This is a genomic window from Microbacterium memoriense (assembly GCF_025398275.1).
GTDB classification, from domain to species: domain Bacteria; phylum Actinomycetota; class Actinomycetes; order Actinomycetales; family Microbacteriaceae; genus Microbacterium; species Microbacterium memoriense.
Window position 1 is genome coordinate 57,422 of the sequence record NZ_JAODOR010000008.1, and the last position, 115,343, is coordinate 172,764.

The 115,343-nt window shown below is 68.0% G+C and carries 104 protein-coding genes, 5 tRNA genes, 1 other RNA gene and 2 pseudogenes (2 of these 112 running past the window's edge); 44 read left to right on the plus strand and 68 right to left on the minus strand.

The features are described from left to right. On the minus strand, positions 1–1,638 hold the 5' portion of the coding sequence (locus tag N4R40_RS06700; protein WP_261606590.1) for an arginine--tRNA ligase. It extends 30 nt beyond the left edge of the window; only the first 1,638 of its 1,668 coding nucleotides appear in the window; it begins with the start codon at positions 1,636–1,638; its stop codon lies off the left edge, out of view. Between the two features lie 408 nt (positions 1,639–2,046). Continuing rightward, the gene (locus N4R40_RS06705; RefSeq protein ID WP_261606591.1) at positions 2,047–2,892 is read right to left on the minus strand and encodes a transglutaminase-like domain-containing protein; all 846 of its coding nucleotides are present in this window, start codon (positions 2,890–2,892) and stop codon (positions 2,047–2,049) included. A 115-nt stretch (positions 2,893–3,007) separates the two neighbouring features. Between N4R40_RS06705 and N4R40_RS06710 the strand changes: the two genes are divergently transcribed. Together N4R40_RS06710 and N4R40_RS06715 are read left to right on the plus strand one after the other, a co-directional pair. Then, positions 3,008–3,766 carry an SGNH/GDSL hydrolase family protein gene (locus N4R40_RS06710; RefSeq protein ID WP_261606592.1) on the plus strand — a complete coding sequence of 253 codons (759 nt, stop codon included), beginning with the start codon at positions 3,008–3,010 and terminating at the stop codon, positions 3,764–3,766. A 16-nt stretch (positions 3,767–3,782) separates the two neighbouring features. Further along, positions 3,783–3,855, plus strand: a tRNA-Arg gene (locus tag N4R40_RS06715). 114 nt (positions 3,856–3,969) lie between these two features. Here N4R40_RS06715 and N4R40_RS06720 read toward each other — a convergent pair. Together N4R40_RS06720 and N4R40_RS06725 are read right to left on the minus strand one after the other, a co-directional pair. Continuing rightward, a complete protein-coding gene (locus N4R40_RS06720) occupies positions 3,970–4,425 on the minus strand; it encodes a helix-turn-helix transcriptional regulator (RefSeq protein ID WP_261606593.1) in 456 nt (151 codons plus the stop codon). Positions 4,426–4,805: 380 nt separating this feature from the next. Continuing rightward, positions 4,806–5,891, minus strand: coding sequence for an MFS transporter (locus N4R40_RS06725; protein WP_261606732.1), 1,086 nt, complete (start codon positions 5,889–5,891; stop codon positions 4,806–4,808). Positions 5,892–6,052: 161 nt separating this feature from the next. Here N4R40_RS06725 and N4R40_RS06730 point away from each other — a divergent pair, with 161 nt between their 5' ends. Further along, positions 6,053–6,640 (plus strand): TetR family transcriptional regulator, encoded by a 588-nt coding sequence (locus N4R40_RS06730; RefSeq protein WP_261606594.1) that lies wholly within the window; start codon positions 6,053–6,055, stop codon positions 6,638–6,640. A 71-nt stretch (positions 6,641–6,711) separates the two neighbouring features. Here N4R40_RS06730 and N4R40_RS06735 read toward each other — a convergent pair whose 3' ends face one another. Then, positions 6,712–7,536, minus strand: coding sequence for an alpha/beta fold hydrolase (locus tag N4R40_RS06735; RefSeq protein ID WP_261606595.1), 825 nt, complete (start codon positions 7,534–7,536; stop codon positions 6,712–6,714). Between the two features lie 118 nt (positions 7,537–7,654). Here N4R40_RS06735 and N4R40_RS13195 point away from each other — a divergent pair. Both N4R40_RS13195 and N4R40_RS06740 read left to right on the plus strand, forming a co-directional pair. Then, positions 7,655–7,828: pseudogene (locus tag N4R40_RS13195) on the plus strand (winged helix-turn-helix domain-containing protein); the annotation flags it as partial. 81 nt (positions 7,829–7,909) lie between these two features. Continuing rightward, a complete protein-coding gene (locus N4R40_RS06740; RefSeq protein WP_261606596.1) occupies positions 7,910–10,201 on the plus strand; it encodes an ATP-binding protein in 2,292 nt (763 codons plus the stop codon). 47 nt (positions 10,202–10,248) lie between these two features. On the opposite strand, the gene N4R40_RS06745 is transcribed toward N4R40_RS06740, so the two are convergent. After that, positions 10,249–10,938, minus strand: coding sequence for an MBL fold metallo-hydrolase (locus N4R40_RS06745; protein ID WP_315902490.1), 690 nt, complete (start codon positions 10,936–10,938; stop codon positions 10,249–10,251). A gap of 72 nt (positions 10,939–11,010) precedes the next feature. Between N4R40_RS06745 and N4R40_RS06750 the strand changes: the two genes are divergently transcribed. After that, positions 11,011–11,565, plus strand: a complete 555-nt coding sequence (locus N4R40_RS06750; RefSeq protein WP_261606597.1) for a TetR/AcrR family transcriptional regulator — start codon at positions 11,011–11,013, stop codon at positions 11,563–11,565. A gap of 56 nt (positions 11,566–11,621) precedes the next feature. Here the strand turns inward: N4R40_RS06750 and N4R40_RS06755 are convergent, their stop codons facing one another. Genes N4R40_RS06755 through N4R40_RS06765 form a run of 3 tightly spaced genes read right to left on the minus strand, consistent with a single transcriptional unit; the run spans position 11,622 to position 17,481 of the window. Beyond that, positions 11,622–12,932: a M1 family metallopeptidase gene (locus N4R40_RS06755; RefSeq protein ID WP_261606598.1), complete on the minus strand. Its 1,311-nt coding sequence runs from the start codon at positions 12,930–12,932 to the stop codon at positions 11,622–11,624. After that, positions 12,929–16,864: a Pls/PosA family non-ribosomal peptide synthetase gene (locus tag N4R40_RS06760; RefSeq protein ID WP_261606599.1), complete on the minus strand. Its 3,936-nt coding sequence runs from the start codon at positions 16,862–16,864 to the stop codon at positions 12,929–12,931. The genes N4R40_RS06755 and N4R40_RS06760 overlap by 4 nt, the downstream gene beginning before the upstream one ends. A gap of 2 nt (positions 16,865–16,866) precedes the next feature. Continuing rightward, positions 16,867–17,481: a hypothetical protein gene (locus N4R40_RS06765; protein ID WP_261606600.1), complete on the minus strand. Its 615-nt coding sequence runs from the start codon at positions 17,479–17,481 to the stop codon at positions 16,867–16,869. A gap of 184 nt (positions 17,482–17,665) precedes the next feature. Here N4R40_RS06765 and N4R40_RS06770 point away from each other — a divergent pair, with 184 nt between their 5' ends. From N4R40_RS06770 to pstB, 4 genes are all read left to right on the plus strand, one after another. After that, positions 17,666–18,778 (plus strand): phosphate ABC transporter substrate-binding protein PstS, encoded by a 1,113-nt coding sequence (locus tag N4R40_RS06770; RefSeq protein ID WP_261606601.1) that lies wholly within the window; start codon positions 17,666–17,668, stop codon positions 18,776–18,778. Between the two features lie 73 nt (positions 18,779–18,851). Next, positions 18,852–19,805 (plus strand): phosphate ABC transporter permease subunit PstC, encoded by a 954-nt coding sequence (gene pstC, locus N4R40_RS06775; protein WP_261606602.1) that lies wholly within the window; start codon positions 18,852–18,854, stop codon positions 19,803–19,805. Position 19,806: 1 nt separating this feature from the next. Next, positions 19,807–20,913, plus strand: coding sequence for a phosphate ABC transporter permease PstA (gene pstA, locus N4R40_RS06780; RefSeq protein WP_261606603.1), 1,107 nt, complete (start codon positions 19,807–19,809; stop codon positions 20,911–20,913). Between the two features lie 49 nt (positions 20,914–20,962). Further along, on the plus strand, positions 20,963–21,742 hold the full coding sequence (gene pstB, locus N4R40_RS06785; protein ID WP_261606604.1) for a phosphate ABC transporter ATP-binding protein PstB: 780 nt from the start codon (positions 20,963–20,965) through the stop codon (positions 21,740–21,742). Positions 21,743–21,893: 151 nt separating this feature from the next. On the opposite strand, the gene N4R40_RS06790 is transcribed toward pstB, so the two are convergent. The 5 genes from N4R40_RS06790 to N4R40_RS06810 form a co-directional block, all read right to left on the minus strand. After that, a complete protein-coding gene (locus N4R40_RS06790) occupies positions 21,894–22,778 on the minus strand; it encodes an aminodeoxychorismate lyase (protein WP_261606605.1) in 885 nt (294 codons plus the stop codon). A gap of 159 nt (positions 22,779–22,937) precedes the next feature. Continuing rightward, positions 22,938–23,576: a DNA-directed RNA polymerase subunit beta gene (locus N4R40_RS06795; RefSeq protein ID WP_261606606.1), complete on the minus strand. Its 639-nt coding sequence runs from the start codon at positions 23,574–23,576 to the stop codon at positions 22,938–22,940. A 57-nt stretch (positions 23,577–23,633) separates the two neighbouring features. Then, positions 23,634–24,407, minus strand: a complete 774-nt coding sequence (locus tag N4R40_RS06800) for an anti-sigma factor (RefSeq protein ID WP_261606607.1) — start codon at positions 24,405–24,407, stop codon at positions 23,634–23,636. Next, positions 24,404–25,003 (minus strand): ECF RNA polymerase sigma factor SigK, encoded by a 600-nt coding sequence (gene sigK / locus N4R40_RS06805; protein WP_261606608.1) that lies wholly within the window; start codon positions 25,001–25,003, stop codon positions 24,404–24,406. The genes N4R40_RS06800 and sigK overlap by 4 nt, the downstream gene beginning before the upstream one ends. A gap of 44 nt (positions 25,004–25,047) precedes the next feature. Further along, positions 25,048–26,763 carry a cytochrome c biogenesis protein CcdA gene (locus tag N4R40_RS06810; RefSeq protein WP_261606609.1) on the minus strand — a complete coding sequence of 572 codons (1,716 nt, stop codon included), beginning with the start codon at positions 26,761–26,763 and terminating at the stop codon, positions 25,048–25,050. 161 nt (positions 26,764–26,924) lie between these two features. Between N4R40_RS06810 and N4R40_RS06815 the strand changes: the two genes are divergently transcribed. From N4R40_RS06815 to N4R40_RS06835, 5 genes are all read left to right on the plus strand, one after another. Beyond that, complete coding sequence (locus N4R40_RS06815; RefSeq protein WP_261606610.1) at positions 26,925–27,581, plus strand: fasciclin domain-containing protein; 657 nt, start codon at positions 26,925–26,927, stop codon at positions 27,579–27,581. Positions 27,582–27,696: 115 nt separating this feature from the next. Beyond that, a tRNA-Lys gene (locus N4R40_RS06820) sits at positions 27,697–27,769 on the plus strand. A 146-nt stretch (positions 27,770–27,915) separates the two neighbouring features. Further along, positions 27,916–28,167: a type II toxin-antitoxin system Phd/YefM family antitoxin gene (locus N4R40_RS06825; RefSeq protein WP_261606611.1), complete on the plus strand. Its 252-nt coding sequence runs from the start codon at positions 27,916–27,918 to the stop codon at positions 28,165–28,167. Continuing rightward, positions 28,164–28,424, plus strand: coding sequence for a Txe/YoeB family addiction module toxin (locus tag N4R40_RS06830; protein WP_261606612.1), 261 nt, complete (start codon positions 28,164–28,166; stop codon positions 28,422–28,424). Before N4R40_RS06825 ends, N4R40_RS06830 begins: the two co-directional genes overlap by 4 nt. Positions 28,425–28,777: 353 nt before the next feature. Next, a complete protein-coding gene (locus tag N4R40_RS06835; RefSeq protein ID WP_261606613.1) occupies positions 28,778–29,185 on the plus strand; it encodes a GNAT family N-acetyltransferase in 408 nt (135 codons plus the stop codon). Positions 29,186–29,206: 21 nt separating this feature from the next. On the opposite strand, the gene N4R40_RS06840 is transcribed toward N4R40_RS06835, so the two are convergent. After that, positions 29,207–29,650, minus strand: coding sequence for a hypothetical protein (locus N4R40_RS06840; RefSeq protein WP_261606614.1), 444 nt, complete (start codon positions 29,648–29,650; stop codon positions 29,207–29,209). 180 nt (positions 29,651–29,830) lie between these two features. Between N4R40_RS06840 and N4R40_RS06845 the strand changes: the two genes are divergently transcribed. Continuing rightward, positions 29,831–30,058: an RNA-binding S4 domain-containing protein gene (locus N4R40_RS06845; RefSeq protein WP_261606615.1), complete on the plus strand. Its 228-nt coding sequence runs from the start codon at positions 29,831–29,833 to the stop codon at positions 30,056–30,058. A 6-nt stretch (positions 30,059–30,064) separates the two neighbouring features. Here N4R40_RS06845 and N4R40_RS06850 read toward each other — a convergent pair whose 3' ends face one another. The 5 genes from N4R40_RS06850 to N4R40_RS06870 all read right to left on the minus strand — a co-directional run bounded on the left by N4R40_RS06850 (position 30,065) and on the right by N4R40_RS06870 (position 34,057). Next, a complete protein-coding gene (locus tag N4R40_RS06850; RefSeq protein ID WP_261606616.1) occupies positions 30,065–30,700 on the minus strand; it encodes a DUF2510 domain-containing protein in 636 nt (211 codons plus the stop codon). Then, entirely contained in the window at positions 30,697–31,275 is a 579-nt protein-coding gene (locus N4R40_RS06855) for an isochorismatase family protein (RefSeq protein ID WP_261606617.1), read from the minus strand. The genes N4R40_RS06850 and N4R40_RS06855 overlap by 4 nt, the downstream gene beginning before the upstream one ends. Continuing rightward, on the minus strand, positions 31,272–33,497 hold the full coding sequence (locus tag N4R40_RS06860) for an MMPL family transporter (protein ID WP_261606618.1): 2,226 nt from the start codon (positions 33,495–33,497) through the stop codon (positions 31,272–31,274). The genes N4R40_RS06855 and N4R40_RS06860 overlap by 4 nt, the downstream gene beginning before the upstream one ends. Positions 33,498–33,561: 64 nt before the next feature. Beyond that, positions 33,562–33,957 carry a hypothetical protein gene (locus tag N4R40_RS06865; protein WP_261606619.1) on the minus strand — a complete coding sequence of 132 codons (396 nt, stop codon included), beginning with the start codon at positions 33,955–33,957 and terminating at the stop codon, positions 33,562–33,564. Between the two features lie 25 nt (positions 33,958–33,982). Further along, positions 33,983–34,057: transfer RNA gene (locus N4R40_RS06870), tRNA-Thr, on the minus strand. A gap of 215 nt (positions 34,058–34,272) precedes the next feature. On the opposite strand from N4R40_RS06870, the gene N4R40_RS06875 reads away from it, so the two are divergent. The 3 genes from N4R40_RS06875 (at position 34,273) to N4R40_RS06885 (ending at position 36,942) form a co-directional block, all read left to right on the plus strand. After that, on the plus strand, positions 34,273–35,187 hold the full coding sequence (locus N4R40_RS06875) for a MetQ/NlpA family ABC transporter substrate-binding protein (RefSeq protein ID WP_261606620.1): 915 nt from the start codon (positions 34,273–34,275) through the stop codon (positions 35,185–35,187). Positions 35,188–35,252: 65 nt separating this feature from the next. Next, complete coding sequence (locus N4R40_RS06880; protein WP_261606621.1) at positions 35,253–36,290, plus strand: methionine ABC transporter ATP-binding protein; 1,038 nt, start codon at positions 35,253–35,255, stop codon at positions 36,288–36,290. Next, positions 36,283–36,942 (plus strand): methionine ABC transporter permease, encoded by a 660-nt coding sequence (locus tag N4R40_RS06885; RefSeq protein ID WP_261606622.1) that lies wholly within the window; start codon positions 36,283–36,285, stop codon positions 36,940–36,942. The genes N4R40_RS06880 and N4R40_RS06885 overlap by 8 nt, the downstream gene beginning before the upstream one ends. Positions 36,943–36,954: 12 nt before the next feature. Here N4R40_RS06885 and N4R40_RS06890 read toward each other — a convergent pair whose 3' ends face one another. From N4R40_RS06890 to N4R40_RS06930, 9 genes are all read right to left on the minus strand, one after another. Then, positions 36,955–38,517 (minus strand): alpha/beta hydrolase, encoded by a 1,563-nt coding sequence (locus N4R40_RS06890; RefSeq protein ID WP_261606623.1) that lies wholly within the window; start codon positions 38,515–38,517, stop codon positions 36,955–36,957. Next, positions 38,514–39,668 carry a DNA polymerase III subunit delta' gene (locus N4R40_RS06895; RefSeq protein ID WP_261606624.1) on the minus strand — a complete coding sequence of 385 codons (1,155 nt, stop codon included), beginning with the start codon at positions 39,666–39,668 and terminating at the stop codon, positions 38,514–38,516. The genes N4R40_RS06890 and N4R40_RS06895 overlap by 4 nt, the downstream gene beginning before the upstream one ends. 30 nt (positions 39,669–39,698) lie before the next feature. Continuing rightward, positions 39,699–40,322 carry a dTMP kinase gene (tmk, locus tag N4R40_RS06900; RefSeq protein ID WP_261606625.1) on the minus strand — a complete coding sequence of 208 codons (624 nt, stop codon included), beginning with the start codon at positions 40,320–40,322 and terminating at the stop codon, positions 39,699–39,701. Continuing rightward, positions 40,322–43,003, minus strand: coding sequence for a type I DNA topoisomerase (gene topA / locus N4R40_RS06905; RefSeq protein ID WP_261606626.1), 2,682 nt, complete (start codon positions 43,001–43,003; stop codon positions 40,322–40,324). The genes tmk and topA overlap by 1 nt, the downstream gene beginning before the upstream one ends. 72 nt (positions 43,004–43,075) lie before the next feature. Continuing rightward, complete coding sequence (locus tag N4R40_RS06910) at positions 43,076–43,393, minus strand: helicase (protein WP_261606627.1); 318 nt, start codon at positions 43,391–43,393, stop codon at positions 43,076–43,078. A 15-nt stretch (positions 43,394–43,408) separates the two neighbouring features. Continuing rightward, the gene (locus N4R40_RS06915) at positions 43,409–43,747 is read right to left on the minus strand and encodes a TadE/TadG family type IV pilus assembly protein (RefSeq protein ID WP_261606628.1); all 339 of its coding nucleotides are present in this window, start codon (positions 43,745–43,747) and stop codon (positions 43,409–43,411) included. Beyond that, the gene (locus N4R40_RS06920; protein WP_261606629.1) at positions 43,744–43,956 is read right to left on the minus strand and encodes a DUF4244 domain-containing protein; all 213 of its coding nucleotides are present in this window, start codon (positions 43,954–43,956) and stop codon (positions 43,744–43,746) included. Before N4R40_RS06920 ends, N4R40_RS06915 begins: the two co-directional genes overlap by 4 nt. A gap of 33 nt (positions 43,957–43,989) precedes the next feature. Then, entirely contained in the window at positions 43,990–44,865 is an 876-nt protein-coding gene (locus N4R40_RS06925; RefSeq protein ID WP_261606630.1) for a type II secretion system F family protein, read from the minus strand. Beyond that, positions 44,862–45,905 carry a TadA family conjugal transfer-associated ATPase gene (locus N4R40_RS06930; protein ID WP_261606631.1) on the minus strand — a complete coding sequence of 348 codons (1,044 nt, stop codon included), beginning with the start codon at positions 45,903–45,905 and terminating at the stop codon, positions 44,862–44,864. Before N4R40_RS06930 ends, N4R40_RS06925 begins: the two co-directional genes overlap by 4 nt. A 406-nt stretch (positions 45,906–46,311) precedes the next feature. On the opposite strand from N4R40_RS06930, the gene acs reads away from it, so the two are divergent. Next, a complete protein-coding gene (gene acs, locus N4R40_RS06935; protein WP_261606632.1) occupies positions 46,312–48,276 on the plus strand; it encodes an acetate--CoA ligase in 1,965 nt (654 codons plus the stop codon). A gap of 15 nt (positions 48,277–48,291) precedes the next feature. Here the strand turns inward: acs and N4R40_RS06940 are convergent, their stop codons facing one another. Further along, complete coding sequence (locus N4R40_RS06940; RefSeq protein WP_261606633.1) at positions 48,292–48,906, minus strand: TetR/AcrR family transcriptional regulator; 615 nt, start codon at positions 48,904–48,906, stop codon at positions 48,292–48,294. 105 nt (positions 48,907–49,011) lie between these two features. Here N4R40_RS06940 and N4R40_RS06945 point away from each other — a divergent pair, with 105 nt between their 5' ends. Continuing rightward, complete coding sequence (locus N4R40_RS06945) at positions 49,012–50,940, plus strand: hypothetical protein (protein WP_261606634.1); 1,929 nt, start codon at positions 49,012–49,014, stop codon at positions 50,938–50,940. Between the two features lie 72 nt (positions 50,941–51,012). Here N4R40_RS06945 and N4R40_RS06950 read toward each other — a convergent pair whose 3' ends face one another. Then, on the minus strand, positions 51,013–51,492 hold the full coding sequence (locus N4R40_RS06950; protein ID WP_261606635.1) for a RidA family protein: 480 nt from the start codon (positions 51,490–51,492) through the stop codon (positions 51,013–51,015). Next, positions 51,489–51,707, minus strand: a complete 219-nt coding sequence (locus N4R40_RS06955; RefSeq protein WP_261606636.1) for a DUF4177 domain-containing protein — start codon at positions 51,705–51,707, stop codon at positions 51,489–51,491. Before N4R40_RS06955 ends, N4R40_RS06950 begins: the two co-directional genes overlap by 4 nt. A gap of 86 nt (positions 51,708–51,793) precedes the next feature. Between N4R40_RS06955 and N4R40_RS06960 the strand changes: the two genes are divergently transcribed. The 4 genes from N4R40_RS06960 (at position 51,794) to N4R40_RS06975 (ending at position 56,281) form a co-directional block, all read left to right on the plus strand. Further along, positions 51,794–54,391, plus strand: a complete 2,598-nt coding sequence (locus tag N4R40_RS06960; RefSeq protein ID WP_261606637.1) for a transglycosylase domain-containing protein — start codon at positions 51,794–51,796, stop codon at positions 54,389–54,391. Further along, positions 54,388–55,347: a metallophosphoesterase gene (locus N4R40_RS06965; RefSeq protein WP_261606638.1), complete on the plus strand. Its 960-nt coding sequence runs from the start codon at positions 54,388–54,390 to the stop codon at positions 55,345–55,347. Before N4R40_RS06960 ends, N4R40_RS06965 begins: the two co-directional genes overlap by 4 nt. A 33-nt stretch (positions 55,348–55,380) precedes the next feature. Then, positions 55,381–55,454 (plus strand) — tRNA-Pro (locus N4R40_RS06970). A gap of 62 nt (positions 55,455–55,516) precedes the next feature. Continuing rightward, positions 55,517–56,281, plus strand: a complete 765-nt coding sequence (locus N4R40_RS06975) for an HAD-IIB family hydrolase (protein WP_261606639.1) — start codon at positions 55,517–55,519, stop codon at positions 56,279–56,281. A gap of 20 nt (positions 56,282–56,301) precedes the next feature. Here the strand turns inward: N4R40_RS06975 and N4R40_RS06980 are convergent, their stop codons facing one another. The 10 genes from N4R40_RS06980 to N4R40_RS07025 form a co-directional block, all read right to left on the minus strand. Continuing rightward, entirely contained in the window at positions 56,302–57,573 is a 1,272-nt protein-coding gene (locus N4R40_RS06980) for an alpha-hydroxy acid oxidase (RefSeq protein WP_261606640.1), read from the minus strand. A 25-nt stretch (positions 57,574–57,598) separates the two neighbouring features. Then, on the minus strand, positions 57,599–58,321 hold the full coding sequence (locus N4R40_RS06985) for a FadR/GntR family transcriptional regulator (protein WP_261606641.1): 723 nt from the start codon (positions 58,319–58,321) through the stop codon (positions 57,599–57,601). Positions 58,322–58,428: 107 nt separating this feature from the next. Further along, complete coding sequence (locus N4R40_RS06990) at positions 58,429–59,022, minus strand: thymidine kinase (protein ID WP_261606642.1); 594 nt, start codon at positions 59,020–59,022, stop codon at positions 58,429–58,431. A 9-nt stretch (positions 59,023–59,031) separates the two neighbouring features. Continuing rightward, positions 59,032–60,561, minus strand: coding sequence for a malate:quinone oxidoreductase (locus tag N4R40_RS06995; protein WP_261606643.1), 1,530 nt, complete (start codon positions 60,559–60,561; stop codon positions 59,032–59,034). Between the two features lie 105 nt (positions 60,562–60,666). After that, positions 60,667–60,876, minus strand: a complete 210-nt coding sequence (locus N4R40_RS07000) for a PLDc N-terminal domain-containing protein (RefSeq protein ID WP_261606644.1) — start codon at positions 60,874–60,876, stop codon at positions 60,667–60,669. Beyond that, positions 60,876–61,949, minus strand: coding sequence for an aspartate-semialdehyde dehydrogenase (locus N4R40_RS07005; RefSeq protein ID WP_261606645.1), 1,074 nt, complete (start codon positions 61,947–61,949; stop codon positions 60,876–60,878). The genes N4R40_RS07000 and N4R40_RS07005 overlap by 1 nt, the downstream gene beginning before the upstream one ends. A 72-nt stretch (positions 61,950–62,021) precedes the next feature. Continuing rightward, on the minus strand, positions 62,022–63,329 hold the full coding sequence (locus tag N4R40_RS07010) for an aspartate kinase (protein ID WP_261606734.1): 1,308 nt from the start codon (positions 63,327–63,329) through the stop codon (positions 62,022–62,024). Positions 63,330–63,429: 100 nt separating this feature from the next. Beyond that, positions 63,430–64,014, minus strand: coding sequence for a DUF1349 domain-containing protein (locus N4R40_RS07015; RefSeq protein WP_261606646.1), 585 nt, complete (start codon positions 64,012–64,014; stop codon positions 63,430–63,432). After that, positions 64,014–64,607 (minus strand): recombination mediator RecR, encoded by a 594-nt coding sequence (gene recR / locus N4R40_RS07020; RefSeq protein ID WP_261606647.1) that lies wholly within the window; start codon positions 64,605–64,607, stop codon positions 64,014–64,016. Before recR ends, N4R40_RS07015 begins: the two co-directional genes overlap by 1 nt. A 3-nt stretch (positions 64,608–64,610) precedes the next feature. After that, a complete protein-coding gene (locus N4R40_RS07025; RefSeq protein ID WP_261606648.1) occupies positions 64,611–66,758 on the minus strand; it encodes a DNA polymerase III subunit gamma and tau in 2,148 nt (715 codons plus the stop codon). 71 nt (positions 66,759–66,829) lie between these two features. Here N4R40_RS07025 and N4R40_RS07030 point away from each other — a divergent pair, with 71 nt between their 5' ends. After that, the gene (locus N4R40_RS07030; RefSeq protein WP_261606649.1) at positions 66,830–67,897 is read left to right on the plus strand and encodes an NAD(P)/FAD-dependent oxidoreductase; all 1,068 of its coding nucleotides are present in this window, start codon (positions 66,830–66,832) and stop codon (positions 67,895–67,897) included. Between the two features lie 82 nt (positions 67,898–67,979). On the opposite strand, the gene N4R40_RS07035 is transcribed toward N4R40_RS07030, so the two are convergent. The 4 genes and pseudogenes from N4R40_RS07035 to pta form a co-directional block, all read right to left on the minus strand. Further along, positions 67,980–70,514, minus strand: coding sequence for a glycoside hydrolase family 65 protein (locus N4R40_RS07035; RefSeq protein WP_261606650.1), 2,535 nt, complete (start codon positions 70,512–70,514; stop codon positions 67,980–67,982). After that, on the minus strand, positions 70,514–71,251 hold the full coding sequence (locus tag N4R40_RS07040) for an HAD family hydrolase (protein WP_261606651.1): 738 nt from the start codon (positions 71,249–71,251) through the stop codon (positions 70,514–70,516). Before N4R40_RS07040 ends, N4R40_RS07035 begins: the two co-directional genes overlap by 1 nt. Positions 71,252–71,319: 68 nt before the next feature. Then, positions 71,320–72,517 (minus strand): annotated as a pseudogene (locus N4R40_RS07045) (acetate/propionate family kinase). After that, the gene (pta, locus tag N4R40_RS07050) at positions 72,514–74,661 is read right to left on the minus strand and encodes a phosphate acetyltransferase (protein ID WP_261606652.1); all 2,148 of its coding nucleotides are present in this window, start codon (positions 74,659–74,661) and stop codon (positions 72,514–72,516) included. The pseudogene N4R40_RS07045 and the gene pta overlap by 4 nt, the downstream one beginning before the upstream one ends. Before the next feature lie 92 nt (positions 74,662–74,753). On the opposite strand from pta, the gene N4R40_RS07055 reads away from it, so the two are divergent. Then, complete coding sequence (locus N4R40_RS07055) at positions 74,754–75,461, plus strand: NUDIX domain-containing protein (RefSeq protein ID WP_261606653.1); 708 nt, start codon at positions 74,754–74,756, stop codon at positions 75,459–75,461. Here N4R40_RS07055 and ffs read toward each other — a convergent pair. Continuing rightward, positions 75,456–75,552, minus strand: an RNA gene (gene ffs / locus N4R40_RS07060) — signal recognition particle sRNA small type. The two genes, N4R40_RS07055 and ffs, sit on opposite strands and share 6 nt — an antisense overlap. Positions 75,553–75,655: 103 nt before the next feature. Between ffs and N4R40_RS07065 the strand changes: the two genes are divergently transcribed. Genes N4R40_RS07065 through N4R40_RS07075 form a run of 3 tightly spaced genes read left to right on the plus strand, consistent with a single transcriptional unit; the run spans position 75,656 to position 80,148 of the window. Beyond that, the gene (locus N4R40_RS07065) at positions 75,656–76,651 is read left to right on the plus strand and encodes an AAA family ATPase (protein ID WP_261606654.1); all 996 of its coding nucleotides are present in this window, start codon (positions 75,656–75,658) and stop codon (positions 76,649–76,651) included. Between the two features lie 7 nt (positions 76,652–76,658). Then, positions 76,659–77,903 (plus strand): DUF58 domain-containing protein, encoded by a 1,245-nt coding sequence (locus N4R40_RS07070; RefSeq protein ID WP_261606655.1) that lies wholly within the window; start codon positions 76,659–76,661, stop codon positions 77,901–77,903. Beyond that, complete coding sequence (locus tag N4R40_RS07075) at positions 77,890–80,148, plus strand: transglutaminase TgpA family protein (RefSeq protein ID WP_261606656.1); 2,259 nt, start codon at positions 77,890–77,892, stop codon at positions 80,146–80,148. The genes N4R40_RS07070 and N4R40_RS07075 overlap by 14 nt, the downstream gene beginning before the upstream one ends. Before the next feature lie 54 nt (positions 80,149–80,202). Here the strand turns inward: N4R40_RS07075 and N4R40_RS07080 are convergent, their stop codons facing one another. The 3 genes from N4R40_RS07080 to N4R40_RS07090 all read right to left on the minus strand — a co-directional run bounded on the left by N4R40_RS07080 (position 80,203) and on the right by N4R40_RS07090 (position 82,585). Then, positions 80,203–81,612, minus strand: a complete 1,410-nt coding sequence (locus tag N4R40_RS07080; RefSeq protein ID WP_261606657.1) for a dicarboxylate/amino acid:cation symporter — start codon at positions 81,610–81,612, stop codon at positions 80,203–80,205. Positions 81,613–81,756: 144 nt separating this feature from the next. Continuing rightward, positions 81,757–81,848, minus strand: a tRNA-Ser gene (locus tag N4R40_RS07085). 44 nt (positions 81,849–81,892) lie between these two features. Then, positions 81,893–82,585 (minus strand): NUDIX hydrolase, encoded by a 693-nt coding sequence (locus N4R40_RS07090; protein ID WP_407665843.1) that lies wholly within the window; start codon positions 82,583–82,585, stop codon positions 81,893–81,895. Positions 82,586–82,644: 59 nt separating this feature from the next. Between N4R40_RS07090 and N4R40_RS07095 the strand changes: the two genes are divergently transcribed. Beyond that, on the plus strand, positions 82,645–83,415 hold the full coding sequence (locus N4R40_RS07095) for a siderophore-interacting protein (protein ID WP_261606658.1): 771 nt from the start codon (positions 82,645–82,647) through the stop codon (positions 83,413–83,415). Positions 83,416–83,424: 9 nt separating this feature from the next. On the opposite strand, the gene N4R40_RS07100 is transcribed toward N4R40_RS07095, so the two are convergent. Together N4R40_RS07100 and N4R40_RS07105 are read right to left on the minus strand one after the other, a co-directional pair. Beyond that, positions 83,425–84,252 carry an SDR family NAD(P)-dependent oxidoreductase gene (locus tag N4R40_RS07100; RefSeq protein WP_261606659.1) on the minus strand — a complete coding sequence of 276 codons (828 nt, stop codon included), beginning with the start codon at positions 84,250–84,252 and terminating at the stop codon, positions 83,425–83,427. Beyond that, positions 84,249–84,893 (minus strand): NAD(P)H-binding protein, encoded by a 645-nt coding sequence (locus N4R40_RS07105; RefSeq protein WP_261606660.1) that lies wholly within the window; start codon positions 84,891–84,893, stop codon positions 84,249–84,251. The genes N4R40_RS07100 and N4R40_RS07105 overlap by 4 nt, the downstream gene beginning before the upstream one ends. Positions 84,894–84,980: 87 nt before the next feature. Between N4R40_RS07105 and N4R40_RS07110 the strand changes: the two genes are divergently transcribed. Beyond that, entirely contained in the window at positions 84,981–86,018 is a 1,038-nt protein-coding gene (locus N4R40_RS07110) for a lactonase family protein (RefSeq protein ID WP_261606661.1), read from the plus strand. 3 nt (positions 86,019–86,021) lie between these two features. Here N4R40_RS07110 and N4R40_RS07115 read toward each other — a convergent pair whose 3' ends face one another. From N4R40_RS07115 to N4R40_RS07145, 7 genes are all read right to left on the minus strand, one after another. Then, entirely contained in the window at positions 86,022–86,201 is a 180-nt protein-coding gene (locus N4R40_RS07115) for a hypothetical protein (protein ID WP_261606662.1), read from the minus strand. A gap of 9 nt (positions 86,202–86,210) precedes the next feature. Further along, on the minus strand, positions 86,211–87,419 hold the full coding sequence (locus N4R40_RS07120) for an MFS transporter (protein ID WP_261606663.1): 1,209 nt from the start codon (positions 87,417–87,419) through the stop codon (positions 86,211–86,213). Between the two features lie 83 nt (positions 87,420–87,502). Then, on the minus strand, positions 87,503–89,200 hold the full coding sequence (locus tag N4R40_RS07125) for an ABC1 kinase family protein (RefSeq protein WP_261606664.1): 1,698 nt from the start codon (positions 89,198–89,200) through the stop codon (positions 87,503–87,505). A 4-nt stretch (positions 89,201–89,204) separates the two neighbouring features. Next, entirely contained in the window at positions 89,205–89,822 is a 618-nt protein-coding gene (locus N4R40_RS07130) for a PadR family transcriptional regulator (RefSeq protein ID WP_261606665.1), read from the minus strand. A gap of 99 nt (positions 89,823–89,921) precedes the next feature. Beyond that, entirely contained in the window at positions 89,922–91,199 is a 1,278-nt protein-coding gene (locus N4R40_RS07135) for a M18 family aminopeptidase (protein ID WP_261606666.1), read from the minus strand. A gap of 16 nt (positions 91,200–91,215) precedes the next feature. Further along, positions 91,216–91,761 (minus strand): NYN domain-containing protein, encoded by a 546-nt coding sequence (locus tag N4R40_RS07140; RefSeq protein ID WP_261606667.1) that lies wholly within the window; start codon positions 91,759–91,761, stop codon positions 91,216–91,218. Positions 91,762–91,790: 29 nt separating this feature from the next. Next, positions 91,791–92,870, minus strand: a complete 1,080-nt coding sequence (locus N4R40_RS07145; RefSeq protein WP_261606668.1) for a DNA glycosylase AlkZ-like family protein — start codon at positions 92,868–92,870, stop codon at positions 91,791–91,793. Between N4R40_RS07145 and N4R40_RS07150 the strand changes: the two genes are divergently transcribed. Beyond that, positions 92,865–93,092 (plus strand): putative zinc-binding metallopeptidase, encoded by a 228-nt coding sequence (locus N4R40_RS07150; protein WP_261606669.1) that lies wholly within the window; start codon positions 92,865–92,867, stop codon positions 93,090–93,092. The genes N4R40_RS07145 and N4R40_RS07150 overlap by 6 nt on opposite strands. A gap of 3 nt (positions 93,093–93,095) precedes the next feature. Here N4R40_RS07150 and N4R40_RS07155 read toward each other — a convergent pair whose 3' ends face one another. Further along, positions 93,096–94,493 (minus strand): dihydrolipoyl dehydrogenase family protein, encoded by a 1,398-nt coding sequence (locus N4R40_RS07155; RefSeq protein WP_261606670.1) that lies wholly within the window; start codon positions 94,491–94,493, stop codon positions 93,096–93,098. Between the two features lie 95 nt (positions 94,494–94,588). Between N4R40_RS07155 and N4R40_RS07160 the strand changes: the two genes are divergently transcribed. Genes N4R40_RS07160 through N4R40_RS07175 form a run of 4 tightly spaced genes read left to right on the plus strand, consistent with a single transcriptional unit; the run spans position 94,589 to position 97,778 of the window. Then, positions 94,589–95,425, plus strand: a complete 837-nt coding sequence (locus N4R40_RS07160) for an ABC transporter ATP-binding protein (protein ID WP_261606671.1) — start codon at positions 94,589–94,591, stop codon at positions 95,423–95,425. Continuing rightward, positions 95,422–96,105 (plus strand): ABC transporter permease, encoded by a 684-nt coding sequence (locus N4R40_RS07165; RefSeq protein WP_261606672.1) that lies wholly within the window; start codon positions 95,422–95,424, stop codon positions 96,103–96,105. The genes N4R40_RS07160 and N4R40_RS07165 overlap by 4 nt, the downstream gene beginning before the upstream one ends. Further along, a complete protein-coding gene (locus N4R40_RS07170; RefSeq protein WP_261606673.1) occupies positions 96,102–96,833 on the plus strand; it encodes an ABC transporter permease in 732 nt (243 codons plus the stop codon). Before N4R40_RS07165 ends, N4R40_RS07170 begins: the two co-directional genes overlap by 4 nt. 36 nt (positions 96,834–96,869) lie before the next feature. After that, positions 96,870–97,778 (plus strand): ABC transporter substrate-binding protein, encoded by a 909-nt coding sequence (locus tag N4R40_RS07175; RefSeq protein WP_261606674.1) that lies wholly within the window; start codon positions 96,870–96,872, stop codon positions 97,776–97,778. A 321-nt stretch (positions 97,779–98,099) separates the two neighbouring features. On the opposite strand, the gene N4R40_RS07180 is transcribed toward N4R40_RS07175, so the two are convergent. The 3 genes from N4R40_RS07180 to N4R40_RS07190 all read right to left on the minus strand — a co-directional run bounded on the left by N4R40_RS07180 (position 98,100) and on the right by N4R40_RS07190 (position 101,510). Next, positions 98,100–99,416, minus strand: coding sequence for an LLM class flavin-dependent oxidoreductase (locus tag N4R40_RS07180; protein WP_261606675.1), 1,317 nt, complete (start codon positions 99,414–99,416; stop codon positions 98,100–98,102). After that, a complete protein-coding gene (locus N4R40_RS07185; RefSeq protein ID WP_261606676.1) occupies positions 99,413–100,702 on the minus strand; it encodes an O-acetylhomoserine aminocarboxypropyltransferase/cysteine synthase family protein in 1,290 nt (429 codons plus the stop codon). Before N4R40_RS07185 ends, N4R40_RS07180 begins: the two co-directional genes overlap by 4 nt. A 73-nt stretch (positions 100,703–100,775) precedes the next feature. Continuing rightward, entirely contained in the window at positions 100,776–101,510 is a 735-nt protein-coding gene (locus tag N4R40_RS07190; RefSeq protein ID WP_261606677.1) for a sulfurtransferase, read from the minus strand. A gap of 84 nt (positions 101,511–101,594) precedes the next feature. Between N4R40_RS07190 and N4R40_RS07195 the strand changes: the two genes are divergently transcribed. After that, positions 101,595–102,149, plus strand: a complete 555-nt coding sequence (locus tag N4R40_RS07195; RefSeq protein ID WP_261606678.1) for a Dps family protein — start codon at positions 101,595–101,597, stop codon at positions 102,147–102,149. Between the two features lie 5 nt (positions 102,150–102,154). Here N4R40_RS07195 and N4R40_RS07200 read toward each other — a convergent pair whose 3' ends face one another. Continuing rightward, the gene (locus N4R40_RS07200) at positions 102,155–103,105 is read right to left on the minus strand and encodes an aldo/keto reductase (protein WP_261606679.1); all 951 of its coding nucleotides are present in this window, start codon (positions 103,103–103,105) and stop codon (positions 102,155–102,157) included. 94 nt (positions 103,106–103,199) lie between these two features. Here N4R40_RS07200 and N4R40_RS07205 point away from each other — a divergent pair, with 94 nt between their 5' ends. Then, the gene (locus tag N4R40_RS07205) at positions 103,200–104,225 is read left to right on the plus strand and encodes an LLM class flavin-dependent oxidoreductase (protein WP_261606680.1); all 1,026 of its coding nucleotides are present in this window, start codon (positions 103,200–103,202) and stop codon (positions 104,223–104,225) included. 15 nt (positions 104,226–104,240) lie between these two features. Here the strand turns inward: N4R40_RS07205 and N4R40_RS07210 are convergent, their stop codons facing one another. Next, positions 104,241–104,717, minus strand: coding sequence for an ASCH domain-containing protein (locus N4R40_RS07210; RefSeq protein ID WP_261606681.1), 477 nt, complete (start codon positions 104,715–104,717; stop codon positions 104,241–104,243). Between the two features lie 165 nt (positions 104,718–104,882). Between N4R40_RS07210 and N4R40_RS07215 the strand changes: the two genes are divergently transcribed. The 5 genes from N4R40_RS07215 to cydC all read left to right on the plus strand — a co-directional run bounded on the left by N4R40_RS07215 (position 104,883) and on the right by cydC (position 111,444). Then, positions 104,883–105,506 carry a helix-turn-helix transcriptional regulator gene (locus N4R40_RS07215; RefSeq protein ID WP_261606682.1) on the plus strand — a complete coding sequence of 208 codons (624 nt, stop codon included), beginning with the start codon at positions 104,883–104,885 and terminating at the stop codon, positions 105,504–105,506. A gap of 93 nt (positions 105,507–105,599) precedes the next feature. Further along, positions 105,600–107,045, plus strand: coding sequence for a cytochrome ubiquinol oxidase subunit I (locus tag N4R40_RS07220; RefSeq protein WP_261606683.1), 1,446 nt, complete (start codon positions 105,600–105,602; stop codon positions 107,043–107,045). Between the two features lie 9 nt (positions 107,046–107,054). Continuing rightward, the gene (gene cydB / locus N4R40_RS07225) at positions 107,055–108,086 is read left to right on the plus strand and encodes a cytochrome d ubiquinol oxidase subunit II (protein ID WP_261606684.1); all 1,032 of its coding nucleotides are present in this window, start codon (positions 107,055–107,057) and stop codon (positions 108,084–108,086) included. A 35-nt stretch (positions 108,087–108,121) separates the two neighbouring features. After that, positions 108,122–109,786 (plus strand): thiol reductant ABC exporter subunit CydD, encoded by a 1,665-nt coding sequence (gene cydD, locus N4R40_RS07230; protein WP_261606685.1) that lies wholly within the window; start codon positions 108,122–108,124, stop codon positions 109,784–109,786. Then, positions 109,783–111,444, plus strand: coding sequence for a thiol reductant ABC exporter subunit CydC (gene cydC, locus N4R40_RS07235; RefSeq protein WP_261606686.1), 1,662 nt, complete (start codon positions 109,783–109,785; stop codon positions 111,442–111,444). Before cydD ends, cydC begins: the two co-directional genes overlap by 4 nt. Position 111,445: 1 nt before the next feature. Here the strand turns inward: cydC and N4R40_RS07240 are convergent, their stop codons facing one another. The 3 genes from N4R40_RS07240 to N4R40_RS07250 all read right to left on the minus strand — a co-directional run. Continuing rightward, complete coding sequence (locus tag N4R40_RS07240; protein WP_261606687.1) at positions 111,446–112,045, minus strand: GNAT family N-acetyltransferase; 600 nt, start codon at positions 112,043–112,045, stop codon at positions 111,446–111,448. 9 nt (positions 112,046–112,054) lie between these two features. Continuing rightward, a complete protein-coding gene (locus tag N4R40_RS07245; protein WP_261606688.1) occupies positions 112,055–113,605 on the minus strand; it encodes an SDR family oxidoreductase in 1,551 nt (516 codons plus the stop codon). Positions 113,606–113,679: 74 nt separating this feature from the next. Next, positions 113,680–115,343, minus strand: partial view of a DUF853 domain-containing protein gene (locus tag N4R40_RS07250; RefSeq protein ID WP_261606689.1) — the 3' portion only. 253 nt of this gene lie beyond the right edge of the window; 1,664 of the gene's 1,917 nt are visible here — the last part of the coding sequence; the start codon falls outside the window, past its right edge; its stop codon occupies positions 113,680–113,682.

Sequence of the window (115,343 nt, forward strand, 5' to 3'; positions counted from 1 at the left end):
GAGGTCCAGGCCGTTGCGGAGCACCTGACCGGTCGCATCGTTCAGCCACAGACGCGTGCGGTGGAGGTCGGTGACCTCCTCGTCACCCAACGGAGTGACGCGGCAATTGTCGTACCAGCGGTGGTACAGGCCCGCGAGCTCCTCGAGATAGCGCGCGACGCGGTGGGGTTCGCGCACGTCGGCGGCGAACGCGACCACCCGCGGGAACTCCTGGAGCGCGCCGAGGAGCGCCGATTCGGTCTCGTGGTCGAGGAGCTCCGGCACGAACGCCTCGCGGGTCACGCCCGAATCCGCGGCGTTGCGACCGACGTTGTGCGTGCGGGCGTGGGCGTACTGCACGTAGAAGACGGGGTTGTCGTTCGTCCGCTTCGTGAGCACTTCGGGATCGAGGGTCAGCGGCGAGTCGGCCGGGTACCGCGCGAGCGAGTACCGCAGTGCGTCGGTGCCCAGCCATTCACGCAGGTCGTCGAGCTCGATGATGTTGCCCGCGCGCTTGGAGAGCTTCGCGCCGTTGATCGACACCAGCTGGCCGATCAGCACCTCGATGTCGCGGTCCGGGTCGTCCCCGGCGGCACCCGCGAGGGCCTTCAGACGGTGGACGTAGCCGTGGTGATCGGCGCCGAGCAGGTAGATCTTGTGCGCGTAGCCGCGATCGCTCTTGTTCAGGTAGTAGGCGGCATCCGCCGCGAAGTACGTGTACTCCCCGTTCGAGCGGCGGATGACGCGGTCCTTGTCGTCGCCGAAATCGGTCGTGCGCACCCACACCGCGTCGTCCTGATCGAAGACGTGACCCTGCGCGCGGAGACGGTCGACCGCGTCGTCCACGAGGCTCGGCTCACCGTTGGCACCCTTCGCGTGGAGCGTCCGCTCGCTGAAGAAGACGTCGAAGTGCACGTTGAAGTTCTCCAGCGACGCCTGCAGGTCACCCAGCTGGAGCGCGTACGCGAGGTCGCGGGCCGTGTCGAGTTGGGCGTCGCCCGGCAGATCGAGCAGATCGGTGCGCTGGGCGAGCACGCGCCGGGCGAGTTCGTCGATGTACGACCCCGGGTAGCCGTCCTCGGGGATCGGCTCCCCCTTCGCGCGGGCGAGCACCGAACGACCGAACCGTTCCATCTGTGCACCGGCATCGTTGATGTAGAACTCGCGGACGAGAGTCGCGCCACTCGCGAGCAGCACGCGGGCGATCGCGTCGCCGAGGGCCGCCCAGCGGGTGTGGCCGATGTGCATGGGACCGGTCGGGTTGGCGCTGACGAACTCGAGGTTGATGGTCTGACCGCGCTGAGTGTCGTTCGAACCGAAGGCAGCTCCGGCATCCACGATCGTCTTGGCGAGCGCACCGGCCGCACCGGCTTCGAGGCGGATGTTGATGAAGCCGGGCCCGGCGACCTCGACGCTCGCGACGCCGTCGGTCGCGGTGAGGGCGGCGGCGATCTCGGCGGCGAACTCGCGCGGATTCGCGCCGAGGCCCTTCGCGAGCTTCATCGCGGCGTTGGAGGCCCAATCGCCGTGATCGCGGTTCTTCGGGCGCTCGATCACGAAGTCCTCAGCCACCCATCCTTCGCTCGATCCCGGGAGTCGAGCCTCGGCGAGCGGGCTGACGACGGCGAGCAGGGCGGCGGAGAGCGCTTCAGGATTCATAACGCGCCAATTCTACCGGCGCTCTCGCACCCGTCCCGTGTGCCCAGCGGTCCGGTCGCAGGGCCCCTACGCCGCAAGTCGCCCCTGGAGCCCCAAAAGTGCGCACCAACCCCAGGCGCCATACGACGGAGCCACCCCCGCGCCGCGGCCCGGTGCCACCCCGACATGTGCCGTATTCAGTCTCCCCGCGAACTGCCCGGCGCTACTCCCCCGTCATGACGCGGAGCACGGGCTGGCCGGCCCGCGTGCAGACTGAATATGGGCCGCGGACACACGCGATCGCGCGTGCCCCGGGTGGGTGAGGGTCCCGGGGGGCCGGTCGCACGGTCCGGTCGCCGCAAGCCGACCCGTGAGCCTCAGGAGTTCACACCAGCAACGGGTGCCATACGACTGAGCAGAGTGCGGGTGTCACGCGAGCTGGATCAGCTCGGCGATGTCGTCGGCGGCGGGATCGGATGCCGTGATCGCGGCGTCGAGTGCCGCAACATCGGCCGCGTCGTCGGCGAGAATGCACGCGTCGACCTGCATGCGCTGGAGGCCCACGTGCCCGCCGTGATAGCTGAGGAACGCACAATCGGCGGCGTCGCGGCCGGTCGCAATGCGCACGAGCGAGCGCCGGTTGGCGAGCCGCGTCGCGTCGATCACGTACCAGCTCCCGTCGAGATAGGCCTCGGCGACCGCGTGGAAATCCATCGGCTGCAGACCGGGCGCGAAGCACGCGGCATACCGAGCGGGCATGTCCATCGCGCGCAGCAGCGCGATCACGACGTGCGCATAGTCACGGCAGACGCCTTGACCGGTCATGAGCGTCGTCACGGCCGAGTCGGTCCCCTGGCTGAGCCCGGGCGTGTACGTCGTGCTGGAGGCGACGAATTCACTCACGGCCGTGATGAGATCGATGCCCTGGAGCCCGCGGAACTGCCGCCGCGCCTGCGAGAAAACCTCATCGGACTGGCAGTACCGACTCGGACGCAGGTAGGTGATGGCCTCGAGGTCGCTCGTGGACCGCTGCGCGACCTGGCCGTCGATGACCGCTTCGTAGCGCACGTGGAGGGGCCCGGCCTCGCCGAGCACGCGGTGCAGGCGGCTACCCGACTGGTCGACGACTTCGGTCGGCGTGTACACGCGATCGCCCTGGGTGAACGTCAGTTCCTCACGCACGACGGGCGCCGGTTGAGCGGCCGAGATCTGAAAAATCAGGTCGACGGATGACCCCAGTTCCAGGTCGAGTTCAGCGGTCAGGATGCGTTGCACCGAAGTATCCTCGCATGCCCGGAGGGGTGCTTCTGCACCGGCGGTTTCCGACCCACAATCACTCCGGTCACACGAACGTTTGGGTGCGGGGAAGCGGCTGACATACCCTCTACCCATGACGGCGTCCGGCATCCCTCTGCGACGAGTTCCCGCGTGGGTTCTCGCCGGCCTCGCCGGGATGCTGACATTGGCCGCGGTCGTCGCGATCTGGCGCCCGTGGGCGACCCCCGAAGCGACCGTTGCCGCCGGTGCCGGACAGTCCGCCGTGCAGGTCACTCCCGAGGATCTCGACCTTCCCGAGAACCCGACCGTGCTGATCTTCGGCGACTCGTGGACCTACGGCTCCGCCGCCACCCTTCCCGAGCTCGGGTACGCCTACGTGGTTGCCGACATCGCAGAGTGGACGACGGTCGTCGATGGTGTGCGCGGGAGCGGGTATTTGAAGGCCGGCATCGATGGTCCTGCCTTCGGCGCGCGGATCGCTGAACTTGACCCCGCGATCGCGCCGGATCTCATCATCGTCCAGGGGTCGATCAACGACCGGTTGTTGTATCCGACCGGCTACGCGGATGCGGTCGATGCGGCATGGGACGCGCTCGCGGCGACGTATCCGTCCGCTCGGATCGTGATCCTGGGCCCCGCTCCGCACGTCCTGCCGGTGGAGTCGTCTACCGCGGCGATCGACCGCGAACTCGCCGGTCTCGCCGCTGCACGTGGCTGGTGGTACGTCTCGCCGGTGCACGGTGCGTGGATCACGCCCGAGAACTATGCCAACGTGATCGACACGGGAGTGGGTCGCCAGCACCCGTCGACGGCCGGTCATCGCTACCTCGCCGAGCGACTCGACGCGGCGGTCGATGCGATCTCGCGGTGATAGTCTCGATCGGTACGCCTCCGTAGCTCAGGGGATAGAGCGTTGGTTTCCGGTACCAAAGGTCGCTGGTTCGATTCCAGTCGGGGGCACTTAGAAAACACGGGGATGGCGGGGCCTTCGGGCCCCGCCTTTTCACTGCCGTGACGCCGTAGTGACAACATCTGCGGGACCCGCGCCAATGATTCAGGTCGTGGAGGTTCGGCTCACCGGGCCGGTGAGAGCAGTGCGGCTGCGGCGGCACGATTGGGTACGTCGAGTCGGCGCAGGATGCTGCTGACATGGTTTTCCACGGTGCGCTCCGAGAGGAAGAGCAATCCTGCGATCTCGCGGTTGGTGAGGCCCTCTGTGACGAGCTCGGCAACCTGAGCCTCGCGCGGGGTCAGGCGCGGGTCATCGCCCCCGAGCGCGATGATGGCGTCGCGTGCGGCGAGCGAATACCACGGCGCATGCATTCCTTCGCTCTGAACCCGGGCGTCCGAGAAGTGGCCTCGTGCCGCAGTCCGACGTCCCAGGAAGTTGGCGAGTCGTCCGAGCGTCAGCGAAACCGGGCCGCGGTATGGTGCCATCGCCACGGTCATGTTGTGCTGGTGCCGATACGGAAGAAGCATCTCGTAGAGCCGTGCAGCGACGACGGTGTCCTCGGCAAGGACACTGATCACGCTCAGCGGTTTTCGCCGCCAACTCGAGGTGAACGGAACGGTCCGCGATGTTGAGCTCGAAGCGGGTCGCAGTGTCTGGCTTCCCGCTCAGAGGCACACCGGAAAAAACACCGGGACCACCCCGACTCACACCATGCTCGTTGAGCTCAAGGGCCCAGCGGCCGGCATCCCGATCGAAGGGATGCTCGGGCCCGACGTCCCGTAGACGCACTGGTTCTCGTGTCTCCGCTTTTGCGACCCGTTCGGTCGCGTGCGCGGGGCTTGGAGATCGGTGAAGCCGAACGACGCAACCGGCTGCGGCGCTGACTCGGCGTTGCCACAGATGAGCTCCACCGCGACGCCATGCTGTTGCGAGAGGCGGGGCCGATGCCTTGCCGGTGTTAGGTGGCGAGGGTGCGCTGGCGTTCCGCCGTCCAGATGAGGAGGGCGAGGGCGAGGATGCCGGTGGCAGTGATCATGATGGTGGTCCAGCCACCGAGGTCCCAGAGGAGGCTGGCGAGGGCTGAGCCGATGGAGCCGCCGATGAAGTTGCCGACGACGAAGACGGTGTTGAGGCGGCTGCGGGAGGCGGGGTCCACGGACAGCATCCGGGTTTGGGTGAGGACCATGACTGATTGGATGCCGATGGAGTAGATCGCGATGGCGACGATGATCGCGGCGAGCGAGGATGCCCCGAGCCCGGCGACGACGAAGCCGACGATTGCGAGGGCGAGTCCTGCACCGATGGCGGGGACGGCGAGTCCGCGGTCGTAGAGGCGGCCGACGCGCAGGGCGGCGGCGGCTCCAAAGATTCCGATGAGGTTGATCAGGCCGATCTGGGTGGCCGAGAGCGCGAAAGGCTCCTCGATCAACAGCAGCGTCAGTCCGGTCCAGAACAGGGTGAACGTCGCCATCGCGGCGGCGCCGATGAGTCCGACCCAGCGGGCGGTGGCGCTGAGCGCGTAGGTGCGGAGCACGGATCTCAGCAGTGACCCGTACGCGACCCGTGGGCGTGGGGGCAGGGCGGGCAGGGATCGGTGCGTGACGATCGCGAGGGCGAGCATGACGATGGCGACGCCCAGGTAGAGAGCCCGCCACCCGATCAGGTCGGTGACGATCCCGCTGATGGCGCGGGCGATCATGACACCGAGCAGGATGCCGGATGCCACGGTGCCGAGCACGCGACCCCGTTGGTCGTCGGCGGCGATGTCTCCGGCGAGGGGTGCGAGCAGCTGGCCCGACACGGTGCTGGCGCCGACGATGGTGAGGGCGATCAGCAGCACCGGGAACGTGGGTGCGAAGGCGCTCACGGCGAGCATCACCGCCGCGAGCAGCATGAACGCCGGGATCATCCGTTTCCGGTTGATGATGTCACCGAGCGGGACGAGGAAGAACATACCGACCGCGTAACCGATCTGGGTCGCTGTGACCAGCAGTCCTGCGGTGCTCGTGGACACACCGAATCCGTCCGCGATCGTGCCGAGGATCGGCTGTGCTCAGTAGAGGTTGCCGACGGCAGCTCCGCCCGCGACCGCGAACAGGATGGTCGCGCCCGGCGTCATGCCTCGGGGCCGGGTGCCGAGCGGGCCGTTCGTCATTACGCGATATCCCGAAATTAGCAACGCATGCGTTGGATATGGAGGGTGCGATGGCCTGGGATGTGGAGGGCACCAAACGAAAGATCATCGATGCGGCGACCGTCGAGTTCGTCGCACACGGTCAACACGGAGCCACGATCGAGCGCATCGCGCGGCGGGCCGGTGTCAACAAGGAGCGTGTGTACAACTACTACGGCGGCAAGGCGGAACTGTTCGCGCTCGTCCTTCGCGACAAGGTGGCCCGAGGGGCGGGGGCAGTTCCTTTCCGCCCCTCGGGCGTCGAGGAAGTCGCCGAGTTCGAGGGTCGATTGATCGACTACAACCGTGAGCATCCCGAACTCATCAGGCTGCTGATGTGGGAGGCGCTCGCCTACACCGAAACGGTTCCCGACGAAGATAAGAGGGTCGCGATGTACCGGCAGCGCACCGGCGAGCTGGAGGCCGGCCAGCGGGCCGCCGCGCTCACCGACGAACTCGACGCAGACATGCTCCACGTCATGCTGCTGGCCCTGGCCGGATACGGCGCGCTGCTCCCCCACGTCGTCCGCATGATCACCGGTCACGACGCCAGCGAAGACCGCTACCGCGGCGCCGTCATCGAGGGCGCGCGCCGGCTCGCCACACCCACACGCCGCTAAGCGGGCGCGGGACCTGGCGAACGGCGACCACCTGACCGGCAAGGCCCGGCTGCCTTGCCGGTCAGGTGTGGTCAGATGGCATCCCAAAAGGCTTCGATGGCATCGGCCGTGGCGGCGGGTTGTTCGACTTGTACGAGTGTTCGCGCCCCGGGAATCACTGCCGTGCGCGCGTCGGGGATGAGGGCGGCTGCCTCGGCCATGATGTCGGGAGACCACTCGCCGCGATCGTCGCCTGTCACGAGTAGTGCGGGAGCGTGGATGCGCGGTAGGCGGTGGCTTGCATCCGTCCGGTTGATGATGAACGACGTCACGGTGCGTGCCAGCGCTTTCGGGGAGGTCCCGCGCATCGCATCGTCGATGAGGCTTGTCATCGCTGCGTTTTGGCGGTTGCTTTTTGTGAGTTGGGCATCCTGGACGGCGTGCCGTAGATGCGCAATCGGTCCGAAACGCGCGAGCATCATGTTCGCGATGATCAACTTGATCCGGAAGACAGGATCGATGGGCTGCACCGGTGAACTGATGGCAACGATCGATCTGAAGAGCTCTGGGGAGAGGGCTCCGGCTGTCATTCCTACGTGCCCGCCCCAGGCAGTGCCGACCCAGTCGACGGGTCCCGCGCCCGGCAGCTGGGTGATGATCTGCGCCGCGACTTCGGCGCATTCCTCGATCGATGTCAATCGTGCGAGCTCGTCACTCGAGCCGTAGCCCGGACCGTCCAGCACGATGAGCCGTCGCGTCCGGGCGAGTCGGTCCACGATCGGGTTCCAGCTGCTTCCAGTGACGAACATCCCGTGCCAAAGGATGGCGGTCGGACCGGCGCCGAGGACGCGTGCGTGCACGCGTCCGAGTGATGTCGCGAAGGTGAGCGTCGTGAGCGCTTCCGTTGATGAGTTCATGTACGTAGCCTCAGACCTCGCACGTGTGCTCGCGGTTCCCGCCGTCCTCCGCAATGATTCTGCAATGGACGGATTTACCCGTACGGCACCGGTGGTCCACATTCGCGCGCTGGGAACGATGCATGCGGAGGCCGATGATCGCAACGTCACGCTCGGTGGACCTCGGGCGAGGGCGCTCCTGGCGGCGCTCATCCAGGCGAGAGGGAGGGTCTTGTCTTCCGAAACGCTTCTGCACGACGTATGGGGGGAAGATTCGCCTGGTCGGCGTTCGTCGTTGCGGGCCACTATTTCGCGGCTGCGTGCCACTGCGCTGGGTGAGCATCTCAGAGGAGGGCGGGACGGGTATGCCCTCGTTCCCGGCCCGCATCTTTCGGTGGACGTGTGGCGGTATGCCGATGTTGCCGAGGGGGATGCGGTTCCTCTCGCGCACGCTCTGGAAACGCTCGAAGTCTTCCGTGATCCATCGACGGTTGATGCGTTGCCTTATGAGGGCGCCGGCGTTTCCCCGTTCCTGCCCGCGGCGCGCGCGCAGGTGAGCGCAACGGTTCGGCGGGCGATCGTCCGCGCCGTCGATGCGCACCGCCGGCACCCTCTCGCGATCGCCATCGCCGAGAGGCTCCTCGCCATCGACCCGGACGATCCTGAAGTGCGAGGGCTGCTGGTTGCCGCACAAGAGTCTGCGCTGGGGCACAGCTTCTCTGAGGTCTCGGCGACGGTCGAGCGTCGCGGTGCGCTTCCCGCGGCGCCGACGCGTCGGATCGGAGTACCGTCGCCTGTCGCGGCGTATCTCCGACGCCCGGAGGATGAATCGCGCCTGGCCACGGCGTTGCGGCTTTCCCGCCTGGTGTCTCTCGTCGGTGCGTCAGGGGTGGGCAAGTCGCGCCTGGCGATCGAGTGGGCGCGCGGCCAAGCGAGTTCGACGCAAGAGCATGTCTGGTTCTGTCGAGTGGACGGTGGCCGCTCGTGGATGCGGGAGCTATCCCTCAGCGTGGGAGCTGCCGGCGGGACGACTGAGGATCTCGTGAAGAGGCTTGCGCCGTTGCGGGGGACGATCGTCTTGGACGGACTGGATGAGAGTCCCGACACTGTCGACGATCTGATCACGATCCTCGAACAAGCGCATGGCGTCTGTGTTCTGATCACCGCCCGACGTGCATTGGGGCTCCCGGGGGAGAGCGTGCGCCGTGTGGCCGCCTTGAGCCATGCAGACGCGAAGGCGCTGTTCGCACTACGCATGGGATCGTCGCCTGATGATCGTGAGGTCCAGTCCCTCATCAGCGCTCTCGGGGGGCTTCCCCTGGGAATCGAGATGGCGGCGGCCCGTGTTGCTCAGATACCACCCGGCTCGGTGATCGAGGTGCTGCTGACTCCGCGTGACGGTGGCGCCTCACTGGACACCGCCCTCGACACGACGATCGCCCTCCTTGGGGATCCCGAGCGCGACGCTCTTCGCGAGCTGTCCGAGTTCCGCGGGCCCTTCGCTGAGGACGCCGCGGCCGCCGTCGGGGGGACGACCCAGGACGAATTGGAGACGCTGATTCGGTGGTCGCTGGTGCGCGAGGAGCTACTCGGCGACCTTCGGCTCTTCCGGATGCCCGAAGCTATCCGCCGTCACGTGGCCACGGGAAGCGCACCACCAGAAGGATCGCGGAGCCGTCACACGGCGTGGTTCGCAGCCCGCGCATTGCGCGCCTTCCACGATCTCACGACGACGGATGCGCGGGAGGCCTGGCAGCGGTTGGACGCCGAGCGTGCTGATATCGCCGCGGCGTTCGAGAACGCAGTGATGGATGGAGATAGGACGAGCGCGCTCAGCATCGCGGCCGGCCTCTCGTGGGCGGGCGTGCAAACGGGCACGCAACAAGCGACGCTCGGCCTGGCTCGACGCGCCGCTGCCGTCCCCGGTGAAGCGCCGCCGCACATCGAAGCACAGTCACGACTCGGTCGTGGCATCCTGGCATACCAACTCGGGGCCGTGCCGGAAGCCCGCGTCGCGCTCGATGAAGCGATCATGAGCGCCGCGCGCGCGCAGATCCCAGATCTCCTCGCTCTCGCCCATGCGTTCTCCGCCTACCTCCACACCCTCGACGCAGACGGCGCGGAACACGCGATGTCCGCGATCCTTGCCGCCCACGATCACGTGGCGGAGGCCTCCTCGAGCACGCGAGCGATGGTCACTCTGATCTCCGCACAGGTTGAGCGCGCCGCCGGCGACCATTCCCGAGCTCTTCACCATGCGAAGACCGCGCATGAACTCGCCGATCACGCGGGCCACGGTTGGGTGAGTCTGATGTCACGCGTGGTGGAAGCCAAAGTGCGTCTCGACGCGCGCGATCCTCACGCGTCACTTGCTGCGATCTGTGAAGTACTTGACGAACCTCGAGTGCTCGCCGATCCGATCAGCGTTCTGATCGCGGCCTCCGTTGCCGCCGGCGCTGCCGCGGCGTTGGGTGAAGATGCAGCCGGAGCGCGAATAATCGGCGCCGTCGACGCCATCGGACTCCGCTACGGTTTCAACCCGCGGGCGAATGAGCCCGCCGACTTCGCGCGATACCGTCGGCGCGTACGCGAGGGACTCTCGAGCCAGGAGTGGCGGGATGCCTACGCGAACGGCACCTCGTTGACGCTCGCGGAACTGGTCGAACAGACATCACGCCTGCGATGACACCCCATCAGGCGCCTGGCTGCGGCAAACGACATCTCCCCCGCGAATCAGCCCGCGCCGCGAACCGCAGCGACGATGCCTGCGGGTTCGCCGCGCCACGGCGCACCGTGCCCTGGCAGCACCCACGTCGCGGACAGGTTGGCGAGGCGATCGAGAGACCTGAGCGCCTGCGCCGGCTCGTCGGTGAAGGGAGCGGGTTGCGCACCCTCCCGCCCGGTGAGCACGTGCTGAGTGGTGAGAGCGTCGCCGACGAAGACGGCCTCCGCGATCGGGACGTGCACGGCGACACTCCCCGGCGAGTGGCCAGGCATGCCGATGATGACCGGGGCACCAGGGAGGTTCAGGACCTCTCCGTCAGCGACCTCGATCACTTCGTGCACGTGACGAGTGCGCAGCGCGTTCTTGCGCAGGCTGTACGCGAGGAAGCGCAGCACGGGACCGATACGGGCCGGGCCGATCTCGGTCTTCGGCTTCTTTCCTGTGCGCACCCGATGCGCGTCGGCGGCGTGGATGAACACGGGCACACCGGCCTGGCGCAGCCGCTCGGCGAAGCCGATGTGGTCACTGTCGCCGTGCGTCAGGACGAGCCCACGGATGTCGTCGACACGCTTTCCGAGCGCCTTCAATTCACGCTGCAGGTCGTTCCAATGACCGGGGAGGCCCGCATCGATGAGGGTGATTCCCTCCGGCAGATCAATGAGATAGGCGGCGACGATGTCGTTGCCCAGGCGATGCAGATGCGGCGCGAGCTTCGTGGCGAATCCCTTTCAGAGGTCTGCGATGTCTAATCCCCATAGCTATCATAGCTAATGTCAATACCCATGGAGGTCGAGATGCCGACGCCGCCACGAACGTCCTACGCCGAGATCATCACCGCAGGTCGAGAGATCCTCGAGTCCGCGGGACCGGAGGGGCTCACAATGCAGGCAGTCGCCGCCCGCGTCGGCGTGCGCGCACCGTCCCTGTACAAGCGCATCCGCGATCGCGAGGCGCTCCTCGTTGCCGTCGCCGAGGCCGTGGTCGACGACCTTGCCGTGCGGTTGGAATCGGCCGGAACGGACCTCACCGCGCTCGCCGCAGCGTACCGTGCCCACGCGCACGCCCAGCCGGCCGGGTTTCGGCTGATGTTCACGGCCTCCGCTCCGCTGAATGCCCTCCAGCGAGCCGCGCGCCCCGTGCTCTCGGCATCCACCGCACTCGTGGGCGAGGCTGACGCCCTGCACTCGGCCCGACTCATCACGGCGTGGGCCACCGGGTTCCTCCAGATGGAACTCGCCGGTGCGTTCCGACTCGGTGGCGACGTCGACGAGGCGTTCGCCTACGGGCTGGATCGGCTGGTCCGGGGGCTGCGTCAGGAGAAGTGATGCGCACGCCGCCTCAGCCACCCGGCGACCGAGGACTTCAACGGCGCTGGCGATGATCACCGAGACGTCGAGACCGCGGGGTGCGGCAGCGGTGGCAGAAGCGGAGAATCCAGCCACGCCGCGAACAGACCGGTCAGATCGACACCGGTCACCCCCGACGCGAATGCGCGGAAGTCATCGCTGGTGACCAGGGCATGGCGATGCTCCGACGCCCACTCCCGCACGACCGTCGAGAACGCAGCTGAACCGACCGCGCACCGCAGGGCGTAGAGGGTGAGCGCGCCGCGCTTGTACACCCGGTCGTCGAACATGAGGTCCGGACCGGGGTCGCCGAGCACGAGATCCTGCGGAAGCGCCCGCACTCGCGCATGGTATTGCGCAGCTCGCGCCGCAACCGTCGGGCCACCCGAGGCTTCGGACCACATCCATTCCGCGAAGCAGGCGAATCCCTCGTTGAGCCAGATGTCACGCCATCGGGCCAGGCCGACACTGTTGCCGAACCACTGATGCGCGAGTTCGTGGGCGATCAGCCGCTGCTCTTCAGGGACGAGGTGGTTGACGCCGAACACCGCCATCCCCTGAGCTTCGAGCGGGATCTCAAGCTCATCGGCCGTGACGACGAGAGCGCAATCCTCTTGCGGGTACGCGCCGAATTCCGACTCGAACACCGCGAGCATGCGCGGCACATCCTGAAATGCGCGCCAGACGCCCGCGCGCAACGCCGGCGGGGCGAACACACGCACGCGCGCGTCGCCGGCGAGCGCGGTCTGCTCGTACGCGCCGATATGGACGGCGGCAAGATACGTCGCCACCGGCACGGCGGATTCCGAAGTGACGGTCACCCGTCCGCCGCTGACCGACTGCCCCAGCGGGCGACCGGTCGGCACAGGGAGGTAGCCGGCATCCGTCGTCACGGACATGCGCATGCGCGCACGGTCGTCGGGGCGGTCGTTGCAGGGGAACCACGTGGGCGCTCCGGTGGGTTGGGCGGCCACGAGAGATCCGTCCTCGAGCTCCTCCCAGCCGATCGTGCCCCACCGAGACCGGCGGGGCCCCGGAGAGCCGGCATACGTGATGTCGAGGGAGAACCGCTCCCCCGCGTGCAGAGCCCGCGCCGACTTCACGCGGAGTTTGCGCGGTCCCTGCGTGAATTGGGTGCGGCGATCGCCGTCGAGCCGCACGCGCGTCGCACGGAGCCCGACGAGGTCGAGACTGATCGCGGACACGGCCGTCGTCGCGACGGCGTTGATGAGCGCCCGACCCTCGAGCCGGTTGGTGCGCACGCGGTAATCGATCTGAAGGTCATAGGACTCGACGTCGAAGGTCGAGTCACCGCTCTCGGGTGTGTACGGGTCGTGACCGCTCACGATGTCGACTGGTACGCGCGCGCCTTGACCGCACGCCACGGGCCGATGGGGTTGCCGCTCCACCGCGATCCGACCGGCACCGATTCGCCGCGCATGACGAGGGATGCCGGACCCACCGTCGCGTGCGCACCGATCGAGGCCGCAGGGAGGATCACGCTGTGGGGCCCGAGGGTCGCCCCGGCTTCCAATTCGACGGTATCCATACTCATGATTCGATCATGGAACAGGTGGGTCTGCACAACGCAGCCGCGATTGACCGTCGATCCGTCGCCCAGGGTCACGAGATCGGGCTCCGGCAGCCAGTAGCTGTCGCACCAGACACCGCGCCCGATCGTCGCACCGAGCGATCGCAACCACACGGCGAGAGCGGGGGTGCCGGCCGCCGCGCGGGCGAACCACGGCGCCGCGACCATCTCGGTGAAGGTATCGGACACCTCGGTGCGCCACACGAAGCTCGACCAGAGGGGCTGTTCGCCGGCGCGGATGGGACCGACGATGATCCACTTCGCGAGCGTCGAGAGGCCCGCCGCGAGTGCACCGGTGAGCAGGAGGACGAGCCCGGAGAGCAAGACCGCCCAGGCCAACCCGAAGGACTCGATCAAGGCTGCCAAGGTGAACATCACCAGCAGTCCGAGCCCGCAGGTCACAATGACCGGCACGATGCGGCCGAGTTCCCACAGCGCCCGCGCGACGCGCAGCCGCACAGGCGGCTGGTACGTGCGCGTCTCGTCGCCCTCCGCCGAAAGTCTCCGGAGGCGCACGGCCGGCGACCCCAGCCACGACGAGCCCGCTTTGGCTTTCATCGGAGCCGAAGACAGCACCGCGACCAATCCGTCGCGGGGCACGCGGTGTCCCGGTGCGGCCATGCCGGAGTTGCCGAGGAACGCGCGCTTGCCGATGCGGACCTGCCCCAACCGCATCCAGCCTCCCCGCAACTCGTAGGAGGCGACCATCGTGTCGTCGGCCAAGAAGGCGCCATCTTCGATACGGGTCATCGACGGGATCAGGAGCACGGTGGATGCTTCGACATCGCGCCCGACGCGAGCGCCCAGCATCCGCAGCCACACCGGCGTGAACAGGCTGGAGTACAGGGGGAAGAGGACCGTCCGCGCCGAATCGAGCAGGCGTTCGGTCGCCCATGCCTGCCACCCGACCCGGCTACGTACCGGATGCGTGCCCTCGTCCAGGCGGATCGCCAGGAGCCGCACGGAGACCACCACGGTCGCGGCGTAGACGAGTCCGGTGACGAGCACACCGGGCACGAGCCAGAGGAACGCTCCGCCGAGCGCGGTCCCGAGGGAGTCCGCTCCGATAACGCCTTGTGCCACGACGAGGCCACCGGCGGCGAACGACACGATCGGCACGAGCGCAAGGAAGACGGCCGAGAGCGCATAGGCCCAGAGCCAGCGGGTGGGGGCGGGAGCCCGCTCGGTAGGCCACTCTCCCGACCGGCCGCCGGTGCGTTCGGCCGGGGACCCTGCCCAGGTCTGGTCGGCGCGCACGCGTCCGAACACGGCCGATCCCGGTGCGATCTCGGCGCGACGGCCGATCCGTGTGCCGGGCGCCAGAGTGCTGCGCGACCCGATCGTCGCGTCGGCCCCGATGCGGATGCCGCCGATCCGCACGACGTCCCCGTCGATCCAGTAGCCCGACAGATCGACCTCGGGCTCGATGGCCGCGCCGTCGCCGATCTCCAGCATCCCTGTGATGGGCGGCAGAGCATGCAGGTCGACGCCGGTGCCGATGCGTGCGCCGAGCGCACGCGCGTAGGAGCCGATCCACGGTGCGCCCGCGAGGCCGACAGCGTCGACCTGGTCGGCGATCTGCTCCGCGAGCCACAGGCGCACGTGCACCCAGCCACCGCGCGGGTAGTCGCCGGGTCGGAGACCCCTCAACAACACACGGGCCGCTGCGGCCGATATCGCCATGCGCCCGAACGGGGTCGCGAAGACGAGCAGCCCCACGACGAGCACCGGCCACGGTGTCGCCGGCAGCACATCGAACCCGGGCGCGAGGCGCAGGAGGGCAGACGCGGTGAGGAGGTACAGCAGCCACCGGATGCCGGAGAGGATGAACAGGGGCACGCCCAGAATCGACTGCACCCACTGCATGCGACGGGGTGTCGGCGCGGGACGGTGGAACGTCGCGTCGACATCGTCCTGGAGGGCGGCGCCGAGCGCCTTGGCCATCGCCCCGAGGCGGGGGACGTCATAGATGTCGGCGACGGAGAACTCCGGCACCCGCGTGCGGATGCGGGAGACCAGCTGGGCTGCCGCGAGCGATCCGCCACCGAGATCGAAGAAGTCCACCTTCGTGCCGGTGACCGGCATCCCGAGGACGGCCTGCCACTGCTCCGCAAGCCACGCTTCACCCGGCGAGAAATCCGTGTGGGGCAGCTCGACGTTGGGGAGCGGCCACGGAAGAGCGGCGCGGTCCACTTTGCCGGAGGTACGGATCGGCAGGTCATCGACGACCGCGAGCAACGGAACCATCGGAGCCGGCAGCCGGGCGGCGAGATCGGCGCGAGCGGCGAGACGATCGAAATCGGCGGGCGCCGCGAGATACCCGACCAACACGGGTACGCCGGCCTCGGTCATCCGCACGGCGGCGGCGGCACCGGTCACGCCGGGCAGGTCCTGCAATGCGGCTTCGACCTCACCGAGCTCGATGCGGCGTCCACCGACCTTGACCTGGTCATCCGCTCGGCCCTGGAAGATCAGGCCCGCGCTCTCGAAGCGCACCAGGTCACCCGACCGGTAGGCACGATCCCACCCGAGAGTCGGGAACGGCGCATACTTCTCGGCGTCCTTCGCCGGATCGAGGTAACGCGCGAGACCCACCCCACCGATGATCAGCTCACCGATTCCCCCCTCGGCAACAGGCTGTCCATCGGCATCGACCACCGCGAGGCTCCAGCCGTCGAGCGGCAGGCCGATGCGAACCGGTCCCGGCACGCCCAGCGGAGCGGCACAGGCGACCACCGTCGCCTCGGTCGGGCCGTACGTGTTCCAGACTTCGCGGCCTTCTGCCGCGAGACGGGTCGCGAGCTCAGGCGGGCAGGCCTCCCCGCCGAAGATCAGCACGCGGACGTTCTCGATCGAATCCGCAGGCCACATCGCCGCGAGAGTCGGGACCGTGGAGACCACCGTGATCCCCTGCCGGAGCAGCCAGGGAGCAAGATCCTCGCCAGAGCGCACGAGCGAACGGGGCGCGGGCACGAGGCATGCCCCGTGGCGCCACGCGAGCCACATCTCTTCGCACGACGCGTCGAACGCGACCGAGAGCCCGGCCAGAACACGGTCTTTCGGACTGAGCGGTTCATCCTGCGCGAAGATGCGGGCTTCGGCATCGACGAACGCGGCCGCTGATCGGTGCGAAACCGCGACACCCTTCGGGACCCCGGTGGATCCGGAGGTGAAGATGACCCACGCGTCGTCGTCGACCGTCGGCGGCGGCACAGTGACGATCGCGTGCGTGGAGGGATGCGGGGCATCGCCCGCGAAAAGCTCGGATTCCTCCAGCGGCATACCTTCGGAAACCGACGACGTGTACGCGCCGGCACCGGTGATGACACCGCGGACACCCGCCTCGCCGAAGACGAGTTGGGCGCGCTCATCGGGGTCGTCGAGATCGACGGGGACATATGCCGCGCCGGCCGCGAGGATGCCGAGAATACCGATATAGAGCTCTTTGGACCCTGACGCCATTCGCACGCCGACGCGGTCGCCGCGGCGCACCCCGGCTTCGTGCAGGCGCGCGGCGGTCGTGCCGACCCGCGCCATCAACTCCCGGTAGCTGAGCGCTCCGGATCCGTCGTCGATCGCCGAGGCCTCCGGGTAGGTCGCGGTCGTGGCCCGGATGATCTCCAGAAGTGTGCGAGGCTCCGGCGCTGCGGACGAGCGATCCAGAATCTCCTGACCGGATGCCGACACGTTCAGGAGAGCAGGTCGATCAGCTGCGCCTTTGTCAACCGCGAGTGTCCCGTGTGACCGGCCGCTCGGGCGCGCGAACGCAACTGCACGACGGTGAGGGCCGAGAGCTCGGCAGGGGCAGCCTCGGACGCATCGTCATCCGTCGCGAGATCAGCGGCAGGTGCCGTCAACTCCGCGGCGAGTGCATCTCCCGCCGTCGCGGCGTCGAGTTCCGCACGCGCGGCGACCTTTTCAGCTCGCCGCGCGGCCTTCTTGAGCGACTTCGCCTCGGCCGCGAGGAGGGCGGCGTCCTCAGCGGCGCGCTCAGACGCGGCGGCAGCAGCGCGCGCATCGGCGCGCGACTGCGCTTTCCGCTCGGCAGCGGCGACCGCTTTCGCGACGGCGCGCTCGAGTCGGCGCGCGGCGCGCTCGGCATCCTTCGCGACCCTTTTCGGCTTGCGGCGCACCTTCTTGGTGGAGACATCGGCCGCATCCCGCGCGTCGTCGATATAGTCCGCGAGACCGGATGCCTGCTTCTTCGGCAGCCCCTTGGCCGTCTTCTTCGCGCGCGACACCGCAGCTGAGGTCTCTTCGATCGCCTCGCGCGCCGCACGCTCGGCCTTACTCGTCTTCGCCATGGCGCACAGGATAGCCCCGGTGGGTTAACCACAGGAGAACGCAGGCGGCATTTCGTCCGTTCGAGCGGCCCGCGTTCACCTTGCGTTTACCCACACAGCGCACTCTCGTAAGAGTCGGTGTCTACGGTCATGCCTGGCCCTGCACCAGGGCTGCCATCACAGGACAATCCCGAAGGACACACACGTGAAGCTCACCCGCCTCGCCCAGCTGGGCGCAGTCGCCGCCATCGCGGCACTTACGCTCACCGCTTGCGCATCGAACGAAGGCACCCCTGCTGCCACGGACGGCGCGACCGATGGCGCCGTCGCGCTCTCCGGTGAACTCGCCGGTGCCGGCGCATCGTCGCAGGACGTCGCCGTGCAGGCCTGGGCCGCCGGCTTCCAGACGGCCAACCCGGACAGCACCATCACCTACGACCCGTCCGGATCGGGCGCGGGACGCGAATCCTTCCAGGCCGGCGCTGTCGGCTTCGCCGGCTCCGACCGCGCGTTCACGACCGACGAGATCGCCGAAGGCCCCTTCAGCGCGTGCGTCGCGGACACCGGCATCATTCAGATCCCGTCCTACATCTCGCCGATCGCCGTGATCTTCAAGCTCGACGGCATCGAGACGCTGAACCTCGACGCCGACACCCTCGCGGGCGTCTTCGCCGGCACGATCACCAACTGGAACGACCCGGCGATCGCCGCGACCAACGAGGGCGTCACGCTGCCCGACCTGGCCATCACGCCGGTTCACCGCGCCGACGACTCGGGCACGACCGAGAACTTCACCGACTACCTGTTCCAGGCTGCACCCGACGTGTGGACCTGGGAGGCCGATGGTGTGTGGCCGGCCACGCCCGTCGCCGGTGAGGCTGCCCCGCAGACCTCTGGTGTCGTTGCTGCCGTCGACGGTGGCACGGGAACGATCGGCTACGCCGACGCCTCGCGCGCCGAAGGCTTCGGTCAGGTCGCCGTCCAGATCGGTGACGAGTTCGTCTCGTTCTCGCCGGAGGCCGCTGCCGCCGTCGTCGACGCGTCGCCGCTGGAAGAGGGCCGCACCGCGGGTGACCTCGCCATCGCGCTCGACCGCACGCCCGACACCGCTGCCTACCCGATCGTGCTCGTGAGCTACATGGTCGCGTGCGAGGAGTACACCGACGCCGCCATCGCGCCGCTGGTCAAGGGCTTCCTCGACTTCGTGATCAGCGCAGAGGGCCAGGATGCCGCTGCTGCCGCAGCCGGTAGCGCACCGATCTCCGACTCGCAGCGCGAGGCCATGCAGGGCGCGCTCGATCTGATCGTCACGCAGTAATACCCCCGTACCCGGTCCGGCATCCTGCCGGGCCGGGTACACCCCTGAGCACATCGAAGAGGGAAAAGGACTCATGACCACGACAACCGAAGCGGCTGTCACTGCGAAGCCGAAGCCTCCGCAGCGCGCCGGCGACCGCTGGTTCTCGGGCACGGCGCTGGCCGCCGGATCGATGATCCTCGTTACCCTCGCTGCGGTCGCGATCTTCCTGATCATCCAATCGATCCCCGGAATCTCCGCGACCAACGAGACCGCCTCGATTCTGCGCAGCGACTTTTGGGACTACGTCTGGCCCCTTGCATTCGGAACCGTCTGGGCCGCGATCCTCGCCCTTCTGATGGCGGTTCCCCTGTCGGTCGCCGTCGCTCTCTTCATCTCGCACTACGCGCCGCGCCGGCTCGCCCAGACCCTCGGCTACATCGTCGACCTTCTGGCCGCGGTCCCCTCCGTCGTCTTCGGCCTCTGGGGCATCCTCGTGCTCGCCCCGGCCGTCCTCCCGGTCTACATGTGGCTGAACACGAACATGGGATGGTTCCCCCTCTTCTCCGGCACCGTGTCGGGCACGGGCCGCACGATCTTCACGGCAGCGATCGTGCTGGCCGTCATGGTCGTGCCGATCATCACGGCCATCTGCCGCGAGATCTTCCTGCAGACCCCCGTCCTGCACGAGGAGGCAGCGCTTGCCCTCGGCGCCACACGCTGGGAAATGATCCGCATGGCGGTCTTCCCGTACGGCCGGAGCGGCATCGTCTCCGCCTCGATGCTCGGCCTCGGTCGCGCCCTCGGCGAAACGATGGCGGTGGCCATGGTGCTGTCGGTGGCGAACGTCATCAGCATCCAGCTCCTCACTTCCGAAAACCCCGGGACGATTCCGGCCAATATCGCCCTGACCTTCCCCGAGGCATACGGCACGAACATCAACGTGCTCATCGCCACCGGCCTCATCTTGTTCATCGTCACTTTCGCTGTGAACGCCGTCGCCCGCTGGGTCGTCGACCGCCGCAAGGAATTCTCGGGAGCCAACTGACATGACCATCACCACTGCTCCCTCACAGACGCCGCCTACATCCGCGCCGCGCACGTCCAGCGGCCTGACCAGCGGTCATCTCCCCCGTTGGGCACCCTGGGCTCTCCTCGGACTCAGCGCGGTCGTCAGCGCCGCGATCTTCGGTGTCATCGCTCTCGCCGAAAGCGGATCGTTCAGTATTCCCGGCTGGGCCATCGTCTCGGTCTTGGCCTACCTCGTCCTGATCGCGGTCATCTCGACAGTCGTCGAGGGTAGCCGCAAGGGAGTCGACCGGTTGGTCGTCGGAGTCGTCTCTGCCGCCTTCGCCCTTGCGATGGTGCCGCTGATCTCGGTCATCTCAACCGTCGTCACCAACGGCGTCGCCGGAATCTCGGCGGAGTTCTTTACTTCGTCCATGCGCAACGTCGTGGGTGAGGGCGGTGGCGCTCTGCACGCGATCGTCGGAACACTGCTGATCACCCTCGCCGCCGCCGTCGTGTCGATCCCGATCGGTCTGTTCACCGCGATCTATCTGATCGAGTACGGACAGAGCAGCCGCCTGGCGCAGGGCATCCGGTTCCTCGTCGACGTCATGACCGGCATCCCCTCGATCGTCGCGGGTCTGTTCGCCTTCGCCCTGTTCGCGCTCTTCTTCGGACCGGGCGTGCGCATGGGCATCATGGGCTCCGTCGCGCTCGCCGTGCTGATGATCCCGGTCGTCGTTCGCTCCAGCGAAGAAATGCTCCGACTCGTTCCCAACGAACTGCGCGAAGCGTCGTATGCGCTCGGCGTGCCCAAGTGGCTCACGATCGTCAAGGTGGTCCTTCCCACCTCGATCGCCGGCATCACGACCGGCATCATGCTGTCGATCTCGCGCGTCATCGGTGAGACCGCCCCGCTGCTGCTCACTGCCGGCATCGCGACGTCGATGAACTACGACCTGTTCAACGGCCGGATGGCGACGCTCCCCGTGTTCGCCTACTCGCAGTACATGAACCAGGGCACGCCGGCATCGGCCTACATCGACCGCGCCTGGGCCGCCGCGCTGACGCTCATCGTCATCGTCATGGTCCTGAACCTCGTGGCCCGCCTGGTCGCGAAGATCTTCTCCCCCAAGCTCGGCCGCTGAGCACGCGGCCTCCCGAAACTCCTCTCGAAATCGAAATCACAGGTACCCCGTGTCTAAGAGCATCGAAGTCAACGACCTCAACGTCTACTACAGCGAGTTCCTCGCCGTCGAGGGCGTCTCCATCGACATCCAGCCGCGCAGCGTGACCGCCTTCATCGGACCCTCCGGCTGCGGCAAGTCCACGTTCCTCCGCACCCTGAACCGCATGCACGAGGTCATCCCCGGCGCACGCGTCGAGGGTGAGGTCCTCCTCGACGGCGATGACCTTTACGGTCCGGGCGTGGACCCCGTGCTCGTGCGCCGTCAGGTCGGCATGGTCTTCCAGCGCCCCAACCCGTTCCCGACGATGTCGATCAAGGAGAACGTGTTGGCGGGCGTGAAGCTCAACAACAAGCGGATCTCCAAGAGCGACGCTGATGCTCTCGTCGAGCAGTCGCTGCAGGGGGCGAACCTCTGGAACGAGGTCAAGGACCGCCTCGACAAGCCGGGCTCCGGCCTGTCCGGCGGTCAGCAGCAGCGTCTGTGCATCGCGCGTGCGATCGCCGTCTCCCCCGACGTCCTGCTGATGGACGAGCCCTGCTCCGCGCTCGACCCGATCTCGACCTTCGCGATCGAGGAGCTCATCCAGGAGCTCAAGAAGGACTACACGATCGTCATCGTGACGCACAACATGCAGCAGGCGTCGCGTGTGTCGGACAAGACGGCGTTCTTCAACATCGCCGGCACCGGCAAGCCGGGCAAGCTCATCGAGTACAACGACACGAACTCGATCTTCACGACTCCGGCCATCCAGGCCACCGAGGACTACGTCTCCGGCCGCTTCGGCTGAGCCCACATCCTTACGCGCGTGTCCCACTGGGGGCAGCCCTTGTCCCGATTCGGGTGAGGGTTGTCCCCTTTTCGGTTGTTTCACGGGCGCGAAAGCAACCGAAAGTGGGACATACCACCGTCACGCCTGGGAGCGTCGGCGCGGGCGAGGGTCAGTCACGTCCGGACAGCAAGTACGCGTTGAGGGATGCCGTCAGCTCGCGCTCGAGGGGCAGCGAGAGGCCGTCGATGTCGATGATCGGCGCAGCCAGGCGCACACTCGACACCAGCCATGCCGCATCCGCTGACGCGAGCGTGGATGCCGGAACCTCTTCGTACGCGACGGCGAACCCCTGAGCGGCCAGACGCGCGAACAGACTCACCTGCGTCGTCCCGTGCAGGATGCCGCCGGTCGGTGCCGGCGTGACGAACGTGTCGCCGCGACGGAGAATCAGCGATGCCGTCGGCGCCTCGAGGACGAACCCGTCGCTTGTCGTGAAGATCGCATCGTCTGCGCCGCGACGTTTCGCCTCGCGGAGAGCTGCCATGTTCACGGCATACGACAGTGTCTTCGCGCCCGACAGCAGCCACGGAGCACGCGCAGGGGCATCGAGAGGGCACCCGCGATCCAGCGTCACGACGCGGATGCCGTCCGCGCGCGACGCGGCGAAATCGGTGGCCGGAGCGACAGTGACCCACCCCGTGGGGCTCTGCCCACCCTCGACACCACGACTCAGGACGAGCTTGATCACCGCCTCGCCGGCGCCCGCGTGCGCGGCCACCTGCGCTACCGCCTGTCGCCACTGCGAAAGGTGCGGTGCGGGCAGATCGCACAGCTCGGCCGAATGCGCCAACCGCTCCAGGTGAGCGGTGACCTCCTGCGCATGTCCGTCGATGAGACCGATCGACTCGAACACCCCGTCGCCGCGTTGGGCACTCAGCTCCCCCACCGGCAACGCCGGCTGTGCCGGGTCGATCACCGTGAACGTGTCCGCGAAGTCGGCGCGGTCAGCGTCCGCCGGTGCGATATCGATGAGGAGGGCGTAGCTCGGTGCCATGAAGCGAGCCTACGCCGCGGGAATACCGCACCCGGTGGCATTCGTTACACTGGAACAGCCGGGCCGCAGTAACCCCGGGCTCCATCTTTTGCCGCTTCGAGCGGCACCGCGCCGAGAGGCGTTCTGCGGCCCGGCACTATTGGCTCCAGGGACTGATGCTCAGGTCAGCGCGTCCCGCCGCCAGAGGCCTGCCGCGCCCGCGAGTTCCTCGGCATACGTCGCCAACCGTAGCGCCCGTGTCGTGAACGTGCGTGCCCGCTCGGGCTCGCTGGCATCGTAATCGTCGGCAAGATCGGTCGCACCGGCCGCTTCGACGCGGCAGAAGGATGCCGCGCGCTCCAACGCGATGGCGAAATCGCCGGAGAAGATCCCGCGGAGGATCTCATCGCTCAGCGAGACCAGCTCATCCGGTCCCGCCGGTGTCGGTGCTCCGGCGACGACATCGTCGACCGAGGCGAGACGTGTCCGCCCCCGCTCGTAGAGCAGCGCGGCGGTGCGAGGGTCGTCGTGCACCATCAGCTGCAGCAGGTAGAGCCGCCACAGTGCCCCGGGGAGGGAGCGGGCGGGTGCGCGCGACCAGAGGTCGGCGATCGTGTCGATCCCGTTCTCGTCGGTGAAGGCGACGAGCCGCTCGATCACGGCATCCGCCGGCGCTTCCCGTACGCGGGTCAACAGTGCCGCGGCGGTCGCATGCGCGACGCGCGACACTTCAGCCGGATCCTCTGCGCTGAACAGGCGGTCGAACAGCTCGGCGGGGCGCCGAACGGGCTTGTGGAACGGGCGGGAGTCATCACTCATCGCCGTCCAGGCTACCCGGCGCATCGCGTGCCGAGGCCGAGTCCGAAGAGCGAAGGGTCAGACGCCGGTCGTCGGGATCAACACGATCGGCTCGGTCGTCGGCGCACCCTCGGGTGCCCCTCCGGCCGGCTCGATCGTCACCGCGATCGTGTCTCCGGCTTCCATCCCGGACGCGAGTGCTGCCGTCGTCCGGCCGTCACCGGCGTCGAACGTGCCGGCGGAGATCGCCCCGTCGCCGCGGACGTACCACAGCTCGAACGTGCGGTCGTCCGGGATCTGCGGGAGTCCCTGGCTGACCAGGACGACCTGACCGAGCGACTCCGACCAGTGCACCGTCGCGGTGCCACCATCGACGAGGTCACCGGATGCCTGTGCCGCATCGGGAGCCGCTTCGATCTGGATGAGCGTGTTCTCGGCAGGCGTCCGGTTGAGGATCTCCGAGATACTGCCCGCACCCCAGCCGATCCCGACGAGCAAAACCATCGAGGCTACGAGAGCGAACAGGCCACGCGACCAGTTCCGCCGCGCGACGGTCTGGACAACCTCGGTCGACGGAGCGGATGCCGCAGGAACGTCGGCCTGCTCCGGAGCGGAAGACTCTTCGCCCGATGCCTGACGGATACGGTTCAGAATCTGCGAGCGTGCCGCGAGCGGCGGTGCAACCTCTTCTGCCCCGTCGGCGAGCGCCGCGGCAGCACGGAGGTCGGCCTCGGCGATAGCGGCCCATTCGGGGTGTGCCGCGAGCGCAGCGGTGTACGCGCGCTCGTCCGCCGGTGACAGAGCGGAGAGGGCGTGCCCGGCCGACAGTTCGGCGAACTCCTGCTCGTTCACGACATCACCCCCATTTCCGTCCTCAAGCGTGACAGCCCGTCACGCATTCTCGTCTTGATAGTTCCCAGCGGCGCCCCCACCAGCGCCGCAATCTCACTCTGTGAGTATCCGCCGTAATAGGCCAACGTGATCGCTTCGCGCTGCGGTTCTGGCAGAGTTCCCAGTGCCCGCGTCACGCGCCTGCTGTCCAGTCGCAGCTCCACCTGCTCCTCGACTCCGGCGACCGGAGTATTCAGTTCTCTCATCCCGACCCGCACGTCACGTTCACCTGCGGACTGCGCCGAACGGACACGATCCACGGCTCGTCGGTGTGCCATCGTGAGAACCCACGACCGGCCTTGTCCCTTATTCGGAGCGAACGCGCCGGCGGATTGCCAGATCTCGAGGAAGACTTCTTGGAGGACTTCCTCGCTCTGCGCGCGGTCCACGAGGACCCGGAGGATGAGGCCGAACACGCGGGGAGAGAGGGAATCGTAGAGGCTGGCGAAAGCTGCCTCGTCGCCCCCTGCGGTGCGTACGAGAAGCTCACCGATGCGGTCCGATTCGGGACCGTCCTCGGGTACTTCCATGCCGTCGATGACCATCTCTCCCAGCATGCACCATGCCGGCGCTGCGACGTGTACATGTGCTCGCCCTGTCGTCATCCGAAGGTGAACGAGTACACTTCCACCCCAGCCGGGATGGTGAGCTCGATCAGGCCGGTCCGCGAGCCGCTCTCCTTGAGAACCTCGTACGATTTCGGGGTGCCGCCCACGGAGATGTCGTCGGCATCCTTTCCATCGATCGTGACGGACACATCCCCTTCACCGGCGGCGACGATGCGCACTTCCGACGCCCGGTAGGTGAGTCGGATGCCGGCCGAATCGCCGGTCGGCGTCGCGAACTGGGTCTGCACGTTCCAGTCGCCCTCGAGCGAGAAGGTGTCCTGCGCTTGATCGGCCGGGTAGGTGAACTCCGCCTCCCCCGCTCCGTAGCGCTCGTCTCCGCCGTAGTTGACGTCCTTGGATGATCCGATGAAGGTCTCCGGCGTCGTCGACCCGACGTCGGGCGTGTCGTCTTCGACATCCGTCGTCTGCGGCAGGGTGACACCGGGGTCGGCATCTTGCAGCAGCTCACGGATCATCTTCTCCGTCGCGGCGTAGTTCCCCTCGCCGAACGAGATGTGGCGGACGGTCCCGCTGGCGTCGATCAGGTAGTGCGCTGGCCAGTAGCGGTTTCGGTACGCGGTCCACGTCGACAGGTTGTTGTCGAGGGCGACCGGGTAGTCGATGCCGAAGTTCGTCGCGCCATCCGCGACATTCCCGGCATCCTTCTCGAAGGCATACTCCGGCGAGTGGATGCCGATGACCTCGAGGCCGGCATCCTGATAGGTCTCGTCCCACGCCACGACGTGCGGGATGGAGCGCTGGCAGTTGATGCACGAGTACGCCCAGAAGTCGATGAGCACGACCTTGCCTCGAAGCTCTTCGAGATCGACCCCCGCGCCATCGGGAGTGTTGAGCCACGACTCGATACCCCGGATCTGCGGAGCGGTGCCGCAGGACTCGAGTTCTTCCGCACCGTTGGTGCAGTTCGCCAGCTCACGGTTCTCGTCGGTCACGAGACCCCCGAGTCCGAGCGCCTCGGCCGCCTGCTCGTTGTCGGTCAAGTCGGTCTGCAGTTGCGCCGTGTAGTCGGGCAGTAGTCGTTGCAAAGCCTGCGGGACGTTGAAGACGAGACCTACGGCGAGCGCGAGCATCGCAATTCCGGCGGCAATACGCAGGCCGCGCTCGCGCTTGCGGAAAGCCTTGATGCGCTCGATCAGACCGCGGCCCGCCAGTGCGAAGAAGAGGAGCGGGATGGCAACGCCCACCGCGAAGGCCACGGTCAGCAGGATCGTGTCGACGCCGATGCGTCCGGTCGCTCCGGCGACGATGATCGCGGCGAGCACCGGGCCGGCGCACGGCACGAAGACGGCACCGAGCGCGAGTCCGACGCCGAATCCGTTTCCTCCGTTGCCGATTTCACGACGCGGGATCCACTGGAACGGGCGCTCGAGCAGTTGCTCGACCTTCGGGATCAGCAGCCCGACACCGATGAGAATCAGCACGATGATGCCGAGCCACCTCATCAGGTCTTGCGGCAGGTTCAGCGCGCCGAGGATGAGAGAGCCGGCGAGAGTCACGATCGTGAAGCTCAGCACCAAGCCGAGGATCACGAGAAACGGTCGGCTGCGCGGCGGCGAAGCCATCGGCTGGCCCTCGACCCGCGCCGACTGCGCACCTCCCGTCAAGAAGATGACCGGTAGCACCGGGAGGATGCACGGGGAGATTCCCGTGATCAGTCCGCCCAGCAGACCGATGATGATGACGTCCATGAGGGCCTCGTTCCTGTCGAGGAGTGTTCGTCACTAGGGCCCGATCGGATTGGGCACGGCACCTCCGCAGAATTCTCTGAGATTCGTCCCATCCGATCCGCACACCGCTCCGAAGGACTGGTGAGGCCGCACGCAGCGACCCATGAGTCACGGAGGACATCATGCTCAGCACCAAGAAGAAGATCACGGCAGCTCTGACCCTTGCCATCGCCGGCACGTTCGCCCTCTCGGCGTGTTCCATGGGTTCCACCACAGCTGAGCCGTCGAGTGAGCCGTCGGCCACGATGGAAGCCACTCCCGAAGCAATGGAGATGGACCCCGCCGCCAACCTTGTCGGCCCCGCCTGCGCGGCATACGCCGAGGCCAACCCGACCGGTGGCGGCTCGATCCAGGGCATGTCGCAGGACCCGGTTGCCGTCGCGGCATCGAACAACCCGATGCTCACGACCCTCGTCGCTGCGGTCAGCGGACAGCTCAACCCCGACGTGAACCTCGTCGACACGCTCAACGGCAGCGAGTTCACCGTGTTCGCTCCGGTCGATGATGCCTTCGGCAAGATCGACGCGGCCACGATCGAAACCCTCAAGACCGACAGCGATCTGCTGTCCAAGATCCTCACCTACCACGTGGTCGAGGGTCAGATCGAGCCGGCGGACATCGCCGGCATGCACGCCACGGTGCAGGGCGGGAACCTGGAGGTCACCGGATCCGGTGACAACCTGATGGTCAACGATGCGGCCGTCCTTTGCGGTGGCGTCCAGACCGCCAACGCCGTGGTTTACCTGGTCGACACGGTGCTGATGCCGCCGGCCGAGTAAGCAGGAAATCCGGGACTGTCCCGGATGCGGGGGGAGGAATCCGCCGGGGGTCTTCGGACCTCCGGCGGATTTCGTGCGTTCGGCGGTGTCACGGGCAAGTAGGCTGGGACGCCTAGGGCCTCTAGCTCAGTCGGTAGAGCATCGGACTTTTAATCCGCGGGTCGTGGGTTCGAGCCCCACGGGGCCCACCCTTCTTTCACCGCCCCGACCGGCATCTGCGCGACGAGTCTGATCAGTCGCGGAAGGTCTGTCCGCGCGACGTGATGACCCTTCACGGACCGAGCGCGGTGATCGTAGAGTGGTACGCTTTGACGTACTACTTAGGGAGGCAGGGATGTCTGCAATCACCGCGACTGAGGCCCGTAAGACTCTTTTCGGCCTCATCCAGCAGGTCAATGAAGACCACACGGCCGTCGAGGTTGTTTCGCGTCACGGAAACGCCGTCCTTCTGTCGAAGGACGATTACGACGCGATGACCGAAACTGCGTATCTGCTCCGCAACCCCGCCAACGCTGACCGGCTGCTCGCCGCAATCGAGCGCGCCCGTCGCGAAGATTTCGAACAGCACGACCTCCTCGACGCGTGACGCGAACGATCGGGTTCGACCCGAACGCGTGGGAGGACTACGTCTACTGGCAGACGCAGGATCGCAGGACGCTGAAGCGTATCAATCAGCTGATCGCGGACGTAGTTCGGGATCCCTTCGCGGGGATCGGCAAACCCGAACCGCTCAAGCACATTCTCTCGGGCGCGTGGTCACGCCGAATCGATGACAAGAACCGCCTGGTCTACTACGTCACCGATAGCCACGTCATCATTCTCCAAGCCCGCGACCACTATTGACTCCCGACACGATTCCTCCGCCGCTGGAATCGACGTGTGCCGACCATACGTGGTTCGATCATGATCCGCGTGGCAGATCTCACAGGGCCCGATAGCTGCGCCGTCGCTCGTCTCGTTGAGGGGCACCTGACGCAGACCGAACGCGAGGAAGCCCTACATCTGGGCGACTCTGCCGAGGCCCCGGGGCTTCCCGCGCGATATCGCTCAGCGGTTGATGAGCCCGTGCGCGCCTGCGCAGATTCCGTCGTCTACGTCGCCGAATTGGACTCAACCGGTTAGACACCCTGTCTGACAGTCCACCAGATAGCGACTGGCCCGGTCGAGGTCGGCGGCACGGGGATCACAATGATCGAATGGAGTACGAACTCGACGATGACCTTGTCCGCATCCAGCTCGACATGATCTGGGGCTGGCTGTCGACAGAGGCCTACTGGGGCCGACAGCGCACTCGTGTCGACATCGACACCCAGATCGCCGCTGCGTGGCGCGTTGTCGGCGTCTACCGCGGCGACACCGGAGAGCAGGTGGGTTTTGCTCGCGCCGTATCTGACGGCGTCAACTTCGCGTACCTCGCCGACGTCTTCGTAATTGAGGCGCACCGAGGCCAGGGGCTCGGCAAACGCATCCTGCAACATATGATCGACGACGGCCCTGGACGCGACTTCAGATGGACGCTCTTCACCGGGAATGCGCACGGGCTGTACCAGCAGTTCGGTTTCACAGCCCCCGATACGACCGCGATGGTCCGATCAGCGCGATGACGGAGTGCCTGCGCCGAGGTGTCACTCCGCGGCGACGGTGTACCGCACAGGGACAGTGGTCTGATTCGAGGTGTACATGATCACAACATCTCCGAAGATCACGGAGCCGTCTCTGGCGAAGAAGACGGGCTCGTTGTTGTCCGGCCGCAACGTGGGTTCACCTTGGGTGATCGCCGGAATGATCTCGTGCCAGGTGCGCTCGACTTCGTCGCCGTGAACGAACGTGTATTTCGTGAGCACGGCGTCATTGAGCCGGACCGAGAACGCCGGCTTTCCGGTGTGGCGAGTTCGGTAGTAGATCACGGCGGGAAGTGCGACCGCTCCCGGCAGCGAAAACTGGAGATGACGATCGCTGCTTCCCGAACTCGGCAGGACGAATCCGCCGGCCGTCTCTTCAAACGCCCGGTAGCGGGCGACCTGGGTGACCTCGGTGCCAATGGGCCCGCTGCTCTCGATGGTGGACATGAGCTCAGCTCTCTTTCGACGTGAAGCTGTTCGCGCACGCGAACGGCGTTGTCAGTTGGAAGGAGTGCCCTGCCCGCTAAGAAATACGTCCACCACCGGCAACCACCCGCACTCCCCCCCTGCCTCGGGCGCCTTTCGACCAGCACACCGACCTACCTCGGGTCGACTACCCTTCTCGACATGACGAATCAACCGCCCATTGATGACATCCCGATCGGGGGCGACAGCATTCGGCTCGGTCAGTTCCTGAAGTTCGCGGGGGTGCTCGACTCGGGCGGCGATGTGAAAGAAGCGATCATCGACGGCTTCGTCACCGTGAACGGTGAGGTCGATCGACGTCGTGGACGCCAGTTGCAGCTCGGCGATGTCGTCAGCTTCGAAGGGCGCTCGGTCCGCGTCCGTCCCTAAGACGGATCAGCTGTAGGTCAGGTAGGGGCCGAGAGCGGAGAACAGGGTTCCCATGAACCAGAAGACCCACGCGAACACGGCGATGTAGCCGACGACGGTCACGCCGATCCAGACCCACAAAGGCGCCCACGACCCCTTCACGGTGCGCGCGCGCAGGACGACCGCGCGCCCGATCATGTAGACCGCGACGCCGAAGGTCAGCAGGCCGAAGAAGGCCCAGGCCCAGTGGAACGGCCGGACGATTCCCCGCTTGCGCAGTTCTCGCCAGTCGAGCCAGCTGAAGAGGATGTACAGCGCGATGGCCCCCCAGCTGATCAATGAGACCAGCAGCGAGTTCAGTTGCCATGACAGGAGGTAGGAAGACTCGACACCACGGGCAGCACTCGCCACGATCGCGTCGATGAAGCCGTGCCAGTCCATCAGGAAGATCGTGAAGTACGGCAGGGCCGACGCGGCGATCGCCAGCCACACCCACACCGTGCTGGTCGGCACTTCGACCTTCGCGGGTGGCGCGGGAACCGCGGCGTAGCCACCGGCCGGATAGGCCGGGGGCTGCGCGTGCGACGTCCACTGCGCGCCGTCCCACCATCTCGTTCCGACGACGCCGGAGGGATCGGGATACCAACCGGCGGGTGTGCTCATCGGGTACTCTCCCGGAGTTCGGCGCCCGCGTGGGCGAGTTCGGCAAGGGCAGCATCGCTGGATTCCACGTGGACACCCGCGATCAGATCGGTGAAGATGCGGATGCGGCGACCCGCAGCGACGGCATCCAGCGCCGAGGCTCGCACGCAATAGTCCGTGGCGATTCCGACGATGTCGACGTCGAGAATCCCGTGCTCGTCCAGCAGCGCGCTCGCCGTGCGCCCCTCGTCGGTACGCCCCTCGAAGAGCGAATAGGCGGGTCTCCCCTGCCCCTTCTTCAGATGGTGCGTCACGGCGGAGGTATCGAAGCCCTCGTCATAGGCCGCACCGTCCGTATCTGCGACGCAGTGCGGTGGCCAGGTGTCGATGAAGTCGGGCTCGGCGGAGAAATGCCCGCCATTGTCCGAGTCACCCTCATGCCAATCCCGCGAAGCGACCACGATCTCGTACTCGTCCGCGTGCGCGGCCAAAAAGGCGGTGATGCGCTCTGCGACGGCATCTCCGCCGTCGACGCCGAGCGCACCGTGCTCGGTGAAGTCGTTCTGGACGTCGACGATGAAGAGGGCCCGGGTCATTCTTCGAGCGTAGCCCGGTACTCCGCTCGGGTCATCGCCGGCACCGGCTCCGGCGCGGATGCGTCGGTGCGCGACAGTTTCGACGGCCACCAGATGGCCTTGCCGATGTCGTACGAGACGGCCGGCACGAGCAGCGAACGCACCAGGAACGTGTCCAGCAGTACACCGAACGCGACGATGAACGCGAGCTGCGCCAGGAACAGGATCGGAATCACGCCGAGCGCCGCGAACGTCGCCGCCAGCACCAGACCGGCCGACGTGATCACACCGCCGGTCGCTACGAGACCGCGCAAGATCCCGGGTCTCGTGCCGTGAACGAGGGACTCCTCGCGCACACGAGACATCAGGAAGATGTTGTAGTCCACGCCGAGCGCGACGAGGAAGACGAATCCGTAGAGCGGTACGGCCGGGTCGCCCCCGGGGAAGCCGAACACATGGGTGAAGACGAGGGCGCTGACGCCGAGCGCCGCGCCGAAGGACAGGATGACGCTCAGGATCAGCAGCACCGGCGCGAGCACCGAGCGCAAGAGAAGCATGAGGATCAGCAGGATCACGACGAGGATCGTCGGAATGATCACCGTACGGTCGCGGATCGACGTGTCGTTGGTGTCTACGTCGACGGCCGTTGTTCCGCCGACGAGCGCCACACCCTCGCCGAGAGAACTCGTGAGCTCCGCGCGCAGAGACCGGACGGTCTCTTCCGCGGCCACGGAGTCGGCGGTGTCGGTGAGCGTCCCGACGACGAGGACATCACCGTCGGAGACAGTCGGTGACGGCGCCGCCGCACCCGGAGGACCTTGGACAGTGAAGACCGGCGCTCCGTTTTCCAGCGTGACCGAGGCCTGCCCCGTGGGACTGTCGGCCGACACCACGGCGACGCCGTCGACACCGGCATCCGCCTCAAGAACCTCGACGACGCCCGCGACGTCACCCTCCGCGACCATGACGTAGACCGGGCTGCCGGAGCCGCCGGGGAAGTGTTCCGCGAGGACCTCCTGCCCGTCACGAGCCTCGGACACGCCGAGCACGAGGTCGCTGGCCGGAACTCCATCGGCCTTCAACTGCAGCACGCCGACGGATGCCGCCAACAGCACGACCGTGGAGAGAATCCAGATGGGTCGGGCATGCCGGGCGACGAAGCGCGCCTGTCGCGGCCAGAAACCCTTGACCGGCTGCGTGAGATCGTCGGGAAGATCTGTCGCTCCGGCCTTCGGGATGAACGGCCAGAATGCGGCGCGTCCCACGAGCGCGAGGAGCGCGGGGAGGAAAGTCAGTGCCGCCAGCACGGAGAACGCGATGCCGATCGACGCGATCGGGCCGAGCGCCCGGTTGCTCGCCAAGTCGCTCAACAACAAGCACAAGAGCCCCGCGATGACTGTGCCACCGGAGGCGACGATCGGCTCGAACGCGCCTTTCCACGCTCGTACCGTCGCATCCCATCGGCGAAGGCCCGATCCGATCGCCTCCCGGAAGCGGGCCACATAGAGCAGGGCATAGTCGGTGGCCGCGCCGATCACGAGGATGAACAGAATCCCCTGTACCTGCCCATTGAGCACGACGATGTCGGCCTTCGCGAGCCAGAACACGGTCAAAATCGCAACGCACAGCGCGAACACCGACGTCAGCAGCACGAGGATCGGGAGCAAGGGCGATCGGTAGACGATCACCAGAATGATGAAGACGGCGCCGAGCGCGACACCGAGGAGCAGCCCGTCGATGCCGAGGAAGCCCTTCACGAGGTCAGCGGTGAACCCCGCAGGGCCCGTGACCCACGCATCCAACCCGTCTGGAAGGTCTTCGGTGAGCGCCGTTCGGATCTCCTCGACCGTCGCGTCGACCTCACCGCTGGTGTCGATCGGCACGAAGACCTGCGCGGCTTCTGCGTCCTCCGACAGCAGTGCGGGTGAGATCTCGCCCACACCTTCGATGTCCCCGAGGCTCGTGACGGCCTCGTTGATCTGAGCCTGCTGCTCAGTCGAAAGCTCTCCTTCCCCCGTGATCACCACGACGGCGGGGATCGTGTCACCGCCGGTGAAGTCCGCAAGCCGCTCCTGCACTTGGGTGGCTTCGGCGCTGGCGGGAAGGAAGGATGACTGGTCGTTGGTGGCCACCTCGTCGATGCGGCCGAACGTCGGACCCCCCATTGATCCGCCCACCAGCCAGATGAGGACCAGGAGCGAGGGGATGCCGATGCGCAACCAGCGCGAGGGAGTCGAACTCATATTGCTAGCTTATCTAGCAATCTCCCCTGTCGTACAATCCGATTCCGCGTGAGTCGGCGTCTCGTCAGCTGGCAGCCGCGAGCACAATCCATCCGGCAACGAACGACACGATCGCCAGCGCCAACATCGCGACGGCGCCGATCACTGCCGCGCGAAGCGCCGGTGGGCGGGGAGTCAGCCGCATGCGATCACGCCACCCGTGTCGATACCAGATCGGCACCGTCGCCCGAGACGCGACCGCTGCATGGTCCGACGATGCCGGCACGGCACTGTTGGCGTCGCCGTCGGCGTCGAACCAGCGGAGGATCGGCTCGCCGCTGTCACGGTCCACGATCGCCTCGGCCGGCATCCACGTGCCGTCGGCGGCCCACACGATCACGGCGACCACACCGAGCGTGAGGAATCCGCCGAAACCGACCCACGTGAAGATCTCGAAGAGGATGTCGACCGTGCGATCCACGGCGTTCTCCTCTCGGGGGAACTGATGGAGCCACCTGTCAGGATCGAACTGACGGCCTGCTCATTACGAGTGAGCTGCTCTACCACTGAGCTAAGGTGGCGCAAGTCGCCGGAGCGCCATGCACGATCATCGATCCTACAGGGTGGATCGGTCGGTCGCGAACCGGCGCCAGATGCCTCCGGGGTGTCGACTTGTTACGTCCGGATTGGCCTGGTCGCCCGCTTGCCTCTACCGTCGAAACGGCACCGCGACGAGGCGAGCGCGGTCGTCACTGGACTGCGCCCCGCGGTGCCCCGAACCACAAGGAGCACCACCATGTCGAAGCCCACCATTCTCCGCGGCAAGGGTCTGGCGGCCGCCGCGCTGGCCCTCCCGCTCGCCCTCCTGCTCGGCGCGTGCGCCGGCGGCTCGAGCGATCCGGCAGCCACCGACGGAGCGGCGACCGAGACCGTCCGGATCGGCGTCGTCGGCGCGGGCGACCCGTACTGGGAGACCTACACCGAGGCCGCCGCGGCGGAGGGCATCGAGGTCGAGATCGTGAACTTCGACTCGTACGACCAGCCCAACCCCGCGTTGTCTGCGGGTGAACTGGACCTCAACCAGTTCCAGCACATCATCTATCTCGCGACCTACAACGTCGCGGCGGACGACGACCTGCAGCCCATCGGGGCGACGGCGATCTACCCGCTCGGCCTCTACTCCACGAAGTACTCCGATGTCGACGACATCGCCGACGGCGACACGATCGCCGTCCCCAACGACGAGTCCAACCAGGCACGCGCGCTGCTGGTCCTCCAGTCGGCCGGCCTCATCGAACTGAAGGATGGCGGCTCGATCTTCTCGACCGTCGCCGACATCGAAGACGGCTCGAAGGTCAACGTGGAAGCGGTCGCCGCGGACTTCACCGCCTCCTCGCTGCCCGATTTCGCCGGCGCCGTCGTCAACAACGACTTCGTCGCGAAGTCCGGACTCACGAGCGACCAGCTCCTGGCCCAGGATGACCCGGCCGACGAGTCGGCCTTCCCCTACATCAACATCTTCGCGGCGAAGGCTGAGGATGCCGAGAACCCCACCTACCTGAAGCTCGTCCAGATCTATCAGGAGACCCAGGCTGTTCAGGATGGTGTGGTCGAGGCTTCCAGCGGCACGGCCGTGCTCCTCACCACGCCGGTCGCCGACCTCGTCACCTCGCTGACGGACACCGAGGACTCGATCCGCGCCCAGCAGTAACACCCCGTTCCGGATGCGGCCCGTTCCCCGAACGGGCCGCATCCGCGTGTCACCCAGGAGTCACCATGACCTTCATCCGCCTCACGGGCGTGACCAAGGCCTTCCCGCCGTCCAGCAAAGGCGCCGCGCCCGTCGTCGCGGTCGACGACGTCACGCTCGAGATCGCCGCGGGCGAGATCTGCGGCATCATCGGATACTCCGGCGCCGGCAAGTCGACCGTCCTCCGCCTCGTCAACGCGCTCGAGACGCCCTCATCGGGCGCTGTCGAGATCGACGGCACCGACATCACCCGCCTCAGCGAGCGCGATCTGCGGCTCCTCCGCGGTGACATCGGGATGATCTTCCAGCAGTTCAACCTGTTCGACTCCCGCACGGTCGCGGGAAACGTCGCCTATCCCCTCGAAGTCGCCGGACGGCCCCGCGGTGAGATCCGTGCGCGCGTCGCCGAGTTGCTGGCCTTCGTCGGCCTCGCCGACAAGGCGAAGAACTACCCCGAACAGCTCTCCGGCGGCCAGAAGCAGCGGGTCGGCATCGCCCGGGCACTCGCCACGAGCCCCCGCATCCTCCTCGCCGACGAAGCGACCAGCGCCCTCGATCCCGATACGACCAGCGAAGTGCTCGCCCTCCTCAAGCGCGTGAACGCTGAGCTCGGCATCACGATCCTCGTCATCACGCACGAGATGGACGTCATCCGCACCCTCGCCGATCGCGTCGTCGTGATGGAGCACGGTCGCGTGATCGAACAGGGCGCGGTCTTCGACATCCTCTCCGCGCCTCAGCACGCGGCGACGGCACGCTTCGTGTCGAGCATCATCGAAGACGTCCCGACGGGTGAAGATCTCGCGGTGCTGCGCGAACGGCACCCGGGGCGCATCGTGACGCTCGACGTCCGCGAAGGAACGGCCGCCCAGGCCGACGTGTTCGCGGCGCTCGCTCACGAAGGCGTGCGTTTCGAAGTCGTCCACGGCGGGATCAACGACATCCGGGGCCGTGTCTTCGGCCATCTGACGCTCGCCCTCACCGGTGCGCCGGATGCGGTGGATCGCGCTATTTCGGCGGCCGCGGGCTTTGCCACCCTGACCGAGGAGGACAACCGTGGATAGGCTCATCGAGCTGTTGCCGGAGCTGTGGGAAGCCACGGCAGAGACCCTCTACGTCGCCAGCGCCGCTCTCATCCTCGGCGGCATCGGCGGGCTCATCCTCGGGATGGCGCTGTATGCCACCCGGCCGGGGAGCCTCTTCCCGAATCGCGCAGTCTTCGGAATTCTCAACGTCATCGTCAACACGATCCGACCGATTCCGTTCATCATCCTGCTGGCCGCGGTACAGCCGCTCGCGCGGAGCGTCGGTGTCCCCGGCATCGGCGTCACCTTCGGGATCTTCGCCATCACGATCGCGTCACTGTTCGCGATCAGCCGCATCGTCGAGCAGAACCTCCTCACGGTCCGTCCCGGCGTGATCGAGGCCGCCCGCGCCGCCGGGGCGAGCCGGTCGCGCATTCTCTTCCGCCTCGTTCCGCGCGAAGGACTGGGGCCCCTGATCCTCGGCTACACGTTCATCGTGGTCGCACTGGTCGACATGACGGCCATGGCCGGAGCCGTCGCCGCCGGAGGCCTGGGTGAGTTCGCGATCAACTACGGGTTCAAGCAGTTCAACCCGTGGGTGACGTGGTCGGCGGTGCTGATCATCGTCGTGATCGTTCAAGCCGTGCAGTTCCTGGGGAATGCCCTGGCCCGCCGCGTTCTCCGGCGCTGATCTGGGGCGCCCTCAGGCCCCGCAGGTCACGTCGGCGGTGGGCACCGTGCCATCGACCAGATAGGCCTCGACCGCAGCGTCGACGCACACGTTGCCCTTGTTGTAGCCGGTGTGCCCTTCGCCCTCACGCGTGATCAGCACGCCGGACGACAGCTGCTCGGCCAACGACACCGACCATGAATAGGGAGTCGCCGGATCGTTCGTCGTACCGACGACGAGGATCGGAGCCGCACCGTCGGCGCTGATCTTCTCGCGCACTCCGGTCGGCGGATACGGCCACACGGCGCAGACATCCACGCCCTGCCAGTACGGCGCGATCGTGGGCGCTTCCGCCGCGATCCTCGCGCTCGCAGCATCCTCATCGGCAGCGGACGTGTCGAGGGGGTAATCCATGCAGTTGTAGGCCCGGAACGCTTCGGTCGAGTTGTCGGAGTACGTCCCGTCGGGGTTGCGCCCGTTGTAGAAGTCGGCCAGTTGCAACGCCGTCGACCCGTCACCCTGGAGGGCGTCCGAGAGCGCTCGCGAGAGGTAGGGCCAGCTCGCCTCGGCGTAGAGCGCGGCGATGATGCCGGTCATCAGGTTGTCGGCGCCGAGCATGCGTCCATCTGAGCCGGGGATCGGGTTCGCGTCAACGCTCGCCAGGAGCGTCGAGAGGTCGGTCATCGCCTCCTCCACCGTGCCGCCGAACGGACAGTCTCTCCCACCCACGCAGTCGGCCATGTACGCCCGCAACGCCGACTCAAACCCGACCGCCTGCGTCGTCCCGACCTCGAGGCCCGACACCGAGGGATCGATCGCGCCGTCGAGCACCAGGCGGCCGACGCGCTCGGGGAACAGCTTCGCGTAGGTCGCGCCGAGGAACGTCCCATACGAGTAGCCGAGGTAGTTGAGGGTCTCGTCTCCGAGCACCCCGCGCAACAGGTCCATGTCGCGGGCCGAATTGTCCGTCGTGATGTGCGGAAGGATGCCGGCGGAGTTCGCCTCGCACGCCTCGACGAAGCCGATGTTGCGTTCAGTGAGTTCAGCCGTCCAGCCGTCGCTCCCGCGCGGGTCGGCGGGGATGTCGTAGAGCATCGCATCCATCTCGGGCGCGTCAAGGCAGGCGACCGCGGACGAACGCCCGACACCCCGCGGATCGAAGCCGATCACGTCGTAGGCGTCGAGCACCCGTGCACTGACCGCGAAGGTTGCGGAGTCGGCAACGAGGTCATATCCGCTCGCTCCCGGACCACCGGGGTTCGTCAGCAGCGACCCGAGCGCGGTGCCGCTGGTCGCCGCACGGCGGATGATCGCCAGTTCGATGGTCCCCGCACCCGCATCCGCCCAGTCCAGCGGCGCCGTCACCGTGGCGCAGTCGTACGAGCCCGCATCCACACCCACGCAGCTCTGCCAGTCGAGAGCCTGTCCATAGAACTCCTCGAATCCGGCGGGGACGCCGTTCAGGTCTGGTTCGCGGCTCGGTGCCGGTGTCGCTGCACCCTCGGGCGGAATGGCCGCGTAGAGGCACCCGGTGAGAGCGACGGCGGCCACCGCCAGTCCGGCGATCGCGGCGAGAAGGCGTCGGGGGTACTTCACGGAGTCCTTCCACTCGCAACGGTGACGAGCATGCTTTCGAGGGCGAGTACCGGGGCGGCGTTGCCCTCCAGGTTCGAACGGGTCGCGGAGATCCGGTCAAGAACCGTGAGGGTGCGGCGCGGCGTCCATGACGTGGCGAGGGCCGTGAGTTCGTCCTCCAATTCGCGATTGATGAGATCGCCCGACCGCCCGAGTTGCAGCATGAGCGCATCGCGGAACATCGACTCGAGGTCGGTGAGCACCCGATCGATGCCGTCGCGCAGGCTCCGCGTCGCGCGCCGCTTCTGATCGTCCTCGAGGGCGTTCAACTGACCGCGCACCGCCGGAGGTACGGCGGCGCCCGCGGCGATCCCGAGCGTGCGCAGCAACGTCGCACGCTCGACCTCGTCGCGCTCGGAGGTCAGAGCTTTGGCGTCATCCGTGGCGAGCTGCACGATCCGTGCCGCAGCCTCGACCGCATCGCCCACGCCACGCACCGCGAGAACACGCCGGAGGGTCTCCTCCCGTCGAGCACGGGCATCGGCGTCCGTCGCCAGCCGCTGCGCCATACCGATGTGACGCTGGGAGAGGCGCGCGGACTGCTCAGCCGTCGCGTCATCGACGCCCGTGCGCAGGGCGATCAGGCGCGCGACATCGGCCACCTCCGGCTCACGCAAGCGCAGCGTGCGCACGCGAGACCGAATCGTCGGGAGGAGATCGGCATCGCTCGGCGCGCAGAGGATCCACACGGTGCGCTCGGGCGGTTCTTCGAGAGCCTTCAGCAGTACGTTGCTCGTACGTTCGACCATCCGGTCGGCATCTTCCATGACCATGACGCGATAGCGCCCCAGGGACGGCGAAAAGTAGGAACGCTCGACGAGGCCACGGGCATCCTTGATCGAAATGATCACGCCTTCGGTGCGCAGCGCCATCAGATCCGGGTGTGTTCCGGCCAACACCTGACGCATCGCGGCGTCATCCCCCGGCTCGGCGATCAGGGCCGCGGCGAACGCGTACGCGAGAGTCGATCGTCCCGACCCCGGCGGACCGGTGATGAGCCACGCGTGCGCGAGCTGAGCTGGATCGCTCGCGGCGGCCTGCAGTTGAGCGAGCGCCTCGTCCTGCCCCCACACATCCCCCCACGGGAGCGCGGGCGGAGCGGCGGCGGTCATGGCATCCAGCCTAAGCGGTGCCACCGACGCTCACCCGAGCGCGAGGGCGACGCGCGCACGGACGGCAGCGGCGAGGTGCTCAACGGGCAAAGAGGCATCCAGCACGAGGAAACGGTCCGGTTCGGCCGCCGCCAGGCCCAGGAATGCGGCGCGCACGCGCTCGTGGAACTCGGCCTTCTCCGCTTCGAGGCGGTCGAAGGGCTTGTCGGCGGCATCCAGACGTCGACGGGCGGATGCCGGATCCAAATCCAGCAGCACGGTCACATCGGGGAGCGCGCCTTCCGTCGCCCAGAGCGACAGCTCCCGGATCTCGCCGGCATCCAGCACTCTTCCGGCGCCCTGATAGGCGACCGACGAGTCGAGATAGCGGTCTTGGATCACGACTTCACCGCGCGCGAGCGCGGGCCGGACGAGCGTGGCCACATGGTGTGCGCGATCGGCCGCGTACAACAGGGCCTCGGCGCGCGGCGCGACATCTCCGCGATGGTGCAGGACGATGTCGCGCACGAGATTGCCGACGTCCGTGCCGCCCGGCTCGCGGGTGCGGACGACCGTGCGCCCCTGATCGCGCAACCAATCCTCGAGAAGCGCCGCTTGAGTCGTCTTGCCCGACCCGTCACCGCCCTCGAACGTGATCCAGAGCCCTGCAGGCATCACTTCTTCTTGGCGGCCGGCTTACGCGTCGTCGCCGCGCGCCGGGTCGTCCGCTTGGGCGCAGGGCCCTTCGCGCGCTTGTCGGCAAGCATCTGCACCGCGATCTCGAACGTGATGTCGTCGGGCGTCTGACCACGCGGGATCGTCACATTCGTGGCGCCATCGGTGACGTACGCGCCGAAGCGGCCGTCCTTGATGCGAATCGGCTTCTCGCTGACCGGGTCGGCTTCGAATTCCTTGATCGACGTCGCCGCGCGATTGGCGTATTTCGGCTGCGCGTAGATCTCGAGGGCCTGCTCGAGGGTCAGGTCGAAGATGAGGTCTTCGCTGGCGATCGACCGCGAGTCGGTGCCTTTCTTGATGTACGGGCCGTACGGGCCGTTCTGGGCAGTGATCGGCGTCTGCGTCTCCGGGTCCAGCCCCACGGTGCGCGGCAGCGAGAAGAGCTTGAGTGCCGTGTCGAGATCGATCGTCTCCGGCGACATGCTTTTGAACAGCGATGCTCGACGGGGCTTGGGCGCGACCTCTTTCTTCGCGCCGCGCTTCTTCGGCGCGTCGGGATCGACGACCGGCTCTTCCACGGGCGGGAGGACTTCTTCGAGGTACGGACCGAAGCGGCCGTCCTTCACGACGATGTCGAGGCCCGTTTCCGGGTTCTGGCCCAGCACACGGTCGCCCGCGATCGGAGCGTCGATGAGTTCTTGCGCCTTCGCGGGCGTCAGCTCATCGGGTGCCAGGTCTTCCGGCACGTTGACGATGCGGGTCGTGCCGTCCTCGTCGGGGACGTCGAGGTACGGACCGTACTTGCCGAAGCGGAGCGTCGCAACGTCACCGATCGGGTTCGCGTTGATCTCGCGGGCATCGATCTCACCGAGGTTGTCGACGATGTTGCGCAGGCCCACGTGGTTGTCCGAGCCGAAATAGAACTCGTTCAACCAATCGACACGCTGCTGCTCTCCCCGCGCGATCGCGTCGAGATCGTCTTCCAGCGCGGCCGTGAAGTCGTAATCGACGAGGTCGGCGAAGTGCTGCTCCAGAAGACGCACGATGCTGAAGGCGAGCCAGCTCGGTATGAGTGCCTGACCACGCTTCGTGACGTAGCCACGGTTGATGATGACGTCGATGATGCTCGCGAACGTCGACGGGCGTCCGATGCCCTTTTCTTCCAGCGCCTTCACGAGGCTCGCCTCGGTGTAGCGCGGCTTCGGGCTGGTGGCGTGACCCTTCGGGTCGATGTCGGTCAGCTGAAGCACATCACCGACCGCGAGAATCGGCAGGGACTGGTCCTCGTCACGGTCCGAGTCGGCTCGCTTCTCGTCGCGACCCTCTTCGTATGCCTCGAGGAATCCCTTGAAGGTGTAGACGGTGCCGGAGGCCGTGAACGCCGCCACCTGGCCGGCCGCCGAGGTCTCGAGCGTGATCGTGGTGGTCTCGTACTTCGCATCCGACATCTGGCTGGCGATCGTGCGCTTCCAGATGAGGTCGTAGAGGCGCAGTTCGTCACGGTCGAGTGCGGACGACACCGAAGACGGCGTTCGGAACTCTTCGCCGGAGGGTCGGATCGCTTCGTGGGCTTCTTGCGCGTTCTTGCTGTTGTTGCGGTAGCTGCGCGGGTTCGGCGGCACGGCACGATCGCCGTACAGTGCGACAGCCTGCGTGCGCGCCGCAGCGATCGCCTGCGTCGACAGTGCTGTCGAGTCGGTACGCATATACGTGATGTAGCCCTTTTCGTAGAGCCGCTGAGCGACGCCCATGGCGTGCTTGGCGCTCATCGAGAGCTTGCGTCCGGCCTCTTGCTGCAGCGTCGACGTTGTGAAGGGCGGCTTGGGGCTGCGTGTGCCGGGTTTGGCTTCGACAGCCGTGACCGCGGCGGACCCGTCGGCCTCGATTGCCGCGGCGAGCTCGCGGGCCTGCGTCTCGGTGAGGACGACGACGGCCTTCTTCAGTTCTCCGCGATCGTCGAAATCCGTGCCGCGCGCGAGCGGAGCGCCGTCGAGTCGGGCCAACCGCGTACCGAAGGCGTCACCGGCGGCGCCTGCGACCGCTTCGACATCCCAATACGACGCCGAGACGAACGCCATACGCTCACGTTCACGGTCGACGACAAGACGGGTCGCTGCGGACTGCACGCGTCCGGCGGAGGTTCCCTGCCCGACCTTGCGGCGCGTGACGTCGGACACGTCCCACCCGTAGAGGCGGTCGAGGATGCGACGGGTCTCCTGCGCGTCGACGAGCGCGAGATCGAGCTCGCGCGTGTTGTCGACGGCGGCGCGGATGGCATCCTTCGTGATCTCGTGGAACACCATGCGCTTGACCGGGACCTTCGGCTTGAGCGCCTCGAGCAAGTGCCACGCGATGGCTTCGCCTTCGCGGTCCTCATCGGTCGCGAGGAGGAGTTCGTCGGCGGTCTTCAGCGCACGCTTCAGCTCGGCGACGGTCTTCTTGCCGCGGTCGCTCTCCACATAAAGAGGAGTGAATCCGTTCTCGATGTCGATGGAGTACTTGCCGACCGAGGTCTTCTTCAGTTCGGCCGGGATGTCCTTTTTCTCGGCGAGATCACGGATGTGACCCACCGAGCTGAGGACCTCGTATCCGTCACCCAGGTACCCCTGAATGGACCTCATCTTCGTCGGAGACTCGACGATGACGAGCTTCTTGCCGGTTGCCGTGCGCGCTGCCACGTGGCGTCCTTTCTTCGATGCACACCATACACACCGCGTGGACATGAGGATGCTGGGAGCAGCGCCCGCCGGTCAGGGCGGCGGCCCGGCGCGGGCACGCGCCGCCGCCGGCAGAAGCCCGAAACCCGCCTCGATGTGGACCGTCGCCACGAGGCCGTCCATGTCGCACGCGCTCAGCGATGCCCCACCACGGGCCGCGACCTCGGCCGCCCGCTCACAGGGGATGCCGGAGAGGAGCCCGGACGCGGTATCGGCGGCGGCGAGAGCCGCGGCATCCGCCGTCGCCGACAGTCGCGTCGCATGTGCTGCCGCAGCACCCAGCGAGGCGCACCCCACGGCAAGGGTGACGGTGACCGCGAGCGCACCGACCGAGAGCGCAAGGCCCGACATCAGCGGCGTCTCATCTCAGCGACCGCCCGACAGTGCGCACGAGACCGCACGGAGCGGCGGGAGCGGCAGCGGAAGGGCGACCGCCGCGGTCGCCTCGACGCACACCAGCTCGCCGTCCTCGTGGATGCGGGTCGCTGCTGCACCGGCGATCGCCGCGACGACGGCGCCGGCGCGCGCTTCTCCCTCTCCCCGTGCGATGAGGCGCGCCGCCTGCGCCACCGCCTGCTCGAGGCGCACCCGGTGGCCCGAGGCCGAGAGCGTCCCTGCCGTCAGTGCGATGATGAGGACGACAGCGGGCACGACGACCGCGAACTCGGCCGTGACCGATCCCCGGTCGTCGCGCCGCCTGATCATGCGACCGTCAGCGCACGGCGGACCAGGTCGGTCAGGATGCCGCGGACTTCGTCCGAGCGCATGATGACCACCAGCAACCCGGCAAAAGCGACGGCGGCCATCGTGGCCACCGCATACTCCGCCGTCGCCGCTCCTTCGTCGTCCTCATAGAGCGCCGCGGCGCGGCGACGGGTCAACCGCGGAAGCGCGGTGGGTGTGGACTGTGTCATTTCGTCTCCTTCGATCGGTGATGGGCGGGCACGTCAGGGGGCACCGAGCACGGGCGTCGCGCCCGAGAGGACCGACAGCAGCATCGGACCGACACCCAAGAGCAGAAACGCGGGAAGCGTACAGACGCCGAGCGGCAAGAGCAGTCGCGCGCCGAGGCGCGCCGCCTGGAGCCTGCCCTCTGTCCGCATGCGACGGCGCGCATCGGCGGCCGCCGCGCGCAGCAGATCGACCGCCGGCGCGCCGGCGCGCCTCGACAGTGCGAGGACCCGCTCGGTTTCGGGCTCGGTGACGCCGCCACTGGCCTCGGCGACGACAACGAGCGCACGATCGATCGAGACTCCGCCGCTCAACGCGATCGCCACGACGTCCCCTTGCAGCCCGGCGATGTCCTCACCGGGCTGCGCCGTGCGGACCAGTCGCCGCGTCCACAAGCGCGCGGCGAGCATGAGCGCGATCCCCATGACGACGCACGCGACGCCGATCGGATTGCCGAACGTCGCGGCGACATCGAACCCGAGCGCGAGGCCGAGGCCGATCGCCACCAACGGCAACCACGCCACGAGCTTCGCCGTCGCCGCCGGGTCAGCGAGCGCGACGGCGACGTCATCTCGCGATTGCTGCGCATCGCGCAAGGCGTCGGCGAACCGCCGCAGGCTGGGCGCAAGGGGCGCGCCCACCGTTTCGGCGACACGCCAGGCCACCGCGACCTCGCGCCACGATCCCGGCAGGGCCGACAAGGCCGTCGCGAGTCCCACGCCGGCGTGCACCTCGGCGACGACGGACGCCGCAACCGGATCTCCGTCTTCGGCGGCATAGGCCCACGCGTTCACGGGCGAGACTCCCGCTTCGAGCAGCACCGCGAGACGCTGGACCACAGCGGCGGCATCCGCGGCATCCTGATCGCTCACGTCTCCTCCTCGACACCGAGTCGCCCCTCGCGGAGTACGGGACGCGCGAGACCGAGCACGTGACGCCGGCCGGCGACATCGCGCCCGACGTGCACGATCACCCCGATGGCGCTGACCACCTGCCGTGCCACCGCGTGGTCGTCCAGTCCGGCGAGCGCTCCGAGAGCCTCGAGGCGGCTCGGAATATCGCGGATGCCGCTCGCATGCACAGTGCCCGCCCCGCCGTCATGGCCGGTGTTGAGCGCGGTGAGGAGTTCGCGCACCTCCTCGCCACGGCACTCCCCCACGATCAGTCGGTCGGGGCGCATGCGCAGCGCTTCGCGCACGAGACGCGCGAGCGGCACGCCACCGGCGCCCTCGAGATTGGCCTGGCGCGCTTCGAGACGCACGTGATGCGGGTGGTGCAGGCGGAGCTCGGCCACGTCTTCGATCGTCACGATGCGCTCGGTCGCAGGAACACGTCCGAGGAGTGCCGCCAGCAGCGTCGTCTTCCCGGTCCCGGTCGCGCCGGTGATCAAGAGGTTCGCGCGTGCGGCGATGAATCCCTCCAGCCGGGCGCCGGTGCCGGCGTCGAACATCCCGCGCCGCCCGAGATCGTCGAGATCGGGCAGATCGACCTGGGGAAGCCGGATCGAGATGGCGGCCCCGGCGCACGCGACGGGAGCGAGCACCGCGTGCACGCGCGCGCCGTGCTCCCAGCGCACATCGACCAGCGGTGTCGCATCGTCCAGGTGCCTCCCGCCGACGGCGATCAGATCCACGGCCAATGCCCGCACCTCGTCGAGTCCGAGCGCCCATCCGGCGACGCGCTCGATACCCGCGCCGCGATCGACGAAGAGTCCGTCGGACCCGTTGATGAAGACATCGGTGACGTCAGCGTCGGAAAGCAGCGCCCGCAGCGGGTCCAGCGCGGGGTGCTCCGGGAGTTGCCGCCGTCTCACTGCTCGCGACAGCGGCACCTGATCAACCGGCACACCCGCGCGGCGCACCGCCTCGGGGGCGAGCGCGCGGCGCGGTCGGACGATGAAGGGGTCGGCCATGACCCGACGGTACGTCGGTGGCGATCCCGCCATCCTCGCGCGAGTCCGATCGGTGGAGAAATCCGCCGGAACGTCGTCTGTGGAGGAGGCGATGCCCGAAAAAGGTGACGGCATCCCATCGGGGGGAATGGGATGCCGCCACGCGCAGAATCCCGAAATGGGGGGGTGATCGGGATGCTGCGATGCCAGAATCGATGTTCGGCCGCGACCGAGCCTACGGGGCGGAATGCCCCCTCTCCAAACGCACCGGGCCGTGCAGACCCGATATATCTCTCGACCGGCAACACCTACTATCGGCGGTAGTGACCACAGCGCCGCCGCGGTTAGATTTCGACCCATCGTCGGTGCCTCCGTCTGTTCGCATCCGGATCGCCCCACACCGTTCACGCCGCAAAGGAGCGCGCCCATGAGCAGCCAGATCGATCACCTGCTGAACGAGTCCCGCAGATTCGCGCCGTCCGCGAAGTTCGCGGCGGATGCCGTGGCCTCGGCAGACCTCTATGCCCAGGCGGGAGCGGATCGAGAGGCCTTCTGGGCCGAGCAGGCGCGGGCGTTGGAGTGGAGCACCCCGTTCACTCAGACGCTCGACTGGTCGAACCCTCCGTTCGCGCAGTGGTTTGCCGACGGTGAGCTCAACGTCGCCTACAACTGCCTGGACCGCCACGTGGAGGCCGGGCTGGGCGATCGCGTCGCCCTGCTGTGGGAAGGCGAACCCGGAGACTCTCGCGCGGTCACCTATTCCGAGCTGACCGATGAGGTCAAGCGCGTCGCGAACGTCCTCGAGGGCCTGGGGGTCGGGCACGGCGACCGCGTGGCCATCTACCTCCCGATGATCCCCGAGGCGATCGCCGCGATGCTCGCCGTCGCGCGAATCGGGGCCATCCACTCCGTCATCTTCGGCGGCTTCTCGGCCGACAGTCTGCGTTCGCGCCTCGACGACGCCGGCGCGAAGCTCGTGATCACCGCCGACGGCGGCTATCGCAAGGGCCGGGTCTCACCGCTCAAGCCCGCCGTCGACCACGCCCTCGGCGACCGTGGCGCGGGCCCCCAGGAAAGCGTCGAGCACGTCCTGGTCGTGCGCCGGACCGGCAACGAGGTGTCTTGGGATGCCGACCGCGACATCTGGTGGCACGACGCTGTGCCGGCGGCATCCGGCGAGCATGTCGCGCAACCTTTCCCCGCCGAGAATCCGCTCTTCATCCTCTACACGTCGGGGACGACCGGAAAGCCCAAGGGCATTCTGCACACGTCGGGGGGATACCTCACGCAGGCGGCATTCACCCACAAGGTCGCGCACGACATCCACCCCGCCAGCGACGTGTTCTGGTGCACGGCCGATATCGGCTGGATCACCGGGCATTCCTACGTCGTGTACGGCCCGCTCGCCAACGGGACGACCCAGGTGCTCTACGAAGGCACACCGGATACCCCGCATCCGGGCCGCTGGTGGGAGATCGTGCAGAAGTACGGCGTCACGATCCTCTACACCGCACCGACCGCCATCCGCTCCTTCATGAAGCTCGGGCGTCAGATCCCGGAGCAGTTCGACCTCTCGTCCATCCGCCTGCTCGGCTCGGTCGGAGAGCCCATCAACCCCGAGGCGTGGATGTGGTACCGCCACGTGATCGGCGGCGATTCGACCCCGATCATCGACACCTGGTGGCAGACCGAGACCGGCGCGATGATGGTCTCCGCTCTCCCCGGCGTCACCGAGACGAAGCCAGGAAGCGCACAGGTGTCGCTGCCCGGAATCACAATCGACGTCGTGGACGACGACGGAAACCATGTCGGGAACGGCAACGGTGGGCTTCTCGTGATCACCGAGCCCTGGCCGTCGATGCTGCGCGGGATTTGGGGTGACCCCGACCGCTTCAAAGAAACGTACTGGGAGAAGTTCGAGACGCAGGGGTTCTACTTCGCCGGCGATGGAGCCCGCCTCGACGAGGACGGCGACATCTGGTTTCTCGGCCGCGTGGACGACGTGATGAACGTCTCGGGGCACCGCCTCTCGACGACCGAGATCGAGTCCGCTCTGGTCGGCAATGAGGCGGTCGCCGAGGCCGCGGTCGTCGGCGCGTCGGACGAGACGACCGGTCAGGCGGTCGTCGCCTTCGTCATCATCAAGCAGAGCTATCTCGATGCGCATTCGCCCGAGGGCCTTGCCGGCACGCTCCGCCAGTGGGTTGGCGAGCAGATCGGACCGATCGCCCGCCCGCGCGATGTCTACATCGTCGGCGAGCTTCCCAAGACCCGCTCGGGCAAGATCATGCGCCGCTTGCTGCGCGACGTGGCCGAAGGGCGCGAGATCGGCGATACGACGACGCTCGCCGACACGATGGTCATGAGCGTGATCTCCGCGCAGGTGAAGTGATCCGGATGGCGGCGCTCACTCCGCCGCGGCACTGATCGCCGCCATCCGGCGCCGCGCGGCCCGGAAGGTCTCGGGGTCGATGCGGACATCGCCGTCGACCTCCCGCGCGTCCCGTTGCACCTCGTCACCCAGCGCGATGGCGAACGCAACGGTGAGGCGGGCCTCCGTCGCGTGATCCGCGTCCGTCAGACGCGCACGCTCCGGATGCGCATCGAGCCATGCCGCGATCACAGCGATGAGGCGCTCGCGGCTCTCGTGGCTCGCCCACGACACGGCGCTCGTGGTGCCCGGCTCCCGTGTGAACAGCGCGAGTCGACGCCGGGTCATTTCGTCGTCCGCCCCACGGACGGACTCCATGACGATGACAGACGCCGCCACCACCAGATCATCGGGATAGCGGGCGAGGATACGGTCGGTCAGGGCAGGGTCGTATTCGAGGGCCGCTCCGAAGATGGCCTGCTCGAGGGACGTGAAGTAATTGAAGAAGGTGCTGCGGGAGACCATCGCCGCGGCACAGACGCGCTCGACCGTTACTGCTCGCACACCCTCGTCGTAGGCGAGATCCACCGCGGCATTCTCCATCGCGCGGCGCGCGGAGCGGCGCTTGAGTTCGCGCAGTCCTTCGGCCATGACGTCCGCTCCTGCCTGGCGCTACGTAGTGTGGATGAGGAGTTCGATCCTACGCCCGATATTTTGGGTTGCGTCAAGTTTTGGACACAGTCCATACTTACGATCATGCATCCTTCTGCACGCACACGTGACCTGCGCGCCTCCGTGACTGCGAGGCGCGCACGGATCCTCGGCGCCGTCATCGCCACCACCGGGCTGGCCCTCACGACCATCTCCCCCGCCGCTCACGCCGATGCCCCCGTCACGTATCCCGTGACGGTCACAACCAGCATCGACGACGGGTCCGGCCCTGTGAGCCTTGCCGGCGTTGAGGTCGTCGTCCGGAATCCGTACGTCCCCGACAGCGCTCTCGCGAGCGGGACGACCGGCGCGGACGGCTCTCTGGCGATGGTCGTCGACGGCGAAGAATCCGCCTATGTCGCGGATGCCGTCTGGCCCGGCGCGACGGGCGACCTCCCATCGACCGACGTGCGGATCGAATTCGTGCCGGAACACGGCGAGCCGGTCGAGGTCGTCTTCCACGGTACATACGCCATCGTGTCGGGTTCGATCACCGTGACCGCCGCCGGAGTCCCGATGGCCGATCTCAGCGGGGCCGGCCTCATCGTCTCGAGCGGCGGCACGGAGGTGCAGCGCCTCGCACTCACGGCCGACGGCTCGTTCACGAGCGGCGCGCTCCCCACGAGCGCGACCGCGGACTACCGCCTGACGCTCGTGCCGCCGACCGGCTACGACCTCGCGAACGACCAGCCCGATCCCAACGCGTCGTTCGCACTCCCCGCCGGCCCCACGTCGCCGACCGCCGTGGAGGTGAACCGGCTGTTCGCACTCGCGCCCGAGGGCGGCACGCCCACCCCGACGCCCACGCCCACGCCCACCCCGACGCCCACGCCCACCCCGACACCCACGCCCACCCCAGCCCCGACGACGACGCCGGACCCCACGCCGACCCCGGCCCCCACACCGACACCGACACCGACGGCGACCCCGGCCCCGACCCCGACCCCGACGCCGACGCCGATCCCCACACCGACACCGACGGCGACCCCGACGCCGACGCGGGCGCCGGGACTCGCGGGAACCGTCATCTTCCCCGGCGGAAACACCCTCGGGGCAGCCCTCGACGGCATGAGCGAGGCCGAGTTGAGCGCGCTCCTGCGCGCCACGTCCGCCACCGGGACGGTCGGCGTCACCAACAGCATCGGACAGGTGCTGGGCGTGGCGGTCCATGTCGGGCCCAGCGTCGCCCTTTTCCAGCGGCCCACCACTCCCGTGACCGATCCGATCCCCGGTCTCACCGTCAACCACACCGACTTCGCCGCGGTGGACCTGGAGGCGCTGATGATGGCGGTCCAATCCAACCGCGCATCGCTGCTCGACGCTCAGCTGCAGGCCCAGATCCAGGGCGTGCAAGACCGCAACAACGCGCTCGCGCTGACCAGCACCGCCTTCGGCGCCGTGCGAGCCTATGTGGCGTCGCCCACCGCGGCCACGTTCGCCGCCGCCACCACCGCCGTCCGCGCCGCCGGCGTCACGCACGCCTTCCTCGACCGGTCGGCCGGGACCGGCATGCCAGATGCGAACGCACTCATCTCCGTCCTGCGTTCGACCATGGACGCACACGGCAACACGCAGCAGATGGACATGCTGCGCCTGCAGTCGATGACGGACAAGCGCAACGAGGCGTTCGACCTGACGACGAGCCTCGTCAAGAAGATGCAGGACTCACGGTCGAGCATCATCGGCAACATGCGCTCGACGCCGGTGTCGATCGGCACGGTCCAGTGGAATCGCGGCAACGTGTCGGGGGCGTTCGACCTGTCCGGCGTGCCGAACGGCGCGCACCACCTGATCCTGAACTACGCCGACCTCGGGATCACCCTCGTCTCCGACGTCACGCTGCAGCGCGGCGCGCTCGCCGCGACGGGCAGCCGCCCCAGCCCGGTCTTCGCCTGGGGCGTGGGCCTCGTCACCCTCGGGCTCCTGACCATCCTTGCGCCGCGGCTGAACCGCCGCCACACGCCGCCCGCTTGATCGACCATCAGGAAGGCCCCGCCGCAACGATCCCTTCGGCGGGGCCTGCTGGCTGGGAGTGACGGCCGGCCGTCACTCCCAGGCGAAGATGACTTCGACCTCGACGGGACTGTCCAGCGGCAGCACCGGCACGCCGACGGCGGATCGGGCGTGGCGTGCGGCGTCGCCGAAGACCTCTCCGAGCAGTTCGCTGGCGCCGTTGATGACGCCAGGCTGGCCGGTGAACTCCGGCACCGAGGCAACGAATCCGACGACCTTGACGACGCGGGTGAGGCGGTCGACGCCCCCCACGGCGGCCGCGGCGGCAGCGATCGCGTTGAGCGCACTCTGGCGAGCGTAGGCCTGCGCGTCGGCGGCAGGGACGAGCCCGTGACCCTCGCCGACCTTTCCGGTCGCCGGCAACGCGCCCGAGACCATCGGCAGCTGTCCCGAGGTGTACACGAGGTCACCGTGGACGTTCGCCGGAATGTAGGACGCGACCGGCGGAACGACCGGAGGCAGCTCGATGCCGAGTTCGGCAAGACGCGCCGAGACGGATGCGGCGGCGCTCACGCCTGCCCCTCGAACTGCTGAGCGGCTGTCGCGGCGGCACCGAGGCCGGCGTTGGCGGCGCCGCCGCCCGACGGGCGCTTGAAGTAGGCGACGAGGCCACCCTCCGGGCCCGGGACGACCTGGACCAGTTCCCAGCCCTGCTTGCCCCAGTTGTTGAGAATTGCGGCGGTGTTGTGGATCAGAAGAGGCGTAGTGAGGTATTCCCACGTGGTCATCGAGGCTCCCGGATGTGACGGCGCGCAGGCGCGGCTTGCGGGGCCTACCAAGGGTTCGCCCAGGTATCTCCCCTACGATCAACCCTATGCCTACACCCAAACGGACGGCCACCGGCGTGCTCGGCGGCTTCGCCGGCCTGGTCGGCCTGAGCGCGATCGCCGGCGTCCTCGTGACCGCGACCGTGACCCCCGCCATCGCCGTATCCGGCTACGCCGCGACGAGCGCCCTGGACACGTTTGACAACATGCCGAGCTTCCTTCAGATCGACCCGCTCATGTTGCCGACCGAGATCTACCGCAAGGACACCGTCGGCAACGACGTGCTGATGGCCCAGTTCTACGACCAAAACCGCATCCCGGTGAACTGGGACCAGGTAACCCCGGTGATGTTCGATGCGATCACCTCGAGTGAAGACAAGAACTACTACACACACGGCGGTGTCGACCTGGTCGGTACCGTCAGCGCTCTCGTGGGCAACGCTTCGAGCGGCTCGAACCGAGGTGGGTCCTCGATCACGCAGCAGTACGTGAAGAACGTCCTCCAGCAGAACTGCGAGTCCGAGGCGACGAGCACCGAGCAGGTCGAGGCGTGTTTCACGTCGACGACGGTCTCGACGGGCTCCGAGGGCTACCAGCGCAAACTTCAGGAGATGCGCTACGCGATTCAGCTCGAGAAGCAGTATTCGAAAGACGAGATCCTGCTCGGGTATCTGAACATCACGAACTTCGGCGGCACGGTTTACGGGATCGGCGCTGCGGCCCAGTACTACTTCAGCACCGACGCGGCAAACCTCACGATCGCGCAGGCAGCGACAATCGCCGGCATGGTCCAGGAGCCCAACACCTTCCGCCTTGACCGGCCCGAAGGATCGACCACGAACTCCGCCGGCGAAGCGGTGAACAGCGCCGCCGATGGCTATGCATTGACCCTGGACCGCCGCAATTATGTGCTCGGCCGCATGTTCGACGACGGCAAGATTTCGCAGGCCGAGTACGACGAGGCCAAGGCGACCCCGATCACGCCGGCCATCACGACGCGCGATCAGGGCTGTCAGATGGCCTCTGGTGCGGAGTTCTTCTGCGAATCTGTCGTGGCCGTGATCAAGAGTAACCCCGCCTTTGGCGCAGACGACGAGAGAGCAGCGAATCTTCGTCGAGGGGGCATGAAGATCTACACAACGCTCGACGCCGATCTGCAGAACGCGGCGCTGGAGGCGATCTCGGTCGTTCCGGGGACGGTGGACTACATGGATCTCGGTGCATCGGGGGTCCAGGTGGAGGTTGGTACCGGCCGCGTCCTGTCGATGGTGCAGAACCGCCCCTACAGCGCGACGGGAGATGTACCCGGTACGACTCCTGTCAACTACAACGTGAGCGAGAAGCTCGGTGGAAGTATCGGACACTCCGCAGGGTCTACCTACAAGGTCTTCAGCCTGATCAATTGGCTCCAGCAGGGCAGATCCGTCAACGAGGTGATCAACGGCCGCGTGGGGATCAAAGAAGTAGACACCTGCGACGGAGCGATCCAAATAGTCAATGCCGACAACTCTGGTCTTCCCAACCACATCGCCAACTTCGAACAGAACAGCGGATACTCGGGGACGATCTACAACTTCACCCGAGACTCGCTGAACTCGGGATTCTTCGCGATGGCAGAGCAGATCAGCGTGTGCTCGACAAACGAGGTGGCCGGGCAGCTTGGCGTGACGTGGGGAGATGGCACGACGCCGCTCACCGATGTTCCGTCCTGGTCGACCGTCACGCCCAATGCGGCCTACAACGTCCTGGGTTCTTCGGCTGTGGCTCCGCTTGACATGGCTGGTGCCTACGCCGCAATCGCGGCGAATGGAGTTCTCTGTCAGTCCAAGTTCATCGACAAGGCAATCGACAAAGACGGCAACGACATCACGCCTCAGACGACCTGCGAGCGCAAGCTCAGTGAGGCCGTCGCTTCGACAGCGGCCTACACGCTCCAGGGCGTCATGACCGGCACGGGTGTCGGCGCGCGGATCGGCGACGGCGTCCCTGTGTTCGGTAAGACCGGCATCCACCAGTACGAGCAGACGTGGATGGATGGCGCGTCGACGAAGGTCGCTACCGTGGTGTGGGTCGGAAACGCGACGGGCGCGGTGAAGCTCGACCAACACAGCGCGAGCGGATACCGACTCTCACGCGTCCGTAACTCGATCTGGCCCGCTATGCAGGGCGCTGCCAACGCGAAGTTCGGCGGGGATGCGTTCCCGCAGCCGGATGCCGCGCTCACCAAGCGCGTCCTGACGACGCTCCCCTCCGTCATCGGGATGAGCGTGGATCAGGCCACCGCGACCCTGCAGGCCGCAGGCTTCTCGGTCAATGTCGGCGACGCGGTCGACGGCGCCGAAGCCGCCGGCATTGTCGTCCAGCAGGATCCGGGTGCCGGCCGCGTCGCTGGCGGTACAACGGTCACGATCCGGCCGAGCAACGGCGAAGGCATCACCGTGCCGGGCGTCAGCGGCAAACCTGAAGACGCCCAGCGGGCACTCCAGAGCGCCGGGTTCGCCACAACCACGCTGCAGTGCACGGAATCCGAATCGGCGACCTCGCCGACCGTGACCGGGACTGATCCGGCGACCGGCACGGTCGTCAGCCGGAACACCTCGATCACGATCAACTACCAGGCCAAGAACTGCAACGGCAACCCGTGACCTCGCCCGCGCGCATCGCTCTCGTCGCCGCCACGGCGACGGGGGCGGCCTCGGTCGCCGCCGGCATCTGGGGAACCTGCATCGAGCGGTTCCTGTTCACCGTGCGCTCGCATGAGCTCGCCGTGCTGCCGACCGGCGCGCCCGCGCTGACCGTGCTCCACCTCTCCGATGCGCATATGGCTCCGTGGCAGCACCGCAAGCAGGACTGGATCGCCCGCATCGCCGACGAGATCCAGCCCGACCTCGTCGTTAACACCGGCGACAATCTGGGTCACCCGGCAGGACTCGACGGGATCCGCACGGCATTTGCGCCCTTGCGCGGCGTGCCCGGTTTCTTCGTGCACGGATCGAACGACGTCATCGGTCCGTCCGCGCGCAACCCGCTGTTGTACTTCCGTGGCCCCTCCGAGCGCGCGCAGCGCTCGGAGCTGCTCGATACCCCGGCGATGGACAACTTCTTCACGGAAGAACTCGGCTGGGCCGATCTCAACAACGCGGCGGTATCGATCGAGGTGGCCGGCATGCGCGTCGACGCGTTCGGTGTCAGCGACGCCCACCGCGACTGGGACGAACTCGACGTGCTGCCGGAGGCCCTCGCCGCGCTGCATCCGACCCGTCTGCTCGCGCGCCCGCGACCGGCCGACGTCACGCTCGGCGTGACGCACGCCCCGTATCGACGCGTGCTCGACCGCTTCGTCGAGCTCGGCGCCGACGTGCTGCTGGCTGGCCACACGCACGGCGGCCAGGTGCGCATCCCGTTCTCGCCGAACGCTCTCGTGGCCAACTGCGACATTCCGCTCGACCAGGCCCGAGGCCTCAGCACCTGGACCCGCGGCAACCACACCGTGCCGCTGAATGTCTCGGCCGGCCTCGGACATTCCATCTACGCGCCCGTGCGCTTCGCATGCCGTCCGGAAGTATCCGTCCTGACTTTGCGCGCCGTCGATTCGGTGTGAGCCGCCAGACAGGGTAGACTCGGAGGGTTGCCACGGGGTGTGGCGCAGCTTGGTAGCGCGCGTCGTTCGGGACGACGAGGCCGCAGGTTCAAATCCTGTCACCCCGACAAGTGAGAGGCTCCGCCACGGCGGGGCCTCTCGTGTATCCCCCCCTCGATCGGAGCCTCAGATGCCCACGCCTCGCCTTGTCGCCTTCGATTTGGACGACACACTCGCACCGTCCAAGACCGCGATCGAGCCTCGGATGGCCGACCTGCTGATCGCACTTGCGGAGCGCGTCGAGGTGGCGATCATCTCCGGCGGCCAGCTGCAGCAGTTCACGACGCAGGTCGTCGACCGCCTCCCCGAGACGACAGACCGGGTGCGTGCGGCCTTGCACCTCCTTCCCACCTGCGGAACGCAGTACTACCGGCTCACGGATGCCGGCGTCACGACCATCTACGCGCGGACCCTCAGCGACGATCAGAAGTCACGGGCACTGGCTGCGGTCGAAGGCGAAGCGCGTCGCCTCGGACTGTGGGAGAGCGAGACCTGGGGCGCGATCCTCGAGGACCGCGGCTCGCAGATTACCTTCTCGGCCCTCGGGCAGAGGGCCCCGGTTGCGGAGAAGACGGCCTGGGACCCCACGGGTGCGAAGAAGAACTCGCTCCGCGCGGCCGTTGCCGCGCTCCTCCCCGACCTCGAGGTCCGCTCCGGCGGGTCGACATCGGTCGACATCACCGAGCAGGGAATCGACAAGGCATACGGGATGAACCAGCTCGCGGCGCAGACCGGCATCCCGCTCGTCGACATGCTCTTCGTCGGCGACCGACTCGACCCCGAGGGGAACGACTATCCGGTGCTCGCGATGGGCGTCGCCTGTCACGCGGTCGAGGGGTGGGAGGACACCGCAACGTTCCTCGAGGCCCTGATCCCCACCCTCCCGCCGCGCTGACCGGGCGAGGGAAGCCGCATCTACGGTGAGAGCACTGCGGGCGCGTGGTGCGGAGCGGGAGCGGCCACCGGGGTGAGGCGCTGAAGCTGCGTCACGTGGCGCGGCTCCAGCTCTTCGAGCGACGCGACGCCCAGCAGCTGCATCGTCCGCTCGATCTCCGTGCGGAGGATCTCGATCGTGCGGTCGACTCCTCGGCGCCCCCCGGCCATGAGGCCGTAGAGGTATGCGCGACCGATCAGGGTGAACTTCGCACCGAGGGCCATTGATGCGACGATGTCCGCGCCGTTCATGATGCCGGTGTCGACCATGATCGTCGCATCCTTGCCCACCTCGCGGACGACCTGCGGCAGCAGGTGGAACGGGATCGGCGCGCGGTCGAGCTGCCGGCCGCCGTGGTTGGAGAGGATGATGCCGTCGACCCCGAGGTCGATCAGCCGCTTGCTGTCCGCGACGTTCTGGACACCCTTGATCACGATCTTGCCGGGCCACAGGGAGCGGATGATCTCGAGGTCCTCGTAGCTGATGGTCGGGTCCATCGCCGCGTTGAGCAGCTCGCCGACCGTGCCTCCGGTCGTCGTGAGGGACGCGAATTCGAGCTTCGGCGTCGTGAGGAAATCAATCCACCACCACGGGCGCGGGATCGCGTTCACGATCGTGCCGACGGTCAGCTGTGGCGGGATCGAGAAGCCATTGCGCTTGTCGCGCAGGCGGGCGCCGGCCACCGGGGTGTCGACCGTGAACATCAGGGTGTCGTATCCGGCTTCCGCGGCGCGTGTCACGAGCCCGTAGGACAGCTCCCGCTCCCGCATCACGTAGAGCTGGAACCAGTTGCGCCCGTGCGGATTCGCGGCGCGGACATTCTCGATCGACGTCGTACCGAGCGTCGAGAGAGTGAACGGGATGCCGGCGGCCCCTGCCGCCGTGGCCCCGGCGGTCTCACCCTCGGTCTGCATCAGGCGCGTGAATCCGGTGGGCGCGATGCCGAACGGCAGCGCGGAGCGCCCGCCGAGGATCTCCACCGAGGTGTCGACATGCTCGGCCGGGCGCAGGATGTCGGGGTGGAACTCGATGTCTTCGAACGCCTGACGCGCGCGCGAGAGCGAGAGCTCCCCCTCGGCGGCACCATCCGTGTAGTCGAAAGCCGCTTTCGGAGTACGCCGCTTCGCGATCGTCCGGAGGTCGGCGATCGTCAGCGCTCCCTCGAGCCGGCGCTTCGTGCCATCGAGTTCGGGCTTCTTGAACTGCATGAGCTCCAAGAGCTCGGGAATCTTGGGCAGCTGGCGCTGGACCATGGCATCTCCTCGGGTGTCGTAGAAGTCAGGGGGTCTGCGACGGGGACAGCATGCCCGCGTCGGCGTAGTAGTCGGCGATATGCGCACGGACGATGTGTCGAGCCCGGTCGGCTTCACCGGATTCGATCGCGCTGAGCACGTCGTGGTGCTCGTGTCGCAACCGGTCAGCCGTGGCATCCCAGTCGGTGATACGGGCGACGCCGGCACGGATATAACTGTCGATCGTCGGGCGGAGGCCCGCCATGGTCGCCGCCACGACGACGTTGCCGGCAGCATCCGTCAGACGCAAGTGGAACTGCGCATCCAGGGCGAGGAAGTCATCGGGGGAAAGACCCTCGGCATCCATCGCCGTGAGCGTCGCGCGAGCTTCTGCCAGGTCGGCATCCGGCTGCGCGGCCAGGTGGGCGACCGCCCACTCTTCGAGGAGAAGACGCGTCTCATACACATCGGGGATCGCGAAGCCCTGCGCGGCCACCTGCAGGCGCAACAGTTGCGCCAGCCCGCCGTGCGGTGTCGCGGTGACGATGGCGCCGGCGGTAGGACCGGAGCCGGTTGCGGTGCGGATGAGGCCCATCACTTCGAGGACACGGAGCGCCTCGCGCACGCTGGATCTGCCGACACCGAGCGTGGTCGCGAGTTCGCGTTCCGGAGGGAGGCGGTCACCGGGACCGAGCCTGCCTTCGAGGAGGTCTGTTTCGATCTTTTCGAGCACGACGCGCCACGCGCGTGCGGGGGTGTTCTCGGTCATCGTTGCCCTTCCCAATGGTCCGGCCACACTACCGCGCTGTGGTCAGACCGGCAAACCCATCCGATTTGCTGAGTGAAACGATACAACACGGTCAGACCTCACGCGAATCAGCTGAGCCGACCGTCCGATTCGCGTAAGTAGCACTCCGCACACATCGACTCGTACGTGACCCGTTCCGTGCTCAACTCATCGATCGCGACCTGATCACCGTCGAACACGAACCGGCCGCCGACGAGCCTCGCGTTGAAGATCGCCTTTCGCCCACAGCGGCAGATGGTCTTGAGCTCCTCGAGGCTGTGCGCGAGTTCGAGAAGTCGCGCCGATCCCGGGAATGCCCGCGTCTGGAAATCTGACCGGATGCCGTAAGCCAGCACCGGGATACGCTCCCCCACCGCGATACGCAAGAGGTCTTCCACCTGTGCGGGCGAAAGGAACTGAGCCTCGTCGACGAGGAGACACGCCACCGCAGGATGCGCGTGCGCCGCGACCAGCTCGCGCACATCGTCATCGGGCCCGATCAAAAAGTCGACCATGCGCTCGACTCCGAGACGACTCGAGATCTTCTCGGCGCCTTTCGTGTCGACCGTGGGCTTGGCGAGCAGGACGTGCTGGCCACGTTCTTCGTAGTTGTACGCGGCCTGCAGGAGCGCCGTGGACTTCCCCGAGTTCATCGCTCCATAGCGGAAGTACAGTTTGGCCATCGGGCGCCTCTACTCGTGGATGCCCAGCGCCTCGGCTGTGCGCGTGACGGATGCCGCCGCGCGCGCGGGATCGCCGTTGAGCGTCGAGCCATAGCTGGGGATCAGGTCCCGCAGCTCCGGCTCCCACCCACCGATCCGGTCGGGGAAACAGGTCTTCAGCAGGTTCAGCATGATCGACACGGCCGTCGACGCACCCGGGGACGCCCCGAGGAGCCCGGCGATCGAGCCATCGGCGGAGGTGACGACCTCGGTACCGAACTGCAGGATGCCGCCCTTGTCGGGATCCTTCTTCATGACCTGCGCGCGTTGACCCGCCTGGAGCAACTCCCAGTCTTCGTCTTTCGCCGTCGGCATGAACTCGCGAAGAGAATCGACCTTCTTAGCGTGGTTCTTGAGCAGCTCACCCACGAGGTACTTGATGAGCCCGGGATTGTCGACGGCGACTTTGATCATCGGCCAGAGGTTGCCGGGGCGGACCTGCTCGACGAGGTCCGTGATCCGCCCGTTCTTGAGGAACTTGGGGCTGAAGGTCGCGAACGGGCCGAACAGGAGCGATGCTTCGCCGTCGACCACGCGGGTATCCAGGTGCGGCACCGACATCGGCGGTGCACCGACGGAAGCCTGCGAGTAGACCTTGGCGTTGTGCTGCGCGACGATCGCCGGGTTCGAGGTCTTCAGCCACTGCCCTCCGATCGGGAAGACGCCGTAGCCCTTGATCTCCGGAATGCCGGATGCCTGCAGCAGCTTGATCGCCCATCCGCCCGCTCCGACGAACACGAAGCGTGCGCGGAAACTGCCCGGGGTCTTCCCCAGTGCGTGGCGGTACGAGACCTTCCAGGTTCCGTCATCGAGCTTCGTCAGATTGCGGACCTCACGGTTCGTGACGACATCCACCCCCTGCGCCTGCAGGTGAGCGAAAAGCTGGCGCGTCAGCGCGCCGAAATCGACATCGGTGCCGGCCGGTACCCGCGTGGCAGCGAACGGCTCGCCCTTGCGGCGCTTCTGCATGAGCAGCGGTGCCCACTGATTGATGACGCGCGAGTCCTCGGAGTACTCGATCCCGGCGAAGAGCGGCTCGTTCTTCAGGATCTCGTAGCGCTTCTTGAGGTAGGCGACGTCCTTCTCCCCGCGGACGAACGTCATGTGCGGCGTCGCGTTGATGAAGGTCGACGGACCGTCGAGGATGCCGCGCTCGATGAGGGCGGTCCACAGCTGCCGGCTCTGCTGGAACTGTTCGTTGATCGCGATGGCCTTCGCCGGATCCATCGAGCCATCCGGACCCTCGGGCATGTAGTTCAGCTCGCACATCGCCGCGTGCCCTGTGCCGGCATTGTTCCACGCGTTGGAGGATTCCTGCGCGACTTCGGACAGTCGTTCGCACACGACGATCTTCCAGTCGGGCTGCAGCTGCTTCAGCAGGGTTCCCAGGGTGGCACTCATGATGCCACCACCGATCAAGACGACATCGACGGGTTCACTCACAATGTTCCAGTCTAGGCCGCGTTTCGCACCGTGCCGGCCCGGCGGAGGTGCCGGCATCCAGGAAGGAACGCGATTCTTACCGGTGAGTCAAGACGACCCGGCTATGGGATACCCAACCGCGCTGAAGAGGCGAATCGGACATCGGGCGAGGCGCCGCGATTTTCAGCGGCGAATGCCGAAGACGAAGTAGGCCGCCGGGCCGATCCAGTTGACGAGGATTGCGGGCACCCACGCCTGCTTGGGTCCGCGTACGTCTGCGGGTGAGCGGTGTGCGAGGTCCCAGAACGCCAGCACGGCGAACGAGATCTGGGTCATCGCGGCGACCGCGATGGCCACGCGGGCCAGCGTGCCCTGCGGCGCCTTCTCGCCCATCAGGCGACCTGTGCGCCGAGACGAGCCGCGACGATCTCGGCGATCTGCACAGCGTTGAGCGCCGCTCCCTTGCGGAGATTGTCGTTCGAGATGAACAGGACGAGTCCCTTGCCTGCCGGAGCGGACTGATCCGCGCGGATGCGGCCGACGAAGCTGGGATCCTTACCGGCGGCCTGCAGCGGCGTCGGGACCTCTTCGAGCACGACGCCCGGTGCGGATGCCAGGATCTCGCGTGCACGATCGGGGGTGATGTCGCGGGCGAACTCCGCGTGGATCGACAGCGAGTGTCCGGTGAAGACGGGAACCCGCACGCACGTGCCGGCGACGAGAAGATCGGGCAATTCGAGGATCTTGCGGCTTTCGTTGCGAAGCTTCTTCTCTTCGTCGGTCTCGTTGTCGCCGTCGTCGACCAGATTGCCGGCGAGCGGGATGACGTCGAACGCGATCGGGGCGACGTACTTCTCCGGCTGCGGGAAGTCGACGGATGATCCGTCGTGGACGAGATCGAGGGTGTGGTTCTGCGCGAGGACCCCTTCGATCTGACCGAGCAGCTCCTGTGCACCGGCCAGGCCCGAGCCCGACACCGCCTGGTAGGTGCTGACGATCAGGCGCTCGAGCCCGGCCTCGTCGGCCAGCGGCTTGAGCACCGGCATCGCGGCCATCGTCGTGCAGTTCGGGTTCGCGATGATCCCCTTGGGCGGGTTCTCCGTCGCGTGCGGGTTGACCTCGCTGACGACGAGCGGCACGTCGGGGTCCATCCGCCAGGCGCTCGAGTTGTCGATGACGACCGCGCCGGCCTCGGCGAAGCGGGGGGCGTGGGCGCGGGAGCCCGTCGCACCGGCGCTGAACAGGGCGATGTCGATGCCTGCCGGGTCGGCAGAGGCGATGTCTTCGATGATGATCGTGTGACCGGCGAACTCGACGGCGGTGCCGGCGCTGCGGGCCGTCGCGAAGAGTCGGAGATCACCGATCGGGAACGCCCGCTCGGCGAGAATCTCACGCATGACCGTGCCGACCTGGCCGGTGGCGCCGACGATGGCGACGGAAAGTCCGGAATCGGAGATGCGGGTCATAGCTCTACCTCAGGGATCGCGTAACGGGGTTGCCCGATTGTATCGGGCGGGGTGTGGATGAGTGGGCTGGGCTCAGCGACCGGAGCCGGCGTAGACGACGGCCTCGGTGTCGCCGTCGAGACCGTACGCGGTGTGCACGACGCGTGCGGCTCCCGCCAGGTCGTCGCCGCGGACGACGACCGAGATGCGGATCTCGGACGTCGAGATCATCTCGATGTTGACCCCGGCCGTCGACAAAGCTTCGAACAGCGTCGCCGAGACACCCGAGTGGGTGCGCATGCCGGCGCCGACGACCGAGAGCTTGCCGATCTGGTCGTCGTGCACGAGGCTCTCGAAGCCCACGTCGGCCTGCTCGGCGGCGAGCGCGCGCAGAGCGAGCGACGCATCCGTCTTCGGCAGGGTGAACGAGATGTCGGTGCGACCGGTCGCCGCGGCGGAGACGTTCTGCACGATCATGTCGACGTTGGCGCCGGATTTCGCGACGATCTTGAAGATCTCGGCCGCCTTGCCAGGAACGTCGGGAACACCGATGACGGTGATCTTGGCCTGGCTGAGGTCGGTGGCGACACCGGCGACGATGGGCTCTTCCATGGGACTCTCCTGTGTGCGCGGCGAAGCCGTGACGATCGATGCGGGGGCGGTCATTCCCGGGCTCAGGACAAAAGTCCCCTGCCCCGAACTGAATGTCGAGCGGGCGTTGATCATGACCCCGTGCCGACGGGCGTACTCGACGGCACGGATGTAGAGCACCTTGGCACCGTTGGCGGCGAGCTCGAGCATCTCCTCCGACGAGACGACGTCGAGTTTGCGTGCCTGCGGCACGACGCGGGGGTCGGCCGTGTAGATGCCATCGACGTCGCTGTAGATCTCACAGACATCCGCGTCGAGAGCGGCGGCAAGGGCGACGGCGGTCGTGTCGGAGCCGCCACGGCCGAGCGTCGTGATGTCGCGGGTGTCGCGGTTGAAGCCTTGGAAACCGGCGACGATGACGATCGCACCTTCGTCGAGCGCTTCGCGCAGCCGGACGGGGGTGACATCGACGATCCGCGCCGCACCGTGTGTCGCGTCGGTGATCATGCCGGCCTGGCTGCCGGTGAACGAGCGCGCCTCGAACCCCATGGAGTGAATCGCCATCGCGAGCAGCGCCATCGAAATGCGCTCGCCCGAGCTCAGCAGCATGTCGAGCTCACGCGGTGCCGAGATCGGCGCGACCTGGTGCGCGAGGTCGAGGAGTTCATCGGTCGTGTCGCCCATCGCGCTCACGGCGACGACGACGTCGTGGCCGGCGCGGCGGGTGTCGACGATCCGCTTGGCGACCCGCTTGATGCTCTCGGCATCGGCAACGGATGACCCGCCGTATTTCTGGACGATCAGCGCCACTGTGGAACTCCCGGGTGTGTGGACGAGGCCCGAACGGACGGATGCCGGCCCCACCGCACCATCTTAGAGAGGGCCGGATGCCCTGACGGCCATGTGACGCTCACTCCGGGTGCAGGCTCTCGTCGGCGGGCACGACGCGCCAGTCTGTGAACAGCACCGTCAGTCCGCCGCGGGTCGGAGCACAGCAGAAGGGCCCTGCCTCTACCACTGCAGACGCGTCGAGCGGAGCCACGCGGACGAGGCGCCAGGGCTCGTCCGCGACGCGCGCGCGAATGGTGACGGCATCACCCGACCGACTCGCCCGGACCGTGACGTCTCTTCCCGCCCAGTCCGGCACGGGCGCGAGTGACCAGTCCGAGAAGCGAGCCGTGACGACGGCGCCGAGACTGTTCGTGCCGTCGCTGAACTCGACCCCCGCTTTGATCCAGTGCTCGTCATCGACGCGGAGGAAGACACCAGCCTGGTCGAACTGCGCGGTGAAGTCGAGGCGGAAGGACACTTCGACGGCGGTGCGCTGCGGAAGCGCTGCCAGCAGAGCATGTTCGGTGTCGTGCACGAAGCCATACGACGTCCGGCGCCAGGCGTCGCTGCCTTCGCGCGCCGTCACCACCAGCCCGTCGGTGGTCACACGCGCGTCGACGGGCTCGTTCGTCCAGGTTCCGGACGCCCACGGTTGAACGCCCATCAGACGGCGCGGCGGCCTTCGAACGCACGGCCGAGCGTGACCTCGTCGGCGTACTCCAGGTCGCCGCCGACGGGGAGCCCCGAGGCGAGGCGAGTGACACGGATCTCGAGGGTGTGCAGGAGCCGACTCAGATACGTCGCCGTCGCCTCCCCCTCGAGGTTGGGGTTCGTCGCGAGGATCACCTCTTGCACGGTGCCGTCGGCGAGGCGCTGCATGAGTTGCGTGATGCGCAGATCATCGGGGCCGACGCCGGCGATCGGACTGATCGCACCGCCGAGCACGTGGTACAGCCCGCGGAACTCGCGCGTGCGCTCGATCGATGAGACATCCTTAGCATCTTCGACGACGCAGATCAGCGCCGTGTCACGCCGGGAGTCGCGGCAGATGCTGCACCGGTCCTGCTCGGAGACATTGCCGCAGATTTCGCAGAAGCGCACCCGCTCCCGCAGGTCGCCGAGGAGGAGCGACAGTCGCGACACGTCGAAACTCGGCGTCTGGAGAATGTGGAAGGTGATGCGCTGCGCCGACTTGGGTCCGATGCCGGGAAGGCGTCCGAACTCGTCGATCAGGTCTTGGACGATGCCGTCGTACATGGGTTAGTTGAACCTCGTCGGGGGCGTGTACGGCTCTTCTCGGACGAACGTGGCACCGAGCATCTGCCGGACGACCGCTTCACCGACCCGCTCGATGCCCCCCGTGCGTGTGGCGGGCCGTTCGGGGCGCTCGACGGCGACCGCGGCGCGCGGCGGAACCCGAGCGTGAACGTCGGCCGGGGGCGGTGGCGCGTCGTCGTCGTCCGGCGGCATCGGCTCGGGACCGTCGTCGAGGACGTCACCCTCGCGTTGCAGTGTCAGCGTCCGCGCCGGAGCGGATGCCGCCTCTTCGGGCTCGTCGTCGACCGCCAGAGCTCCGGCCTGCGCGGGGGCATCGCCGGTGGGGATCGCGGCTACCGCCCATTCCGTGACCGGAGAGGATGCCGCGGGATGCGAGGGCGCGGAGCGGTTCGCGGCCGCCGGGCGTGCGGGTCCTCCCGCGGAGGGTCCGGCACCACGTGGTCCGGAGCCGCCGCCGCGCGAGCCGGGGCCCGAAGAGCCCCCACCATCCGTCGGTCCGGCGCTGCCGCCGGCACCGCCCGTGTCGGAGTCGTGACGCGCGACGTACTTGACCCGGACGCCCAGGACACCCGCGATCGCGCCGCGGAGATCCTCACTCGGGCCGGCACCGGCCGAGAGCTTTTTGAAGGAGGCGACATCGTTCTGGCTCTGGAACGACAGCGTGAGAACGTCGTCGGCGTAGGCGACCGGAGTCGCTGCGGTCGCGATCATCCATGACGAGCGGCTCACGGGCTCGAGTCGCTGGAGGATCTCAGGCCAGGCATCGCGCACGTGGCCGAGGGTCAGCGGCCCGGACGGGATCACGGGTGCGGGCACGTCGGCGGCGGCCGGCGCGTTCGACGCCGGCGCCTCGTCCGCCGGGAGCGGAGGAGCAGCGGGAGCGGACACCGACGCGTCCCGAGCCACGGTGGACGGCGCAGGTGCGTCGACACGTGCCGCGGGTGCGGCCGGTGCCGGAGCGTCGACCCGCACCACCGCTGCCGGCGCGTGCGCACTGCCCGCGTCCGGTGCCGAGGCGAGCACGCGCGCCACGAGAAGCTCGAGCTGTAGCCGCGGTGACGTCGCCCCGGTCATGTCATCCAGCGTCGTGACGACGAGGTCGGCGATCTTCGAGAGTCGGTCGGTGCCGAAAGCCGACGCCTGCCGCCCCATCCGCTCGAGTTCATCGACGGGTATTCCGCGGAGGACGGCGGATGCGCCCTGCCCCGTGGCGGCGACGATGATGAGATCACGCAGCCGCTCGAGCAGATCGTCGACGAAGCGGCGGGGGTCTTGGCCCGTCTGCACGACGCGATCGACAGCCGCGAATGCGGCGCCCGCGTCGTTCCCCGCGAACGCCTCGACGACCTCATCGAGCAGTTCGGCGTGGGTGTAACCGAGGAGCGACACCGCGCGCTCGTACCGCACCAGCGCGCCGTCCGGGCCCGAACCGGTCGACGGGTCGGATCCCGCGATCAGCTGGTCGAGCAGCGAGAGGGTGTCGCGGGGGGACCCCCCACCGGCACGCACGACGAGCGGGAGGACACCGGCCTCGACCTGCACTCCCTCTTGCACACACAGTTGTTCGACGTACTCGAGCATCGCCGCCGGGGCGACGAGCCGGAAAGGATAGTGGTGCGTGCGCGAGCGGATCGTCCCGATGACTTTCTCGGGCTCGGTCGTCGCGAAGATGAACTTCACGTGATCCGGCGGCTCTTCGACGAGCTTGAGCAGGGCGTTGAACCCCTGCGCCGTCACCATGTGCGCCTCGTCGAGGATGAAGATCTTGAACCGGTCGCGCGCCGGCGCGAAGATCGCGCGCTCACGCAGATCGCGGGCATCGTCGACACCGTTGTGCGAGGCGGCATCGATCTCGACGACGTCCAGGGACCCGCCGCCACCACGGCTGAGCTCGACGCAGCTGTCGCACGTCCCGCACGGGACGTCGGTGGGTCCCTGCGCACAGTTGAGGCACCGCGCCAGAATGCGCGCCGAGGTCGTCTTGCCACATCCGCGGGGGCCGGAGAACAGGTAGGCGTGGCCGACGCGATCGCTGCGCAGCGCGGTCATGAGGGGGTCGGTGACCTGGGCCTGCCCGATCATCTCGCCGAACGTTTCGGGCCGGTAGCGGCGATACAGGGCGGTGGTCACCAGGACAGCCTACGGCGTGGCACCGACACGACGCCGGGAACATCCCCCACCCCTGCGCGTTTACTTCCGATGTGAGTCCCGCAGCCGTCGACGTCGCCGTCATCGGCGCGGGCCAGGCCGGGTTGTCCGCGGCGTATCACCTCCGACGTCGGGGATACACGCCGGAGAACGGAGATCGGGCGTACGTCGCGCTCGATGCCGAGACTGCGCCCGGCGGAGCGTGGCAGCACCGCTGGCGGTCGTTGCGGATGGCGACGGTCAACGGCATCCACGAACTGCCCGGCTTCGCGGTGCCACCCGCGGATCCGACCGCGGCGAGCGCCGATGTACTGCCCGCGTACTTCGCCGAATACGAAGAGCGGTTCGACCTCCAGGTGCGCCGACCGGTCCATGTCCACGCGGTCCGCCGCGCGGACGATGATCCCTCAGGTCGGATGCTCGTCGAGACGGATGCCGGCACCTGGGCGGCCCGGTACGTCATCAACGCGACCGGCACGTGGCGGCGCCCTTTTTGGCCGCACTATCCGGGTCACGAGCAGTTCGCCGGCCGGCAACTCCACGTGCACGATTACGTCTCGGCGGAGGAGTTCGCCGGCCGCCGCGTCGTGATCGTCGGCGCCGGGATCTCGGCCATCCAGCTGCTCGATGAGATCTCCCGCCTGACCGACACCTTCTGGGTGACGCGAAACGACGTGACGTGGGATGCCGCGGACTTCGACACCGCCGCCCGCGTCTCGGCGATCGCCGGCGTGGAGGAGCGTGTGCGGCAAGGCCTCCCACCCGGCAGCGTCATCTCTGTCACCGGCCAGCACTGGACCCCCTGGGCGCGCGCGGCCGAGGCACGCGGCGTGCTCCTGCGGCATCCGATGTTCACGCGCATCGAGGAGCACGGCGTGCGCATGCCGGATGGCTCGTTCGAACCCGCCGACGTCATCCTCTGGGCGACAGGATTCCGCGCGGACATCGCCCATCTCGCGCCTCTCGGGCTGCGGACAGCGGCCGGGGGTATCCGCGTCGCGGACGGCCGCGCGCTCGACGAACCGCGCCTGTTCCTGATCGGATACGGCCCGTCCCAGTCCACCGTCGGCGCCAACCGCGCCGGTCGCAACGCGGTCCGGGCGATCCTCTCTCACCCCTGACGCGCCACCCAGAAAGTGGGCGCGAACTGTCCCCATACGCGGCGGGAGAGACGATTCGCGCCCACTTTTCGGGCAATGGGCGTCAGGTGTCGATACCGAGGTTTCCGTCGTCCCCGCTGATGATCGGCATGCTGCCGGTGATCACCGGGATCGAAGTCGTCATCGCCGGCACCGAGGCGGACAGCAGCGTGCCGTCCTCGCGGAGCGACTCGCCGAGATCCTCGAGCGTCGGGCGGCCGTGCAGCACGGGTCCCTGCCCGTGCAGGCGCACCGTGACCGTCTCTCCGCCGGCCACAACGTACGACGCACCCCGGACCATGAAGCTCACCGGCTCGCCCGGTGAGGCGACGACCTCGAGGGTGCCGGCGGTCACCGTGATGCGCAATTGCGTCCCGTGCCAGTGAAGCGTGAACGACAACGAGGGCCAATCGGCCGGCAAGCGCGGGTCGAACGTGAGCTCGCCGAAGTGGTCCCGCATACCGCCGAAGCCCGACACGAGCGCGGTCCACACGCCACCCGCCGAGGCGACGTGCACGCCGTCCGCAGCGTTGTGATGCAGATCACCCAGGTCGACGAAGATCGACTGAGCGAAGTACTCCAGAGCGAGGTCCTGGTATCCGACCTCCGCCGCCAGAATCGACTGCACGACGGCGGACAGCGTCGAGTCGCCCGTGGTGAGCGGGTCGTAGTACTCGAAGTCGGCCAGTTTTTCCTCGTCGGTGAAGTGGTTGCCCTGCAAGAACAGCGCGAGCACCACATCAGCCTGCTTGAGCACCTGGTAGCGGTAGATCACAAGCGGGTGGAAGTGCAGCAGCAGGGGCCGATGCTCAGGCGGGGTCGAATCGAGGTCCCAGACTTCACGTTCGAGGAAGATCGCGTCCTGTGGGTGGATGCCGAGGGCATCGCTGTAGGGAATGTGCATGGCCTCGCCGGCTGCTTCCCACCCGTCGGCTTCGGCCTCGCCAAGACCCAGACGGTCGACCATCAGGGCGTACGCCTCCGGCACCGTCTCGGCCATTTCGCGGACGACCCGCGCAGCAAAACGCAGGTTGAAGCGCGCCATCACATTCGTGAACAGATTGTCGTTGACGACCGTCGTGTACTCGTCCGGCCCCGTCACGCCGTGGATGTGGAAGCTCTCCATGTCGCCCGACTCGGAGAAGCGCCAGAATCCGAGCGTCGACCACAGCCGCGCTGTCTCGACGGCGATGTCGACGCCCTCCCGGTGGAGGAAATCGATGTCACCGGTCGCCCGCACGTACTTCGCGAGCGCAAAGCTGACGTCAGCGTTGATGTGGTACTGCGCGGTACCGGCGGCGTAATAGGCCGACGCCTCTTCACCGTTGATCGTGCGCCACGGGAACAGCGCTCCGGCCTCGTTGAGCTGTGCGGCGCGCTTCCGCCCTGCGGGGAGCATGAGGTACCGCATCCGCAGCGCGTTGCGGGCCCACTGCGGCGTCGTGTACATGAGGAACGGCAGCACGTAGATCTCGGTGTCCCAGAAGTAGTGTCCGCTGTAGCCCGAGCCCGACACCCCCTTCGCGGGGACACCTTGCCCATCGGCGCGCGCGGCAGCCTGCGCCAACTGCAAGAGGCACCAGCGCGTCGCCTGCTGGAGGTCATCATGGCCCTGGATGACGATGTCGGATCGGTCCCAGAAGGCCGCCATCCATTCGGTCTGCCGGTCGAACTGCACCTGCGCGCCCTCGGCCGCCACCCGGTCCAGTGCCCGGCGTCCGCGGTCGACGAGCTCGCGCCCGGGGACACCGCGCGACGTGTGATAGGCCACGACCTTCGTGACCGTGGTCGGAACACCCGCTTTCGCCTGCACGCGGAAGACGTTCTTGGCGATGTCGGGGTCGATCGAGGTGCGCGCCGAGTAGTCGTTCTCGGTCTCGATGACGTGATCCGCGACGACCGACAGCGTCATCCCGGACGCCGCAACTCGATACGCCAGCGCCGAGCGTTGCCCGTCCTGCCAGTATTCCTCGGAGTGGAGCACCCGCTCATCGATCTTCTCCGCGCGTCGCGGGTCGAACCCTGCCTTCCGGGCGCGACCGGGCGCGGCACCGCCGTAGACATCCTCGCCGTCCTGGCGATTGATCATCTGACAGCTGATCGCGACTGCGGCATCCGCGCCGATCACCGTCACCGAGACGCGCTGCACGGCCAGGTGCTTGTCTTCGAACGAGACCATCCGTTCGAAGTCGATGAGGACGTCTTTGCCGCTCGGTGTCGTCCAGCGCACGTGCCGGGTCAAGACGCCCGTGCGCATATCGAGCACGCGCTCGTACTCGCGGACGTCGGCGACATCGAACGACAGCGGTTCGTCGTCGACGTACACCCGCATGATCTTCGCGTCCGGGGCGTTGACGATCGTCTGGCCGACCTCGGCGAACCCATAAGCCTGCTCAGCGTGCCGAATCGGGAACGTCTCGTGGAACCCGTTGATGAACGTGCCGTGCTCGTGCTCGTGGCGGCCCTCGGGCTGGTTTCCGCGGAGTCCGAGGTATCCGTTGCCGACGGAGAAAAGCGTTTCGGTGACGCCGGCGTCGTCGAGGCTGAACCTCTTCTCGACGAGACGCCAGGGGTCGATCGGGAAACGGTCGCGATCCATCACTTCTCCTCCATGAATGCACCGAGGTCGTCCACGACGACGTGTGCGCCGAGGTCGAGGAGCGCCTGCGCGCCCGCGCCACGATCGACGCCGACGACCAGCGCGAAGCCGGCGGCGGATGCCGAGGCGACACCGGAGTGCGCGTCTTCGACGGCGGCGCTGCGGGCGGGGTCCACGCCCAGCATCCGCGCGCCCACGGCGAACATGTCCGGCTCGGGCTTGGACCGCAGGCCTTCGCGCGCGGCGACCACGCCGTCCATCACGACCGGGAAGCGGTCGCGGATGCCGGCGACGGTCAGCACTTCTTCGGCGTTTTTCGAGCTTGAGACGACGCCGATCGGCACGCCGAGGGCGATCAGGCGGTCGACCAGCGCCAGGGAACCCGGATAGGGCGCGATGCCGTCGGTGCGCAGCACGCGGGAGAACACGGCATTCTTGCGGTTGCCGATACCGCAGACGGTGTCGGCGGCCGGGTCATCGGAGGGATCACCCCACGGAACTTCGACGTCGCGCGAGCGCAGCAGGCTGGCGACGCCGTCGTAGCGCTGTTTCCCGTCGAGGTACCGGAAATAGTCCTCGTCGGTGTACGCCGGCTCGATGCCCCACGCGGCGAACAGCTCGGTGAACATCGTCTGCCACGCGTGCATATGCACTTCGGCGGTCGGTGTGAGGACCCCGTCCAGATCGAACAGGACCCCGTCGTAGGCGGACAGGTCAGGAAGCGTTTCGGCTGTCACCGTCCCAGCGTAGTGCGCACCCTGTTTCCGGTGCATGACGAACTCCCAGGCAGGGTGGGTCGGGATGCTCAGCGCGGCCGGGCGACCTGCAGGGTCTGCCGGGCGATCTCCAGCTCCTCGTTGGTGGGGACGACGAGGACGGTCACCGGGGAGGCGTCGGTGGAGATGACGCGGATGCCCGGGCTCCGCGTCTGGTTGCGCTCGGGATCGATCTCGATGCCCGCGAAGCCGAAGGTCCGCAGGGCCGTCGCGCGCACGAGCGGTGAGTTCTCGCCCACGCCGGCGGTGAAGGAGATGACGTCTACACCGCCGAGCTGCCCGAGGTAGGCGCCGATGTACGCGCGGAGTCGGTGGGCGTACACGTCGAACGCGACGACGGCGTCCGGGTCGCCCGCCTCGTAGCGCTCCTCGATGTCGCGCATGTCCGATGCTCCGGCGAGGCCGAGCATCCCCGACCTCTTGTTGAGGAACTCGTCGACCTCGAACGGGGTCCAGTGCTCGCGCTGGGCGAGGACGAGGAGCGCCGATGGATCGATGTCGCCCGAGCGGGTGCCCATGACGAGGCCCTGCAGAGGGGTGAGCCCCATCGAGGTGTCCACGGAAAGACCCCCCTCGATCGCCGCGGCGGACGCTCCGTTCCCGAGGTGCAGGACGATCTGGCGGAGGGAGCCGAGGTCCTTCCCGACGAATCGGGCGGCTTCCTCGCTGACGAATTTGTGGCTCGTGCCGTGGAAGCCGTAGCGGCGGATGCGATGCTTCTCCGCGATCGCCTTGTCGATGGCGTAGGTGTATGCCGCTTCGGGCATGCTCTGGTGGAACGCCGTGTCGAAGACGGCGACGTGCGGGATCTGGGAGAAGTCCGCGCGTGCCGCCTTGATGCCCTGCAGCGCACCGGGGTTGTGGAGCGGGGCGAGGGCGGACAGTTCGTCGATGTTGATCTCGACGAGACGCGTGATGAGCGTGGGTTCGAAGAAGCGGGCACCGCCCTGGACGACGCGGTGACCCACCGCGATCGGGGGGGTGCTCCGACAGCGACGGGCCGTGCTCGGCGAACGCCTCGAGCATGACGGCGAATCCCGCCGTGTGATCGGGGATCGGGAGCTCACGCGCGTGCTTGGCGTCGCCGACCTTGTGCGTCGCGATGCCGCCGGCGGGATCCCCGATCCGCTCCACGAGACCCGAGGCGAGAGCCCGCTGGTCTTCGACGTCGACCAGCTGGTATTTGAACGAGGACGACCCACTGTTGATCACGAGCACGACGGTCATGCGGATGCTGCTCCTTCGGCCTGGGCCTGGATCGCGGTGATGGCGATCGTGTTGACGATGTCTTCGACGAGTGCGCCGCGGGAGAGGTCGTTGATGGGCTTGTTGAGACCCTGGAGCACCGGCCCCATCGCGACGGCCCCGGCGGAGCGCTGCACGGCTTTGTAGGTGTTGTTGCCGGTGTTGAGGTCGGGGAAGACGAAGACGGTGGCCCGCCCCGCCACCGCGGAGTCGGGCATCTTCGCCTTCGCCACGGCCGCATCGGCGGCCGCGTCGTATTGGATGGGGCCTTCGACGAGCAGCTCGGGGGCGCGCTCGCGGACGAGAGCCGTGGCCGCGCGTACCTTGTCGACGTCTTCGCCCGAACCCGACTCCCCCGTCGAGTACGACAGCATCGCCACGCGCGGGTCGATCCCGAACTGCGCGGCCGTCGCCGCGGAGGACACCGCGATGTCGGCCAACTGCTCCGCGGACGGATCAGGCACCACGGCGCAGTCGCCGTAAACCAGCACCCGGTCGGCGAGCGCCATGAGGAAAACGCTCGAGACGACCGACACCCCGGGCTTCGTCTTGATGATTTCGAACGCCGGACGGATGGTGTGCGCCGTCGTGTGCGCCGCACCCGACACCATGCCATCGGCGAGGCCCAGGTGGACCATCATCGTGCCGAAATACGACACGTCGGTGACGGTGTCGGCGGCTTTCTCGTACGTGACGCCCTTGTGTGCGCGGAGCAGCGCATACTCTTTCGCGAAGCGGTCGACCGTGGCCGGATCGAACGGGCTCAGCACGTGGGCGGCGCTGATGTCCAGGCCCAACTCGACCGCGCGTCCGCGGACGTCGGCCTCCTCCCCCAGGATCGTGAGGTCGGCGATGCCGCGGGCCAGCACCGTAGCCGCGGCGCGCAGAACCCGGTCGTCGCTTCCCTCGGGCAGGACGATGCGTTTGCGTCCCGTACGCGCACGTTCGAGCAGCTGATACTCGAACATGAGCGGAGTGACCGCGCTCGAATGCGCGAGACCGAGCGCAGTGGTCAGCTCTTCCGTGTCGACATTCTGCTCGAAAAGCGCGAGCGCCGTGTCGTATCGGCGTTGCGACCCGGCGGCCAGCCGGCCGCGGGTCCCCATGACCCGGACCGCGGTGTCGAACGTGTCGAGGTCGGTCTGAACGATCGGCAACGACGAATCCAGGCCCGCCATGAGCTTCTGCACGGCACCCGGCAGAGGGAACGGGCCGTTGAGGATGATTCCGGAGATCGACGGGAAGGTGCCGGACGAGTTCGCGAGCAAGAGCCCCAGGAGCACCTCGGTGCGGTCGGCCGGGACGATCACGATCGCCCCTTCCTCGAGACGGGCCAGCACGTTGTTCAGCGACATTCCGGCCACGACGACATCGACGACTTCGCGGGTCAGGAGAGCCTCATCGCCACGCAGGAGCGTGCCGCCGAGGCTCAGCATGACGTCGCGGACGGCGGGAGCGACCAGGTAGATGTCCTCGGGGATCGACCACACGCCCACGGCGGATTCGCGCGTGCCGTCCACTGCCGGCACATCGGCGACCGTGCGGGCGATCTCCGCATTGATCTCCGACAGCGTGACGGGATCGGCACGGTTGGTGATGACGGCGAACAGTTCTGCGCGGTGATGCTGGAGCTCGGTGACGGCCTGGGCCGTGAGTTGACCGAGCTCGTGGGGCGTACGCGGGATCGAGACGCCGAGTCGGTCGCCTTCGCTCGCACGCCCGTTCAGGACGAGTAGCACGGGGGCGCCGAGATTCGCCGCGATTCGGGCGTTGTAGCCGAGTTCGGTCATCGAGCCGACGTCGGTGAAATCGCTGCCGACGATGACGACGGCGTCGCACTTGGCTTCGACCGCCTTGTAGCGCTCCACGATCGTGGAGAGTGCGGCATCCTGATCGCGACGGACGTCGTCGTACGTGACCCCGACGCACTCCTCGTAATCCAGATCGACGTCGATATGGTCGAGCAGCATCTCGAGCACATAATCGCGCTCCGCGGTCGAGCGCGCGATGGCACGGAACACACCGACCCTCGGTGTCACGCGCGTCAGTGCATCGATCACCCCCAGCACGATCGTGGACTTGCCGGAAAGGCCTTCCGCGGATGTGATGTAGATGCTCTGAGCCACGCTGCCAACCCTATGGTCTGGCCGCACAGCCCGGCCAGGATCCACCCCAGAGAAAACCCGACGGCCCACGCGGCGGGGTTACGCTCGGGATCATGCCAGACAGCGTGTTGCAGCCCGGAGCCGTTGTTCCCGATCAGCGTGGGCGCACGGGGCTCCATCGCACCGGACTGGGCCTCGACGGCAACCCCGACGTCCGGGTGACCGATGTCGAGGTGGTCGCCGCCGCCTGGCATGTCCTGCGCCGCACGACCCTCGAGGTCCGGGCGCCGGACGGCACCTGGCAGACGCAGCAGCGCGAGACCTACGACCGCGGAAACGGCGCGACGATCCTGCTGTACGACCCCGAACGCCGCCGCGTTCTGCTCACGCGTCAGTTCCGCTATCCCGTCTACGTCAACGGCCACCCCGACGGGATGCTGCTGGAAACCGCCGCGGGCCTCCTCGACGACGACGACCCGATCACCGCCATCCGCCGTGAAGCCCAGGAAGAGACCGGTGTCGACGTCGGCGAGCTCACCCACGTGTGGGACGTCTATATGAGTCCGGGCTCGGTGACCGAGCGCATCCACTTCTTCGCCGCGCCCTACGACGGGTCCGCACTCACGACCCATCGCGGTGGTCTTGCCGACGAGGGCGAGCACATCGAACTCCTCGATCTCGGCATCGAGGAGGCACTGGCGATGATCCGCGACGGGCGTATCCAGGATGCGAAGACGATCATGCTGCTGCAGTGGGCCGTGCTCGATGGGCCGTTCGCGCTGTCTTCCCCGCAGACGCCGTCATCCCCGGGGGAAAAGTAAGACTCTCCGCGAACCCGGCAGAGCCCGGTTACCCTTGCTACGTTTCCGTCCTGGGGGAGTTGGCCTGGGTGCCGTCTCGCGGAGAGCCGCCACAAGTCTAGCCGACTCCCAGCCCCGGCCTTCCCGCCCGGGCTAGGCTCGGTTCGGGGCCGCACCGCCGCGTCCACCGCCGATCCCGATCTGCAGGGAGCCGCATGCCGGACTTGACGACCAACGCCCCCGCTGTAGATGCCACCAGCTTCGCCGAGTCCACCGACGCGATCGCGGCGTCGGTCTCGCGAGTGATCGACGGCAAACCGGCCGCCGTGCGGGCAGCCCTCGTGTGCCTCCTCGCCGAAGGCCACCTCCTCATCGAGGACGTTCCCGGCGTCGGCAAGACGATGCTCGCGCGAGCGCTCGCGGCATCCATCGAGGCGACCGTGCGCCGCATCCAGTTCACGCCCGACCTGCTACCCGGCGACGTGACCGGCGTCAGCGTCTACAACCCCGTCGATCGGGAATTCGAGTTCAAGCCGGGCGCGATCTTCGCGCACATCGTCATCGCGGACGAGATCAACCGCTCATCGCCGAAGACCCAGTCGGCGCTCCTCGAAGCGATGGAGGAAGGGCAAGTCACGGTCGACGGCACGAGCCACCTTCTGCCCGATCCGTTCTTGGTCGTCGCGACCCAGAACCCCCTCGAGATGGAGGGCACCTACGCGCTGCCCGAAGCGCAGCGTGACCGATTCATGATGCGCATCTCGATGGGGTATCCGGAAGCCGCCGACGAAGCCCTCATGCTGCGGCAGCGGGATGCCGTCAATCCGCTCGATGCGCTCTCACCGGTCGCCGACGCGAGTCAGGTGCGCGCCCTCATCGAGTGGGCGCGGATGGTCCATGTCTCCCCCGCGGTCGAGGAGTATGCCGTCTCCCTCGCCCGCGCGACCCGGCAGCACCCCGAGCTGCGACTGGGGGCGAGTCCGCGCGCGACGCTGCAGCTCGTCCGGGCCGCGAAGGTCTGGGCCGCGCTGGATGGCCGGAACTTCGTCATTCCCGATGATCTCGTCACCCTCCTGCAACCCGTCTTCGCGCACCGACTGATCCCGGCCCGCACCTCGGCAGCATCACGCGGACACAGCGCGGGCGACACGGTTGCCGGGATCGTGCAGTCGATCGCCGGCTCCGTCCGCGTGCCTCTCGCTACGCGCTGATCCTCCGATGACACGCTGGCCGCTGACAGTCCGGGGCACGGGCGCAGCGTTGCTGAGCCTGCTGTGCTTCGTGCTGGCACACGAGTTCCGCCTCACCGAGCTGATCTACGTCGGCGTGCTGTTGGCCGCGGTCGTCATCGCGAGCGTGGCCACGCTCCATCTCGTCAGGCGCACCGAAACCGTGTCACGGTCCTTCTCCCCCGATGTCGTGGCGGTCGGAAGCGACGTCGACGTGCGCGCACGGGTCGCCATCCGCTCTCCCCTGCCGATCGCGCAGGGCCGGTGGACAGACACCCTGCCCCGGGGCATCTCCGGGGACGCCACGGGAGATTTCCCGGCGGTCGCCTCCGGCATGCGCACGGAACGCAACGGCGTGGAGATCACGTACCAGGTGCGCGCCGAGCGCCGTGGCGTGCGCCGATTCGGGCCGCTCACGATCACGTCGACCGATCCGTTCGGATTCGCTCGACGCCGCCATGCCGTCGGCGGCACGGTCGCACTCACGGTCGCGCCGGTCATCGTCGACCTCGGCGCCCTCGCAGATCTCCCCGGCGAAGCCGGCGGCAGCATGCACACCGCCACGCACCAGCTGGGTCAGGGCGCCGACAACCTCGTCCCCCGCCATTACACGCCGGGCGATTCGATGCGCCGCATCCACTGGCGGGCGAGCGCCCATCGCGACGAGTTGATGGTGCGGCAGGAGGAGCAGGAGACCGCCCCTGAGGCGACCGTGATCTTCGATCGCGCCGTGCGCCGGTGGGACCAGAGCGCCGCCCGCGCTCCGGGCGCGGACCCCGGTTTCGAAGCGGCCGTCAGCGCGGCCGTGTCCGCCGTCGCGCGATTCGTCGCGGAGGGGTATCGGGTTTCGGTGCTCGAGGTCGACGGCGCGGAGCTGTGCGCACCGATCGACAGCGGCGATATGGCCGGCGCCCTCCATCTCGCGATGTCGCTCGCCACGATCGTCACCCACGGGCAGGCTTCGCTCGATGCCACGGTCCGGCTGTTCGCCGGCACGATGACCGGCCCGCTCGTGGTCGTCACGGGCATCCTCGACGAAGCGGATGCCGCGCTCCTCGGCCCGCTGGCCCACCACAGTTCCCTGCCGATTCTGCTCGCGGTCGCCCCGCACGGCACGGCGCTCGCCCGTGCGTCCGACGCGGGCTGGCGTGCGGCCGGCATCGGTCCGGACGACGATCTGACCCAGGCCTGGCGCTCCGTCGTCGATCGAGGGACCAGCCGTGTCGGCGGCTGACGGCCGCCCCGGCGCCCGGCCGGGCGCGCTGCGCGTGACGATCGCCCTGTGGCTGGCACTGCAGGCCATGGTGATCCCGCTGTACTCGGTGATCTCGCCCGGACTGTGGGTCGTGGGAGCCGGAGCGATGCCGGCCGTCCTGCTGACCGTCGGTTATCTGCTCCGGCGGCGACGGGTGCCGGCGGTCGCGGTGAGTGGGGTCGAGCTCGCCGTCTGGGTCGCTGTCATCACCCTGGTCGCCTTCCCGTCGCAGTCGCTCCTCGGTGTCATCCCGACCGGCGGCGCGTTCGATGCGGCGCGACTGCTCGTTCAGTCCGCGTCGAACGAGATTCTCCTCGGGGCCGCGCCCCTGCCGGCCAGCGCAGGCCTGAACTTCCTGGTCGTCGCCTCGCTCGGGCTCCTCACGATTGCCCTGGACCACGTCGTCTTGACCGCACGGATGCCGCTGCTGGCCGGGATCGCGCTCGTCGCGGTGTGGCTCGTGCCCGCGATCGCCGTCCCCTCGGGCGTCGATGTGATCGCGTTCGCCGTGCTCGCGGCATCCCTTCTCTTCCTGATCCGTGCCGACACCCGCACACGCGAAGCGCCCGCCACCGGTGGCCGTGCGGCCGGCGTCACACCGGTCGCCGTCGCGATCGGCGCGGTCGCGATCGTCGCCGCGCTCGTTGCGGCACCCGCGCTCCCCCCTCCGCCCGCGACTGCCGGCGCCGGCGGGCTGATCGCGAGTATCGATCCCAGCCTCGACCTCGGCGATGATCTGCGGCAACGCTCCGATGTGCCCGTCCTGTCGACCTACAGCGACTCCCCGACACCGCCGTACCTGCGCGTGGCGACGTTGTCGGTTTTCGATGGCGCGGTGTGGATGCCGGACCGCCTCCGTTCGGTGCCGCTCGAAGAGGCGCCGCTGGCCCCCGTCGCCGTCGACGAGGGCGTGCGCCTGACCGAATACCGCACGTTCGTCTCGATCGACCAGCTGTCCTCGGCGTATCTGCCGGTCTCGTTTCCGGCCGTCGGCGTGAACGGCCTCGAGGGGCTGTGGCGGTCGGTCCCGTACAGCCGGACGGTCCAGACGGGCGAAAGCAACGCGCAGGGTCAGCAGTACGAGGTCATCACGCACGTCCCCCGTCCGACCCTCGAGCAGATCCGTGCGGCCGAGACCGAGATCACCGAGTCGCGCATCGACCTGCAATCGCTCCCGGAAGGCACGCCGCCGGTCGTCGGCGAGCTTGCCGCACAAGTGACCGCCGGCGCGACGACCGACTACGACCGGCTCATCGCGCTGCAGGACTGGTTCCGCGGCCCCGAGTTCAGGTACTCGCTGACGGCCCCCGTGGCGGACGGCTTCGACGGGAGCAGTGCCGAGGCTGTCGCACAGTTCCTCGAGCAGAGGGAGGGCTACTGCGTGCACTTCGCCGGCGCCTTCGCGCTCATGGCCCGCTCTCTCGACATGCCGACGCGCATCGCCGTGGGGTTCCTGCCCGGAGGTTTCACGGGTGAATCGATCGACGGCATGCGCGTCGCGGAGGCGTCGACCGCGCAGCTGCACGCGTGGCCAGAGGTCTACTTCAGCGGGATCGGATGGGTGCAGTTCGAACCGACCAAGAGCCTCGGCACGCAGACGCGGTTCGTCCCTGCCGCGTCGGCTCCCACTGACGACGGGGGCACGGATGTGGGAGCCCCGACCCCGACACCGACCGCCACTTCCTCCGCCACGGCCGCACCGAACGCGGCCGACCGCGACACCGACACGCAGGCCGGCGCCATCACCGGCCCCGCGTTCGACCCGCGGCCGGCCGCCACCGTCCTCGGGATCGTACTGATCGTGCTCCTGGCTCCGGCGGCGGCGGGGGCTCTCCGGCGCGGACTGCTCCTGCGCCGAGCAGGCCGGGGTAATGTCGGCGCCGGGTGGCGGTACGTCCAGGATGCCGCGATCGATCTCGGCGTGGACGTCACGTCCGCTGAGACACCGCGGGCGTTCGGCGCGCGGCTCGTCGCGTCCGCGGATGCGCCGCGTGACGAGACGCGCAGACTCGTCGCAGCCGTCGAGCACGTGAGCTACTCGCCGGCCCCTGCGCCAGCTGTCGGCGATGTCCGTGGGGATGCGGCGGCCATTCGCGAGGGCATGCGTGCCGCGGTCTCCGGACGGGCGCGCGTCGCCTCAGCGCTGCGCCCCCGTTCCCTGGTCGTGCGCCCCGGTTCGGCGTTCGCGGAGCACGTCGTGAGCACACCGGCATCCGCCCGCTGATCGGACACGACGAAGCCCCACCCCCGAGGACGGGAGTGGGGCTTCGTCGCGGTGTCACGCGCGCACGGGCTCCGCTGACGGCGATGCGCCATCCTCGACGGCGTCGTCCGAGTCGTCCGCGAACGGCTCTCCGTCACGCCGTGCGTTGTAGAGCGCCTCGTCGAGGATCCCCTCCCGCTTGGCCACGATCGTGGGAACCAGCGCCTGTCCCGCGACGTTGACCGCCGTACGGCCCATGTCGAGGATCGGGTCGATCGCGAGGAGGAGACCCACGCCCTCCAGCGGAAGACCCAGTGTCGACAGCGTCAGGGTGAGCATGACGGTCGCGCCGGTCGTTCCGGCGGTCGCGGCCGAGCCCACGACCGAGACGAGCACGATCAGCACGTACGAGATGATGTTGAGCTCGACGCCGAAGAACTGGGCGACGAAGATCGCGGCGATCGCGGGGTAGATCGCGGCGCAGCCATCCATCTTCGTCGTCGCACCGAGCGGCACCGCGAACGACGCGTATTCCCGCGGCACGCCGAGGTTGCGCTCGGTGACCCGCTGCGTCAGCGGCAAGGTACCGATCGACGAGCGCGACACGAAGGCGAGCTGAACCGCCGGCCAAACGCCCGAGAAGTACTGGCGGACCGACAGCCCGTTGGCCTTGATCAGAATCGGGTAGACGACGAACAGCACGAGCACGAGTCCGACATACACCGCCACGACGAACCAGACGAGCGTGAGGAGCTTGTCGGTGCCGTACGAGACGACCGCCGAACCGATGAGCCCGAGGGTGCCGATCGGGGCGATCCGGATGATCCACCAGAGCACCCGCTGGACGACCTTCAGAAGTGATTCGGTGACCGAGATGAAGGGCTCGGCGCGCTTTCCGAGCTTGAGCGCCGCGATCCCGACGGCGACCGAGACCACGATGACCTGGAGGACGTTGAATCCGACGCTCGAGGTGACTGCGCCGGTGGCCGCATCGGCGGAGCTCGACACGGTCAGGCCGAGGAAGTTCTGCGGGATGAGGCCCTTCAGGAAGTTCCACCAGGTGCCTACCGCGTAGGGGTCACCGGCGGTCAGGTCGCTGTGATCGACACGATTGCCGGGCTGGATCGTCACCCCGAGGATGATGCCGATCGTCACGGCGATCAGCGCGGTGATCCCGAACCACAGCAGGGTCTGGCCGGCCAGCCGCGCGGCGTTGGTGACCCGGCGCAACTGGGTGATGCTCGCGACGATCGCGAGGAAGACGAGCGGAATCACGGCAGCCTTCAGCAGCGTGACGTAGCCGTTGCCGATCGTCGACAGTGTCGCGGTCAGCCCGTTGGGGTTGCCTTCCGCGTCCGTGCCCAGATTGAGCGCGAGCACGCCCAGCACGACGCCGAGAATCAGCGCGAGCGTGATCTGGAATCCGAACGAGCGGTAGAAGGGCTTCTTTTTGCGCGCTGTCGCGCCGGTCGGGGTGGAACTCACGTGTATCTCCTGGGGGACGGCGAATGCCGAGTGATGCGATGTATCGATCTGGATGCGGGGGCCACGCGGCACAACGACCGGGATAGCGCTGTCATTCCCGCGAGACGCGAAAAAGCCCCGACCGCGAAGTCGGGGCTTTCTCTGTGGCGGAAGTGACAGGATTTGAACCTGCGAGACGAGTTACCCCGCCTACATGGATTCCAGCCATGCTCCTTAGGCCGCTCGGACACACTTCCAAGGGACGATCCTACCTCAGGTCGACGCGCGCTCCTCGCCCGGGCTACGGGATCGGGAGTTCGCGCGTGCGGTCCCAGGGCTCGGTCCATCCGAGGCGGGTGAACAATCCGTCGAGCAGCACAGCGGTGAAACCCCAGACCAGATGGACACCCGTCGGATGGTCGACGACGAACCCCGGGCCCCGCCACTCGCGTCCATCCCGCCGGATGACGGTGACCCCGCGGTGCGCGGGGTCGAGAAGATCGGCGACGGGTGCGCGGAAGACGGCGGCGGATTCGGCCTCATCCACGACCCCCACGGCAGACGGATGCCGCCACCATCCGAGAACGGGGGTCACGACGTGGCCGGAGTACTCGAGCGGCACCGGGTCGAGGGCGCCGAGCACATCGACACCGGCGAGGTCGAGCCCCGTCTCTTCGCGAGCTTCACGAAGTGCCGCACCGGTCGGGCCGTCATCGCCGGGATCCAGCCGCCCCCCGGGAAAAGCCACCTGCCCGGGGTGCGAGCGCAGCGTCGTCGCGCGGGCGAGGAGCAGCACGTCGAGATCGCGGGACACCGCGGAGGCCACATGATCGCTCGGGAGGTCGTCGAGGACACCGAACAGGATGAGCACAGCCGCGGCGCGCGGATCTGCCGGCATCGGGAACCCCCGCGTGTCGCCGATCGGACCACCCTCGGCCGCGATTCGCTCGAGGTGTGCGCGTGCGGTCGGGGGTGAAACGGAGGCAGCGGGCACCCTCTCAGGCTACGCCCGCAGATCAGCCCCCCGCCCGTTCTGGCGACTACCGTGGAGAGGTGGCCCTTTCTTCGCGCACTGCTCTCCGCCCGCCCCGCCCCACGATCGAGTGGGAGGTGGTCGCGACGGCGCAACTGAGCCCGGACCTCGTGCGCGTCACGCTCGGCGGCGCCGGGTTCGGTGAGTTCGAGGACCGGCCCGAGACAGACAAATACGTCAAGCTGAAGTTCACCGGCGCCGATGCCGTGCCCGTCACCCGCACGTACACGGTGCGCCGCGTCGACCACGAGGCCCGCACACTCGACATCGACTTCGTCGTGCACGGCGACGAAGGCCTCGCGGGGCCGTGGGCGGCCGGTGCCCGCCCGGGCGACCTCATCGGCCTGATGGGGCCGGGCGGCGGGTATCGCCCCGATGCTGAGGCGGACTGGCATCTGTTCCTCGGTGACCTGTCGGCGCTTCCGGCGATCGCCGCGACGCTGGCCGCGCTGCCGACGGATGCCGTGGGTCATGTGTTCGTGGAGGTCTCCTCCGATACCGCCATCATCCCGGTCGAGGCCCCGGCGGGCGTGGAGATCGAGTGGGTGGTCGACCCCACCCATAAGGCCGAGACACTGGCTTCGGTCCTCGCTCAGTTCGACTGGCCCGCCGGTGTCGTGCAGGTGTTCGCACACGGTGAGCGCGAGTCGATGAAGGCACTGCGGCGCGTCCTGTTCGACCAGCGCGGGCTCGACCGCGGCCAGGTCTCGCTCTCGGGCTACTGGGCGCGCGGCCGCACGGAGGATCGCTTCCAGGCCGAAAAGCGCGAACCGATCGGCCAGATTCTCTGACAGCGCTCGTTACGCGTCGATCCCCAGCATCCGAGTACTGCGTTCCCACAGGTCCCGCGCGAGCTCCGTGTCGTCGGCGAGCGGCGATGTCTTTGCGACTTTGTTCTTCGCGTAGTACTCCCCCGGCGTCCAGTCGACGCCGGGCGCGCCGAGCGCAAGCCAGGCCAGTCGCCCGCCACCGACCTCGGTGCCGGTGAGGAGCCGGCTCACGAGCGGATTCGTGTACATCCAGCGCCACATTCCGGTCGAGGCCGACGCGAAGCTCGACGCGATCGCGCCCGGATGGAACGCGACGGCGGAGAGTCCCTGGCCACCGAAGCGACGCTGCAGCTCTTTCGTGAACAGCACGTTCGCGAGCTTCGCATTGCCGTACGCCGCGCTGGCCGAGTAGTCGCGTTCGCCCTGCAGGTCGTCGATGTCGAAACGCGAGAAACGCTGCGCTGCGACGCTGGACGTCTGGATCACCGATGCGCGATTCGCGATCAATCGCTCCGTGAGCAGATGCGTGAGCAAAAACGGCGCAAGGTGATCGACCTGAAAGGTCAGCTCGAACCCGTCGGCCGTGACCGTGCGAGCACCGAAGATCCCGCCGGCGTTGTTGGCCAGCACGTCGATCCGCGGGTAGCGCTCGAGGAGGGTCGCGGCGAGGGAGCGCACCTGCGCGAGGTCGGCGAAATCGGCCACGTGCGCGTCAGCATCGATGCTCTCGGCGACGGCGCGGGTCTTACCCGGATCGCGTCCGACGACGACGACGTTCTCCCCCGCCGCGTGCAACTGCCGCGCCGCGGCAGCACCGATGCCGTCGCTCGCGCCGGTGAGGACGATCGTCCGCGTCACGCGTGCAACGCCGCGGTGATGGGAACAGACCCCGCGTTGAACCGGATCGTGCGGCGGATCGTGGCGGGTTCCTCGACGGCTGCCGCGATGACGGCGGCGACGTCGGCGCGGGACACCGAAGCCGACTCACGTGCGTCGACATCGATGGCGCCGGTCGGCTCGTCGAGCGTGAGCGCGGACGGCGCGAGAATCGTCCAGTCCAGCGCGCTCGCACGCAGGTGCGCATCGGCCGCGGCCTTCGCTTCGGCATACGCGAAGAAGGAGTTGTCCGGATCGACACCGTGGTCCGGCCCCGCACCGAAGTACGACACCATCACGTACCGCGAGACGCCGGTGGCAGCGGCCGCGTCGATCGATCGGATGGCGGCATCCCGATCGACCGCGTACGTGCGTTCGGGGGCTCCCCCGCCGGCGCCGGCCGACCAGATCACGACGTCGTTACCGCTCACGAGGTTCGTGAACTGATCGAGGTCGAAGGTTTCGATGTCAGCGACGAGCGGTGTCGCGCCGGTCGCGGCGACCTCGGCCTCGTGATCCCGATTGCGGATCACCGCCGTGACGTGATGACCGGCCGCGGCCAGAAGCGGCTCCAGCAGGAGCGCGACCTTTCCGTGACCGCCGATGAGCAGGATGCGGGCCATGGGTGGCTCCTTCCGTCCCTTCGAGACTACGTGCTGCACGGCGACCGAGACGCGCCACCGGTACCCGTCCGCGCCTACGATCGAAGCATGACCGACTCCTCCTTCGTCTTCGTCGCCAATTCCGGCGACAGCAGCATCAGCACCTTCCGACTGCAGGATGGGAGCCTCGAGAGGGTGGCCGTCACGGGCGGGGTCACCGGGTGCTCGAACTTCGCGATCGACGTCGAGCTCGGCCTCATCCACGCATCGGTCAAGGCCGACGACAACGGCGGCGAGTCCGGCATCCTGACCCTCTCGATCGACCGCGAGACCGGTGTGCTGACCCCGGTCTCGCGCCGGGATCTCCCGAAGGGTGCCATGAACTATCTGACGCTCTCGCGCGGCGGCACTGCGCTGCTGGGCGCTGCGTACGGTGCCGGATACGGATTCATCGCCCCCGTGACCGACGGTGTCGTCGGCGAGCCGACCGCCCAGATCACGTTCCCGAATCTGCATTCGGTCATCACGAGCGCCGACGGCCGATTCGCCTACTTCGTCTCGCTCGGCGACGATGTGATCGCGCAGTACGCCATCACCGACGATCTGACCCTCGACCCGCTCTCCCCGGCCACGGTCGCCGCGCCGACCGGCTCGGGCGCGCGTCACATCGTGCTGAACGGTTCCGAAGACGCCGCGTATGTGCTGACAGAGTACTCCGGCGAGGTCCTGCACTTCTCACGTGATGTGGATGCCGGCACCCTCACCGCGCGAGGCTCCGCAAGCGCGGTCGACCCCAACGCCGGCCTCACGCACAGTCGCTTCGGCGCCGACCCGCGCGCGGAGCACCTGATCTGGGGCGCCGACCTGCACTTCAGCGGCGACGACGTGCTGTGGGCGTCGGAGCGGAGCGCCTCGACGCTGGCCCCGGTCGCGGTCGCCCCCGACGGCTCGGTCACGGATGCGCAGAGCTTCGTCGTGACAGAGGAGCAGCCCCGCGGATTCGCCGTGAGCCCGGACGGCGCGTGGCTCGTCGCCGCCGGCGAGCAGTCGACCGATGTGTCGCTCTACGCCGTGACGGGCGACAGCCTCGACCTGCGCCAGCGCGCGGAGACCGGCCGCGGCGCCAACTGGGTGCGCTTCGCCTGAGGCCTACTCGTCGGATCCGGCGAAGACCGCCCGCAGCGCGAAGAACACGACGACGGCGACGACGAGGACGACCAGCGCCTTGAAGAAGAAGGCGAGCACGCTGAACAGCACGTTCACCAGCACCCAGGCGATGACGATGGCAACGATCACGCCGACGATGGTCCAGAGGCTGCTTTTGTTCACGCATCCAGCCTAAGCGAGAGTCGCGAGCGCACGGCGTGAGGCCACCGCATTGACCACGCCGAGGGCGAGCACCAGGAGCGCGGCCCCCACGGGCAACAGCATCGCAACGGATGCCGAGGTCGCCTCGGCGAGCGCGCCGGTCACGGCAGAGGCGATCGCCTGCGCGAGCGTGAGCGCTGATCCCACGAGGGTCATCGTTGTCGCCGACCGCCCCTCCGGGCTCCGGTCGCCGGCGAGGCTGAAGAGTGTGACCAGGGTCGGCCCGACGCCGAGCCCCATGAGGCAGAGCATGACGATCACGGTCCCGAGGTCACCGGCGGTGGCATAGCCCCACGCGGTGAGCACGAGGATTCCGCTGAACACGAGCCAGCGCAGGGTCAGCGGGAACCGCGGGGGCAACAGCATGACCATGAGCGCCAAGACCGCCGAGCCGATTCCCATCAGACCGTAGAGCAGTCCCGACTGTTCGCCGTGACCGACCGACTGTGCGAAGGCGGTGAGCGAGGTCAGCGTCGCCCCGAAGAAGAGCCCGACGCCGAAGGTCGCGCCGACGACGACCAGCACGGGTCCCGACAGCACCGCTCGGATCGGTGCGCGGGTGGCTGCGGGATCCGTCGTCATGGTGGCCGTCGGATGCACCGCGAACGCGGTGACGAACGCGAAGCTGAGCAGGGCCGCCATTGCGATCGGCGCCCACGGCGCGACGAATGACGCCAGCACTCCGACCAGCACGGGACCGATGATGAATGCGGTCTCGTCGACGGCCGACTCGTACGACATCACGCGCGACATCGTGCGCTCGCGTCGGTCATCCGACATGCGATCGCGGGTGATTCCGACGAGCCGGGTACGCGAAAGGGCCGCCGCCTGCGGCGCGGTGAGCCCGACCAGCACGGCCGCGAGAAGGATCACGCCACCGGGCGGATCACTCATGACGACGAAGGGGAAGAGTGCCAGCAGGATGCCGTTCGCCAGCCCGACCGGCAGTACCACAGTGCGTTGCCCGAACCGGTCGACCAGGTCGCCGATGAGCGGACCGGCCACGACGACACCGACGCCGGTCGCTGCGGAGGTCAACCCGGCGAGGGCGATCGATCCGGTGGCGTTGGTGACGAGGGTCAAAACCCCGACGACCATCATCGCGAACGGCAACCGCGCGAGCGCCGCGATGGGGAAATAACCCCAGCCGGTATGGCGGATCAGTGACGGTTCGCTCACGCACGACCTCCGAAGTAGTCAGCTCGTTTTCACGTGCCGCCTTGCTCCGCAAGCAGGTAGGTGCACCAATATCTCGATCGATTCTACCGCGATCGCCTCGCGTGCGCAGAGGGGCGCCGCGGGGCGCCGGCGAACAGGGCATGCAGGAGCGGGAGGATCGAGACGATCATCAGCGCGACGCCGAGAACGGATGCCGGGCCCAGCAACAGGATGCCGCCGACGAGTAGCCCGACGAACAGGACGGCCGACACGACCCGGCGAAGCGTCCGTTCGAGCCGCTCGAGTTGGCGTTCGACACCCGGGTTCGCGACCTGGATGAGACCCGCGTCGAGTTTCGTGAGCGTGCGGTCGATGCGGCCGGGGAGGCGGAGAGCGGTGCCCGCGGCATCCACCACTCGACCGGCGACGTCCGCCACGACATTGCCGGTCTCTTCCCGCAGAAGCTTCTGGGCATAGGGTTCGACCGCTTCCCAGATGTTGAACTGCGGGTCGAGCGAACTGCACAGCCCCGACACGAGCGACATCGCGCGGATGATGAGAAGGAAGTTCTCGGGTAACTGGAACGGCAGCGCGCGCATCGTTTCGCCGAACTCGTCGGCGAAACCGCGGAACTCACGCGGATCGACCTTCTGCAGTTCCGCGAACCCCATGCCCCCGAAGCGCTGGAACAGCACCGTGAGCGCACGCTCGAGTTCGATGTTGTCGGCCGACGGCAAGAGCACGCCGACCTGCTCGAACCCGGCGACCATTCCGGCGCCATCGCGGGATGCCACGGCGATCACGAGCTTCCGGAGTCCCGCGCGGAGCCCGGCGGGAATCTGCCCCATCATCCCGAAGTCGATGAAGGTCAGCGTCCACGTGCGGCCGACGGCATCCGCAGCGTGCGGCGTGACGAACACGTTTCCCGGATGCGGGTCAGCGTGGAAGAAGCCGTCCGCGAACAGCTGATCGAACATCACGGACGCGAACTCCGCCGCGACGGCGGACGGGTCGATTCCCGCCGCACGGAGTGCGTCGACGTCGTTGATCTTGATCGCCGTGACGTCCTGGAGAGTCAACACGCGCCGCGTCGAACGCTCCCACACGATCTCGGGTGCGGACACGCGCGCACCGTCGGCGACATTCGCGCGGAACCCCTCCGCGTTCGCGGCCTCCCGCAGGTAGTCGATCTCCTCGAGGCTCGTCGCCGCGAATTCCTCCACGAGCAGCGGCATGTCGACTCGGTCGGAGACCAGACGCACACGGCTCAGCCACTCGGCGACACGGCGGAGCGCCGCGAGGTCGACGTCGACGATGCGATCGATGCCCGGTCGCTGCACCTTCAGCACGACCGCGTCGAGTCCGGTGAGTGCGGCGTCTTCGGCCGTCAGGCGGGCGCGGTGCACCTGCCCGAGCGAGGCGGCCGCGACCGGGGTCTCATCGACCGACGCGAATGCGCGGGCGAGGGGAAGTCCGAGCTCCGCCTCGGCGGAGGCACGAATCTCGGCGAACGGAACCGCGGGCACCTCGTCCTGGAGTTTCTCGAGTTCCGCGGTGACTTCGGGGGGCAGGATGTCCAGCCGAGATGACAGGAACTGGCCGACCTTGATCATCAGTCCACCGAGGTCGACGGCCAGGGTGTGGAACCGCTGCGAGATGCGCCGGAGCCTCCGCGCACGCGTGCGCTCGGCGATGCGACGCAACCCGATGCGCGGAAGGAACAGCTCGTACCACCACGCCTGCAGCATGTACCGCAGGGCGAAGCGGGTGATCCGGCGGTAGCGCGAGCGCTCCGCCGGCATCCGCTCAGTCCTGGGCAAGGATCGCGTAGAGCTTGCGCCGGGCGTCGTCGAGAACCGACACCGCTTCGGCGACCTGCTCGGGCGTGCCGGTGCGTCCGACCTGCATCGCCGCCTGGGCGAGGTTGGCACCGGACTTCGTCAGCGGCGCGCCACCTCGGTGTCCGCGCGGGGTCCCGGTGGCGCCGGACGGCTCCGAGGTCGCCCACGAGCGGTCGGCGGTCTCCGCTTCGGCACGCCCCGCGACGGTCAGCGAGTAGGTCTTGCGGCCGCCGGACTCTTCGACCTGGATGAGGCCTTCGTCGGTGAGCATCTGCAGCGTCGGGTAGACGGAGCCCGGGCTGGGCTTCCACGCGCCACCACTGCGCTCTTCGATCTGCTGGATCAGCTGATAGCCGTGCATCGGCTGCTCGACGAGGAGCGAGAGGATGGCTGCGCGCACGTCACCGCGCGGCGCACGGGTGCCGACCTTCTGGCCGAACTGACTGAACGTGTCGCCGAAACTCTGCTCGAGACCGTCCTTGATCTGACCCAGGGTGTTCCACAGGTCGTCAGCGGAGGCGCCGCCGAAGGCCTGTCCGAAACCCTTGCCCGGAAAACGTCCGTCCGTGAATGAAGTACCCATGAAATCCTCCAACGATATATCGAGCGATACCCAACGATACGTCGATCGATATCCGTCAGGGTGGATGCTGCCCGACTCACAGCGAACCCCAAGAGTGAGTCAGCCGGCGAAGAACGCTCCCGCGGCCCGGCTGAGGTCGAGGAGATCGCTCGTGCCGGCCAGTTCGCGCGCCGAGTGCATCGACAGGATCGGGATGCCGACGTCGACCGTCCGGATCCCGAGCCGGGTCGCGGTGATCGGGCCGATGGTCGAGCCGCACGGCACCGCGTTGTTCGAGACGAACTCCTGCGAGGTGACCCCGGCATCCGCGCACCAGCCGTGCCACGCGGCGGCGCCGGCACCGTCCGTCGCGTAGCGCTGGTTCGCGTTGATCTTGAGGATCGGGCCGCTGCCGAGCACCGGTTGGACGACGGGGTCGTGCTTGTCGGCATAGTTCGGATGCACGGAGTGCCCGACGTCACTCGAGACGCACCATGAGGCCGCGAGCGCGCGCAACTGCTCCTCACGGCCGGCCCCGAGCGAGAGCTGCACCCGCTCGATCACGTCGGCCAGGAAGGGTCCCGCGGCGCCCGAGCGCGTCCCGGAGCCGACCTCCTCATGATCGAACACGGCCAGCATCGCGATCCGATCGGCGGCTTCGTGTGCCAGCAGCGCCACCACGCCCGCGTGCACCGACGCGAGATCGTCGAGCCGGCCACTGGCGAAGAAGACGTCGTCTTTGCCGAAAATCGCGCCGCGCGCGGCGTCGGCGGTCACGATGTCGTAACCGCGGATGCGGGCGGCATCCACGCCGGCCACGCCCGCGAGCTCGCCGAGCAGGTCGGCCGATGCGGCTTCGCCGAGTCCCCACACCGGCTGGGTCTGGGTCTGCTTGTGCAGCGCCAGGTGATCATTCGCCTCGCGGTCGAGGTGGATGGCCAGTTGCGGGAGACGCAGCAGCGGGCCGGTCGCCGCGAGGACCGCCGTGCCGTCGTCGAGCACGAGCCGACCGGCGAGGCGGAGCTCGCGATCGAGCCACGAGTTCAGAAGCGGCCCACCGTAGATCTCGACCCCGGCCTGCAGCCAGCCGAGCCGGCCCGTGGTGGGCCGCGGCTTGAGCTTGAACGCCGGGGAGTCGCTGTGCGCACCGAAGATCTGGAACGCGGTGTCCGCGGAGGCGCCAGCAGGAACGACCCATGCGATCACGGCGCCGTCCCGAACGACAAGGTGCTTCGATCCGGGCTGTGCAGGCCAGGCCTCGGTCTCGTCGAGAGCGGCGAACCCGGCATCCACCAGGCGACGGGCGACCTCGGCGGCGGCGTGGAAGCTCGACGGCGATGCGGCGACGAAGTCGGCAAGGTCTTCGGCGTGGGCGCGGGCACGGTCGGTATCAGGCACGGGTCTCCTCAGATCGTCAGCGCAGGAACTGCGCGGGGTCGAACTCGTCGATCGGGATGACGCGGACGCGCGGCAACGCTGCGTCGAATGCGCCGGCGTCGTATTCGAGGTCGAAGAACTCCAGCCCCGGAAGGTGGCTGTATTCGGAGCTGCGGAACTCTTCGAACCCGAGGATGCCGACCCGGCGCGTGCCGGTGAGCGCAGCCACCTCGGTGACGAAGTCCCGGTCGTGGCTGACCAGGACGACGTCGCCGTCGCGCTCGGCGAGCGCCGTGAGCGTTCGCTGGATGGCGATGTCGACGACCTTTTCGTCCGTCTCCCCCGACAGCGGAATGGGCTGGTATCCGAGCGCCAGCAGCGCCTGCACGAACGACATCGGCAGGTTCGTGCTGGCGTTCAGGAAGAAGAGGCCGCGGGTGGGCTGATTCCACCGATCCTGCAGAAAAGTGAGGATGCGATCCCACCGCGGACGCTCATCGGGTTGCGGACGGCGACCGAGGATCGAGCCCCCCAGCGTCGCATCGATGTTCTCACCGTCGACCAGCACCCACGTCGTGTCCACAGGACCTCCTTGCGCTTCAGTGTAGGAGGTCAGCCCAGCCCCACGACCGCCACGCCCAGCCACTCGGCCAGGTCGCGGATTTCGGCGTGGACCATGTCTCGCTCGTCCGCGTCGAAGCCGACGAGTTCATGAATGGCGCCGACCACCAGCGTCTCTCTCTTCTTGTCGAGCTGCGCGTCGAGCAGACCGATGAAGCGGTCACCGGCCAAGATCGGGTGCACGAAGTACCCGAACACGCGCTGCCCTTTCGGTTTGAATTGCTCGAGGACGAACTCGAAATCGAACAACTCCTTCAGGCGCGGGCGATCGTACAGCATCCCGTCGTAGGGATTGAGGATCGCGACCCGGCCGCCCGCATCGTCGGACAGCCCCGCGGCCGCGACCGGGTCGACGCGCCACTTCCACGTCGATCCCTCGACCGTCGCCGGCTCCCCCGCGTCGCCCACCGGAGTCCACGGGGACTTCTGCCGCGCGAGACCGGCCGCCTGCAGCCGGCGCTCATCCAGGATGCGGCCCGCGTCGTCGTAGTCGAGTACGGGCATGTCTGCCGGAAACGCGCGCTCGGCGATGTCCCAGCGGCGCAGGCGGCCCTCCCGCCCGACGATCGAGACCTCCCCGATGAACGACAGGAGCTCCAGCATCCGCGGGACCTGATTGGATCCGTACCAGCCCGATTCGCTCGCGTGAGCGACCTGGCTGGTATCGGCGATCTGCGCCGCCAGCAGGGGCCCTTCGGCGCGCAACGCAGCCAAGACATCAGCACGGAAGCGTGCGTTCGCCGCCAACCACTGCGTCGCTTGGGCCCGCAAGACTCGGCCGCGCATGCGCGCGACGCGTGCGGCCAGCAACGAACCCGCGTGGAAGTGCCCATCGTGCTCGAAGAGGAGGTGGTCGCCTTCGACGGCTTTGCGGAGCTGTCCCGGCTCGTACGACCAGCCGATGCGCGACCACAGGATCGTCTGCTCGGACGTGGCGATCGTCGCGGTCGGATCGATTTTGATCGCGGCGAGCTGTTCGGCGACTTCGACGACGTCGCCCGGTCGATCGGCATCGAGAAGTTGCGCACGCACGACCAGTCGGCGCGCCTCATCGCGGGAGAGCTCGTGCATGTCGGCCAGTGTAGGCAGGGGTGGCGACGCCCTGGAGGATGGCTGTCGCGCGGATTCAACCGTATCAACCGCGCCATGGGTCTCTCCGACCTCTACCCGTTCACGATCACCGCGCCCGTCCAGCGCAAGCTGGCCTTCGTCCACGACATCGTCACGCGGGCGCCACTGACGACCGAGGAACAGCGCGCGCTCGCATTGGCCACGCCGGAGGAGCGCGCGTGAAGGTCAGCGATCGTACTCCTCCAGCCAGCGCAGCCACACCTCGCTGAGCGTCGGATACGGCGGCACCGCGTGCCACAGCCGACGGAGCGGGACTTCGCCCACGATCGCGATCGTCGCGGAGTGGAGGAGCTCGGCCACGTCCGGTCCGACGAAGGTCGCCCCCACGAGCACGCCGCGGTCCTCGTCCACGATCGCGCGCGCGGTGCCGTCGTATCGCGCGGAGTGCGTGCTGGCCCCCGCGACCCACGAGAGGTTGTAATCGAGCACACGCACCGCGATGCCGGCTTTCCGCGCTGCGGCCTCGGTGAGTCCGACCGAGGCGACTTCGGGGTCGGTGAAGGTGACCTGCGGGACGGCCGCGTGGTCTGCGGTGGCGACGTGGCGGCCCCACGGCGCGTCGTCGACGGCGACCCCCTGTGCACGGGCGGCGATCACGTCACCGGCGGCACGCGCCTGGTACTTGCCCTGATGGGTCAGCAGCGCGCGGTGGGTGACATCACCCACCGCGTAGAGCCACTCGCTCCCCCGCACCCGCATCGTGTCGTCGACGTCGATCCAGGCGCCGGGCTCGAGGCCCACGGCATCCAGACCGACGTCGCCGGTGCGCGGCGTGCGTCCGGTCGCGACGAGAATTTCGGATGCCGCGACCCGCGTACCGTCGCCGAGTTCCACCGTGACGCGGCTCCCGGACCGCGTTACCCGCTGGGCATCGACGCCCGTACGCACGTCCACGCCGGCCGTGCGCAAGGCAGTGGCGACCCGGTCGCCGGCGAACGGCTCCATCCCACCGAGGAGCCGCGATCGGGCAAGGACGGTCACTGCGCACCCGAAGGAGGCGTAGGCCGTGGCGAGCTCGCACGCGACGACGCCGCCGCCGAGGATCACGAGCGACTCCGGGATCTCGCGTACGGCGGTCGCCTCTCGCGAGGTCCACGGCGCGGCGTCGACCAATCCGGGGATGTCGGGGAGGAGGGCGGCCGATCCCGTGCACACGGCGACGGCGTGCCGAGCGCGCAGCACTCGCTCGCCGTCGACGGTGACCTCGCGCTCCCCCGTGATGCGTGCGTGCCCGCGCACCAGTTCGATCCCCGCGCCCTGCAGCCACTCGACTTGCCCGGCGTCATTCCAGTCGTGCACGATTTCGTCGCGTCGACGCAGCACCGCGGCGACGTCGACGGCGCCCGCCACGCCGGCGCCGGGCGCATCGCGCGCGCCACGGAGCGCGGCCCCGGCGCGCAGTAGGACCTTGGAGGGCATGCAGGCCCAGTACGAGCACTCGCCGCCGACGAGCTCGCTCTCGACGATCACGACCGACAGGCCGCCTTGCACAGCCCGATCGGCGACGTTTTCGCCGACGGGCCCGGCGCCGATCACGATGAGGTCGAACTCTGCCGTATCCATACCCCCACGCATACCCGAGTGTGACGCCATGTGCCACCCCTCGCGCCGATGTCCACGGGATGTGGTTGGGTGGAATCCCCGACCGGAAGAGAAGCATGGCGATCGAATTCCGCTCCGTGACGAAGCGATTCGCCGATGGCACCATCGCCGTCGACGACTTCAGCCTGGTGCTTCCCACTCACAAGACCACGGTGTTCGTCGGCTCTTCCGGGTGCGGGAAGACGACGCTCCTGCGGATGATCAACCGGTTGATCGAACCCACCAGCGGCGAGATCACGATTGACGACGAGCCGATCCAGGATCGCGATCCCGTGCAGTTGCGCCGCGGCATCGGCTACGTCCTGCAGAACGCCGGGCTCCTCCCGCACTTCACCGTGCTCGACAACGTCGCGACGGTGCCGGTGCTCAGCGGAGTGTCCAAGAAGCAGGCGCGCGCCCGCGCGCTCGAACTGCTCGATATCGTCGGCCTCGATCGTGCACTCGCCGATCGGTATCCGCGGCAACTCTCCGGCGGGCAACAGCAGCGCGTCGGCGTCGCGCGGGGACTCGCCGCCGACCCCGACATCCTGCTGATGGATGAACCGTTCGGCGCCGTTGACCCGATCGTGCGGAAAGAACTGCAGACCGAGACGATCCGTCTGCAACGCGACCTCGACAAGACCGTCGTCTTCGTCACGCACGACATCGACGAAGCCTTCCTGCTGGGCGATCAGGTCGTGATCCTCGAAAAAGGCGCCCGCATCGCGCAGGTCGGAAGCCCGAGCGAGATCATGGAGAACCCGGCCACCGACTTCGTGGCGGAGTTCGTCGGCGTCGACCGCGGGTCGCGCGCGCTGTCCCTGAAGAAGACGCCGCACGGAACGGTGTTGGTGGATGCCGCCGGTCGCACGCAGGGCGTGCTCACCGGCAACGGACCCGAGGCGGGTCTGTGAACTGGATTTTCGACAACCTCGACCTGATCGGAAGCCTGACGCTGGATCATCTGCGTCAGAGCCTTCTTCCGATCGCACTCGGGTTCCTCATCGCGTTGCCGATCGGCTGGGCGGCCTGGCGGTACACCTCGTTGCGAGGTCCCGTGCTCACTACCGTCGGGTTGCTGTACACGATCCCCTCGCTCGGCCTTTTCGCCCTGCTCGCGGCCGGGTTCGGCATCCCCTACCTGTCGGAACTGAATCTGATTGTCGCGCTGACGATCTACGGAATCGCCATCATGACGCGCTCGGTCGCCGACGGTCTCGATTCGGTCGACGCCACGACGCGGAGCGCGGCGATCGCAGTGGGCTTCGGTCCGTGGCGCCGGTTTTGGACCGTCGATCTCCCTCTGTCCGGCCCCGTTCTGCTGGCGGGACTGCGGGTGACCGCGACCTCGACGATTTCCCTCGCGACGGTCGGCATCTTGATCGGGGTGCAGAACCTCGGCTACCTGTTCACGAACGGGTTCCAGCGTCGCATCATCCCGGAAGTGCTCGCCGGGGTCGTGGCAGTCGTCGTGATCGCCCTGATCGTCGACCTCCTCCTGGTGCTCATCGGCAGGGTCGCAATGCCCTGGCTCCCGCGCCGTTCGCCGACGCGCCGTGAACGCCGCGCGCTCGCTGTCGGGGGCGCCGCATGAACGTCTTCTTCGATGCCTTTGCCTGGATCTTCTCGCCCGACCGTCTGACGGGTTCGCTCCCGCTTCCCGAAGCGATCTGGCAGCACCTTGCGTTCACGTTCGGCTCGGTCGCGATCGCGGCGCTGATCGCGATTCCGCTCGGATGGCTGATCGGCCACACCGGGCGCGGACGCGAAATCGCCGTCGCCTTGTCCGGCGCAGCGCGCGCGCTCCCCTCTCTCGGCCTGGTGCTGCTGCTCGTACTGGTGATCGGCGTCGTCCACAAAACCGAAGCGGCGGTGTTCGCCTTCGTCCTGCTGGCGATCCCGTCGATCCTCGCGGGCGCCTACACCGGGGTCCAGGCCATCGACCGTACGGTCATCGAAGCCGGCCGCGCAGTGGGCATGACGCCGTGGCAGGTGCTCTGGAAGATCGAAGTCCCGCTCGGGCTTCCGCTCCTGATCGGCGGCATCCGCGCAGCGACGTTGCAGGTCGTTGCGACCGTGACGATCGCGGCCTACGTCGGCCTCGGCGGCCTCGGATTCTTCATCATCCAAGGCATCCAACTCCGCCAGTTCGACGTCATCCTGGGTGCGTCGCTCGTCGTCGTGGTGCTCGCGCTCGCCCTCGACGGACTGTTCGCACTCCTTGAGGGCGTCGTCGTCCCCCGCGGTGTGAGTGGCCGAGCTGCCCGACCCACGGGGAACACCGCGCGCGTCACCGCGGTTGACCGTGCTGACGCCACCTGATTCCTCTGTCCACAGCATCCCTACGAAAGGCACACCATGTCCCGTATCCGCACCCGTTTGACCGTCGCACTCGCCGGCTCGGCCGTCGCGGCCCTCGCCCTCGCCGGCTGCGCGTCCTCCGACCCGCTCACCGGCGGCGAGAGCTCGGCAGCACCGGCATCCGACACAATCACGATCGGCTCGCAGGCCTACTACTCGAACGAGATCATCGCCGAGATCTACGCCCAGGCCCTCGAGGGCGCCGGCTTCACGGTCGACCGCAAGTTCAGCATCGGCCAGCGCGACGCCTACATCCCGTCGCTCGAGGACGGTTCGATCCAGCTGTTCCCGGAGTACACCGGCAACCTGCTGCAGTTCTTCGACCCCGAGACGACCGCCACGAGCTCGGACGACGTCTTCGCCGCGCTGCAGGAAGCCCTGCCCGAGGGCCTCACGGTGCTCGACCAGTCCTCGGCGACCGACCAGGACTCGTACAACGTGACGGCGGCGTTCGCGGAGGAGAACAGCCTCGCCTCGATCGCCGACCTCGCGGGACTTCCGAACCTCGTCCTCGGCGGAGCGCCCGAGCTCGAGCAGCGTCCCTACGGCCCCGAGGGCCTGAAGTCGGTCTATGGCGTCGATGTCCGCTTCAGCGGCACGGCCGACACGACGGTCGATGAGCTGGTGGCCGGCAACATCCAGATCGCGAACGTCTACAGCGCCGACCCGCGCATCCAGACCGAGAACCTCGTCACTCTGGAAGACCCGGACGGACTGTTCCTCGCCTCCAACGTGGTGCCGGTCGTGAGCACGACGGTGGCCGATGAGATCGCCGACGTCATCAACGCGGTCAGCGCCGCGCTGACGCCCGAGGGCCTGGTGGCTCTGAACGTCCAGTCCACGGTCGACCAGATGTCCAAAGAGGACATCGCGACCGAGTGGCTCGCGGCCAACGACCTGAGCTGATCCTTAGCCGAGAGCCCCGGCATCCCGCCTCACGCGGGATACCGGGGCTCTCGCATGTCAGCCCGGATTGCCTGGCCGTCGCGTCCGACGTCGGACCGCCGCGTCGGGATTCAGACCGCCGGACCGGCCTCTGTCCCCTCCACCCTGTCCGTATTCAGTCTGCGCAGACCGGAAGGTGCCCAGATATCCCCGATTCCACCGCACGGCCGCCGTGCAGACTGAATACGGTCAGCGGGCGCCGGGATCACGGGTCGGGGAGCGCCGAGAAAAGGGACCGGGCGGGCGGCCCAGCGGAGGTGAGCCAGACAGCGAGCCTCGCGCTCAGAAGGCGCGGAGATTGGCGTGCAGGCCGCCGTCCACGAGCTCGCGGCGGAGGATGCCGCGGCGGCGCAGGATCGGCACGAGGTCATCCAGCACGCGGTGCACCGTGACGGGGTGCAGGTCGCCCCACAGCAGCACGCCGTCATTGCCCCATTCGCCGAGCTCCTCGATCAGATCGGCGAACTCGTCCGCCGTGCCGACGAACCCGGATCGGTCAGACATGCGTCCCAGCCGCGCGAGCGCCGCCAGGTGTGCACGCAACGGGGTGGATGCCGGATCCCGATCGCCCGTGAGTCGCCGGATCGAGCCTTGCGAGACGTGGTCGCCGAAGATCGCAAGATCCAGCGGCCGGTCGAGGTCGAGCGCCGTGAGGTCGGTTTCGAGGTCGCTGGACTGACGCTGCGCGATCACGCGGAGCGTCTCATCCGACGGCGACGCGGATGCCGCGACCAGGCGATCGGCCTCCTCCGCGCTTGCGACGATCGTCGGCTGAATCGCGAACATGATCGAGATGTCCGAGGCTCGACGCCCGCGCGCGGCGGCGCCGGCGTGGATCTTGGCGCGATAGTCGCGCACGCTCTTCTCGGTCAGCGGCGCGAGCGCCAACTGGATGTCGGAATTCGCACCGGCGAACCCGAGGCCTCGACCCGAACCCCCCGGCGACGCGATGACCGGCTCGCCGTGCGTGAACGGCACGGCGTTCAGCGGACCCTCGAAGGCGTAATACTCTCCGCGGTGGCGGACCGCGTCCAGCTTCGATCCGTCGGCGTAGACGCCCGAGGCCGGGTCGGCGACCAACGCACCCTCACCCCACGAGCGCCAGAGAGCGCGCACCGCCTCGAGCCACTCCTCGGCCCGGTCGTACGCCGCGTCATGATCCAGTTGCGGCGCGTCGCCGAAGTGGCGGGCGCTCCCGGTATCGGTGACGACGTTGAGCCCGAGCCGGTGACCGCTCAGGTGCTGCAACGTCGCGAACTGTCGCGCAGCTGTATACGGCAGATAGGCCGCGGGATTGACGGTGGGGATGACCCCGAGCCGCTGCGTCGCGGCGAACAGGTACGGCGCGAGCAGCAACGGGTCGTGCTTGGGCCCCCCGAACGCATGGCGCACCCGCAGATCGATCGTCGAGGCAGAGCCGAGCGAAGGCGCATCCTCGATCAGAAGGAAATCGAAGCCGGCTTGTTCGAGCTCGCGGGCGGACTGCTGATAGAGCTCCGGCGACGTCCACCGGTAGTCCCAGTCGAGGTACGGGTGCCCCCAGCCGTGTGGGCCGAACCCTCGCGCCAAGAACCAGCCGAAGTGCTGGAGTCTGCTCATACCAGGAGATCGTCGCGGGCGGCGATCGCTGCGAATGCGTGGGCGAGGTCGTCGATGAGGTCCGCGGCATCCTCGATGCCGATCGAGAGTCGCAGCGTGCCCGGGAAGACGCCGAGCGCCACGCGTTCGGCGTCGCTCAGGTGGATGTGGCTGGTGGATGCCGGGTGCAGGACGAGCGAGCGCACATCGCCCAGGTGGGTCATGTGCGTGAACGTGCGGACAGCCTCGATGACCCTCTCGGCCGCGGCGGCGCCCCCGCGGAGCGTCACGGTGAACACCGATCCGAACCCGTCCGGCAAGAGGCGCTCGGCGAGCGCATGATCCGCGTGCCCGTCGAGGCCGACGTAATCGACAGATTCCACGGCATCGTGCGTGGCGAGCCACCGGGCTACGATCAACGCGTTCGCAGACTGGCGTTCGACGCGCAGACTCAGGGTCTCGATGCCCTGGCCGATGAGGAACGCGTTGAGCGGCGACGGTGTGGGACCGAGTCGCGGACCGACACTCTCGCGGGCGTACGCCAGACGGGCGCCGGCGCCCGCGCGCTCGGCGGGGCTCGGTGTGCCGCTGCGATCGCGTTCGGTCAGCTGGGGGAACAGGGTCGAGGTCACGTCGAACGTGCCGGCGTCGACGATCGCGCCGCCGATGACCGCGCCGTGCCCGGCGAGGAACTTGCTCGCCGAATGCACGACGACATCCGCGCCGTGCTCGATCGGCCGAAAGAGATACGGCGTTGCGAAGGTGTTGTCGATGACGAGCGGAAGGCCGTGCGCGTGCGCCACGGCAGAGACCTCGGCGACGTCGAGCAGACGGTTCGTGGCGTTGGAGATCGACTCGGCGAACAGCACCCGGGTGTCGGGCCGGATCGCGGCTTCCCACGCGGACGGGTCGTGGATGTCGTGGACGAACGAGACGTCGATCCCGAAGCGCGACAGGCTGTCGAGCAAGAGGCCCCGCGTGCCCTCGTAGATGTGGTTCGACACGACGACATGGTCACCAGCCGACACGAGGGTCATGAGGGCGACCGAAGTCGCTGCTTGACCGCTGGCGAGCAGCAACGCGCCCGTCCCGCCTTCGAGCCCGGCGAGCGTGGACTCCACGGCCTCGATCGTGGGATTCCCGATCCGGGTGTAGGCATAGCCCTCGCCCGTGTCGAAATGCGCACCGGCGGCGCCGAATTCGTCGAACGTGAATCCTGCGGTGAGGTAGATCGGCGTCGCGCGGGGGGTGGCCCCCGTCTGGCCGGAGCCTTGCACTTGGCGCGTCGTGAATCCCTTGCGGCCCATCGCCGTCCTCCTTCGCGTGACAGCCCATTTTGGGCCCCACGGCATCCACCCGCCTATTCGCGGTGTCGCCGTGTTACGACGCGCGGGGAGAGAGGTCGGCGCCGACGGCTTCACGCTCGTCGAAGACGAAGCAATCGCCCGTGAAATGTGCCCCGCCGACCTGTTCGAAGTAGCCGAGGATGCCGCCATCCAACTGCCAGGCGTCAATCCCCTCTTCGCGAAGATGGATGGCCGCCTTCTCGCAGCGGATGCCGCCGGTGCAGTAGCTGACGACGGTCTTGCCTTCCAGCTCCGCGCGGTGCGCCGCGACGGCGTCGGGGAACTGCGTGAAGCGCTCGATGCGCCAATCCGCGGCATGCTCGAACGCCCCGTAGTCGACCTCGAACGCGTTTCTCGTGTCGAGGAGAACGACGTCGCGACCGGCGTCATCGTGGCCCTGGTCGAGCCAGCGGCGCAGTGTCTCGGGGGCGACGACCGGCGCCCGCCCCGACTCGGGCCGGATCGTCGGACGGTCCATGCGAATGATCTCGCGCTTGCGCTTGACGAGCATCTTTCCGAACGGCTGCGTATCCGACCAGCTTTCTTTGGCGGACAGCCGCGCAAACCGCGGGTCGGCGCGGAGCGTGTCGAGGAAGCCGCGAACGGCCGTAGGTTCTCCCGCGAGGAACAGGTTGATGCCTTCCTCTGCCAGCAGGATCGTGCCCTTCAACCCCGCCGTGACCGCGCGATCCCGCAACACCGGACGCAGCCCCGCGGGGTCGACGATGTGCGTGAACAGATACGCGGAGACGTTGAGGACGGCGGACACACGACCAGCCTACGGTCGATAGCACGGCCCCCGGAGTCCGGCAAGGGCGTTCCCTCGGCCACGATCCGATCGTAGGTTCGTGCCATGGCTACTCCCACGAAGTCCCCCACCCGCAATCGCCGTCGCGCCGCCGGCGGCTCCGGCGCGAAGCTCACCGCCGGCGAGAACGCCGAGAAGGGGTTCACCGCATCCGCCGACCTGAGCGCGAACCTGCAGAAGGTCCTGGTCGATCTGATCGAGTTGTCCCTGCAGGGCAAGCAGGCGCACTGGAATGTCGTCGGGACGAACTTCCGCGACACCCACCTTCAGCTCGACGAGATCATCGACGCCGCCCGCGAGTTCGCCGACACGATTGCCGAGCGGATGCGTGCGCTGCACGCGCTCCCGGACGGTCGCAGCGATCAGGTCGCCGAGACCACGACCCTCCCCGAGTTTCCGCAGGGCGAGATCGCGACGACGGAGGTCATCGACCTCATCACCGAACGCCTCGACGACGTCTGCGGCACGTGCCGCGACGTGCACGACGCGGTCGACGAGGAGGACCCGACGAGCGCCGACATCCTGCACGCGGTGCTCGAACGGCTCGAGCAGTTGTCGTGGATGGTGAGCGCCGAAAACCGGACGCCGAAGAAGCGCTGACGCGCTCACATGTCGGCGGGCGTCCACTCCGAGACGTTGTCGAGCGTTGCGACCTCGTCCGCCGTCAGGTCGGTGCGCGCACCGTCGAGCAGGTCATCGACCTGAGCGAGCTTCGACGCCGACGCGATCGGTGCGACCACGCCGGGCTTGGCCCGAAGCCAGGCGAGCGCGGTCGCGGCGATCGAGACCCCGTGGTCCTGGCCGATGCGGTCGAGCACGTCGATGATCTGGAGTCCCTGCGGCGTCGCGTAGCGCGACGCCCCCGCGGCGCGCGGCGAGACATGACCCTCGGCATCCGTCGACCGATACTTGCCGGTCAGGAATCCCTTGGCGAGGGCGTAGTACGGCACCAGGCTGAGGTTCTCGGCGACCGCGAGGGGCACGATGTCCTGTTCGATCTCGCGGTGCACGAGGTTGTAGTGCGGCTGGATCGCGATCGGCTCGGCGACACCGAGCTCCCGCGCGATGCGCACCCACGCCGCGATGCGCTCGGCCGAGTAGTTAGACACGGCTGTGTAGCGGACGAGGCCGTCGGTGACGAGCTGACCGAACGCGGCGACCGTCTCTTCGAGCGGCGTTGCGGCGTCGTCGAAGTGTGCGTAATACAGATCGATCTGCGAGACGCCCAGTCGCTGCAGCGAGGCCTCGGCTGCCGCCCGCACGTTGCCGGCTGCGAGGCCGGTGAAGTCCGGATGCTGGCTGACCTTCGTGGCGACCGTGACGCCCTCGGGCCGGCGTGCGGCGAGCCACTCGCCGATGATGGCCTCACTCTCCCCTCCCGTGTGCCCCGGGACCCAGGCGCTGTACGAATCCGCCGTGTCGATGAAGTTGCCGCCGCCGGCGTGGAAGGCATCCAGGATCTGGAACGAGGCGTCGCGGTCGGCTGTCCAGCCGAACACGTTACCGCCGAGGGCGAGGGGGAAGACGTCGAGGTCACTGCTGCCGATGCGGGTCATTCCTCGATCCAATCACGCCGGCTCCCGGGCGTTCTCGCTGTCGCGGGTATCCATTCACAGGAATGGATGCCGGGGGCGTAGCGTTGGAGGCATCATGCAGAGCTTCGGAACCCTTTCGTTCGGCCATTACGGACCTCTCGGCGGCGGGCGCCAGCTGACCGCCGCTGACTCGATGCTCCAGGCGATCGATCTCGCCCAGGGCATGGACGACCTCGGGGTCAACGGCGTCTCCTTCCGCGTCCACCACTTCGCCCGCCAGCAGGCAGCGCCCATGCCGTTGCTCGCCGCGATCGCCGCGAAGACCCAGCGCATCGAGATGGGCACCGGCGTGATCGATATGCGCTACGAGAACCCGCTGTACCTCGCCGAAGAAGCCGCGGCGGTCGACTTGATCTCCGACGGGCGGCTCGCGCTCGGCGTCAGCCGCGGGTCACCCGAGACCGTCGTCCGCGGTTACGAGAAGTTCGGCTACACCGGAGCAGACCCGCGCGGCGCCGACCTGGCCCGCGACCACTTCGATCTGTTCCTGCGCGCGATCGAAGGCGAAGGCCTCGCCGAGCGCGACGCGCAGAGCCCGTTCGGCGGAGGCACCGGGATGCAGCGGATCGAACCGCACTCGGAAGGACTGCGCTCACGCATCTGGTGGGGCGCAGGTACGCGCGAGACCGCCGAGTGGGCCGGGCGCAAGGGCGTCAACCTGATGTCCTCGACCCTGCTGACCGAGGCGGACGGCCGGCCGTTCGACATCCTCCAGGCCGAGCAGATCGAGCAATTCCACGCGGCCTGGCGCGCAGCCGGTCATCCGGGTACTGCCCGCACCTCCGTCAGCCGCTCGATCTTCCCGATCACGACCGCCGAGGACGAGCTGTACTTCGGCCACTCGAACGAGGGCGACGGCATCGGCTACATCGACGGGTTCCGGTCGACGTTCGGCAAGACCTATGCCGCGTCGCCGGAAGTGCTCGTCGAGCAGTTGCAACAGGACGCCGCGATCGCCGCGGCCGACACCCTCATGCTCACGATCCCGAGCCAGTTGGGTGTCGAGTTCAACCTCCGGATCATCGAGGCGTTCGCGACCCACGTGGCGCCGTCGCTCGGCTGGAAGTCCACGCTGAGCTGACGCGGGCGAACAACCTCACGCGAGCGAAGCCGAGGCGGCGTAAATCAGCCGAAAGCCCTCACACACGACCGGCATGTCCGGCTCGAAGCCGCGGGCGTTCTCCGAGTGAGCCCGCCAGTAGCGTTCGTGGGATTCCCGCCAGTACTCCAACGTCCGGTCGCCTTCCCCCTCCCGATACGCGTGAGACTCCGTCACGGCGTCGAACGGCACGATGGAGATGGCGGTCGTCTGGATCACCGCGACCGGTCGCCCCTGCCCATCGAGCAGGATGCTGTAACTGTCGACCGCGGGAACGGGCTCCCCCGTCGCCTCGTAGTCCCACAACGACGATGCCGTCGCCGTCTTCGTCCCGTCCAGCACAAGGCTCAAGAGCCCATCGGCGTGCTCGGGCGTGGCGCCGAACGCCCACGCATCCGGCACCGCTTCCGGGAGCCCGTCGACGGCGCCCCGACTTTGCTTCCAGAACGCGACGATCCGTGCTTGAGTGTCCACGGCACGATGCTAGGCGACATCGGATTCGGATGGATGCCGCAGAATCGGCCCGGAAGGCCCTTTCTGGTCCGAATCCGATGCCATTGTCCGAATCCGACGGCATCCCGTGAAAAAACATTCGGGAAACGGTCGCGGGCGGGCGCAAAGCCGTGAATAATATGAGGTATGACCACAGGACGCCCGGCGGGCTACAGCGCAATCTCGAGTTACTCGCGCGTCGAGATCCTTCACCTCGTACAAGACCACCCGCGGCGAACCATCGCCGAGATCGTCGAATCCACGAGCCTCCACGCCAACACCGTGCGCGAGCACCTGAAGCGCCTGATCGATGACGGCTACGTGATCTCTGCCGCGGAAGACCGCAAGACGCGGGGCCGTCCGCGCGTACTCTACAGCGCCGCCGACGGCGGGAGTGCGTCCAGCGCGGTTCAGCAGCGCAAGGTGCGCGCGGCCGCGGAGCGCGGCGATCTGATGCGCCGGGTGATCCCGGGGATCGCGCCGGAACTCGACACCGCGGCTCTCCATCAGGTCGATGCCCTGGTCGAAGACCTCATCGACGCCGGCTTCGATCCCCTCGTGGACGAGACCGAGCTGACGATCGACCTCACTCCCTGCGCGCAGGCGACCGCGCAGGCGGATCATCGCGATGTGTTGTGCAGCGTGCATCTCAGCCTGATGCAAGGCGTCCTGAACGAAGCAGGTGGACCGCTTTCCGTCGATGGAATGCGCTCATCGTGTGATCCTCGCGCGTGCGTCGTGCAGCTCCTCCACGCCGGCGGCCGCAATTGACACGGGTTATTCACGGCTCGGCCCTCGTCGAACCTGAGCGCACGCTGAGTACCTTCAGTTGCATGGAAGACCCGGACTTGGGGAGGACGTGGGATGGATTTTCTTGATCCGCTGCTGCTCGCGCGGTGGCAGTTCGGCTTGACGACGCTCTATCACTTCCTCTTCGTCCCGCTGACGCTCGGCATGGCGCTGACCGTCGCGATCTTCCAGACGGCCTGGTACCGAACCGGCAACCTGAAGTGGCTGCACCTGACGCGTTTCTTCGGGAAGATCTTCCTGATCAACTTCGCGATGGGCGTCGTGACGGGGATCGTGCAGGAGTTCCAGTTCGGCATGAATTGGTCGTCCTACTCGCGTTTCGTCGGTGACGTCTTCGGGGCCCCACTCGCGTTCGAAGGCCTGATGGCGTTCTTCTTCGAGGCGACCTTCATCGGCCTGTGGATCTTCGGCTGGGACAAGCTCCCGAAGGGACTGCACCTCGCGAGCATCTGGATCGCGACGATCGGCGCGTGGTTCTCCGCTTACTTCATCCTTGCGGCGAACGCGTTCATGCAGAACCCGGTCGGCTACCAGATGGCGCAGGACGGCGGCCGCGCGGAGATGAACGACTTCTTCGCGGTCCTGACGAACCCCGTCGCGCTGGCTGCCCTCCCGCACACGTTGTTCGCCGCATTCATGATGACGATGGGCGTGATCATCTCGATCTCGTCCTGGCATCTGATCCGTCGGCAGAACGTCGACATGATGCGCACATCCCTCCGCTATGGACTCTGGGGCATGATCATCGCCTTCGCGGGCGTCGCGCTCTCCGGCGACCAGCTGGGCCTCGTGATGGTGCAGACCCAGCCGATGAAGATGGCGGCCGCCGAGGCGTTGTTCGACTCCGCCTGTAGCGCGGATGCGTCCTTCTCGATCTTCACTCTCGGCACCCCTGACGGAACGAGCGAGCTCTTCTCGATCCGTGTCCCCTACCTCCTGGCGTTCCTGTCGACGCATACTCTGGACGGCTGCGTCGAGGGCATCAACGATCTCAACCTGCTCTACACGAACGAGCTGTTCCCCCAGTTCGCAGATCAGGTCGATGGCAACTTCGCTCCCATCCTGTGGGTCACCTACTGGTCGTTCCGCTGGATGATCGGCCTCGGCGGCGTCGCCGCGCTGACCGCAGTCGTGGGACTCTGGCTCACCCGCAAGAAGGCGAAGCGCGACGTCCCCAACTGGGCATGGAAGCTCGCGATCTGGGCCTGGCCGGCATCGCTCGTCGCCATTCTGGTCGGATGGGTCTTCACAGAAATGGGCCGGCAGCCCTGGATCGTCTTCGGGCTCATGCTCACGGAGGACGGCGTCTCCCCGAGCGTGCCGGGCTGGACGGTGCTCATCTCCCTCATCGCGTTCACCGCGATCTACGCGATCCTCGCCGTGGTCGAAGTCGGTCTCATCATGAAGACGTCCCACAAGGGACCCGATCCCCTACCCGAACCGGGAAGCCCCGAGGCCGAACAGCCCTCGGTCGAGAACACCCCGACGACGGTCTACTAGGAGCGCATGATGGATCTCGCATACGTCTGGTTCTTCATCGTCGGAGTGCTCTTCGTCGGCTACTTCGTCCTCGACGGGTTCGACTTCGGCGTCGGCATGTCGCTCCCCTTCCTCGGGAAGGATGACATCTCGCGCCGTCAGATCATCAACACGATCGGCCCGGTCTGGGATCTCAACGAGACCTGGGTCATCGTGGCCGGCGCGTGCCTGTTCGCTGCATTCCCCGAGTGGTATGCGACGCTGTTCAGCGGCTTCTACCTCGCGCTGCTGCTCATCCTGCTCGCACTGATCCTGCGTGGCGTTTCCTTCGAATACCGGCACCAGCGAGAGAGCCTCCGCTGGAAGGCGGGCTTCGACCGCATGATCGTGATCGGCTCCGCCGTCCCCGCGTTCCTCTGGGGTGTCGCCGTCGCCAACATCGTGCAGGGCGTCCCGCTCGATGTCGATCATGAGTTCACGGGGTCTCTCTTGACGCTCCTGAACCCGTACGGGTTGCTCGGCGGCCTCACGACGCTCTTGCTGTTCTTCACGCACGGCGTGTACTTCGTCGCGCTCAAGACCGACGGCCAGGTGCGGATGGATGCCCGTAGACTCGCGCTGCGATCTGGACTGCTCACGGTCGTCGTCGCTGCGATCTTCCTCGCCTGGACCGTCGCGGCCGCCTTCGGCAACGGCGCTCCGCTCGTCGGGCTGGTCGTCCTGTGCGCGGCCGTCGCGGCGGTGCTCCTGATCGCCTCCGTGCTGGCCAATACGCGCGACCGTGAGGGCTGGGCGTTCGGCTTCGGCGCGGGAACCGTGGCCTTTGCGGTGCTGACGCTGTGGGTCGCGCTCTTCCCGAACGTCATGCCCTCCTCGACCGACCCGGCGTTCAACCTGACGATCGAGAACGCATCCAGCACCGACTACACGCTGACGATCATGACCTGGGCCGCCGTGGTCTTCCTGCCGCTCGTGCTGCTCTACCAGGGGTGGACGTATTGGATCTTCCGCAAGCGCGTCAGCCGCACGACGATCGAGAAGGCCGCGGCCGCCGCACACTGACGTTCCGCCGGGGCAACGTAAGGCAGGATCGAAGGATGCCGGAATCCGAGGAGCAGGCCGCCCCGACGCGGGGACGTCCGGTCGATCCACGCCTCCTTCGCTACGCCTCGGCATCCCGCCTGTTCTTCGTCGCGATCGGCGCGATCGGCCTCGCTCAGACGCTCGTGATCGTCGCATTCGCGTGGGTGCTGACCCAGGTGGTCGTGGGGGTCCTTGCCGGTGACGATGTCGGCGCCCTTCTCGGCTGGCTCGCAGGCACCGCCGCGCTCCGGGCGGTACTGCTGTGGGCCCGGGAAATCATCGCCGCACGGGCAGCCGCCCGCGTCGAGCTGCAGTTGCGCGCGCATCTGCTCGAGGCCGTCGCTCGGCTCGGTGCGGGATGGCTCGGGACCGCCAACACCGCGCGCCTCGCCGTGACTGCCGGCCGAGGTCTCGACGCCCTCGATGCCTACTTCGGTCGCTATCTGCCGCAGCTCGTCCAGACGATCATCGCCACGCCGATCCTCATCGCCGTGATGTGGTGGCAGGACTGGATCTCCGGACTCATCGTGGTGCTCACGATCCCGCTGATCCCCCTGTTCATGGTCCTGATCGGCCTGGCGACCCGCGCCGTGCAACAGAAGCAGTGGGCGACGCTGCAGACGCTGGCCGCGCGCTTCGCCGACACCGTCCAGGGCCTGTCGACGCTCACCGTGTTCGGCAGGCAGCATCGGGCGGCGAACTCGATCGAACGGGTCACCGGCACGTATCGCACCGAAACGATGCGCGTCCTGCGGGTGTCGTTCCTGTCCGGATTCGCACTCGAGTTCCTCGCGTCGGTCGCGGTCGCGATCGTGGCAGTGACGATCGGCTTCCGCCTGATCGACGGGTCGCTGGCGCTCAGCGTCGGGCTCTTCGTGCTGTTGCTGGCCCCCGAGGCATATCTGCCGATCCGCCAGGTCGGCGTCCAGTTCCATGCGGCCTCCGAGGGCGTCGCCGCGACCGAGGACGTGTTCGCGGTCCTCGACGCCGCACGCGCGGCAACGCCCGTGACCGCTGCTGCCGCCGCGCCGACCGCGCCCGTCGACGGCGCGCTGGAACTGCGCGCGGTGCGCGTGCAGCGCGGCGACCACGCGCTGCCGCCGGTGTCGTTCCGCGCGGCGCCGGGCACCGTCACCCTGATCGAAGGACCCAGCGGCGCGGGAAAATCGAGCCTGCTGGCCGCGCTCCGTGGTGCCGCCGTGTTCGACGGCACCATCACGCTCGGCACCGCGGATGCCTCCACTCACCCGGCGTCCACGTGGCTCGCCTGGGCGGGACAGGATCCCGGCTTGATCGCCGGGAGCATCGCCGAGAACATCACACTGGGCGACCCCGCTCCCCGCGCCGACCTGGTCGCGCGGAGCCTCGTTCTGTCGTGCGCCGTCGACCTCGATCCCGCCCAGGAGTTGGGCGTCCAGGGCGCGGGGATCTCCGGCGGGCAGGCACAGCGCGTGGCCGTGGCCCGCGCGTTCTACCGACGGGCGCGCGGATGGGGCACGGTCGTCGCCCTCGATGAGCCGAGCGCCGCTCTCGACGAGCGCACCGAATCCGCACTGTGGGCCTCGGTGCGGGAGATCGCCGATTCCGGCGCGATCGTCCTTCTCGTGTCGCACCGCACGTCGGCGCGCGCGATCGCCGACCACGTCGTGACGCTCGAGACGGCGGCGGTGCCCACATGACCCCCGCTGACGTCCTTCGCGGAGCGATGCCGCCCGCGCGTCGATTCTGGCCGGGAGCTGCCGCCGGGTTCCTGTCAGAGGTGTCGGCCGTCGCGCTCCTCGCGGTGAGCGCATGGCTGATCGTCCGCGCATCCGAACAGCCGCTCGTGCTGTACATCTCGATGGCCGTGGTTGGGGTCCGGGCGTTCGCACTCAGTCGCGCAGTCTTCCGCTACCTCGAGCGGCTGGCGGGCCACGATGCGGCGCTCCGCCAACTCGCCGCGACCCGCACCGATCTTGTGCGGCGTCTGATCCCGCTCGCCCCGGACGGGCTCACCCGCACCAGCCGCGGATCGATCCTCGGATCGCTCGTCGACGACGTCGACGAGCTGCAGAATCTCCCGCTGCGTGTGGTGCAACCGCTGATCGGTTCGGCGGCGGTCGCGCTGGGCGCCGTCATTCTGGTCGCGATCATCCACCCGCCGGCAGGCCTGACACTGCTGGGCTGTCTGATCGTCGCGGGGGTCGTCGCGGCGGGATGGGGCTGGGTCGCGGGCGGCCGCGCGGAGCGCTCCATCGCCCCGCTGCGCGGGCGTCTCGCCGACGCCGTGCTCGATCACCTCGGCAGTTTCGACGTGCTCGTGGCCTGCGGGGCCGAAGAGTCCAGTCGCGCCCGGATCGCCGCCGCGGATGCCGATGTGCGACGGGCGGTCGTCCGCCGCGCCGGGGCTCAAGCCGGTGCCACCGCACTGGTGTCACTGCTGGCGGGGATCGCATCGGTCCTCGCGGTGCTCGTCTCGACACCGGCCGTGACGTCGGGCGGACTCACGGGTCCGGCATTCGCGGTTGCGGTGCTGATTCCGATGGCGGTGTTCGAGGTCTTCACGTCCGTCCCGCTGGCGGCATCCTCGTGGCGTCAGGTGCGGTCGGCCGCCACGCGTATCGCCGCCGCCACGCCCGACGTCGTCCCCGCCGGGCTCGTGCGCGAGCAGGGCATACCGACGGGGACCGGGCCTGCCCTCGGTGCGGGGCTCCGCCTGCGCGGCGTGGCAGCCACGTGGCCCGGTGCGGCATCCCCCGCCCTCCACGACATCGATCTCGACGTTGCCCCGGGCGAGCGTCTGCTCGTCGTCGGCTCGAGCGGCGCCGGCAAGAGCACCCTCGCGCATGTCCTCGTGCGGTTCCTCGACGTCTCCGGTTCGTACACGATCGGCGGCGTCGACGTGCAGACACTCGCCGCCGACGATGTCCGCCGCACCGTGGGCTTGTGTGAGCAGCGTCCGATGCTGTTCGACGAGGACATTCGCCAGAACCTCCTCTTCGCGCGCGACGACGCGACCGACGCCGACCTCGAGGACGTCCTCGCGCGCGTCGGTCTCGGGCCCTGGTTACGCGAACGCGGCGGCCTCGACGCGCGCGTCGGCGAGCGCGGCGCGCTGGTGTCGGGCGGGCAGGCCCAGCGCATCGCGCTCGCGCGCGCGCTGCTGCACGGCTTCCCGATGCTCGTCCTCGACGAGCCGACCGCAGGAGTGGACCCGGCAGCATCCGATGCTCTTTTGACCGACCTGCTCTCCGCCGTCGGCGCGGACCAGGCTGTCATCCTGATCTCCCACGTCACCGTGCCGGCACGACTGATCGATCGGGTCGTGCGACTCGAGTCGGGCTACGTGGTCGCCTGAATCACAGTGTCCGCCCGAACGCCTGCACGCCCGGGTGGGACGCCAGCGGCGCAAACCCGATGCGCGTGTAGAACGCGATCGCACCGGTGTTCTCCGTCCCCGTGGCCAGGTGCAGCCCGGTGACTCCCCGCGCGCGCAGGGCCTCCGACAGGGTGTCGATCAGGCGTCGCCCCCACCCTTGCCCTTGCAGCTCGGGAAGCAGATCGATGTGCAGGTGCGCGGGGTACGTGTCGCCGTAAGGCTCCGCCCCGGCGCGCCGCCCGTAGGCGTAGATGAGCGTCCCGCCCTGCCGGGTCGCCTCCCCCTCCCCGGGCCGTGGCCACCGCGCGGCCCACTGCGGCCACCACTGCGTGGCGAACCAGTCTTCGAACGCCCGCGTGTCATCCGTTCCGACGATGTACCCGGCGACACGTTCGTCGTCGGTCTCGACGACGAATGCGAGATCAGGATGCCGCGCCGCATACGGCAGCACGAACACTTCGGCCCAAAGATCATCGTCCGTGAAGATCCCGGTCGCGTCGGTCCCGGCATCCGCCGTCTTGAGGCAGATGTCGGCGAGCGCCGGCTCGTCACCGGAACGGAACGGGCGAATGTGGGTCATCCGGGGAGTCTACGAGCCGCCCGCCGCCTCGGCGGCGTCGGCCTCGGCTGTTGCCGTGATGCGTTCGGCCATCCCCCGGAAGATGAATCCGTGGAACGGGAGCACCGCCAGCCAATACAACCGGCCGGCCAGCCCCGCGGGGAAGAACACGGCACGCTGGCGGTATCGCGCCCCCTCGCCGTCCGGTTCGCACTCGAGGTCGAGCCACGCCAACCCGGGGACCTTCATCTCCGCCCGCAGGCGCAGGAGGCGCCCGGGTTCGACGACCTCCACCCGCCAGAAGTCGATCACGTCACCCACCGCGACCGCGGTCCGGCTCCGTCGCCCTCGGGCGAGACCGACCCCCCCGACCAGACGGTCCATCCACCCGCGGACCGCCCAGAGCAGCGGCGCGGAGTACCAGCCGTTCTCACCGCCGATCCCCGCGATCACCGCCCACAATCGCTCCGGCGATGCCGTCGTGTGCACGGCCTGGAGATCGGTGTACACCGTGCGGCCGGCCCAATCCGGGTCACTCGGCAGCGGATCCGACGGCAGGCCCATGACTTCGGCATCCTGCCAACTCGTCTCGACGGTGTCGGCTTCGACGCGGCCCAGCGCCAGCGCGACGGCGCGACGGTACGGGGTCAAACCATCCTCGGGCGGCGGAATCAGGCTGTCGATGTCGTGGTCGTCCATGACGCATTCGTGCACGAGTGAGGCGATGAGCGGCCGGGCAATGGAGCGCGGCACCGGCGTGACGAGATTCACCCAGTGCGATGCGAGTCCCGGCGTGAGCACCGGCAGCGGCGCGATCGCCCGCTGAGGCAGCCCCGCCTCGACAGCGTATCCGTTCATCATCTGGCCGTAGCGCAGCACGTCGGGACCGCCGATGTCGACCGCGCGGGTGACGTCGGCGCGCACGCGTGCCGCGGCGAGGAGGTAGTAGAGCACGTCGCGGACGGCGATCGGCTGGATGAAGTTGCGCACCCAGCGCGGCGCGGGCATGTACGGCAGCACATCGGTGAGGTGGCGGATCATCTCGAACGAGGCCGATCCCGACCCGATGACGACGCCCGCCTGCAACACGAGCGTGGGCACGCCGCTGCCGAGCAGGATGTCGCCGACCGCGACACGCGAACGCAGGTGCGGGCTCAGGTCGACGCCGTTCGGATGAAGCCCCCCGAGGTAGACGATCCGCCGGACGGATGCCGCCGACGCCGCCGACGCGACGGTCCGGGCGGCATCGAGGTCGGTCTGCTCGAAGCCACCCCCCTGGCCCATCGAGTGAATGAGGTAATAGAGCACGTCGACATCTGCCGTCGCCTCAGCCATCACCGCGGCGTCGGTGGCAGAGCCGGCGACGACCTCGACCTGCCCGCTCCAGGCGAACGCCGCGAGCCGGGCGGGGTCGCGAGCGAGGACGCGAACCCGGTATCCGCCGGCGAGCAGGCGCGGCACGAGCCGGCCGCCGAGATAGCCCGTGGCCCCGAGAACGAGCGCCCGCGGCTCCGATCCGTCGGTGCGCGGCACCGCGCGGAGTGGCTCTTCGCGCCCGGAGGGATATGGCAATGGGGTCATGCGTCTGACGGTACGCGCGTGCGAGCTCTGCGCCCATCCCCTTGCGCCGCCGTCACCGCGCGTGCGAAAGCGCGTCAGCGCCGACCGGTGCCGAAGATCCCGCGGATGACGCCGTTCAGGATCGTCTGGGTGGTCTTGGAGCCCAGCACCTCTTCGAGCGGACTCTTCGAGCTCGCGGCCCGGCTTGTCCGGGTCTTCGTCACTCCGGTGGTTTTCATCAGCCGGTCATACTCGCGCTGGCGTTCTTTCTCGGCCGCGGCGTCGGCCTTCGCGATCGCCGCTTCCTGTCGGGCGAGTTCCTTCTCGGCTGCCGCCTGCTCCTTGGCCGCGGCGATCCGGTCCTTCTCGGCCTGCGCGGCGGCTTCGGCGGCGACCTCCGCCTGCGCCGCGGCGTTCATCTTCGCGGTGAGGATCTCCCGCGCCGATTCCCGGTCGATCGCCGTCCCGTACTTCGCGAGGAGGGGAGACGCGTGCACCGCGCGTTCGATGTCGGGATCGGGGGTCGGTGACATCAGCCCTTCGGGCGCGCGCAATCGGGTCCAGGCCACCGGAGTCGGTGCGCCCTTCTCGCTCATCACGGTGACGATCGCCTCACCCGTGCCGAGTTCCTGCAGCACCCGCTCGAGGTCGTAACCGCTTTTCGGATACGTGCCGACGGTTGCCCGTAGCGCCTTGGCGTCATCCGGAGTGAACGCACGCAGAGCGTGCTGGATGCGCGATCCCAATTGCGCCAGCACGTCCGAGGGCACGTCCTTCGGCGTCTGGGTGACGAAGAAGACACCGACGCCTTTCGAACGGATCAGTCGCACCGTCTGGGTGATCGCCGCGAGGAAGTCCTTCGACGCTTCCCGGAACAGCAAGTGGGCCTCATCGAAGAAGAACACCAGCTTGGGCGTGTCCGGATCGCCGACCTCCGGGAGGATCTCGAAGAGCTCGGCGAGCAAGTACATCAGGAACGTCGAGAAGAGTGCCGGCTTGTCGACGACGCCCGGCACCTCGAGCAACGAGATGATCCCTCGCCCATCGGCCGCGGTGCGCAGGAAGTCACGCACGTCGAACTCCGGCTCACCGAAGAAGACATCGGCTCCATCATCGGCGAACGTGATCAGCTCGCGGAGGATGACGCCCGCTGTCGCAGCCGACAGGCCGCCGAGCTCTTTGAGTTCCGGTTTGCCCTCGTCGCTCGTGAGCCAGCTGAGGACGGCGCGCAGATCCGACAAGTCGACGAGCGCCAGCCCGTGCGCGTCGGCGTAATGGAACACGAGCCCGAGGCTCGACTGCTGGGTCTCGTTGAGCCCCAGGACCTTGCTGAGCAGCAGCGGCCCGAACCCGGAGACGGTGGCCCGCACGGGTACGCCCTTACCGATGCCGCCGAGCGCGAAGTACTCCGTGACGGATGCCGTCGGTGTCCACTCTTGCCCGATCGCCTCCGTGCGGGCGCGCAGCTTCTCACTGTCGACACCCGGCGTCGCGACGCCGGAGAGGTCTCCCTTGATGTCGGCGGCGAACACGGGCACCCCCTTGGCCGCGAGTTGCTCCGCAAGCCCCTGCAGCGTCCGAGTCTTTCCCGTGCCGGTCGCGCCGGCGACGAGTCCGTGCCGGTTCATCATCGCGAGCGGAATGCGGATCTGCGCACTCGGCACCGGGTCGGTGTTCATGAGCGCACCGACATCGAGCGTCGCCGCCTCGAACGTGTAGCCCTTCGCGACCGCCGCGATCTCATCGGCGTCGAGCGGCC

Excerpts from the sequence above, each read along its gene's own strand:
- N4R40_RS06995 (WP_261606643.1), bottom strand. The coding sequence starts at position 60,561 with ATGCCGGCACCTCCGCCGGGCCGGCACGGTGCGAAACGCGGCCTAGAC.
- N4R40_RS07130 (WP_261606665.1), bottom strand. The coding sequence starts at position 89,822 with ATGGGTACTTCATTCACGGACGGACGTTTTCCGGGCAAGGGTTTCGGA.
- N4R40_RS07055 (WP_261606653.1), top strand. The coding sequence starts at position 74,754 with ATGCCAGACAGCGTGTTGCAGCCCGGAGCCGTTGTTCCCGATCAGCGT.
- N4R40_RS06915 (WP_261606628.1), bottom strand. The coding sequence starts at position 43,747 with ATGATCAGGCGGCGCGACGACCGGGGATCGGTCACGGCCGAGTTCGCG.
- N4R40_RS07170 (WP_261606673.1), top strand. The coding sequence starts at position 96,102 with ATGAACGTCTTCTTCGATGCCTTTGCCTGGATCTTCTCGCCCGACCGT.
- N4R40_RS07105 (WP_261606660.1), bottom strand. The coding sequence starts at position 84,893 with ATGGCCCGCATCCTGCTCATCGGCGGTCACGGAAAGGTCGCGCTCCTG.
- N4R40_RS07240 (WP_261606687.1), bottom strand. The coding sequence starts at position 112,045 with ATGACCCACATTCGCCCGTTCCGTTCCGGTGACGAGCCGGCGCTCGCC.
- N4R40_RS06910 (WP_261606627.1), bottom strand. The coding sequence starts at position 43,393 with ATGTCGGGCCTTGCGCTCTCGGTCGGTGCGCTCGCGGTCACCGTCACC.
- N4R40_RS07205 (WP_261606680.1), top strand. The coding sequence starts at position 103,200 with ATGCAGAGCTTCGGAACCCTTTCGTTCGGCCATTACGGACCTCTCGGC.
- N4R40_RS07245 (WP_261606688.1), bottom strand. The coding sequence starts at position 113,605 with ATGACCCCATTGCCATATCCCTCCGGGCGCGAAGAGCCACTCCGCGCG.
- N4R40_RS07195 (WP_261606678.1), top strand. The coding sequence starts at position 101,595 with ATGGCTACTCCCACGAAGTCCCCCACCCGCAATCGCCGTCGCGCCGCC.
- N4R40_RS06795 (WP_261606606.1), bottom strand. The coding sequence starts at position 23,576 with ATGAGTGATGACTCCCGCCCGTTCCACAAGCCCGTTCGGCGCCCCGCC.
- N4R40_RS07185 (WP_261606676.1), bottom strand. The coding sequence starts at position 100,702 with ATGGGCCGCAAGGGATTCACGACGCGCCAAGTGCAAGGCTCCGGCCAG.
- N4R40_RS07015 (WP_261606646.1), bottom strand. The coding sequence starts at position 64,014 with ATGGGCGTTCAACCGTGGGCGTCCGGAACCTGGACGAACGAGCCCGTC.
- N4R40_RS07125 (WP_261606664.1), bottom strand. The coding sequence starts at position 89,200 with ATGCCGGCGGAGCGCTCGCGCTACCGCCGGATCACCCGCTTCGCCCTG.
- N4R40_RS07155 (WP_261606670.1), bottom strand. The coding sequence starts at position 94,493 with ATGGATACGGCAGAGTTCGACCTCATCGTGATCGGCGCCGGGCCCGTC.
- N4R40_RS07180 (WP_261606675.1), bottom strand. The coding sequence starts at position 99,416 with ATGAGCAGACTCCAGCACTTCGGCTGGTTCTTGGCGCGAGGGTTCGGC.
- N4R40_RS06845 (WP_261606615.1), top strand. The coding sequence starts at position 29,831 with ATGACGAATCAACCGCCCATTGATGACATCCCGATCGGGGGCGACAGC.
- N4R40_RS07035 (WP_261606650.1), bottom strand. The coding sequence starts at position 70,514 with ATGGATCGCGACCGTTTCCCGATCGACCCCTGGCGTCTCGTCGAGAAG.
- N4R40_RS06855 (WP_261606617.1), bottom strand. The coding sequence starts at position 31,275 with ATGACCCGGGCCCTCTTCATCGTCGACGTCCAGAACGACTTCACCGAG.
- N4R40_RS06960 (WP_261606637.1), top strand. The coding sequence starts at position 51,794 with ATGCCTACACCCAAACGGACGGCCACCGGCGTGCTCGGCGGCTTCGCC.
- N4R40_RS06930 (WP_261606631.1), bottom strand. The coding sequence starts at position 45,905 with ATGGCCGACCCCTTCATCGTCCGACCGCGCCGCGCGCTCGCCCCCGAG.
- N4R40_RS07220 (WP_261606683.1), top strand. The coding sequence starts at position 105,600 with ATGGATTTTCTTGATCCGCTGCTGCTCGCGCGGTGGCAGTTCGGCTTG.
- N4R40_RS06980 (WP_261606640.1), bottom strand. The coding sequence starts at position 57,573 with ATGGTCCAGCGCCAGCTGCCCAAGATTCCCGAGCTCTTGGAGCTCATG.
- N4R40_RS07160 (WP_261606671.1), top strand. The coding sequence starts at position 94,589 with ATGGCGATCGAATTCCGCTCCGTGACGAAGCGATTCGCCGATGGCACC.
- N4R40_RS07005 (WP_261606645.1), bottom strand. The coding sequence starts at position 61,949 with ATGACCCGCATCTCCGATTCCGGACTTTCCGTCGCCATCGTCGGCGCC.
- N4R40_RS06955 (WP_261606636.1), bottom strand. The coding sequence starts at position 51,707 with ATGACCACGTGGGAATACCTCACTACGCCTCTTCTGATCCACAACACC.
- N4R40_RS06735 (WP_261606595.1), bottom strand. The coding sequence starts at position 7,536 with ATGAACTCATCAACGGAAGCGCTCACGACGCTCACCTTCGCGACATCA.
- N4R40_RS07000 (WP_261606644.1), bottom strand. The coding sequence starts at position 60,876 with ATGGGCGAGAAGGCGCCGCAGGGCACGCTGGCCCGCGTGGCCATCGCG.
- N4R40_RS06815 (WP_261606610.1), top strand. The coding sequence starts at position 26,925 with ATGCTCAGCACCAAGAAGAAGATCACGGCAGCTCTGACCCTTGCCATC.
- N4R40_RS06920 (WP_261606629.1), bottom strand. The coding sequence starts at position 43,956 with ATGACACAGTCCACACCCACCGCGCTTCCGCGGTTGACCCGTCGCCGC.
- N4R40_RS07175 (WP_261606674.1), top strand. The coding sequence starts at position 96,870 with ATGTCCCGTATCCGCACCCGTTTGACCGTCGCACTCGCCGGCTCGGCC.
- N4R40_RS06975 (WP_261606639.1), top strand. The coding sequence starts at position 55,517 with ATGCCCACGCCTCGCCTTGTCGCCTTCGATTTGGACGACACACTCGCA.
- recR (WP_261606647.1), bottom strand. The coding sequence starts at position 64,607 with ATGTACGACGGCATCGTCCAAGACCTGATCGACGAGTTCGGACGCCTT.
- N4R40_RS06940 (WP_261606633.1), bottom strand. The coding sequence starts at position 48,906 with ATGGCCGAAGGACTGCGCGAACTCAAGCGCCGCTCCGCGCGCCGCGCG.
- N4R40_RS06990 (WP_261606642.1), bottom strand. The coding sequence starts at position 59,022 with ATGGCCAAACTGTACTTCCGCTATGGAGCGATGAACTCGGGGAAGTCC.
- cydC (WP_261606686.1), top strand. The coding sequence starts at position 109,783 with ATGACCCCCGCTGACGTCCTTCGCGGAGCGATGCCGCCCGCGCGTCGA.
- N4R40_RS07110 (WP_261606661.1), top strand. The coding sequence starts at position 84,981 with ATGACCGACTCCTCCTTCGTCTTCGTCGCCAATTCCGGCGACAGCAGC.
- sigK (WP_261606608.1), bottom strand. The coding sequence starts at position 25,003 with ATGCTGGGAGAGATGGTCATCGACGGCATGGAAGTACCCGAGGACGGT.
- N4R40_RS06710 (WP_261606592.1), top strand. The coding sequence starts at position 3,008 with ATGACGGCGTCCGGCATCCCTCTGCGACGAGTTCCCGCGTGGGTTCTC.
- acs (WP_261606632.1), top strand. The coding sequence starts at position 46,312 with ATGAGCAGCCAGATCGATCACCTGCTGAACGAGTCCCGCAGATTCGCG.
- N4R40_RS06825 (WP_261606611.1), top strand. The coding sequence starts at position 27,916 with ATGTCTGCAATCACCGCGACTGAGGCCCGTAAGACTCTTTTCGGCCTC.
- N4R40_RS06765 (WP_261606600.1), bottom strand. The coding sequence starts at position 17,481 with ATGGCGAAGACGAGTAAGGCCGAGCGTGCGGCGCGCGAGGCGATCGAA.
- N4R40_RS07065 (WP_261606654.1), top strand. The coding sequence starts at position 75,656 with ATGCCGGACTTGACGACCAACGCCCCCGCTGTAGATGCCACCAGCTTC.
- N4R40_RS06860 (WP_261606618.1), bottom strand. The coding sequence starts at position 33,497 with ATGAGTTCGACTCCCTCGCGCTGGTTGCGCATCGGCATCCCCTCGCTC.
- N4R40_RS06895 (WP_261606624.1), bottom strand. The coding sequence starts at position 39,668 with ATGACCGCCGCCGCTCCGCCCGCGCTCCCGTGGGGGGATGTGTGGGGG.
- N4R40_RS06835 (WP_261606613.1), top strand. The coding sequence starts at position 28,778 with ATGGAGTACGAACTCGACGATGACCTTGTCCGCATCCAGCTCGACATG.
- pstA (WP_261606603.1), top strand. The coding sequence starts at position 19,807 with ATGACCATCACCACTGCTCCCTCACAGACGCCGCCTACATCCGCGCCG.
- N4R40_RS06850 (WP_261606616.1), bottom strand. The coding sequence starts at position 30,700 with ATGAGCACACCCGCCGGTTGGTATCCCGATCCCTCCGGCGTCGTCGGA.
- N4R40_RS06750 (WP_261606597.1), top strand. The coding sequence starts at position 11,011 with ATGTCAATACCCATGGAGGTCGAGATGCCGACGCCGCCACGAACGTCC.
- N4R40_RS07145 (WP_261606668.1), bottom strand. The coding sequence starts at position 92,870 with ATGCACGAGCTCTCCCGCGATGAGGCGCGCCGACTGGTCGTGCGTGCG.
- cydD (WP_261606685.1), top strand. The coding sequence starts at position 108,122 with ATGCCGGAATCCGAGGAGCAGGCCGCCCCGACGCGGGGACGTCCGGTC.
- N4R40_RS07200 (WP_261606679.1), bottom strand. The coding sequence starts at position 103,105 with ATGACCCGCATCGGCAGCAGTGACCTCGACGTCTTCCCCCTCGCCCTC.
- N4R40_RS06790 (WP_261606605.1), bottom strand. The coding sequence starts at position 22,778 with ATGGCACCGAGCTACGCCCTCCTCATCGATATCGCACCGGCGGACGCT.
- N4R40_RS06840 (WP_261606614.1), bottom strand. The coding sequence starts at position 29,650 with ATGTCCACCATCGAGAGCAGCGGGCCCATTGGCACCGAGGTCACCCAG.
- pstC (WP_261606602.1), top strand. The coding sequence starts at position 18,852 with ATGACCACGACAACCGAAGCGGCTGTCACTGCGAAGCCGAAGCCTCCG.
- N4R40_RS06810 (WP_261606609.1), bottom strand. The coding sequence starts at position 26,763 with ATGGACGTCATCATCATCGGTCTGCTGGGCGGACTGATCACGGGAATC.
- N4R40_RS06880 (WP_261606621.1), top strand. The coding sequence starts at position 35,253 with ATGACCTTCATCCGCCTCACGGGCGTGACCAAGGCCTTCCCGCCGTCC.
- N4R40_RS06945 (WP_261606634.1), top strand. The coding sequence starts at position 49,012 with ATGCATCCTTCTGCACGCACACGTGACCTGCGCGCCTCCGTGACTGCG.
- N4R40_RS06730 (WP_261606594.1), top strand. The coding sequence starts at position 6,053 with ATGGCCTGGGATGTGGAGGGCACCAAACGAAAGATCATCGATGCGGCG.
- cydB (WP_261606684.1), top strand. The coding sequence starts at position 107,055 with ATGGATCTCGCATACGTCTGGTTCTTCATCGTCGGAGTGCTCTTCGTC.
- N4R40_RS07070 (WP_261606655.1), top strand. The coding sequence starts at position 76,659 with ATGACACGCTGGCCGCTGACAGTCCGGGGCACGGGCGCAGCGTTGCTG.
- N4R40_RS07215 (WP_261606682.1), top strand. The coding sequence starts at position 104,883 with ATGACCACAGGACGCCCGGCGGGCTACAGCGCAATCTCGAGTTACTCG.
- tmk (WP_261606625.1), bottom strand. The coding sequence starts at position 40,322 with ATGCCTGCAGGGCTCTGGATCACGTTCGAGGGCGGTGACGGGTCGGGC.
- N4R40_RS06985 (WP_261606641.1), bottom strand. The coding sequence starts at position 58,321 with ATGACCGAGAACACCCCCGCACGCGCGTGGCGCGTCGTGCTCGAAAAG.
- N4R40_RS06875 (WP_261606620.1), top strand. The coding sequence starts at position 34,273 with ATGTCGAAGCCCACCATTCTCCGCGGCAAGGGTCTGGCGGCCGCCGCG.